At 64.3% G+C, this 111,403-nt stretch carries 110 protein-coding genes and 1 tRNA gene (2 of these 111 only partly in view); 79 read left to right on the forward strand and 32 right to left on the reverse strand.

Features of this window, described 5'->3' with window-relative positions:
• The 7 genes from tssC to ACJRPG_RS13220 form a co-directional block, all read left to right on the forward strand.
• Positions 1–1,025, forward strand: partial view of a type VI secretion system contractile sheath large subunit gene (gene tssC, locus ACJRPG_RS13190; RefSeq protein ID WP_408000551.1) — the 3' portion only. The gene continues 454 nt to the left of window position 1, outside the view; the window shows 1,025 of its 1,479 coding nt (coding positions 455–1,479); its start codon lies off the left edge, out of view; it ends in the stop codon at positions 1,023–1,025.
• A gap of 28 nt (positions 1,026–1,053) precedes the next feature.
• Complete coding sequence (locus ACJRPG_RS13195) at positions 1,054–1,545, forward strand: Hcp family type VI secretion system effector (protein ID WP_408000552.1); 492 nt, start codon at positions 1,054–1,056, stop codon at positions 1,543–1,545.
• A 59-nt stretch (positions 1,546–1,604) separates the two neighbouring features.
• Positions 1,605–2,045, forward strand: coding sequence for a type VI secretion system baseplate subunit TssE (gene tssE / locus ACJRPG_RS13200; protein ID WP_408000553.1), 441 nt, complete (start codon positions 1,605–1,607; stop codon positions 2,043–2,045).
• Positions 2,042–4,630, forward strand: coding sequence for a type VI secretion system ATPase TssH (gene tssH / locus ACJRPG_RS13205; protein WP_408000554.1), 2,589 nt, complete (start codon positions 2,042–2,044; stop codon positions 4,628–4,630). The genes tssE and tssH overlap by 4 nt, the downstream gene beginning before the upstream one ends.
• The gene (gene tssA, locus ACJRPG_RS13210) at positions 4,627–5,643 is read left to right on the forward strand and encodes a type VI secretion system protein TssA (RefSeq protein WP_408000555.1); all 1,017 of its coding nucleotides are present in this window, start codon (positions 4,627–4,629) and stop codon (positions 5,641–5,643) included. Before tssH ends, tssA begins: the two co-directional genes overlap by 4 nt.
• A 73-nt stretch (positions 5,644–5,716) precedes the next feature.
• Positions 5,717–7,360, forward strand: coding sequence for a methyl-accepting chemotaxis protein (locus ACJRPG_RS13215; RefSeq protein WP_408000556.1), 1,644 nt, complete (start codon positions 5,717–5,719; stop codon positions 7,358–7,360).
• A gap of 25 nt (positions 7,361–7,385) precedes the next feature.
• On the forward strand, positions 7,386–8,000 hold the full coding sequence (locus ACJRPG_RS13220; protein WP_408000557.1) for a tRNA-uridine aminocarboxypropyltransferase: 615 nt from the start codon (positions 7,386–7,388) through the stop codon (positions 7,998–8,000).
• On the opposite strand, the gene ACJRPG_RS13225 is transcribed toward ACJRPG_RS13220, so the two are convergent.
• The 5 genes from ACJRPG_RS13225 to ACJRPG_RS13245 form a co-directional block, all read right to left on the reverse strand.
• A complete protein-coding gene (locus tag ACJRPG_RS13225; RefSeq protein WP_408000558.1) occupies positions 7,984–10,848 on the reverse strand; it encodes an Hsp70 family protein in 2,865 nt (954 codons plus the stop codon). The two genes, ACJRPG_RS13220 and ACJRPG_RS13225, sit on opposite strands and share 17 nt — an antisense overlap.
• Positions 10,848–12,683, reverse strand: a complete 1,836-nt coding sequence (locus ACJRPG_RS13230) for an Hsp70 family protein (RefSeq protein ID WP_408000559.1) — start codon at positions 12,681–12,683, stop codon at positions 10,848–10,850. Before ACJRPG_RS13230 ends, ACJRPG_RS13225 begins: the two co-directional genes overlap by 1 nt.
• Positions 12,680–13,216 (reverse strand): DUF2760 domain-containing protein, encoded by a 537-nt coding sequence (locus ACJRPG_RS13235; protein WP_408000560.1) that lies wholly within the window; start codon positions 13,214–13,216, stop codon positions 12,680–12,682. The genes ACJRPG_RS13230 and ACJRPG_RS13235 overlap by 4 nt, the downstream gene beginning before the upstream one ends.
• A 105-nt stretch (positions 13,217–13,321) precedes the next feature.
• Positions 13,322–14,131 (reverse strand): sterol desaturase family protein, encoded by an 810-nt coding sequence (locus ACJRPG_RS13240; RefSeq protein ID WP_408000561.1) that lies wholly within the window; start codon positions 14,129–14,131, stop codon positions 13,322–13,324.
• A gap of 22 nt (positions 14,132–14,153) precedes the next feature.
• A complete protein-coding gene (locus ACJRPG_RS13245; RefSeq protein WP_408000562.1) occupies positions 14,154–14,885 on the reverse strand; it encodes a PEP-CTERM sorting domain-containing protein in 732 nt (243 codons plus the stop codon).
• A gap of 216 nt (positions 14,886–15,101) precedes the next feature.
• Here ACJRPG_RS13245 and ACJRPG_RS13250 point away from each other — a divergent pair, with 216 nt between their 5' ends.
• Positions 15,102–16,250, forward strand: a complete 1,149-nt coding sequence (locus ACJRPG_RS13250) for a PA0069 family radical SAM protein (RefSeq protein ID WP_408000563.1) — start codon at positions 15,102–15,104, stop codon at positions 16,248–16,250.
• 19 nt (positions 16,251–16,269) lie between these two features.
• A complete protein-coding gene (locus tag ACJRPG_RS13255) occupies positions 16,270–16,437 on the forward strand; it encodes a hypothetical protein (RefSeq protein WP_408000564.1) in 168 nt (55 codons plus the stop codon).
• On the opposite strand, the gene ACJRPG_RS13260 is transcribed toward ACJRPG_RS13255, so the two are convergent.
• The gene (locus tag ACJRPG_RS13260; RefSeq protein ID WP_408000565.1) at positions 16,415–16,984 is read right to left on the reverse strand and encodes a gamma-glutamylcyclotransferase; all 570 of its coding nucleotides are present in this window, start codon (positions 16,982–16,984) and stop codon (positions 16,415–16,417) included. The two genes, ACJRPG_RS13255 and ACJRPG_RS13260, sit on opposite strands and share 23 nt — an antisense overlap.
• A 27-nt stretch (positions 16,985–17,011) precedes the next feature.
• Positions 17,012–17,905, reverse strand: coding sequence for a LysR family transcriptional regulator (locus ACJRPG_RS13265; protein ID WP_408000566.1), 894 nt, complete (start codon positions 17,903–17,905; stop codon positions 17,012–17,014).
• A gap of 86 nt (positions 17,906–17,991) precedes the next feature.
• Between ACJRPG_RS13265 and ACJRPG_RS13270 the strand changes: the two genes are divergently transcribed.
• Genes ACJRPG_RS13270 through maiA form a run of 3 tightly spaced genes read left to right on the forward strand, consistent with a single transcriptional unit; the run spans position 17,992 to position 20,191 of the window.
• A complete protein-coding gene (locus tag ACJRPG_RS13270; RefSeq protein WP_408000567.1) occupies positions 17,992–18,531 on the forward strand; it encodes a VOC family protein in 540 nt (179 codons plus the stop codon).
• Positions 18,528–19,550, forward strand: coding sequence for a fumarylacetoacetate hydrolase family protein (locus ACJRPG_RS13275; protein ID WP_408000568.1), 1,023 nt, complete (start codon positions 18,528–18,530; stop codon positions 19,548–19,550). Before ACJRPG_RS13270 ends, ACJRPG_RS13275 begins: the two co-directional genes overlap by 4 nt.
• Positions 19,547–20,191, forward strand: coding sequence for a maleylacetoacetate isomerase (gene maiA, locus ACJRPG_RS13280; protein ID WP_408000569.1), 645 nt, complete (start codon positions 19,547–19,549; stop codon positions 20,189–20,191). Before ACJRPG_RS13275 ends, maiA begins: the two co-directional genes overlap by 4 nt.
• Before the next feature lie 5 nt (positions 20,192–20,196).
• Here the strand turns inward: maiA and ACJRPG_RS13285 are convergent, their stop codons facing one another.
• From ACJRPG_RS13285 to ACJRPG_RS13295, 3 genes are all read right to left on the reverse strand, one after another.
• Positions 20,197–21,117 carry a phytanoyl-CoA dioxygenase family protein gene (locus ACJRPG_RS13285; protein ID WP_408000570.1) on the reverse strand — a complete coding sequence of 307 codons (921 nt, stop codon included), beginning with the start codon at positions 21,115–21,117 and terminating at the stop codon, positions 20,197–20,199.
• A 3-nt stretch (positions 21,118–21,120) separates the two neighbouring features.
• Complete coding sequence (locus ACJRPG_RS13290; protein ID WP_408000571.1) at positions 21,121–22,869, reverse strand: diguanylate cyclase; 1,749 nt, start codon at positions 22,867–22,869, stop codon at positions 21,121–21,123.
• A gap of 98 nt (positions 22,870–22,967) precedes the next feature.
• On the reverse strand, positions 22,968–26,702 hold the full coding sequence (locus tag ACJRPG_RS13295) for an ATP-binding protein (RefSeq protein WP_408000572.1): 3,735 nt from the start codon (positions 26,700–26,702) through the stop codon (positions 22,968–22,970).
• A gap of 167 nt (positions 26,703–26,869) precedes the next feature.
• Here ACJRPG_RS13295 and ACJRPG_RS13300 point away from each other — a divergent pair, with 167 nt between their 5' ends.
• From ACJRPG_RS13300 to ACJRPG_RS13355, 12 genes are all read left to right on the forward strand, one after another.
• Complete coding sequence (locus tag ACJRPG_RS13300) at positions 26,870–27,280, forward strand: VOC family protein (protein WP_408000573.1); 411 nt, start codon at positions 26,870–26,872, stop codon at positions 27,278–27,280.
• 115 nt (positions 27,281–27,395) lie between these two features.
• Entirely contained in the window at positions 27,396–27,872 is a 477-nt protein-coding gene (gene iscR, locus ACJRPG_RS13305) for a Fe-S cluster assembly transcriptional regulator IscR (protein WP_231765713.1), read from the forward strand.
• A gap of 13 nt (positions 27,873–27,885) precedes the next feature.
• Positions 27,886–29,151, forward strand: a complete 1,266-nt coding sequence (locus ACJRPG_RS13310; RefSeq protein WP_408000574.1) for an IscS subfamily cysteine desulfurase — start codon at positions 27,886–27,888, stop codon at positions 29,149–29,151.
• A gap of 33 nt (positions 29,152–29,184) precedes the next feature.
• Entirely contained in the window at positions 29,185–29,571 is a 387-nt protein-coding gene (gene iscU / locus ACJRPG_RS13315; RefSeq protein WP_408000575.1) for a Fe-S cluster assembly scaffold IscU, read from the forward strand.
• A gap of 17 nt (positions 29,572–29,588) precedes the next feature.
• On the forward strand, positions 29,589–29,912 hold the full coding sequence (gene iscA, locus ACJRPG_RS13320; protein WP_408000576.1) for an iron-sulfur cluster assembly protein IscA: 324 nt from the start codon (positions 29,589–29,591) through the stop codon (positions 29,910–29,912).
• Positions 29,913–29,927: 15 nt separating this feature from the next.
• A complete protein-coding gene (gene hscB, locus ACJRPG_RS13325; protein ID WP_408000577.1) occupies positions 29,928–30,443 on the forward strand; it encodes a Fe-S protein assembly co-chaperone HscB in 516 nt (171 codons plus the stop codon).
• A gap of 21 nt (positions 30,444–30,464) precedes the next feature.
• Positions 30,465–32,345 carry a Fe-S protein assembly chaperone HscA gene (gene hscA / locus ACJRPG_RS13330; protein ID WP_408000578.1) on the forward strand — a complete coding sequence of 627 codons (1,881 nt, stop codon included), beginning with the start codon at positions 30,465–30,467 and terminating at the stop codon, positions 32,343–32,345.
• Between the two features lie 24 nt (positions 32,346–32,369).
• Complete coding sequence (gene fdx, locus ACJRPG_RS13335) at positions 32,370–32,711, forward strand: ISC system 2Fe-2S type ferredoxin (RefSeq protein WP_408000579.1); 342 nt, start codon at positions 32,370–32,372, stop codon at positions 32,709–32,711.
• Between the two features lie 14 nt (positions 32,712–32,725).
• The gene (iscX, locus tag ACJRPG_RS13340; protein ID WP_408000580.1) at positions 32,726–32,920 is read left to right on the forward strand and encodes a Fe-S cluster assembly protein IscX; all 195 of its coding nucleotides are present in this window, start codon (positions 32,726–32,728) and stop codon (positions 32,918–32,920) included.
• Positions 32,907–33,788 carry a class I SAM-dependent methyltransferase gene (locus ACJRPG_RS13345; RefSeq protein WP_408000581.1) on the forward strand — a complete coding sequence of 294 codons (882 nt, stop codon included), beginning with the start codon at positions 32,907–32,909 and terminating at the stop codon, positions 33,786–33,788. Before iscX ends, ACJRPG_RS13345 begins: the two co-directional genes overlap by 14 nt.
• Positions 33,785–34,807, forward strand: coding sequence for a low-specificity L-threonine aldolase (gene ltaE, locus ACJRPG_RS13350; RefSeq protein WP_408000582.1), 1,023 nt, complete (start codon positions 33,785–33,787; stop codon positions 34,805–34,807). Before ACJRPG_RS13345 ends, ltaE begins: the two co-directional genes overlap by 4 nt.
• Positions 34,804–35,484, forward strand: a complete 681-nt coding sequence (locus ACJRPG_RS13355; protein ID WP_408000583.1) for an RNA pseudouridine synthase — start codon at positions 34,804–34,806, stop codon at positions 35,482–35,484. The genes ltaE and ACJRPG_RS13355 overlap by 4 nt, the downstream gene beginning before the upstream one ends.
• 74 nt (positions 35,485–35,558) lie before the next feature.
• On the opposite strand, the gene ACJRPG_RS13360 is transcribed toward ACJRPG_RS13355, so the two are convergent.
• From ACJRPG_RS13360 to ACJRPG_RS13380, 5 genes are read right to left on the reverse strand one after another with little or no spacing between them, the layout of a single operon-like run.
• On the reverse strand, positions 35,559–35,903 hold the full coding sequence (locus tag ACJRPG_RS13360) for a PilZ domain-containing protein (protein ID WP_408000584.1): 345 nt from the start codon (positions 35,901–35,903) through the stop codon (positions 35,559–35,561).
• A 39-nt stretch (positions 35,904–35,942) separates the two neighbouring features.
• Positions 35,943–36,506 carry an RDD family protein gene (locus ACJRPG_RS13365; protein WP_408000585.1) on the reverse strand — a complete coding sequence of 188 codons (564 nt, stop codon included), beginning with the start codon at positions 36,504–36,506 and terminating at the stop codon, positions 35,943–35,945.
• On the reverse strand, positions 36,493–37,308 hold the full coding sequence (locus ACJRPG_RS13370) for a DUF3106 domain-containing protein (protein ID WP_408000586.1): 816 nt from the start codon (positions 37,306–37,308) through the stop codon (positions 36,493–36,495). The genes ACJRPG_RS13365 and ACJRPG_RS13370 overlap by 14 nt, the downstream gene beginning before the upstream one ends.
• Positions 37,309–37,311: 3 nt before the next feature.
• Complete coding sequence (locus ACJRPG_RS13375; RefSeq protein ID WP_408000587.1) at positions 37,312–37,716, reverse strand: DUF3619 family protein; 405 nt, start codon at positions 37,714–37,716, stop codon at positions 37,312–37,314.
• On the reverse strand, positions 37,713–38,282 hold the full coding sequence (locus tag ACJRPG_RS13380; RefSeq protein ID WP_408000805.1) for an RNA polymerase sigma factor: 570 nt from the start codon (positions 38,280–38,282) through the stop codon (positions 37,713–37,715). Before ACJRPG_RS13380 ends, ACJRPG_RS13375 begins: the two co-directional genes overlap by 4 nt.
• 457 nt (positions 38,283–38,739) lie before the next feature.
• Between ACJRPG_RS13380 and ACJRPG_RS13385 the strand changes: the two genes are divergently transcribed.
• The 7 genes from ACJRPG_RS13385 (at position 38,740) to ACJRPG_RS13415 (ending at position 47,682) form a co-directional block, all read left to right on the forward strand.
• Positions 38,740–40,461 (forward strand): acetolactate synthase 3 catalytic subunit, encoded by a 1,722-nt coding sequence (locus tag ACJRPG_RS13385; RefSeq protein ID WP_408000588.1) that lies wholly within the window; start codon positions 38,740–38,742, stop codon positions 40,459–40,461.
• 1 nt (position 40,462) lies between these two features.
• Positions 40,463–40,954, forward strand: a complete 492-nt coding sequence (gene ilvN, locus ACJRPG_RS13390; RefSeq protein ID WP_231765696.1) for an acetolactate synthase small subunit — start codon at positions 40,463–40,465, stop codon at positions 40,952–40,954.
• Positions 40,955–40,986: 32 nt separating this feature from the next.
• On the forward strand, positions 40,987–42,003 hold the full coding sequence (gene ilvC, locus ACJRPG_RS13395) for a ketol-acid reductoisomerase (RefSeq protein WP_408000589.1): 1,017 nt from the start codon (positions 40,987–40,989) through the stop codon (positions 42,001–42,003).
• A gap of 136 nt (positions 42,004–42,139) precedes the next feature.
• The gene (locus tag ACJRPG_RS13400) at positions 42,140–44,350 is read left to right on the forward strand and encodes a hybrid sensor histidine kinase/response regulator (protein WP_408000590.1); all 2,211 of its coding nucleotides are present in this window, start codon (positions 42,140–42,142) and stop codon (positions 44,348–44,350) included.
• A gap of 85 nt (positions 44,351–44,435) precedes the next feature.
• Entirely contained in the window at positions 44,436–45,191 is a 756-nt protein-coding gene (locus ACJRPG_RS13405; protein ID WP_408000591.1) for an SIMPL domain-containing protein, read from the forward strand.
• Positions 45,192–45,267: 76 nt separating this feature from the next.
• Positions 45,268–46,128: a CDP-diacylglycerol--serine O-phosphatidyltransferase gene (gene pssA, locus ACJRPG_RS13410; protein WP_408000592.1), complete on the forward strand. Its 861-nt coding sequence runs from the start codon at positions 45,268–45,270 to the stop codon at positions 46,126–46,128.
• Positions 46,129–46,143: 15 nt separating this feature from the next.
• On the forward strand, positions 46,144–47,682 hold the full coding sequence (locus tag ACJRPG_RS13415; RefSeq protein ID WP_408000593.1) for a 2-isopropylmalate synthase: 1,539 nt from the start codon (positions 46,144–46,146) through the stop codon (positions 47,680–47,682).
• Here the strand turns inward: ACJRPG_RS13415 and ACJRPG_RS13420 are convergent.
• Positions 47,679–48,239, reverse strand: coding sequence for a hypothetical protein (locus ACJRPG_RS13420; RefSeq protein ID WP_408000594.1), 561 nt, complete (start codon positions 48,237–48,239; stop codon positions 47,679–47,681). The two genes, ACJRPG_RS13415 and ACJRPG_RS13420, sit on opposite strands and share 4 nt — an antisense overlap.
• A 9-nt stretch (positions 48,240–48,248) precedes the next feature.
• Positions 48,249–48,740 (reverse strand): hypothetical protein, encoded by a 492-nt coding sequence (locus ACJRPG_RS13425; protein ID WP_408000595.1) that lies wholly within the window; start codon positions 48,738–48,740, stop codon positions 48,249–48,251.
• 169 nt (positions 48,741–48,909) lie between these two features.
• Between ACJRPG_RS13425 and rpsO the strand changes: the two genes are divergently transcribed.
• Both rpsO and pnp read left to right on the forward strand, forming a co-directional pair.
• A complete protein-coding gene (rpsO, locus tag ACJRPG_RS13430) occupies positions 48,910–49,179 on the forward strand; it encodes a 30S ribosomal protein S15 (RefSeq protein WP_408000596.1) in 270 nt (89 codons plus the stop codon).
• A 205-nt stretch (positions 49,180–49,384) separates the two neighbouring features.
• Entirely contained in the window at positions 49,385–51,511 is a 2,127-nt protein-coding gene (gene pnp / locus ACJRPG_RS13435) for a polyribonucleotide nucleotidyltransferase (protein WP_408000597.1), read from the forward strand.
• Positions 51,512–51,574: 63 nt separating this feature from the next.
• Here pnp and ACJRPG_RS13440 read toward each other — a convergent pair whose 3' ends face one another.
• From ACJRPG_RS13440 to ACJRPG_RS13450, 3 genes are all read right to left on the reverse strand, one after another.
• Entirely contained in the window at positions 51,575–52,480 is a 906-nt protein-coding gene (locus tag ACJRPG_RS13440) for a hypothetical protein (RefSeq protein ID WP_408000598.1), read from the reverse strand.
• A gap of 79 nt (positions 52,481–52,559) precedes the next feature.
• Positions 52,560–53,474 (reverse strand): acyltransferase family protein, encoded by a 915-nt coding sequence (locus ACJRPG_RS13445; RefSeq protein ID WP_408000599.1) that lies wholly within the window; start codon positions 53,472–53,474, stop codon positions 52,560–52,562.
• 144 nt (positions 53,475–53,618) lie between these two features.
• Positions 53,619–55,010 (reverse strand): c-type cytochrome, encoded by a 1,392-nt coding sequence (locus ACJRPG_RS13450; protein ID WP_408000600.1) that lies wholly within the window; start codon positions 55,008–55,010, stop codon positions 53,619–53,621.
• 90 nt (positions 55,011–55,100) lie between these two features.
• Here ACJRPG_RS13450 and ACJRPG_RS13455 point away from each other — a divergent pair, with 90 nt between their 5' ends.
• The 28 genes from ACJRPG_RS13455 to ispF all read left to right on the forward strand — a co-directional run bounded on the left by ACJRPG_RS13455 (position 55,101) and on the right by ispF (position 78,579).
• Positions 55,101–56,150 carry a serine endopeptidase gene (locus tag ACJRPG_RS13455; protein WP_408000601.1) on the forward strand — a complete coding sequence of 350 codons (1,050 nt, stop codon included), beginning with the start codon at positions 55,101–55,103 and terminating at the stop codon, positions 56,148–56,150.
• Positions 56,151–56,527: 377 nt separating this feature from the next.
• On the forward strand, positions 56,528–56,707 hold the full coding sequence (locus tag ACJRPG_RS13460) for a hypothetical protein (RefSeq protein WP_408000602.1): 180 nt from the start codon (positions 56,528–56,530) through the stop codon (positions 56,705–56,707).
• A 140-nt stretch (positions 56,708–56,847) separates the two neighbouring features.
• Positions 56,848–57,054, forward strand: a complete 207-nt coding sequence (locus ACJRPG_RS13465; protein WP_408000603.1) for a hypothetical protein — start codon at positions 56,848–56,850, stop codon at positions 57,052–57,054.
• Between the two features lie 83 nt (positions 57,055–57,137).
• Positions 57,138–57,893: a GIN domain-containing protein gene (locus ACJRPG_RS13470; protein ID WP_408000604.1), complete on the forward strand. Its 756-nt coding sequence runs from the start codon at positions 57,138–57,140 to the stop codon at positions 57,891–57,893.
• Between the two features lie 53 nt (positions 57,894–57,946).
• Positions 57,947–58,564, forward strand: a complete 618-nt coding sequence (locus ACJRPG_RS13475) for a tetratricopeptide repeat protein (protein WP_408000605.1) — start codon at positions 57,947–57,949, stop codon at positions 58,562–58,564.
• A 53-nt stretch (positions 58,565–58,617) separates the two neighbouring features.
• Positions 58,618–59,598, forward strand: coding sequence for an NAD(P)H-quinone oxidoreductase (locus ACJRPG_RS13480; protein WP_408000806.1), 981 nt, complete (start codon positions 58,618–58,620; stop codon positions 59,596–59,598).
• Between the two features lie 73 nt (positions 59,599–59,671).
• Positions 59,672–60,421, forward strand: coding sequence for a triose-phosphate isomerase (gene tpiA, locus ACJRPG_RS13485; RefSeq protein WP_408000606.1), 750 nt, complete (start codon positions 59,672–59,674; stop codon positions 60,419–60,421).
• Between the two features lie 37 nt (positions 60,422–60,458).
• On the forward strand, positions 60,459–60,899 hold the full coding sequence (gene secG / locus ACJRPG_RS13490) for a preprotein translocase subunit SecG (protein WP_408000607.1): 441 nt from the start codon (positions 60,459–60,461) through the stop codon (positions 60,897–60,899).
• Positions 60,900–60,995: 96 nt separating this feature from the next.
• A tRNA-Leu gene (locus tag ACJRPG_RS13495) sits at positions 60,996–61,080 on the forward strand.
• A gap of 176 nt (positions 61,081–61,256) precedes the next feature.
• Entirely contained in the window at positions 61,257–61,616 is a 360-nt protein-coding gene (locus ACJRPG_RS13500) for an NADH-quinone oxidoreductase subunit A (protein ID WP_107143098.1), read from the forward strand.
• Between the two features lie 3 nt (positions 61,617–61,619).
• The gene (locus ACJRPG_RS13505) at positions 61,620–62,096 is read left to right on the forward strand and encodes a NuoB/complex I 20 kDa subunit family protein (protein WP_008450353.1); all 477 of its coding nucleotides are present in this window, start codon (positions 61,620–61,622) and stop codon (positions 62,094–62,096) included.
• Between the two features lie 17 nt (positions 62,097–62,113).
• Positions 62,114–62,707, forward strand: coding sequence for an NADH-quinone oxidoreductase subunit C (locus tag ACJRPG_RS13510; protein ID WP_408000608.1), 594 nt, complete (start codon positions 62,114–62,116; stop codon positions 62,705–62,707).
• Positions 62,707–63,960, forward strand: coding sequence for an NADH-quinone oxidoreductase subunit D (locus ACJRPG_RS13515; protein ID WP_408000609.1), 1,254 nt, complete (start codon positions 62,707–62,709; stop codon positions 63,958–63,960). Before ACJRPG_RS13510 ends, ACJRPG_RS13515 begins: the two co-directional genes overlap by 1 nt.
• A 21-nt stretch (positions 63,961–63,981) precedes the next feature.
• Positions 63,982–64,458, forward strand: coding sequence for an NADH-quinone oxidoreductase subunit NuoE (gene nuoE, locus ACJRPG_RS13520; protein WP_408000610.1), 477 nt, complete (start codon positions 63,982–63,984; stop codon positions 64,456–64,458).
• Positions 64,455–65,753 carry an NADH-quinone oxidoreductase subunit NuoF gene (gene nuoF, locus ACJRPG_RS13525; RefSeq protein ID WP_408000611.1) on the forward strand — a complete coding sequence of 433 codons (1,299 nt, stop codon included), beginning with the start codon at positions 64,455–64,457 and terminating at the stop codon, positions 65,751–65,753. The genes nuoE and nuoF overlap by 4 nt, the downstream gene beginning before the upstream one ends.
• Positions 65,754–65,765: 12 nt before the next feature.
• Positions 65,766–68,096, forward strand: a complete 2,331-nt coding sequence (gene nuoG / locus ACJRPG_RS13530) for an NADH-quinone oxidoreductase subunit NuoG (protein ID WP_408000612.1) — start codon at positions 65,766–65,768, stop codon at positions 68,094–68,096.
• Complete coding sequence (nuoH, locus tag ACJRPG_RS13535; protein WP_408000613.1) at positions 68,096–69,172, forward strand: NADH-quinone oxidoreductase subunit NuoH; 1,077 nt, start codon at positions 68,096–68,098, stop codon at positions 69,170–69,172. Before nuoG ends, nuoH begins: the two co-directional genes overlap by 1 nt.
• A gap of 12 nt (positions 69,173–69,184) precedes the next feature.
• The gene (gene nuoI, locus ACJRPG_RS13540; protein ID WP_408000614.1) at positions 69,185–69,673 is read left to right on the forward strand and encodes an NADH-quinone oxidoreductase subunit NuoI; all 489 of its coding nucleotides are present in this window, start codon (positions 69,185–69,187) and stop codon (positions 69,671–69,673) included.
• A 12-nt stretch (positions 69,674–69,685) separates the two neighbouring features.
• The gene (locus ACJRPG_RS13545; protein WP_408000615.1) at positions 69,686–70,318 is read left to right on the forward strand and encodes an NADH-quinone oxidoreductase subunit J; all 633 of its coding nucleotides are present in this window, start codon (positions 69,686–69,688) and stop codon (positions 70,316–70,318) included.
• Positions 70,315–70,623, forward strand: a complete 309-nt coding sequence (gene nuoK, locus ACJRPG_RS13550) for an NADH-quinone oxidoreductase subunit NuoK (protein WP_408000616.1) — start codon at positions 70,315–70,317, stop codon at positions 70,621–70,623. The genes ACJRPG_RS13545 and nuoK overlap by 4 nt, the downstream gene beginning before the upstream one ends.
• Positions 70,624–70,660: 37 nt before the next feature.
• Positions 70,661–72,745 (forward strand): NADH-quinone oxidoreductase subunit L, encoded by a 2,085-nt coding sequence (nuoL, locus tag ACJRPG_RS13555; RefSeq protein ID WP_408000617.1) that lies wholly within the window; start codon positions 70,661–70,663, stop codon positions 72,743–72,745.
• A gap of 18 nt (positions 72,746–72,763) precedes the next feature.
• Positions 72,764–74,269, forward strand: a complete 1,506-nt coding sequence (locus tag ACJRPG_RS13560) for an NADH-quinone oxidoreductase subunit M (protein ID WP_408000618.1) — start codon at positions 72,764–72,766, stop codon at positions 74,267–74,269.
• A 22-nt stretch (positions 74,270–74,291) separates the two neighbouring features.
• Complete coding sequence (gene nuoN / locus ACJRPG_RS13565; RefSeq protein WP_408000619.1) at positions 74,292–75,776, forward strand: NADH-quinone oxidoreductase subunit NuoN; 1,485 nt, start codon at positions 74,292–74,294, stop codon at positions 75,774–75,776.
• Positions 75,777–75,779: 3 nt separating this feature from the next.
• Positions 75,780–76,082 carry a DUF2818 family protein gene (locus ACJRPG_RS13570; protein ID WP_408000620.1) on the forward strand — a complete coding sequence of 101 codons (303 nt, stop codon included), beginning with the start codon at positions 75,780–75,782 and terminating at the stop codon, positions 76,080–76,082.
• A gap of 33 nt (positions 76,083–76,115) precedes the next feature.
• Complete coding sequence (locus ACJRPG_RS13575; RefSeq protein WP_408000621.1) at positions 76,116–76,673, forward strand: NUDIX domain-containing protein; 558 nt, start codon at positions 76,116–76,118, stop codon at positions 76,671–76,673.
• 3 nt (positions 76,674–76,676) lie between these two features.
• The gene (locus ACJRPG_RS13580) at positions 76,677–77,384 is read left to right on the forward strand and encodes a hypothetical protein (RefSeq protein ID WP_408000622.1); all 708 of its coding nucleotides are present in this window, start codon (positions 76,677–76,679) and stop codon (positions 77,382–77,384) included.
• 2 nt (positions 77,385–77,386) lie between these two features.
• The gene (gene ispD, locus ACJRPG_RS13585) at positions 77,387–78,088 is read left to right on the forward strand and encodes a 2-C-methyl-D-erythritol 4-phosphate cytidylyltransferase (RefSeq protein WP_408000623.1); all 702 of its coding nucleotides are present in this window, start codon (positions 77,387–77,389) and stop codon (positions 78,086–78,088) included.
• The gene (gene ispF, locus ACJRPG_RS13590) at positions 78,085–78,579 is read left to right on the forward strand and encodes a 2-C-methyl-D-erythritol 2,4-cyclodiphosphate synthase (protein ID WP_408000624.1); all 495 of its coding nucleotides are present in this window, start codon (positions 78,085–78,087) and stop codon (positions 78,577–78,579) included. Before ispD ends, ispF begins: the two co-directional genes overlap by 4 nt.
• Here ispF and ACJRPG_RS13595 read toward each other — a convergent pair.
• Positions 78,557–78,730 (reverse strand): hypothetical protein, encoded by a 174-nt coding sequence (locus ACJRPG_RS13595; RefSeq protein ID WP_408000625.1) that lies wholly within the window; start codon positions 78,728–78,730, stop codon positions 78,557–78,559. The genes ispF and ACJRPG_RS13595 overlap by 23 nt on opposite strands.
• Positions 78,723–79,031, reverse strand: a complete 309-nt coding sequence (locus ACJRPG_RS13600) for a BrnT family toxin (protein ID WP_408000626.1) — start codon at positions 79,029–79,031, stop codon at positions 78,723–78,725. The genes ACJRPG_RS13595 and ACJRPG_RS13600 overlap by 8 nt, the downstream gene beginning before the upstream one ends.
• Positions 79,032–79,133: 102 nt before the next feature.
• Between ACJRPG_RS13600 and ACJRPG_RS13605 the strand changes: the two genes are divergently transcribed.
• The 3 genes from ACJRPG_RS13605 to ACJRPG_RS13615 are packed head-to-tail and all read left to right on the forward strand — an operon-like array spanning position 79,134 to position 80,755.
• Entirely contained in the window at positions 79,134–79,436 is a 303-nt protein-coding gene (locus tag ACJRPG_RS13605) for a hypothetical protein (protein WP_408000627.1), read from the forward strand.
• Between the two features lie 8 nt (positions 79,437–79,444).
• The gene (locus ACJRPG_RS13610; RefSeq protein ID WP_408000628.1) at positions 79,445–80,332 is read left to right on the forward strand and encodes a hypothetical protein; all 888 of its coding nucleotides are present in this window, start codon (positions 79,445–79,447) and stop codon (positions 80,330–80,332) included.
• A 12-nt stretch (positions 80,333–80,344) separates the two neighbouring features.
• Positions 80,345–80,755: a VOC family protein gene (locus ACJRPG_RS13615; protein WP_408000629.1), complete on the forward strand. Its 411-nt coding sequence runs from the start codon at positions 80,345–80,347 to the stop codon at positions 80,753–80,755.
• Here the strand turns inward: ACJRPG_RS13615 and ACJRPG_RS13620 are convergent.
• The 6 genes from ACJRPG_RS13620 to ACJRPG_RS13645 form a co-directional block, all read right to left on the reverse strand.
• Positions 80,743–82,920, reverse strand: coding sequence for an ATP-binding protein (locus ACJRPG_RS13620; RefSeq protein WP_408000630.1), 2,178 nt, complete (start codon positions 82,918–82,920; stop codon positions 80,743–80,745). The two genes, ACJRPG_RS13615 and ACJRPG_RS13620, sit on opposite strands and share 13 nt — an antisense overlap.
• On the reverse strand, positions 82,917–83,492 hold the full coding sequence (locus ACJRPG_RS13625; protein ID WP_408000631.1) for a biliverdin-producing heme oxygenase: 576 nt from the start codon (positions 83,490–83,492) through the stop codon (positions 82,917–82,919). Before ACJRPG_RS13625 ends, ACJRPG_RS13620 begins: the two co-directional genes overlap by 4 nt.
• Before the next feature lie 15 nt (positions 83,493–83,507).
• A complete protein-coding gene (locus tag ACJRPG_RS13630) occupies positions 83,508–84,494 on the reverse strand; it encodes an FHA domain-containing protein (RefSeq protein WP_408000632.1) in 987 nt (328 codons plus the stop codon).
• Positions 84,491–85,879 carry a S1 family peptidase gene (locus ACJRPG_RS13635; RefSeq protein ID WP_408000633.1) on the reverse strand — a complete coding sequence of 463 codons (1,389 nt, stop codon included), beginning with the start codon at positions 85,877–85,879 and terminating at the stop codon, positions 84,491–84,493. The genes ACJRPG_RS13630 and ACJRPG_RS13635 overlap by 4 nt, the downstream gene beginning before the upstream one ends.
• Before the next feature lie 36 nt (positions 85,880–85,915).
• The gene (ribA, locus tag ACJRPG_RS13640) at positions 85,916–86,575 is read right to left on the reverse strand and encodes a GTP cyclohydrolase II (protein ID WP_408000634.1); all 660 of its coding nucleotides are present in this window, start codon (positions 86,573–86,575) and stop codon (positions 85,916–85,918) included.
• Between the two features lie 96 nt (positions 86,576–86,671).
• Complete coding sequence (locus ACJRPG_RS13645) at positions 86,672–87,373, reverse strand: pirin family protein (RefSeq protein WP_408000635.1); 702 nt, start codon at positions 87,371–87,373, stop codon at positions 86,672–86,674.
• 141 nt (positions 87,374–87,514) lie between these two features.
• Here ACJRPG_RS13645 and ACJRPG_RS13650 point away from each other — a divergent pair, with 141 nt between their 5' ends.
• The 5 genes from ACJRPG_RS13650 to ACJRPG_RS13670 all read left to right on the forward strand — a co-directional run bounded on the left by ACJRPG_RS13650 (position 87,515) and on the right by ACJRPG_RS13670 (position 93,411).
• Positions 87,515–88,468: a LysR substrate-binding domain-containing protein gene (locus ACJRPG_RS13650; RefSeq protein ID WP_408000636.1), complete on the forward strand. Its 954-nt coding sequence runs from the start codon at positions 87,515–87,517 to the stop codon at positions 88,466–88,468.
• 121 nt (positions 88,469–88,589) lie between these two features.
• Complete coding sequence (locus ACJRPG_RS13655) at positions 88,590–89,552, forward strand: EAL and HDOD domain-containing protein (protein ID WP_408000637.1); 963 nt, start codon at positions 88,590–88,592, stop codon at positions 89,550–89,552.
• On the forward strand, positions 89,545–91,698 hold the full coding sequence (locus ACJRPG_RS13660; protein ID WP_408000638.1) for a putative bifunctional diguanylate cyclase/phosphodiesterase: 2,154 nt from the start codon (positions 89,545–89,547) through the stop codon (positions 91,696–91,698). Before ACJRPG_RS13655 ends, ACJRPG_RS13660 begins: the two co-directional genes overlap by 8 nt.
• An 88-nt stretch (positions 91,699–91,786) precedes the next feature.
• On the forward strand, positions 91,787–92,512 hold the full coding sequence (locus ACJRPG_RS13665; RefSeq protein ID WP_408000639.1) for a glutathione S-transferase N-terminal domain-containing protein: 726 nt from the start codon (positions 91,787–91,789) through the stop codon (positions 92,510–92,512).
• Complete coding sequence (locus ACJRPG_RS13670) at positions 92,509–93,411, forward strand: DMT family transporter (RefSeq protein ID WP_408000640.1); 903 nt, start codon at positions 92,509–92,511, stop codon at positions 93,409–93,411. Before ACJRPG_RS13665 ends, ACJRPG_RS13670 begins: the two co-directional genes overlap by 4 nt.
• 46 nt (positions 93,412–93,457) lie before the next feature.
• Here the strand turns inward: ACJRPG_RS13670 and ACJRPG_RS13675 are convergent, their stop codons facing one another.
• Positions 93,458–93,841 (reverse strand): KGG domain-containing protein, encoded by a 384-nt coding sequence (locus ACJRPG_RS13675; RefSeq protein ID WP_408000641.1) that lies wholly within the window; start codon positions 93,839–93,841, stop codon positions 93,458–93,460.
• 230 nt (positions 93,842–94,071) lie between these two features.
• Between ACJRPG_RS13675 and ACJRPG_RS13680 the strand changes: the two genes are divergently transcribed.
• Positions 94,072–94,455 (forward strand): glutaredoxin domain-containing protein, encoded by a 384-nt coding sequence (locus tag ACJRPG_RS13680; protein WP_408000642.1) that lies wholly within the window; start codon positions 94,072–94,074, stop codon positions 94,453–94,455.
• Between the two features lie 2 nt (positions 94,456–94,457).
• Positions 94,458–94,844, forward strand: a complete 387-nt coding sequence (locus ACJRPG_RS13685) for a PPC domain-containing DNA-binding protein (protein WP_408000643.1) — start codon at positions 94,458–94,460, stop codon at positions 94,842–94,844.
• On the opposite strand, the gene ACJRPG_RS13690 is transcribed toward ACJRPG_RS13685, so the two are convergent.
• Positions 94,841–95,050 carry a DUF3820 family protein gene (locus ACJRPG_RS13690; protein ID WP_408000644.1) on the reverse strand — a complete coding sequence of 70 codons (210 nt, stop codon included), beginning with the start codon at positions 95,048–95,050 and terminating at the stop codon, positions 94,841–94,843. The genes ACJRPG_RS13685 and ACJRPG_RS13690 overlap by 4 nt on opposite strands.
• A 103-nt stretch (positions 95,051–95,153) precedes the next feature.
• Here ACJRPG_RS13690 and ACJRPG_RS13695 point away from each other — a divergent pair, with 103 nt between their 5' ends.
• Positions 95,154–96,362: an MFS transporter gene (locus ACJRPG_RS13695; protein ID WP_408000645.1), complete on the forward strand. Its 1,209-nt coding sequence runs from the start codon at positions 95,154–95,156 to the stop codon at positions 96,360–96,362.
• A 1-nt stretch (position 96,363) separates the two neighbouring features.
• Here the strand turns inward: ACJRPG_RS13695 and ACJRPG_RS13700 are convergent, their stop codons facing one another.
• Both ACJRPG_RS13700 and dgt read right to left on the reverse strand, forming a co-directional pair.
• Positions 96,364–96,933, reverse strand: a complete 570-nt coding sequence (locus ACJRPG_RS13700; RefSeq protein WP_408000646.1) for a hypothetical protein — start codon at positions 96,931–96,933, stop codon at positions 96,364–96,366.
• Complete coding sequence (dgt, locus tag ACJRPG_RS13705) at positions 96,914–98,134, reverse strand: dGTP triphosphohydrolase (RefSeq protein WP_408000647.1); 1,221 nt, start codon at positions 98,132–98,134, stop codon at positions 96,914–96,916. The genes ACJRPG_RS13700 and dgt overlap by 20 nt, the downstream gene beginning before the upstream one ends.
• Positions 98,135–98,208: 74 nt before the next feature.
• Here dgt and ACJRPG_RS13710 point away from each other — a divergent pair, with 74 nt between their 5' ends.
• The 7 genes from ACJRPG_RS13710 to ACJRPG_RS13740 form a co-directional block, all read left to right on the forward strand.
• On the forward strand, positions 98,209–99,681 hold the full coding sequence (locus tag ACJRPG_RS13710) for a sodium:solute symporter (RefSeq protein WP_408000648.1): 1,473 nt from the start codon (positions 98,209–98,211) through the stop codon (positions 99,679–99,681).
• Positions 99,682–99,691: 10 nt separating this feature from the next.
• A complete protein-coding gene (gene sppA / locus ACJRPG_RS13715) occupies positions 99,692–101,554 on the forward strand; it encodes a signal peptide peptidase SppA (protein ID WP_408000649.1) in 1,863 nt (620 codons plus the stop codon).
• A 221-nt stretch (positions 101,555–101,775) separates the two neighbouring features.
• Positions 101,776–103,383, forward strand: coding sequence for an MdtA/MuxA family multidrug efflux RND transporter periplasmic adaptor subunit (locus tag ACJRPG_RS13720; protein ID WP_408000650.1), 1,608 nt, complete (start codon positions 101,776–101,778; stop codon positions 103,381–103,383).
• Positions 103,380–106,478: an efflux RND transporter permease subunit gene (locus ACJRPG_RS13725; protein WP_408000651.1), complete on the forward strand. Its 3,099-nt coding sequence runs from the start codon at positions 103,380–103,382 to the stop codon at positions 106,476–106,478. The genes ACJRPG_RS13720 and ACJRPG_RS13725 overlap by 4 nt, the downstream gene beginning before the upstream one ends.
• Complete coding sequence (locus ACJRPG_RS13730; protein WP_408000652.1) at positions 106,475–109,741, forward strand: efflux RND transporter permease subunit; 3,267 nt, start codon at positions 106,475–106,477, stop codon at positions 109,739–109,741. Before ACJRPG_RS13725 ends, ACJRPG_RS13730 begins: the two co-directional genes overlap by 4 nt.
• Positions 109,738–111,111 carry an efflux transporter outer membrane subunit gene (locus ACJRPG_RS13735; protein WP_408000653.1) on the forward strand — a complete coding sequence of 458 codons (1,374 nt, stop codon included), beginning with the start codon at positions 109,738–109,740 and terminating at the stop codon, positions 111,109–111,111. The genes ACJRPG_RS13730 and ACJRPG_RS13735 overlap by 4 nt, the downstream gene beginning before the upstream one ends.
• Before the next feature lie 119 nt (positions 111,112–111,230).
• On the forward strand, positions 111,231–111,403 hold the start of the coding sequence (locus tag ACJRPG_RS13740; RefSeq protein WP_408000654.1) for a S46 family peptidase. 1,963 nt of this gene lie beyond the right edge of the window; the window shows 173 of its 2,136 coding nt (coding positions 1–173); it begins with the start codon at positions 111,231–111,233; its stop codon lies beyond the right edge, outside the window.

A 111,403-nucleotide genomic window follows, 5' to 3' on the forward strand; every position in this document is an offset into this window, starting at 1 on the left:
CTCCGTATACTGCGCTGATCGGCGACTTCGAAATTTCACGCCAGCCGGAAGACATGTACTTCATCGAGCAGATGTCGCATGTGGCCGCAGCGGCGCATGCGCCCTTTATCTCGGCGGCGTCGCCTGAGCTGTTCGGCCTGGAGGGCTACGCCGACCTTGGCAAGCCGCGTGACCTGGCCAAGGTGCTCGATACCGTTGAATACGCAAAATGGAAGTCTTTCCGCGATTCCGAAGACGCGCGCTATGTGGGGCTGACCTTGCCGCGTTTCCTGGGCCGGCTGCCATTCAATCCGGTGGACGGCACCACGGTGGAAGGCTTCACCTTCATCGAGGAGGTGGATGGCACGGACCACCAGAAATACCTGTGGTGCAATGCTGCCTACGCATTCGGTGCACGCCTGAGCAAGGCCTTCGAGGAATTCGGCTGGTGCGCCGCCATCCGTGGCGTGGAAGGCGGCGGCCTGGTGGACAACCTGCCGACCCATACCTTCAAGACCGATGAAGGCGAGATCGCGCTGAAGTGCCCTACCGAAGTGGCGATCACCGACCGCCGCGAGAAGGAGCTGAGCGACCTGGGTTTCATTCCACTGGTGCACTGCAAGAACACCGCCTATGCCGCCTTCTTCGGCGCGCAGTCGGCGCAGAAGCCGCGCCGCTACAGCTCGGAGGCGGCCAACGCCAATGCCGTCCTGTCCGCGCAGCTGCAGTACATCTTTGCGGTATCGCGCATTGCCCATTATATGAAGGCGATGATGCGCGACAAGGTCGGCAGCTTCAATGCTGCCTCCAATGTCGAAGACTTCCTGAACCGCTGGCTGATGAAGTATGTACTGCTGGACGATAACGCGAGCCAGCAGCAGAAGGCTCAGTTCCCGCTGCGCGAGGCTTCCGTTCAGGTGCACGAGGTGGCAGGGCGGCCTGGCGTGTTTCGCGCCGTGAGCTTCCTGCGCCCCCATTTCCAGCTCGACGAACTTACCGTTTCCCTCCGTCTGGTCGCGGAGCTGCCGCAAACGACCAACCGCTGATACCAACACCACTTTAGAGGAGCAAGCAATGGCAATTGACGTCTACCTGCAAATCGATGGCATCAAGGGTGAATCCAATGACGACCGTCACAAGGACTGGATCGAATGCAAATCGGTCAGCTGGGCTGTGGAGCAGCCGCGTTCCGCCACGGCCTCCACCGGCGGCGGCCATACGGCGGAACGCTGTGAGCATCGCGATATCGTGGTGTCCAAACTGGCGGACCTGTCCTCGCCCATCCTGCTGCAAACCTGTTCGGCCGGGCGCACCATTCCAAAAGCGAAGTTCGAGTTCATGCGCGCCGACGCGCAAGGTGAACGCGTGAAGTACTTCGAGATCGAAGTGGAGAATGTGCTGATCAGCGCCGTGGCGCCGAATGTGGAAGAAGGCGACATCCTCACCGAGCAGGTCGGCCTCAAGTTCTCCAAGGTGCGCTGGCGCTATACGCAACAGAAAATCTCGGGCGGCGCCGGCGGCAATACTTCCGGCGGCTGGGACTTGTCGGCCAACCGCGTCGCCTGATACCAGGCCGCATCGACGCCGCAGCTGGCTGCGGCGTTTTCTTTTCCGGAGCCTGCATCTTGCAAATACATGCCGGTTTGCTGGACCGCCTGCTGGGCTATGCAGGCAGTCCGGGTGAAATCAGGGACGCCATCCTGCGCGACCTTGAAGACCTGCTGAATACCCGCGTCGCCATGCCTGCGGACGCCTTTCAGGCTTATCCCCTGTGCGCGGCCTCCCTGTTCAATTACGGGGTTCCCGATTTCGCAGGCATCAGCATACGCAGCATGGAAGACCGTAACCGCGTCTGCACCCTGCTGCGCACCGCCATCGAAAGACATGAGCCGCGCCTGACCAGGGTACAGGCGCGCATCGTCGAGGAGCCCGGAACAGTGAACCGCATCCGTTTCGCGATCAGCGGGACCCTCACCTTGCCGTCGCTGCAGGAAACCATCGATTTCGACGCAGTACTGCAGCCATCCACCTTGCACTATTCAATCAAGCGCGGAGCCAAAGCATGACAGCCAACCTGAAATCGCTGATCGAGAAACTGAACGAACCTTGCCGCATTGCCGCCAGCCGCGCGGCCAACCTGTGCATGGCGATGGGACATTACGAGATAGAGATCGAGCATCTTTTCCTCGCCTTGCTGGAACAGGAGCGGAGCGACCTGCCCGTGATTGCCCGCCGCTCCGGCATCAGTATCGAACTGCTGGATAACGCGCTGCGCGCGGAGCTGCAGAAACTAAAATGCGGCAATGCCAGGGTGCCGGTGTTCGCGCACCATATACCGCTGCTGCTGGAACAGGCATGGCTGCTGGCTTCATTGGCGCCAGTGCATCCGCAGCGCATCCGTAGCGCGCAGCTGCTGCTTGCCTTGCTGACGGAGCCGGAACTGGCGCAGCTTGCGGAACGCAGCACTCCCATGTTCGGCCGCTTTCCCCTGCATGAACTCAAGCACAGGATGGAACGCTGTACCGAAGGCTCCATCGAATCCGGATCTGCGCCTGCCACGACGGCGCCGGTGCAGAACGAGGCGACGCCGGCGCTGGATCTGTATACCGTCGACCTGACGCGCCAGGCATGCGAGGGAAAGCTCGATCCCGTGATCGGCAGGGACAAGGAAATCCGCCAGATAGTGGATGTGCTGATGCGCCGCCGCCAGAACAATCCCATTCTCACGGGCGACGCCGGCGTAGGGAAGACCGCTGTCGTGGAAGGCCTGGCCCTGCGCGTGGCTGCCGGAGATGTGCCTGATGCATTGCGCGGTATTGCGATCCGTGCGCTGGACATGGCCCAGCTGCAGGCCGGGGCAAGTGTGAAAGGGGAGTACGAGCAGCGCCTGAAGTCGGTGATTGCCGAGGTAGGAAAAAGTCTGCAGCCCATCGTGCTGTTCATCGATGAAGCCCATATGATGATTGGCGCCGGAGGTGCGGCTGGCCAGAACGACGCCGCCAACCTGCTGAAACCTGCGCTGGCGCGCGGGGAGCTGCGTACGATTGCGGCCACCACCTGGAGCGAGTACAAGAAGTACTTCGAGAAGGACGCGGCGCTGGCGCGGCGCTTCCAGGTAGTAAAGGTGGAGGAACCTGACGAGGAAACGGCCTGCGCGATGCTGCGCGCCATGGTGCCGCTGATGGAAAAGCACTTCGGCATCCGCATACGGCCCGACGCCGTCACTGAAGCGGTGCATCTGTCGCGCCGCTATATCAGCGGGCGCCAGCTCCCGGACAAAGCTGTCAGCGTGCTGGATACCGCCTGCGCACGCGTCGCGCTCGCGCAGGGCAGCGCACCGGCGGAACTGGAAGATGCGGCACAGCGCATGGGCCGGATCGAGGCAGAGATATGCGCGCTGGAACGCGATGAGCGCGATTATGGTACCTCATCTGCTGCCGTCGCATTACTGCGCGCGCAGCGCGGGGAAGCGCACAGGCTGCACGCAGGGCTGGCAGAACGCTGGCAGCGCGAAAAGCATATCGCCGATGAGATCCGGCGTTTGCGCGGCCTGGAACAGCCGCCGTCGCAGCCGCTGCGGGATCTGGAAAGGGAACTCGCCCAGATGCAGGGCAACACGCCGCTGATGCAGCTTGACGTTGACGGCGCCACGGTGGCCGGCATTGTCTCCGGCTGGACCGGAATTCCGCTCGGCAGGCTGCAGCACAACGATATTGCCGCGATACTGGCGCTGGAAGACCAGCTTGCGGAGCGCGTGATCGGCCAGCCGCGCGCCATGGCGAGCATTGCGCAGCGCCTGCGTACCGGCAGTGCAAAACTGGAAGACCCGGGCAAGCCGAAAGCCGTATTCCTGCTCGCCGGACCATCCGGCGTGGGCAAGACGCAGACGGCGCTTGCGCTGGCCGACCTTCTTTACGGCGGCGAACACAAGCTAATCACGATCAATATGTCCGAGTACCAGGAAGCGCACAGCGTGGCGGTCCTGAAGGGATCGCCGCCTGGCTATGTGGGCTATGGCGAAGGCGGAGTCTTGACGGAAGCCGTGCGGCGCAATCCCTACTGCGTATTGCTGCTGGATGAAATCGAGAAGGCGCATCCCGCTGTCGTGGAACTGCTCTACCAGGCGCTGGACCGGGGCATGATGGAAGATGCCGAAGGGCAGTTGATCGACTTCCGCAACGTGGTCGTCATTGCCACTTGCAACACGGGTTCGGGGGCCATCATGCAGGCTTGCCTGAACAAGGAAGCGGAAGAACTGCCTACGCCGGACGACCTGCAGGAGCTGATACGGCCGCAGTTGATGAAGCATTTCCGTCCCGCCTTTATCGGCCGCGTGCAGGTGCTGCCTTACTACCCGGTCAGCGCTGCGGCGCTGCGGCAGATCATTGCGCTGAAGCTGCAGCGCGTTGCCGTGCGCATCGCCGATGCACACAAGGTGGACTTCCGCTGGCAGGCATCGCTGGAAGAAGCGATCCTTGCCCGTTGCACGGAGGCGGATTCCGGCGCACGCAATGTCGACAACATCATCAACGGCCAGTTGCTGCCCGAAATCGCAAGGCTGGTGCTGGCGCGGATCGCCGAAGGCCGTGCGCTGTCTTCGTTGGAGGCAAGCGAGAAGGACAACGCACTCCATATTGAGGAGCTGCCATGATCGATATCGAACGCCTGCTGCTGCCGGTCAGTGTGCTGCAGGAGTGCGGCAGCGACCTCGCATTCACGGCGGAAGTGGATGAAATCGCACGCGCGCGCCAGCATGACGATCCCACGCTGGACCAGGGAGAATGGACCACTGCGCTGAAAGAGGCCGACTGGCATTTCGTCGCGAAGCGCTGCGAGGAGCTGATCCAGACGCGCAGCAAGGACTTGCAGCTCGCCGTCTGGCTGACGGAAGCGCTGGCGCTCACGCGCCAGTTCCGCGGCGCCGGGGAAGGCTTCGCGCTGCTCGCCGCCCTCATCGAACGCTACTGGGAAGGCCTGTATCCTCTCCCCGAAGCGGATGACCACGAGCGCCGGATCGGCAACCTGTTCTGGCTCGCCGCGCGTGCCGTGGGATTTCTCAAGCTGATTCCCGTAACGGAAGACGGCACCGTTTCGTTGGCCGATTTCGATGCTGCGCGGCAAAGAAACAACACTGCACGCAATCCGTCAGAGTCGTCCTGGCCTGTACAAAGCAGTTCGGAACTTCCCGATATTGCTCAACTGGATGCGCATCGCCGCGCGAATTCCGCTCACTTCAACGAGTGCCTGCTAGCCGACACTCGCTACTGTCTGGATTCCCTGGAGCAACTGGAGGCGGCCATCGATGCGCGGCTCGGAGGCGACGGCCCCGGCTTTGGCGCTGCGCGCGCGATATTACAAAACGTTATCGACTTTGTCGTTTTGCTCATCCCAAACGACGGTATAGCGTCATCGGAATCGTTACCACTGCCGGAGAAGGCGAGTGGCGGGCTGCGCAACCGGCAGGAGGCTTTGCTTCAGTTACGAAGGATTGCAGAGTTTTTCCGCCAGACCGAGCCGCATAGTCCGGTCGCCTACCTGGTGGACAAAGCGGCCGTCTGGGGCGATATGCCATTGCACATTTGGCTGCGCAGTGTGGTCAAGGATCCGGCGATGGCAAGCTGTCTGGACGAGTTGCTGGGCGTGCCGCCTGCTAATACTGGATAAAGCTCTACTTGCTTTCTCCTGCTGTTCGGCTCAGACTGAAGCTACATCAGGAATACAACTATAAGGAGAAACCATGAAACACCTGCGCATTGGCATGCGGCTTGGACTGGGTTTCGCTTCCGTTCTGGCGTTATTGGCTGTACTCACCATCGTGGGCGTGATGCGGATGCAGAGCGCCAGCGAGATGACGGAGAGCCTGGTTACGGAACGCGTCCACAAAGAGCGTCTCATGGCGGAGTGGAACAAGATCATCGAAGTCAATGCGGCGCGCGCCAGCGCTGCGATCATGGCGCCGTCGGCGGAGGAGCAGAAGGCGATTGAGGAAACGATGGCCGGCTCGTCGAAGCGCGCAACCCAGATCCAGGATGAACTGGGCAAAACGCTGGAAGACGAACGCTCGCAGTCCGAGCACAAGGCCATTCTTGCGGCGCGCAAGGCCTATCTCGATGTGCGCAAGGCCGTGCTGAAGGCGAAGAGCGAGGGCAATCTGGAGGAGAGCCGCCGCCTGTTCACCACCGATATGGAAACGCGCAAGAACACCTACCTTGCCGCGCTGGCCACGCTGCTGAAAACGCAGCAAACGCTGCTCGACGACACTGCAGCGGACATCCAGAGCAATTACCGCAGCGGCCGCAATATGCTCATTGCGCTTGGCCTGTGTGCGCTGGCATTGGGTGTGGTGCTCGCGTGGTGGATTACGCATACCATCACCGCGCCGATCCACGAAGCGGTGCGCGTCGCGGAGACTGTTTCTTCGGGCGATCTGACCAGCGAGATCCACGTGATGAGCACCGATGAAACGGGGCAGTTGATGTCCGCGCTGAAGAATATGAATTCGAACCTGGTAACAATCGTCGGCCAGGTGCGCAGCGGAACCGACACCATTGCCACGGCTTCCTGCGAGATTGCGGCGGGCAACCTGGACCTGTCTTCGCGCACCGAGGAGCAGGCCAGTTCGCTGCAGCAGACCGCATCGTCCATGGAGGAGCTCACGTCCACGGTGCGCGTGAATGCAGACAATGCGCGGCAGGCCAACCAGCTGGCGATCAACGCTGCCGATATCGCCAGCCGTGGCGGCGCCGTGGTGTCCGAGGTGGTGAGCACCATGGGCTCCATCAATGAATCGTCGCGCAAGATCGTGGACATTATTTCCGTCATCGATGGCATCGCCTTCCAGACCAATATCCTGGCGCTGAATGCGGCCGTGGAAGCCGCGCGTGCGGGCGAGCAGGGACGCGGCTTTGCCGTGGTGGCCTCCGAGGTGCGCAACCTGGCGCAGCGTTCGGCCAGCGCAGCCAAGGAGATCAAGGCGCTGATCGACGATTCGGTACACAAGGTGGAGGCGGGGTCGGCGCTGGTGGACAAGGCCGGAACAACGATGGGCGAGATCGTGGACGCAATCAGCCGCGTCACCAGCATCATGACGCAGATTGCGGATGCCAGCGAAGAGCAGCAGAAGGGCATTGAACAGGTGAATATGGCCATCACCCAGATGGACCAGGTCACGCAGCAGAATGCCGCGCTGGTGGAGGAAGCGGCCGCCGCCGCAGCTTCGATGCAGGACCAGTCCTCGCGCCTGGCGGAAGCAGTAAGCCTGTTCAAGCTGGATATGGCGCAGATGGCGACCAGTACGGCCGCACAGCATGCCTCGCAACGTACGGCGCTGGTGCGTACGCCGACGCGGCGGCGCGAAGTGGAGGAGCTGGAGGAGTTCTGAGCATATCCGGCGCTACAATGCCGGCATGAGTTCACAACGTCCCTCCTGCGCTGTTTGCCTGCGCGCGCAATCCGGCTGCATCTGCCAATGGGTGCAGCCGTCTACCAGCAGCACACGGGTGCTGGTGCTGCAGCATCCGCTGGAAGTGGCGAATGCGAAAAACAGCGCGCGCCTGCTGCACCTGTGCCTGCCCAACAGCGAGCTGCACGTCGGCGAACAGTTCGGGGATGCGGCGCTGGCCGCCATGCTGGATGGCCGCAAGGCCGTTCTGCTATACCCCGATGTGGCGGGCGTGGCGCCGCCACCTGCACTGGATGCGGCCTGGCTCGCGCAGCCCGAATCCCTGCTGCTGGTGGTGTTGGATGCCACCTGGCGCAAGAGCCGCAAGATGCTCTACCTGAATCCCCGTCTTCAATCGCTGCCGCGCCTTGCGCTGAGCGGCCTGCCGCCCTCCCACTACCGCATCCGCAAGGCCCATGCACCGGGCCAGCTGTCGACCATGGAGGCGGTGTGCCATGCGCTCACGCAGGTCGAAGGGGAGCGCTTTGGCGGTCTGTTGGCGGCATTTGACGGCTTCGTGGACCAGCAGCAGGCGCTGGCAGAGCAGGGCGCCGCGCGGCGCCTCAGCGAATCAGCTTGAGGCCGGGCGGCAGGGCATCGCCCAGCATGCGCTGTTCGCTGGCCTGGTCGAGCTGGGTGACTTCCTTTACCATGGCGGCCCAGGTGGGCGGCGAACCGGCTGCCGCAAGGCGCGCAATGATTTCTGTACGCAGCGTGTCGCCGATATCGCGCGAACGGTCGCCCGTCATGCGCGCCAGGTGGGCGGCGGCAAAGCCTGCCGGCTCGATCTTGCGCCAGTCCAGTTGGAGCAGCGCAGCCAGCCACTGTTCCACCGTTGCCACCGGCGCCACTTCGTGGGCGCTGCCATGGAATGGCTGGCGTGCGCCAACGCGGCCCAGCGCCCACAGATAGCGGGTGTAGGCGCCTGCGGCTTTGGCTGCCTCGCGTGCCGGGCGCTTGGGAATGTCCAGGATCTGCTGCAGCATCCAGTCGCCGATTTCCGCCTTGTAGGCAGCTGGTATGCGTTCCAGCGATGCGCCGATGCGCAGCATGTCTTCCTCGCTGCCGCTAACCAGCGTGACTGGACGCTTGCCGCGCTCCTGGGCATCGGCCTGCAGGTTGAAGGCGAAATCGTCGAGCAGGCGAAGCTGGGCTGCGGTATCCAGCCCGCCAGACACGCGGCGCCATAGCGTCCACCATTCGGCGCATACCTGGCTCTCCTTGTGGTTCTGCACACCCTGCTCAAACAGCGCCCAGAGCTGTTCGATACGGTAGTCGTCGAGGGCGGCGCCAAAGCCGGGGCGGAGGCAATACCCTGCGAGGTTCAGCCAGGCGCGTTCGTGTTCGGCGGAGCGGCGGCGGCCTTTGGCGCGCTGGATCAGCGCATCGAACAGGCGGCGCAGCAGGGGCGTGGTCCAGCGTTCGCGGCTGCCGAGCAGCTGTTCGAGCTGGGCGCGCAGCTGGCGCACTTCTTTTGCATCCACCTGCTGGGCGCGCGTGCCGAAGATGCGGTCGATTTTCTCCAGCGCCTCGGCGAAGCGTGGCGGCGCAGCTTCCTCCTCGGCCGTTTCCTCTTCCGTTCCGCGCAGCTGAAATTCGAGCGACCAGCGCTGGCCGCTGTCCGCTTCGGCGGCGCAGTGCAGTTCCAGTGTGCCCACCTCGCTCAGCGTGGCCACCAGCTGGACGGGAATCTCCTTGCGTGCACCGGCTTCACCGCTGTCGCGCAGCACGGTCGCCACGGGCGGAAGCTGCACATAATCTGCCGGATCAAGATTCAGCAGTTCGCCCGCCACCGGCGCCGGTCCTTCGTCGGAGGTGGAAGAGAGCAGGTGGAAGCGCACGGGGCGGCCGATACGCAGGGCGAAGCTTCGTTCCGTCAGCCGGACTTCGCGGCCGGGCGGCGTCCCGCGCGGCAGGATGCAGATGGCGCGGCGCTGCACACCCGGCGCACGCTCCGCATCCAGCAGCAGGAAGTAACTGCGGGGCGAACCGCCAGCGATGGCCGGAGCGAGGCCACGCCGGGCCAGCGAGTAAGCCACGGCGCCGCGCGCCACAGCTACGTCCGGATCTTCGTTGTGCAGCACGCGCACCGGGGCGCCGCGCCAGGCCGAGAGCACCTCGGCAAGTCGTTCAGCCAGTACCGTCGCATGGAACACGCCGCCGTTCAGCAGCAGCGTATCCGGCAGCGCCATCGCCGCCTCAACAGCTGGGGCCACCGGATGGCCGTACCCGTCCACATTGGGGTCTGACCCCAAAGTGGACGGGTACGGCCATCCGGCGGGCTGGGCTGGATGTTGGCGCAGGAAGGCGGCGAGGTGGCGGGTGATGGCGGGATCGCCGGCGTACGGCAGGCCGAATTCAACGATGGCGGCGCGCGCACGCTTCGGCCCTTGCTGCTCGGCGTTCAAGGGGAAGAAGCCGTCCGCCACAATCTGCCGCACTTCATCGCGGGTGAAGACAACGGAGCGGCTGCCGCCAATCAGGCGCGAGCCGGAGCCGAGCATCGTTACGCTGGCCTGCTCCGGTGCATCCGCCGCGAGCAGCTGTTCTTTCGCGGCGCGGCAGCGTTCGATCAGCTGTGCGAGACTGCCTGCCGAGAGGCGCGGTGCGCTGCCGCCTTCCTGCGCCGCCAGCCGCGATTCGGCGAGCCGCGCCAGCGCCAGGTCCATATTGTCGCCGCCGAGGATCAGGTGATTGCCGACGCCGATGCGTGTCAGTACCGGTTCGCCTTGCGACAGCTCCACTTTGACGAGGCTGAAATCGGTGGTGCCGCCGCCAACGTCGGCCACCAGCACGAGACGGCTGTCCGCCAGTTGCTCCGCCAGCGCAGTGCGGTGCCGCAGCAGCCAGTCGTACAGCGCTGCCTGCGGTTCTTCCAGCAGCCGCAGTTCGTGCAGGCCGGCCATGCGCGCGGCTTCCAGCGTCAGCGCACGCGCGCCTTCGTCGAAGGATGCGGGCACGGTGAGCACGACTTCCTGCCGTTCCAGCGGCGCGTCCGGGAAGCGCGTGTTCCATGCGGAACGCAGGTGCGCGAGGTAGCTTGCACTGGCTGCAAGCGGCGAGATTTTGGGAACGCCTTCGCCGGCACCCCAGGGCAGGATGGCGGCCGTGCGGTCCACGCCCGAGTGCGAGAGCCAGCTCTTGGCGCTGGCCACCATGCGGCCCGGCGTCTGCGCACCGAGCTTGCGGGCAAGGCTGCCGACGACAGCGCGTTCCGCCGATGGCCAGGGCAGCTGCAGTTCGCCTTCGGCGAGCTCGCCATCCGCCGGATGGTAGCGGGACGAGGGCAGCAGCTTGCCCGCACTGACTTCGCCGGGAGCGCTGAGCTGCTCCACCGGGAACAGCTCCACCTCGCCGGCGCCCGGCGCCATGTAGGCCAGCACCGTGTTCGTGGTGCCGAGGTCAATGCCAACGAGGTAGCGTTTCATCAGCCTTCGGACTGGCGCACGTCGAATTCGACTTTCCAGCGCTGGCCGTCACGCGCCACCGCCAGCAGCTCCAGCGTGCCTGCTTCGCTGGCGCGCGCATGCAGGCGCACTTGCACCACTTCGCCCGGCAGGCGGCCTTCGGGCGAGAGCGTGGCCTGGATCTCGTTCATCTCCACCAGTTCGTCGCCGCTCCACGATTCGAGCACTTGTCCGATCTGGTCCTGGCGCCGCACGGAAGAGCCGAAGAAGCGGAAGTGCACCGGCTCGCCCACCACCAGGCCGAACTCCTGGCCCGGCAGTTCAAGCTCGCTGCCTTCCTCCATGCCGAACGGCGCCACGCACAGCGCTTCGATCGGCGGCTCGAAGCCGGGAATCGCAGGCATCGCGGATTCGATGCCGACGTAGTAGGAGCGTGCCGTGCCGCCGCGAATGCGTACGCCGCTGCCGCGCCGCACATAGCTGTAATAGGCGGCGCCGCGCGCAACGGCCAGGTCGAGGTCGGCCCCCGCCAGCATGCGCGCGGCTGGCGCGCCTTCCCCGGCGAGCCAGCTGTTGATGGTATCCATCACGCGCTGCGTGAGCAGTTCGGACTTGAACACGCCGCCGTTGAACAGCACCGCGCTTGGATGCAGGAAGCTGTGCGCAGGATCCGGCGTGAAGCCCGGCAGCTCGCTGGTGGCGCCGACCTGGCGGCCCAGGAAAGCGGCCAGGTGGCGCGTGATGGCGGCATCCTGCGCATAGGGTAGGCCAAGCTGCGTCAGGCCCGCGCGGGCGCGCACGGCAGGGCGTGCCGCCGCATCCACCTGCGGGAAGAAGCCGTCAGTAATGAAGGTGGACACTTCGCTGCGCGTGAGCTCCGTGCGGATCGAGCCGCCGATCAGCTTCGAGCCACGGCTTGGAATCACGATAGGCCAGCTCTCGGCGCTGGCATTGGCCAGCAGGTTTTCCTTGGCGCTGCGGCAGCCGTAGGTGAGGGCGCGCAGCTGCCAGGCATCGAGCTGGGTGCCGTTGGCGGCCAGCTTGCGCGATACCAGGTGGGCCAGCGCCAGGTCCATATTGTCGCCGCCCAGCAGGATATGGTCTCCCACGGCCACGCGGTGCGGTTCCAGCTTGCCTTCGCGTTCGAGGATGGCGATCAGCGAGAAGTCGCTGGTGCCGCCGCCCACGTCCACTACCAGGATAATGTCGCCGGGTTTGACGTCCTTGCGCCAGCGGCCGTCGCTGCCCTGGATCCAGCTGTACAGCGCGGCCTGCGGTTCTTCCAGCAGGGTGGCATTGTCGTAGCCTGCGGCGCGCGCCGCTTCGGCCGTGAGTTCACGCGCGCCAGGATCGAAGGAGGCGGGAATCGTCACCGTCACGGACTGCTGCGCGAACGGCGCTTCGGGGTATGCGGCATCCCATGCCTTGCGCAGGTGCTGCAGGTAGCGCGTGGATGCTTCCAGCGGCGATACCTTCGCCACTTCTTCCGGCGCATCGGTGGGCAGGATGGCGGCGCGGCGGTCCACGCCCGGATGGCACAGCCAGCTCTTGGCGCTCGATACGAGGCGGATCGGCGTGGTGGCGCCACGGCTGCGCGCCATGTCGCCCACCGCCGACGTTTCGCTCGTGCTCCAGGGCAGGGCCAGGTCGCCGGGCGCCAGCTCATCGGCATGCGGCAGGTAGAGGAAAGAAGGCAGCAGCGGCAGCTCTTCCACCGTGCCGGGCGCCGTCAGCTGCGGAATGCCCAGCACGCCGTGGCTGGTCTTTTCGCCGTCGCTGCCACCCAGGTCAACATAGGACAGCGCGCTGTGCGTGGTGCCAAGGTCGATGCCGATGGCGTAACGCGGATCGCTCACAGCTCCACCTCGGCCGGGGCCAGCACTTTCGCGTCATGCGCTTCCGCCAGTTTCGGCAGGCGCACGCTGCTTGCGCGCCAGCCGCGGTGGCTCAGCGAACCGGTGAACGGGGTCTTGCCCACCACGTTGCCGGTAAGGCGCACCGATGCGGCATCGAAGCCTTCCGGCAGCGTGACGCGGCTGCCTTCCGCTTCGCTGCGCACCGGCTCGATGGTGAAGTGCTCGCGCAGCACCTTGGCGCAGCCTTCGTGCACCACGCGCGCAGCAGCGCCGATATCGGCGTCCGAATAGGCGCTCAGGTTCTCCTGCGTGAAATCGATCAGGCGCGCTTCGCGCTGGAACAGGCTCAGAAGCTGCAGGGCTGCATCCGGCGTGGCTTCGCGCAGCGGCGCGGCGGTGGGGGCGGGCGTTGGCGCCGGCGTAGGCGCTACTGCGGGCTGGTTCAGGCGCGCGGCAAATTCAGCGTCGCCAATAACCTTGAAGGCAAGGGAAATCCTGCTCCAGAAAGATGGGAGAGTAGTCGTGTCGTTCATTTTATTGCTCTTTGATGTGGGGATAATCAGCCGATGCTGTCGAACTGCATCGGGATCGGAATCCTGGGAAGTGCGCATCATACCAGCTAGCGCTGGAACGGGGCGCTAGCGGGAGGGCGGCGGCAGGAGGGGATCGAGCAGCTGGCCGGCCAGCGATGGCGGCTGCGGTGTGTCGCTGCCGTATTCCTCCGGCCAGTGGCGCGGCAGGTAGTGGCTGCCGAACACGCGGTCGAGGACGGGCAGCGTGGCGGCGTAGTTGTGGTTGATGTGGTCGTAGCGGCTGTGGTGCCAGTGATGAAACGCCGGCGTCGTCAGCAGCCATTCCAGTGGGCCCAGGCGCCAGCGCAGGTTGGCGTGGATGAAAAAGCCCCACACCGTGCCGAGCACCAGCAGCAGCGCCGGTGCGCTGCTTCCAGCGGCGTTGGGAGCGGCGAGGCCAAGCAGGTGGAGCGGGACCAGGCCGAACAGGCGCGTGACCACCATGTCCACCGGATGCGTGCGCGTGTTGGACAGGAAGTGCAGGTGTCCGGTGCTATGGTGCAGCGCATGGAAGCGCCACAGCCATGGCAGTTCGTGGCTGAGACGGTGGCCCCAGTAAAAGCCGGTTTCGGCCACCAGGAAGGCCAGCGCCAGGCGAAGCAGCGGCGGCAGTTCCGCGATTGCCGTGGCCAGCGCGCCAGGCACCAGATGCTGTGCGGCGACGGCGAGCATGGCCATCGGCACACTGAGCAGGAGGGCGGGCGCAAGGCTGCTGATCACGTAATAGGCGATGTCCTGCAGCAGCTCCTTGCGCGGCCGCGGTGCGTGGCGCGCGCCGAACCAGCGTTCAAGGGGAACGAAGATTATCGTCAGCAGCACCAGCCACACGGACAGGCGCAGCACGTCGCTCAGGAATGCGCTGAGGGAGGCCGGCATGAATTGCTGCTGCAGGAGGTGCTCAGGCGCGGTATGCGCGGCGGCGGAGGAATGCAAGCAGGAAGACACCGCCCGCCATCATGCCCCAGCTTGCCGGTTCCGGAACCGCCGATGTCAGCGACACGCTGTCCAGCAGCAGGAAGGGCGGTGCGCCCGGCGCCGCGTTCTTCGCCAGGAAGGACAGCGCCTGGCTGGCGCTGGTGGCGGTGAAGGTCATGGTGGCGGTTTTCCAGCCGCTGAAGCCACCGTCCGCAATGCTCAGCAGGCTGGAGTTCAGCGTGGTGTTGCCGAAGACAACCTGCCAGTAGTTGTCATTGTTCGCGCCTTCGAAGCCGGTTTGCTGCGCCAATGCGTACTCGAAGGTGAGCTTGTACGAGCCGCCCACTTCCAGGCCATTGATGGTCTGGGAGAGCGTGCCGGGATGGTAGTCGGGGTCGGAAGCAAAGATATTGCCGCCGTTGTGGGAAGCGGTGAAGCCGTTGTTTTCGCCGCGCAGCCAGATCGCCGAATCCCAGGTGGTAACGATGCTGCTGTCCAGCACGAAGTTGTAGCCGCCGTCGCGGCCGTTGCTGCTGGTCCAGCCTTCCAGCGTGGTGCGGTCAGCGGCGCCCGTAGCGCTCGAGGACAGCTGCTTGTTGTTGCCGTTGGTGGTGGCCTCGAAACTGCCATTGCTGACGAGGTTGCCGGAGGCGTGTGCGGCGCCTGTCCCAAGGACCAGCGCTGACAGGGTGAGCAGAACAGATTTGATGCGCATGGCGCAAACTCCAATAGTCGACAGGAAATGATTGTGTTACTGCCGGCAATGGTTTGGGCCGAAGGACCTGCATTGTAGCGAAGACAGCTGCCGGTCACAATATATTGATAACAATTGGTATTGATAAGAAGAAACTTCGTGGCCTGCGGAATACGCTTGCAGTGCGGATGGAGTGGATCTAAAATACTGTATAAACATACAGTATCAGGGGTTTTCATGCAGGACAATGATTTCGAAGGGCAGGTGATGCTGCCGCCCAAACCGCTCACCGCGCAGAAGGGGCGCGGCGCGGTCACGAACCTGCAGGGCCGCTACGAGGTGCACGGGCGCGAGGAGTTCGACGACGGCTGGGAGCATGAGGAAGATGCGCCGCGCGTGTGGCGCACCCATGTCACGGAGGAGATGGCGCGCACCATCCTGAGCCGCAACCAGTCGCCGGACATTCCTTTCGGCATATCGCTGAATCCCTACCGCGGCTGCGAGCACGGCTGCATCTACTGTTTTGCGCGGCCTACGCACAGCTATCTCGGCCTGTCGCCCGGCCTGGACTTCGAGAGCAAGCTGTACGCGAAGGTCAATGCGCCGCAGCTGCTGCGCGCCGAGCTGGCGAAGGCAAGCTATGAGCCGTCGCCCATCGCGCTGGGCGTGAATACGGATGCCTACCAGCCCTGCGAGCGTGACTACAAGCTCACGCGGCGCGTGCTGGAAGTGCTGCAGGAATGCGACCACCCGGTCGGCCTGATCACGAAGTCTTCGCTGATCGAACGCGATATCGACATCCTGGCGCCGATGGCGGCGCGCAACCTGGCCGCCGCCGCCATCACGCTCACCACGCTGGACCCTGCCATTGCGCGCACGCTTGAGCCGCGCGCCGCGGCGCCCTCGCGCCGCCTGCGCACCATCCGCACGCTGACGGAAGCGGGCATTCCGGTCAGCGTCAGCGTGGCGCCGATTATTCCCTTTGTGACCGAGCCGGATATCGAAAAGGTGATCGACGCCGCCTTCGAGGCGGGCGCGGTCAATGTCAGCTATGTTGTGCTGCGCCTGCCTTGGGAGGTGGCACCCCTGTTCAAGGACTGGCTGGAAGCGCACTTCCCCGACCGCGCGGCGCGCGTGATGAACCGCGTGCGCGATATGCGCGGCGGGAAGGACTACGACGCCACCTTCGGCAAACGCATGCACGGCGAGGGCGTGTGGGCGGACCTCATCAAGCAGCGTGTGGAGAAAGCGGTTGCGCGCCGCCTCACCATGAGCCGCGGCATGCGTTTCAAATACCTGGACTGCACGGCCTTCAAGCGCCCCGTGGTGGCGCCCGCACGCGCCGCCAAGGTCAAGGCGGCATCGAACCAGCTCGACCTGTTCTGAGCGGCAGGCTCGCACCACAATGGGCACGGTGGCGGCCAAGCACCTCGAGGCGCTGAGCCACTGCCTGCTGCCGTGCGCCCAGCTTGTGCAGGGCAGGCGCGAAGCGGGCCTGGGCAGCCGCCTGCTGGTTCCGGCCGATGGTGAAACACTGGAGTTCGCGGGCGCTAGCCGCCGCGCAGCTGCCTGAGGTGGCGTTCGATGGTGAACACGTGTTCATCATGGTGGCCCAGCTCACGCAGGGCCTGCGCCAGGTGCAGCAGGTATTCGGCATTCGGCCCGCTGGGGCCGACGGCGGCAGCGATGTGCTGCGCGATATCGAGCTCGGTCGCCTCGCCGAGGAAGGCGGCGTTGTCCGCCGTGGCGATGTAGACCAGGCCTTCCTCGCTGTGCTCCTCGTCGAAATGGATGTCGATGGCAAGGCGCAGGTAGCCGTTCTTCTCGCGGTGGTCGAGGTGGGCGAATTCCTCCGGCGTCACGAGGTAGGCCATGCCGTGGCAGACGGCGCCAGGCTGGGGCACGATGGTGGCCACGCGGCCCGGCGCTTCCGGCGTGCCGCGATGGTCGTGCGAGCCTTGCCAGAAACGCCGCGTCCAGCCTTCGATGCTGGCCGGGCGCCGTTCGATGTAGGGAAAGTCGGCCTTGTAGATCAGCGAGCCGTAGCCGAACAGCCACACGCTGTGGCGGCCGTCGAATTTGTCCATCGCCTTGTTGATCTCGATGGTGTTGTGGGACATGCGCTGCGATCCTGCAAAAAGAAACGATTATAGGGCGCTGCGCGAACCCTGCACGAACTCGCCCAGAAAACCGATGAAGCTCTGCGCGGCGGGCGAGGGGGAGCGCGAAGTCTTGGTGTAGACGAAGAACTTGCGCGTCAGTTCCGGCGCCGCGATAGGCCGCATTTCGAGGCCGTAGCGGCGCACCATCGGCGCGGCATAGGGCAGGCAGGCCGTCACGCCAAGCCCCGCCGCCACCATGGCCAGCGCCGTGGTCATGAACGTCACCTCATTGTGGGGGCTTAGCGGCTGGCGCATTTCACGCAGCAGGCGTTCGGTGAACTGGCCCTGCAGCGCAATGAAGGGATGGTCGTTCATGTCCTGCCAGCGCAGCTGCTTCTTCGCGGCCAGCGCATGGCCGGGCGGGAACACCGCCACGAAGGGCATCTCGAACAGGGGCAGGGCGTCAATTTCCGCCAGCGCGTCGCGTTCCGGGCCAATGCCCACATCCACTTCGCCGCTGAACACGCGGCCCGCCACGTTGTCGACCGGGCAGTCCACCAGCCGCAGCTGCACCTTGGGATACTCGGCGCGGTAGGCCGCCATGGCTTCCGGCAACAGGGTGCAGGCCAGCATCTGCGGCGCCGCGATGCGCACGGTGCCCTTGTTCAGCGCCTTGCGGCTGGCGATATCGGCCATGGCGCCATCCAGGTCCTGCAGCATCTTGTCGAACAGCGGATAGAGCTCGCGGCCCACTTCGGACAGCGTTACGCGGCGCGTGTTCCGCTCCAGCACCTTCACGCCCAGCAGCTGTTCCAGTTCCTTGATCTGGCCGCTGAGGGCGGACTGCGTGAGGTGCAGCAGCTCGGCGGCGAGCGTGAAGCTGCCGTTGCGCGCCACGGCGACCAGCGCACGCATCTGGCGGACGGTAGGACTGCTCATAAGGAAATCTGATAAATCACTGTATAAATATCGTTTGTATGATAGCTGAATCGGGAGTCTAATGTCGGCATCAAGGAGAACCGCCCATGAAAATCAAGCAGATCCACCACGTAGCCTACCGCTGCAAGGACGCGAAAGAGACCGTTGACTGGTACGTCAAGCACCTGAACATGAATTTTGTGCTGGCCATCGCCGAAAACGAAGTGCCATCCACCAAGGCGCCGGACCCCTACATGCATGTGTTCCTCGATGCGGGCAACGGCAACGTGCTGGCCTTCTTCGAGCTGCCGACGCAACCCGCCATGGGCCGCGACGAGAACACGCCCGCCTGGGTACAGCACCTGGCGATGGAAGTGGAATCGATGGATGCGCTGCTGGCTGCGAAAGAGCGCCTGGTGGCAGCGGGTATCGACGTGATCGGCCCGGTGAACCACACCATCTTCAAATCGATCTATTTCTTCGATCCGAACGGCCACCGCCTGGAACTGGCAGCCAACACCGGCACGCCGGAAATGATGCAGAAACTGGACGAGGTGAAGTGGGACATGCTGGAAGAATGGTCGAAAACGAAGAAAGCACCGTCGCATGCCGCATGGATGCACGCGCCGCAGGAGGGTAATGCATGAAGCTCGCAACGCTGAAAAATGGAAAACGCGATGGCCAGCTGGTGGTCGTCAGCCGCGACCTGCGCAACTGCGCGCCGGCCACCGGCATTGCGGCCACCCTGCAGGCTGCGCTGGACGACTGGGACGCAGTGAAGCCCGCGCTGGAGAAGCTGTACGCGCAGCTGAACGACGGCGCCGCGCGCGAAGTGCAGCCCTTCGACGAAGCGCGCTGCCATTCGCCGCTGCCGCGCGCCTACCAGTGGGCCGACGGCTCGGCCTACATCAATCACGTTGAACTGGTGCGCAAGGCGCGCAATGCCGAAGTGCCTGCGTCCTTCTACACCGACCCGCTGATGTACCAGGGCGGTTCGGACAGCTTCGTGGGCCCGCGCGATCCGGTCTACGCCCTGAGCGAAGACTGGGGCATCGACCTGGAAGCGGAAGTGGCCGTGATAACGGGCGATGTGCCGATGGGCGTGAGCGATGGCCAGGCTGCGCAGGCGATCCGCCTCGTGATGCTGGTGAACGATGTTTCGCTGCGCAACCTGATTCCGAACGAGCTGGCCAAGGGCTTCGGCTTCTTCAACTCCAAGCCCGCCAGCGCCTTCTCTCCCGTGGCGGTAACGCCGGACGAACTGGGCGCCGCATGGCAGGACAGCAAGCTGCGCCTGCCGCTGCTGGTGCAGCTGAACGGCAAGCCATTCGGCAAGCCGAATGCGGGCGAAGACATGACTTTCAGCTTCGCGCAGCTGGTGGCGCATGCCGCCAAAACGCGCGAGCTGGCGGCCGGCACCATCATCGGTTCCGGCACCGTGTCCAACAAGCAGGGCAGCCTGCACGGTTCGAGCATCGAAAACGGCGGCGTGGGCTACTGCTGCCTGGCCGAAGTGCGCATGTATGAAACCATTGAAGGCGGCGCGCCGAAAACCGGCTTCCTCCGGTTCGGCGATACCGTGCGTATCGAAATGCAGGACGCGCACGGCGCCAGCATCTTCGGCGCCATCGACCAGAAGGTGCGCAATTACGCGGAGCGTGCATGAAGCTCTATACCTACTTCCGCAGCTCGGCCGCTTACCGCGTGCGCATCGCGCTGAACCTGAAAGGGCTGGCCTACGACGCGGTGCCGGTGCACCTGCTGCGCAACGGCGGTGAGCAGCTGTCGGAAGCCTACCGCGCGGTGAATCCGGCCGGCCTGCTGCCGGCGCTGGAGGACAGCGGCGCGGTCATTACGCAGTCGCTTGCGATCATCGAATACCTTGAAGAGATGCACGCCATGGCGCCGCTGCTGCCGCCTGATGCGCTGGGCCGTGCCCGCGTGCGTTCGCTGTCGCAGACCATTGCCTGCGATACGCATCCGCTCACCAACCTGCGCGTGCTCAAGCACCTGAAAGGCCCGCTGGGCCTGAGCGAAGAAGCCAAGATGGACTGGTACCGGCACTGGATGAAGGAGGGCATGGCGGTGCTGGAAGCGCAGCTCGCGCGCAGCGCCGACACCGGCCGCTTCTGCCATGGCGATACGCCGACCATGGCCGATTGCTGCCTGGTGCCGCAGGTGTTCAACGCGCAGCGTTTCGAGATCGGCCTTGCGCCGTATCCCACCATAGCGCGCATTCACGATCACTGCGCCGGCCTGCCGGCCTTCGTTGCGGCGCACCCTGCGCAGCAGCCGGACGCCGAGTAAGGCGGCTAGCGCCACTCCTTGTGCGGTTCGTCCGTGTCGGGCCGGTACGTCAGGTATTGCACCAATCGCGGCAGGCTGCCGCGATTGGGCGTGGCGCAATGGGGGAGCGCGCCATGCCAGATGATGAAGTCACCGGCCAGGGCGGGCACGGGAACCGGCTGCAGCAGCCGCGGCGCAGCTTCCTTGGGATCGGCGCCGGGCGGCAGCGATGCCAGCCAGTCGCCGATGCGCCGGTGGAATCCGGGCACGCAGTGGAACGCCCCTTCGTGCGCCGCGCAGTCGCTCAGGCAGAGCAGGCCTTGCAGGCGGAAGGGAATCGGCAGCACCAGGCTCACGTCCCAGTGCAGCGGGCTGCCCATGAACTGGAAGCTGCCGTGCTCCGGCGGATTGAAGCCGGCCTTGTCGATGGTCCGGTAGATCGCTGCGCTGCCGTATAGCTGGCGGTAAGCCTGGTAGATGCGGTTCGACCGGCGGTTGATGTCCAGCGCCGGATGGTCGAACAGATTCAGCATCAGGCCGCGCTTTCCTTCGTGCGGCTGGTACCAGGACTGCGGCGCATCGGGGCTCGCCTGCAGGAAGTCCCAGATGGCCTGCCGCGCGTCTGCGCACTGCTGCGCCGGCACCGCATCCTTCAGCACCAGGTAGCCGTTCGCGTCCCAGAACGCGAGATCTTCCTGCGACAGCACATCTTCGGCGGCGGCGGGAAGCAGGGTGTCCTTGCGGTGCTCTCCCAGCCATTGGCGGTAGGCATCCAGCGTGGGCCGTTTGTGGTGCAGGAACTGCAGCGCCGTTTCCATGGCAAGGCCCATGCGGTTCAGCACCTTCACTTCTTCCTGCCAGCGGTCCACCGGGTCGGCGGGATCTGTCCTGAATGCGGGATCGAGCGCCCTTCGCCAGAACCTTTGCAAGACCGGCCATTGCTCCATGGTTCAGGTCCGGTCCAGTGCGCTTGAGGGCGAAGGGGAGGGCAATAATTCCGCGTCGCTATAGCGCACTACGCGGTTGCGGCCCTCTTTCTTGGCGCGGTAGAGCGCCTTGTCCGAGCGCACCAGCAGGCTGGAAGGCGTATCGGCGGAGCCGTTGGCCAGTGCCGATGCCACGCCCACGGAGAGCGTCAGCGCAACCACGGCGCCGGATTCGCCCTCGATGCGCAGCGCGCCGGCCGCCTCGCGCAGGCGTTCGGCGGCCAGCACCGCCACATCCGTGTCCGTTTCCGGCATCAGCACCACGAATTCCTCGCCGCCGAAACGCGCCACCATATCGATGGCGCGCAGCGATTCGGTCAGCAGCTTCGCCACCGCCACAATGGCCTTGTCGCCCACATCATGGCCGAAGGTGTCGTTGATGCGCTTGAAGTAGTCGATGTCGATCATCAGCAGCGATAGCGGATGGCCGAAGCGGCGCGCCCGTTCCAGTTCGCCCGCGATCTGCTCCGTCATCTTGCGGCGGTTGGCAATGCCCGTCAGCGGGTCGGTGGTGGCCAGCTGTTCCAGTTTGGCGTTGGCCATCAGCAGTTCCAGCGTGCGCTGCAGCACGCGGTCTTCCAGGTTGTTGCGTTCCGCATCCAGGTCGCGCAGCATGCGGCGGCGGTCGCGCAGCGTCAGCACCAGCGCCGTGATCAGCAGCGCTTCCAGCACGATGGCGGACATGGTGGCGATGATCTGCCAGCGGTAGCGGTCCCACACGCTCTCCGGCCGGTTCAGCAGCACGGCTTCTTCAGGAATGTTCTTCAGGCCGAAGCGGCGCATGGTGGGATAGTCGAAGTAGTAGCCCTGCACGCCTTCCGTGGTGGCGGGCTGTCCCAGCAGGATGCGCGCGATCACGCGGCCGACGGACTCGCCGCTGATGGCATAGCCGCCCACCACGCCCGGTACGATCAGCGACTGCATATTGGTGAAGATGGGAACCGGGCTCACCGAGGCCAGTTTCTGCGCCAGTTCGGCGGGGCTGGTGTGCTGGCCCGCGCTGTCGGTCCTGGTGGAGAGCATGAAGATGGCCGTGCGGCGGTCCAGCGCCGCCACCCGCTGCTGCAGCGACGCGAAGGTCTGGCTGTCCCAGTACTCGAAGGACAGCTTGCTGAATTGCGGCGCCACGCCGCGCAGGCCGGCCAGCCAGCTTTGCACGCGCGGCGTCTGGTCGCCGATGACGACGATGCGCCGCACCGCAGGCGCCACGCGTTCGATGGTGCCGATGGCGCGCGCGAAATCCGGCTGCACTTCGAGGCCGGCGCCGTCGTCCGGCTGCCAGCCCTGGCGGCCGTGGTTCACGTAATAGCGCGCCGCGCCGGGGAACAGGTCGGAATGCTTGCTGAGGAAGGCGGCGGCCACATAGTTTTCCGCGATGATGGCGTCGAAATGCACGTTCGCGTACTTGGTGCGCAGGTAGGGCGCCATGCTTTCGATGGACTGCGATTCGCCCACGCGGTAGGCGTCGAAGCGCTCTTCATAGATGCCGGGCGTGCTGCCGGCGCTGGTGCTGGCCAGCTCCTCGTACAGGCCCTTGTGCACCAGCCTTTGCCAGATGGAGGAGGTGTCCGCCCCCAGCGAGTACAGCACCAGCACCTGGCGTTTGGCCTGCCCCGGATGGGCATGCGCAGCCGCGCCCAGCGCGCACAGTATCAGGCTGCAGGCGAGGAAGCGGAACAAACGTGACAGCGCGCAAGCAGGCGGTTGAGGCATGGACAGGTGACACCGAGGGCAGTAATTTTCTGCGCGGAAAGTGTAACACGCCAAATTTCCTTGAATGCAATTTTCGTGGCGGTTTTGCAACAGCGGCATCAGCCGATCAGGGCGTTGAGGTGGGCGGCTGAGACAGGCTTGACCAGGTGCGCGCTGAAGCCGGCGGCCTGCGATTTAAGCTGGTCCGCATGCTGGCCGTAGCCGCTCAGCGCGATCAGGCGGGTGCCCTGCCAGCCTTCGCGCTTGCGCAGTTCCGCCGCCAGCTCGTAGCCGTCCATGCCGGGCAGGCCGATGTCGAGGATAGCCACGTCGGGCGCTGCGGCGCCGGCGCTGCGCAGGGCGCTGGCGGGGTCGGAGAAAGCCTGCACCGCATGCCCGTGCAGCGAGAGCAGGGCGCTGATCGCCTCCAGCACATCGGCATTGTCGTCCACCAGCATCACGCTGCGCTGCACGCCGGGCGTGGGCGCCGGCGGCGCCGGCGTGGCGGGCAGGGCCGGCATGCTGGCGCGCGGCAGGCGCACCGAGAACACGCTGCCCCGGCCGGGACCGCCGCTGTGCGCGCTCACCGTGCCGCCGTGCAGGGTGACGATGCTCTTGACGATGGCAAGGCCCAGCCCCAGGCCGCCGCGGGAGCGCTCCAGCGACTGGCGCTCCTGCACGAACTTGTCGAACAGCTGCGGCAGCATTTCGGGCCGGATGCCGATGCCATCGTCCTCCACCGTGATCAGCACCTCGCCGCGATCGGCGCGCGCCGCCACCGTCACCGTGCTGCCGTTGTTGCTGTACTTGGCGGCGTTGTTCAGCAGGTTGCTCAGCACCTGGGTCAGGCGCACCGGGTCGGCATACACGGCCAGGCCCTGCGCCGGCACGTCGATGCACAGGCGGTGCTCGCGCTCTTCCATCAGCGAGCTGACGGTTTCCAGCGCCTGCGTCACCAGCACCGAGAGTTCGGCCGGCTCGCGCCGCAGCTCGATCTTGCCCTGCGCGATGCGCGCCACGTCCAACAGGTCGTCCACCAGCCGCACCATGTGCATGGCCTGGCGCTCGATGACGGCATGTTCCTTCTTCACACTGTCGATGCCCTTCAGCTTCATGAGGTCGAGCGCGATCAGGATGGGCGAGAGCGGATTGCGCAACTCGTGGCCCAGCATGGCGAGGAATTCGTCCTTGGCGCGGTTGGCCACCTCGGCGTCGCGCCGCGCGCGCACCAGCGCCGTCACCTCGAAGGACACCACCGCTACCCGGTCCACCGCGCCGGCCGCATTGCGGACCGGCTGGTACACGTAGTCGAAGAAGCATTCCTCCGCTTCGCCGTCCGGGCCGCGCCTGAGCAGCATGCGGCGCGCGGCGCCTGTGCGCGGCTGGCCGGTGGCCATGACCTCCGCCATCTCTTCGAGGATGCCCTGGCCCTCCAGTTCGGGGAAGGCCATGCGCAGCGGCATGCCCATGATGTCGCGCCGGCCCACCAGCTCCGCGAAGCGCTCGTTCAGCAGTTCATAGACGAGGGCAGGACCGCGCAGGATGGCAATCGCCGCGGGCGCCTGCATGAACACTTCCGCCATCCGGCTGGCGTGCGCCCGTTCCACCTGGCGGATGCGGCTGCGGATCAGCAGCGCTTCCACCCGCGTCAGCAGCTCGCGGGCGGAGAAGGGTTTCACCAGATAGTCGTCGGCGCCCGCGTTCAGGCCTTCGATGCGCGCTTCCTCGCCGGCGCGCGCCGACAGCAGCAGCACGGGCAGGTCATGCAGCGTATCGCTGGCGCGCACGGCGGCGATCAGGCCGAAGCCGTCCAGCACGGGCATCATCACGTCGGAGATCACCAGGTCCGGTTTCAGCGCATGGAGCGCATCGAGCGCCTCGGCGCCGTTGCCCACGGCCGTGACCTGCCAGCGCTGGTGCAGCAGGCGCACCAGGTAGCCGCGCATGTCGGCGTTGTCGTCCGCCACCACGATGTGCGCGCCGGCGCTGAGCACGGCGTTGTCCTCCGGGCTGGGGGCGTCCGCTTCCGCTTCTTCCGGCAGCCAGCGCCGCGCCTCGGCGGTGAAGCTTTCCAGCGCGGCGGGCGAGGCGGTGGCGCCGGCGCCCGCCACCACCTGGTCGTCGTGCAGGTGGGCGCGGCCCAGCGGCAGGATGACGGTGAAGCAGCTGCCGCTGCCCGGCGTGCTGTCCACGGTAATGCTGCCCTGGTGTAGCTCCACCAGGTCGCGCACCAGGGCCAGGCCGATGCCCGACCCTTCATGGGTGCGCGAGCGGCTGCCTTCCACGCGCTGGAAACGGTCGAAAATTTTCGGCAGGTGCTCGGCGGCGATGCCCACGCCGGTATCGGCCACGGTCAGCACCGCATGCTGGCCCTGCTGCGCCAGCCGCACCGAGATCCTTCCTTCAAAGGTGAACTTGAAGGCGTTCGACATCAGGTTGAGGACGATCTTCTCCCACAGCGAGATATCGACGAAGGCCGGCATCTGCAGCGGTGCGCAGTCGACGTCCAGCTCCAGTCCCGCGCCTTCAATAATGGAACGGAAGCCGCTGGCCAGGTCGCCGGTGAGGGTGGCCAGGTCCACTTCCGCATAGGACACCTGCATGCGCCCGGCCTGCACGCGCGAGAAATCGAGCAGGGTGTTCACCAGCTTCTGCAGGCGCAGCGCATTGCCGTGCACCAGCTTGAGGCGCTGCTGCTGCACCTCGGGCAACGGATGGGCCGCATCAGCCAGCGCGTCCTCCACCGGGCCCAGCATCAGCGTCAGCGGCGTGCGGAACTCGTGGCTCACATTGCTGAAGAAGGCGGTCTTGGCGCGGTCCAGGTCCGCCAGCATGTCGGCGCGCTGGCGCTGCTCCTCGGCCGCCATGGCATTCTGCACGGCCGCCGTGACCTGGGCCGCCACCAGTTCGAAGAAGGTGCGGTATTCCGCGTCCAGCCTGCGCGCCGGGCTCACGCCCAGCACCAGCACGCCGATCGGCTTTTCATGGCCCGGCACCGTCAGCGGCAGCGCCAGGGCGGACGTGATGCGCTGGCCGGCCAGCCCCGGCGGGAGCTCATCGAGGTCGCCCACCGGCACCTCCACCGCCTTGCTGCTGTCCAGCACCTGCGTCAGCGGCCAGGGTGCGTGCGGCCCGTCGCCGCCGAGGCGCACGGCAGCGGGCGTGATGCGGTCGCTGAGCGGCAGGTGTGCCGCTTGCTGCAGCACGGCGCTGTCGCTGGCGGCATCGGCCAGGTAAAGCAGGGCGAAGGGTATGTCCTGCGGATTGCGGCTGATGGTGCCCATCGCCGTGTCGCAGGCACGCGCCACCGTATTTTCGCGCAGCGCGGCGGCCGACAGGGCAGAGAGCGAGGCCAGGCGCCGTGCGCTCAGGTTGGCCGCCGTCACGTCGGCGGAAGGGCAGAACAGGCCGCCCACCCCGCCTGATTCGTCCACAATGGGGCTGTAGGAGAAGGAGTAGAACACTTCTTCCACAAAGGCGCCCCGGTTCATGAAAAGCTGGACGTCGGCCACATAGGTGGCCTCTGCGTTGCTGAATACCTTGTCCGCCAGCGGCCCGCAGAAATCCCAGATCTCGGCCCAGACTTCGAATGCCGGCCGGCCCAGCGCCCAGGGATGCTTGGCGCGGCTGAGCACATCGATGTACGCGTCGTTGTAGAGGAAGGTGGCGCGCGGACCCCAGCCGATCCAGATCGGATGGCTGGAATTGAGCATCAGGCTGACCGTGGTGCGCAGGCTCTGCGGCCACTGGTCCAGCGGCCCGAGGGGCGTGGCGGACCAGTCATGCGCGGCAATCAGCGATCCCAGCTCCCCCGGCGCCGCGAGAAAGCTGTAAGTAGGCGGCAACTCAGACAAATAAGAACTCCCGGCTGATGCACCGTATGTTGTAGGGATGGCTTCTGCCGATCACGCTACGTTACCGTTCAGTACGGCGCGAGAGCGCACGATTGGAAGCGCCGCGCTGTTTGACAGCGCGGCGCCAATGGCGGGATACTCGCAGGTTTGCGCTGCCCGGCCACTTTATGACCTCCATGCTGCATCCGCCAACTTTTCCCATCCGCAAGGAATGCCCGCCGGGCGCCTGCGTGTGCGAGCGCGAGCGATTGCTGGAAGCGCCGGGCGCCGACCTGCGCGTGCTGCGGCTGACGAAGGAAGAGGAGAAGCGGCTGATCGAGCGCATCGAAGCCGTCGGCAGCTATGCCGAGCTGCAGCGCATCGGCGAGCGCCTGAAGGAACAGCTGGGCATTATGCTGAGCATTGCGCCGGGCCCGAACGAGGTGCGTACCGTGCGCGGCTTCCAGATCGAGGTGAGGGAGATGCCGGGCCTGTGCCGCAAGACGCGGCAGGCGATTCCTGCCGCCATCAGGCGTTGTCTGGAAAGCAAGCCTGAGATTGCCTTCACCATCCTGAACAGCCACGACCTCCTGGGCTGAGCGGCCTCCGGCAAAGCTTTGCCAACTCTGTTATACTTGACCAAATCGATCAACTAATCAGGATTTTGAATCAGTTGTCGAAGGCAAGATTTTAACCGAGTTGAACCGAGGTTGTATGCGTCTGACCACCAAAGGCCGTTTTGCAGTGACTGCAATGATTGACCTGGCAATGCGCCAGGGCAAGGGTCCTGTCACGCTGTCCGGCATCAGCCAGCGGCAGGCCATTTCCCTGTCCTACCTGGAGCAGCTGTTCGGCAAGCTGCGCCGCCACGAGATCGTGGAATCGATCCGCGGCCCCGGCGGCGGCTACAGCCTGGCCCGCCGTGCGGACAAGGTGACGGTGGCCGACATCATCATCGCCGTCGATGAACCCCTCGATGCAACCCAGTGTGGCGGCAAGGAAAATTGTCACGGCGCCAATAAAGCCACCGGCGCCCGCTGCATGACCCACGAGCTGTGGGCCACGCTGAACGAAAAGATGGTCGACTACCTGGACTCCGTGTCCCTGCAGGACCTGGTCGACCAGCAAAAACAGAAAAACGCCGAGCAGAATGTGGTGGTGATGCACCGCAGCGAAGCTGCCCTCGGTTAAACAGGAGTAGCAGATGAACGCCCCAGAGAAAAACGTCGCCCAGGTGGCACCGGTTGAATTCAAGACCGCGCCGCATTTCCCGATCTATATGGACTATTCGGCCACCACGCCGATCGATCCACGCGTTGCGGACAAGATGATCCCTTACCTGCGCGAGCAGTTCGGCAATGCCGCTTCCCGCAGCCATATGTATGGCTGGACCGCCGAAGCGGCGGTGGAAGAGGCGCGCGGCCACGTGGCGGCGCTGGTGAATGCCGATCCGCGCGAAATCATCTGGACCTCCGGCGCCACCGAGAGCAACAACCTCGCCATCAAGGGCGCGGCGCATTTCTACAAGACCAAGGGCAAGCACATCATCACGGTGAAGACCGAGCACAAGGCTGTGCTGGACACCGTGCGCGAACTGGAACGCCAGGGCTTCGAAGCGACCTACCTGGACCCGCAGGACAATGGCCTGATTACCATCGAGCAGCTGACCGCCGCCATCCGTCCGGACACCATCCTGGTGTCCGTGATGCTGGTGAATAACGAGATCGGCGTGATCCAGCCCATCGACGAAATCGGCGCGCTGTGCCGCAGCAAGGGCATCATCTTCCACTGCGACGCGGCCCAGGCCACCGGCAAGGTCGCCATCGACCTGCAGAAGACCAAGGTCGACCTGATGACATTCACCGCGCACAAGACCTACGGCCCGAAAGGCGTGGGCGCGCTCTACGTGTGCCGCAAGCCGCGCGTGCGTATCGAAGCGCAGATGCACGGCGGCGGCCACGAACGCGGCCTGCGTTCCGGCACCCTGCCGACCCACCAGATCGTGGGCATGGGCGAGGCCTTCCGCCTGGCCAAGGAAGAGATGGACAGCGAAATCGCGCGCATCAAGGCGCTGCGCGACCGCCTGGCCGCCGGCCTGCAGGAAATCGAGGAAACCTATATCAACGGCGACATGGACCACCGCGTGCCGCACAACCTGAACGTGAGCTTCAACTACGTGGAAGGCGAATCGCTGATCATGGCGGTGAAGGACCTGGCTGTTTCTTCCGGTTCGGCTTGTACTTCGGCCAGCCTGGAACCATCTTATGTGCTGCGCGCCCTGGGCCGCAGCGATGAGCTGGCCCACAGCTCCATCCGTTTCACCATCGGCCGTTTCACGACCGAGCAGGACATCGACTTCGCGATCGAGCTGATGAAGTCGAAGGTCGGCAAGCTGCGCGAACTGTCGCCGCTGTGGGATATGTTCAAGGAAGGGATCGACATCAACTCGATCCAGTGGGCCGCGCACTAAGCGCGCCGGTAACGATTACATCAGGAGTACATCATGGCTTATTCGGAAAAAGTTCTCGACCACTACGAAAATCCGCGCAATGTGGGCGCCTTTGAAAAAGGCGATGAAAGCGTGGGCACCGGCATGGTCGGCGCACCGGCCTGCGGCGACGTGATGAAGCTGCAGATCAAGGTCGGCGCGGACGGCCTGATCGAAGACGCGAAATTCAAGACCTATGGCTGCGGTTCGGCCATCGCTTCCAGCTCGCTGGTGACGGAATGGGTCAAGGGCAAGTCGCTGGACGAAGCGCTGGCCATCAAGAACACCCAGATCGCGGAAGAGCTGGCGTTGCCGCCGGTGAAGATCCACTGCTCGATCCTGGCGGAAGATGCGATCAAGGCTGCTGTGCAGGACTACAAGGCCAAGCACGCAGCTGCCTGAGGCAACACGGAGGAAGCATGGCAATCACCCTGACTGAAAAAGCAGCGAAGCACATCAACCGGTATATCGAACGCCGCGGCAAAGGCATCGGCCTGCGTTTCGGCGTGCGCACCACCGGCTGCTCGGGGCTGGCCTACAAGCTGGAATACGTGGACGAAGTGGCGGATGAAGACCAGGTCTTCGAGTCGCACGGCGTGAAGGTATTCGTCGATCCGAAAAGCCTGCCGTACATCGACGGCACGGAGCTGGATTTCGCGCGTGAAGGCCTGAACGAAGGCTTCAAGTTCAACAACCCGAACGAAAAAGACGCCTGCGGCTGCGGCGAAAGCTTCCGTATCTGATTGCGTCGATGCACCGTGCAAAACCACTTCCAGCTTTTCAACCTGCCGCAGCAATTCGCCATTGACAGCGGCGCCCTGGACGCCGCCTACCGCGACGTCCAGACCCGCGTCCATCCCGACAAATTCGTCAACGCCACCGATGCCGAGAAGCGCGTCGCCATGCAATGGGCCACGCGCGCCAACGAAGCCTACCAGACGCTGAAGAACCCCCAGAAGCGTGCGGCCTACCTGTGCGAGCTGAATGGCGTGGACCTGCAGACCGAATCGAATACGGCGATGCCGATGGAATTCCTGATGCAGCAGATGGAGTGGCGCGAAGCGCTGGGCGATGCCCGCGCCGCGAAGGACACGGACCAGCTAGATGCGCTGGACGGCGAGCTGCGCAAGGCGCGCAAGGAACAGCTGAAGGACATCGAAGCGGCGCTCAACGGCGGCGACTTCCACGAGGCGGCGCAGGGTGTGCGCGCGCTGATGTTCCTCGAAAAATTCGGCGAAGAAGTCCGCTTCGCCTTCGACGCGATCGAAGCGTAAAAACAAGAACACAGGTTTCACATGGCACTTCTGCAAATTTCCGAACCGGGCATGTCCACGGCGCCGCACCAGCACCGGCTGGCGGTCGGCATTGACCTCGGCACCACCAACTCGCTGGTTGCCACCGTGCGCAACAGCATTCCGGAAGTGCTGAACGACGAAGATGGCCGCCCACTGCTGCCGTCCGTGGTGCGCTACCTGCCGAACGGCCATGCCAACATCGGCTACAAGGCGCAGGCCGCGCAGACCACCGATCCGAAGAACACCATCGTCTCCGTCAAGCGCTTCATGGGCCGCGGCCTGAAGGACATCGCCTACGCCGAGAACCTGCCTTACGACTTTGTCGATGCGCCCGGCATGGTGCAGCTGAAAACCGTGGCCGGCGTGAAAAGCCCGGTCGAGACCTCGGCCCAGATCCTTGCTACGCTGCGCCAGCGCGCGGAGGATTCGCTGGGCGACGATCTCGTGGGCGCGGTCATCACCGTGCCTGCGTATTTCGACGACGCGCAGCGCCAGGCCACCAAGGACGCCGCCCAGCTGGCTGGCCTGAATGTGCTCCGCCTGCTGAGCGAACCGACGGCTGCCGCGATCGCCTATGGCCTCGATAACGGCTCCGAAGGCCTGTTCGCCGTGTACGACCTGGGCGGCGGCACCTTCGATATCTCCATCCTCAAGCTGTCCAAGGGCGTGTTCGAGGTGCTGTCCACCGGCGGCGACTCCGCGCTGGGCGGCGACGATTTCGACCACCGCCTGTTTTGCTGGATCCACGAGCAGGAAAAGCTGGCGCCGCTGTCGGAAGAAGACACCGCCGTGCTGATGGTGAAGGCGCGCGAGGCGAAGGAACTGCTGTCGACCAAGGCCGAAGTGACCGTCGATGCGATCCTGGGCTCCGGTGAGGAAGTGCACCTGAAGATCAGCGCCGAAACCTTCGCCGAGATCACAAAGCACCTGGTCGCCAAGACCATGAATGCGGTGAAGAAGGCCCTGCGCGACGCCAATGTGGACGCGGACGATATCGACGGCGTGGTGATGGTGGGCGGCGCAACGCGCATGCCGACCGTGCAGCGCGCCGTCAGCGAATACTTCCACACCATCCCGCACGCGAACATCGATCCGGACAAGGTGGTGGCGCTGGGCGCCGCCATCCAGGCCAACCTGCTGGCAGGGAACCGTGCCGCGGGCGACGACTGGCTGCTGCTGGACGTGATTCCGCTGTCGCTGGGCATTGAAACCATGGGCGGCCTGGTCGAGAAGATCATTCCGCGCAACTCCACCATTCCATGCGCCCGCGCGCAGGAATTCACTACCTTCAAGGACGGCCAGACCGCGCTGGCGGTGCACGTGCTGCAGGGCGAGCGCGAACTGGTGAGCGACTGCCGCTCGCTGGCGCGTTTCGAGCTGCGCGGCATTCCGCCGATGGCGGCGGGCGCGGCGCGTATCCGCATCACCTACCAGGTGGATGCGGACGGCCTGCTGTCGGTTTCCGCCCGTGAGCTGCGCTCGAACGTGGAAGCATCGATCACCGTCAAGCCATCGTATGGCCTGGGCGACGATGATGTGGCGCGCATGCTGCAGGACTCCTACGGCTCCGCAGAATCGGACATGAAAGCCCGTGCCCTGCGCGAGGAGCAGGTGGAAGCGGAACGCATCCTGCTGGCCACCCAGTCCGCGCTGGACGAAGATGCCGCGCTCCTGAATGCCGAAGAGCGTGCCGCCGTGGACGCCCTGATGGCGAAGACGCGCGAGATTCTTGCCCAGTCCGTGGCAGGTGCTGTGGACCACAATGCCGTGAAAGCCGCCGTCGAAGCGCTGGCCCACGGCACCGAAGAATTTGCATCGCGCCGCATGGACCGCAGCGTGCGCAGCGCGCTGGCCGGCAAGTCGCTGGACCAGGTCGCATAAGAACACATTACAAAGGTAAGCCAAGTGCCACAAATCGTTATCCTCCCTCACGCCAAGCTGTGCCCTGAAGGCGCCGTGCTCGAAACCGAAGCTGGCAAGTCCGTCTGCGATGTGCTGCTGGAAAACGAGATCCACATCGAACACGCCTGCGAGAAGTCCTGCGCCTGCACCACCTGCCACGTGCTGGTGCGCGAAGGCTTCGATTCGCTGAATGAGGCCAGCGAAACCGAAGAAGACCTGCTGGACAAGGCCTGGGGCCTGGAGGCTGTATCGCGCCTGTCCTGCCAGGCCATCGTGGCCGACGAAGACCTGGTCATCGAAATTCCGAAGTACACCATCAACCACGCCAGCGAAGGCGGCCACTGAGCCGGAGGCCTGCGATGAAATGGACTGATATCACGGCGATTGCCGAAGCGCTGTACGACAAGTATCCGAACCTCGACCCCACGCAGATCCGCTTCACCGACCTGCATAACTGGGTGGTGACGCTGGAAGGCTTCGACGACGACCACAAGCGCGGCGGCGAAAAGATTCTCGAAGCGATTCAACAGGCATGGATCGATGAAGCACAGTAAGCAGAACAAAGCGCCGCTGCCGACCGAAGTGACCGACATCCCGGAGATCAAGCCGGGACAGTCGGTCGCGCTGCTTCAGGAGCTGCATATCCTCACGCGGGACGGCAAGCTGAACCAGGACAGCCGCCGCAAGCTGAAACAGGTCTACCACCTCTACCAGTTCATCGAGCCGCTGCTGAAGGAAGTGCTGGCCGAGAAGGGCAGCGTGTCGCTGGTCGATCACGGCGCGGGCAAGTCCTACCTCGGCTTCATCATCTACGACCTGTTCTTCAAGCCTCTGCAGGACGGCTCGCACATCTACGGCATCGAAACGCGCGAGGAGCTGGTGCAGCGTTCGCAGGAACTGGCCGCGAGGTTCAACTTCCCCGGCATGTCCTTCCTGCCTCTGTCTGTCGCGGAATCGACCACTTCGGAGCAGTTGCCCGAGCAGATCGACATCGTGACCGCGCTTCATGCCTGCAACACGGCGACCGACGACGCCATCGACTTCGCGCTGAAGAAAAAGGCGAAGCATATGGTGCTGGTGCCTTGCTGCCAGGCCGAAGTAGCCTCCGTGCTGCGCAAGAACAAGGGCAAGGCGCTGGGCAAGAGCGCGCTGACTGAAATCTGGCGCCACCCGATCCACACCCGCGAATTCGGCAGCCAGATCACCAATGTGCTGCGCTGCTTGCAGCTTGAGGCGCACGGCTACCAGGTCAATGTGACGGAGCTGGTGGGCTGGGAGCATTCGATGAAGAATGAGCTGATCATCGCCACCTACAAGAACCTGCCGCGCCGCCGTCCCGCGGAACGCCTGCAGGAAGTCCTGGAAACGGTGGGTCTCGAAGAGATGAGCCACCGCTTCTACGCCGAACAAGGAACCGTATGAGCCACTGGATCGACCTGCGCAGCGATACCGTTACCCAGCCGTCGCCCGCGATGCGCGACGCCATGCATGCCGCGCCGGTGGGCGACGACGTCTACGGCGACGACCCGACGGTCAACGCGCTGCAGGAGCGAGCTGCGGAGCTGTTCGGCTACGAAGCCGCGCTGTTCGCCGCTTCGGGCACCCAGACCAACCTGATCGCCTTGCTGGCCCACTGCGGCCGCGGCGACGAATACCTGGTGGGCCAGGAAGCGCATACCTACCGCTACGAAGGCGGCGGCGCCGCGGTGCTGGGCAGCATCCAGCCGCAGCCGATCACCAACCAGCCGGACGGTTCGCTGGCCATCACCGACATCGAAGCGCAGATCAAGCCGGACGACGTGCACTTCGCGCGCACCCGCCTGCTGGCGCTGGAGAACACTATCGGCGGCCGTGTGCTGCCGGCAGACTACGTGGCGCAGGCCACGCGCCTTGCGCACCTGCGCGGCCTGAACACGCACCTGGATGGCGCGCGCATCTGCAATGCGGCGGTGAAGCAGGGCGTGTCGCTGCAAGCCGCAGTGGCGGGCTTCGACAGCGTTTCTGTCTGCCTGTCGAAAGGACTTGGGGCGCCGGTAGGTTCGGTGCTGTGCGGCAGCCGCGCGCTGATCGAGCAGGGCAAGCGCTGGCGCAAGATGCTTGGCGGCGGCATGCGGCAGGCCGGCGTGATTGCGGCGGCCGGCCTGTACGCGCTTGAGAACAACGTGCAGCGCCTGAAGGAGGACCATGACAATGCGGCCTTCCTGGCGGCCGAGCTGGCGAAGATCCACGGCCTTGGCGTGAGCACGCCGCAGACGAATATCTTCTACGTCGATGTGCCGCGCGATGCCGCTGCGGCGCTGAACGAAGCGCTGCTCGCCGAACAGATCCGCGTATCGATGGCGCCGCGCCTGCGGCTGGTTACGCACCTGAACGTGTCGCGCGCCGACATGGCCACGGTGGCCAGCGTCTTCAAACAATTCTTCTCGCGCTGGCAGCAATGAGCGGCAACGATACGATCCGCCTCTCCAAACGCGTGGCGGAGATGGTGCCGTGCTCACGCCGTGAAGCCGAGCTGTATATCGAGGGCGGCTTCGTGCGCGTGGACGGTGTGCTGGTGGAGGAGCCGGGAGCCCGCGTGGCGCCGCAGCAGCATGTCGACCTTGCGCCGGATGCCACGCTGCTGGAGATTGCGCCCGTCACCATCCTGCTGAACAAACCGGCCGGCGTGAGTGCGGCCGCACTGCTGATGGAAGCGAACCGCGCGCCCGAAGCGCAGAAGGAACGCTTCCTCAAACGGCACGTGGCCAACCTGCAGGCCGCCTTGCCGCTGCCGGACCATGCCAGCGGCCTGTTCGTCTTCACCCAGGACTTCCGCGTGGCGCGCAAGCTGCTGGAAGAGGGCGACAAGGTGGAGCAGGAAATCATCGTCGATGTGGAAGGCACGATTGCCGACAACGGCCTGGCGGAGCTGAACCGCGGCGCCACGAAGGTGAGCTGGCAGAACGAGAAGCGCCTGCGCTTCGCCATCAAGGGACCGAAGCCGCAGCAGATCGAAGTGATGTGCAAATCGGTTGGCCTCGCGCCGGTGGCGATCCGCCGCATCCGCCTTGGCCGCATCGCCATGTCCAGCCTTCCGCTGGGCCAGTGGCGCTACCTGCAAGGCTACGAGCGCTTCTGACGTCATCCCCGCGCAGGCGGGGATCCGGGAGAGTCGCCGAAACACCCCTGGGCCCCGCCTTCGCGAGGGCGACATCAGGCTGCTTCGGCGGCGCCGCTGCTGGTGACATAGTCCACGATCTGGTCCACGCTGGCCTGCGGCAGGTGGTCGAAGCGCGCCCCGTTGCGGAAGCGGCCTTCGCTGCCCACCGGGCGGCTATACACGAGATCGATCACCGCATCGTTGCGGATGGAACTGCCGGGGAAGGCAAAGCAGAAGCGGTATCGCTTGTCGGCCTCCATGCGGTAAGGCGTAACGAAGGCCACGCCCATACGCGCGATGTCGATAATCTGGGCGATGCGAACCGGGCCGCCATCCAGATCCGTGACAGTGGCCTGAACCTGCAGCAAACGGCGCACGTGTTCTCTTCGTTGATCCATTGTTACATCCTAGCCCAAAGGCGCCACAGACGGCGCAGCTCAGGACCGGGCAGGCGTGGCGGCCGTTTTGACGGGTTTGGGCAACTGGATGAGGCGGGTGCCGGCCAGTTTGTCATGCAGGAACTGGCGGTCGCGGGTGAAGAAGGCGGTCAGGGACCACAGCAGGATGCCGGCGAAAATCGCATACAGCGCGTGCCAGCGCTGCAGCTGCAGCGCATAGTCCAGCACCAGCGCGGGCAGTACCCACATCCAGCTCAGCAGGTAGCGCAGCACGGCGGCCTTCATCGGCAGCGGGCTGCCGTCGGCCATCACCACGCGGATGCGCCAGGTCTGCATGGCCAGCGTCTGGCCCTTGCGGCTCCACTGGTGGATGAAGTAGATGCCCAGCACGATAAAGGCCAGCGCCTGGCGCATATGCTCGACCAGCGGCGTGTGGCTGGCCCCGGTCGCCACCTCGAACACGAGGAAGGGCAGGAACAGCACGGCGAAGGCAAGCAGCAGCTCATAGACCATCGAGATCAGGCGGCGCTTGACGGTCGGCGTGGGATAGCTGGACAGCGTTTCCTTGTTTGCTTGCGGAGCTGTTTGATTACTTGCTTGCATTCGGTGCGGGTACAGGGGCGGCGGGGGCAGGCGGCGCGGCGGAGGCGGGCGCCGGCGAAGACTGCTGCGGATACATGGCGGCCGGCGTAGCGGCGCCTTCCAGCGGATAGACCGGTTCCGGCGTTGGCAGCGGGGCCGGCGGCGCAGCCGGCGCCGGTGCGGGCGCTGCCGGCAACGGCGCAGGCGTGGTTGCGGCGGCCGGCGCCGGCGTGCCCGGTGCAGGCACCAGGCCCTGGCCGTGCGCCTTGATCGGCTGTGGTGTCTTGATGGCGGATTGCGCCGGGGTCGGCGGCTTGGCGATCTGCTGGCGCTTGCCGGCGGCGGCGTCAGCCAGCTTGCGTTTTTCTTCTTCCGGCAGCGACTGGTACTTTTCCCACTGCGCCGCCTTCTGGCCGCCCAGGTTCTTCTGCGCGCGCGCATAGTTCTCGCGCACGGCCTTGCGTTCTTCAGGGGTGAGGCGGGTCCATTCGCGCATGCGGTCCAGCACGCGCTGCTGCTCGGCGGGCTTCATGGAGGCGAAACGGTTGGCGATATCCAGCCACTTCTGCTTGCGTACCGGACCCAGTTCGTCCCAGGTGGATTCCAGCGGGCCAAGGGCCTTCTGCTGCGCAGCGTTCAGCTCGGACCAGCGCGGCTTTTCCGCGGTGACATTGCTGCCCAGGCCGACCTTGGCCGGCACGGAAGCGATTGCCTGCAGCGGCGCATCGCGCTCGCCATGCAGCCACACGGCGCCCACCGCCAGCAATACTGCCAGAACGGCAATGCCAGCGACGAGCGGGGTACGGCTACGGACACGCGTCATTGCTTACTGTCCGCGCGTTTCGATGTAGGCGTTGAAGCCGTGGTCCAGGTAAGCCGACAGGGGCAGCTCGTCCGACAGCAGGGCCGCATCCAGCTCGGCCAGTTCGGCGATGGACTGCTGCTGCTCATAGTGGTAAACGCCGACCATGCCGCACAGCACCAGCATCAGGGGCAGGGCGACACTGAAACGGTTCATCCAGCCAAACGCGTTGCCGAAGCCGCCGGCACGTGCGCCGGCCGTGGCCAGCTCGGTGCGGGCCACGCGCACTTCCACATGCGCCTTCTTGCGCGCCATGGCTGCCTTGCGGGCTGCCGCGAGGCGGTCGGTGGTCGATGCCGGCAAATCGTCTAGCTTTTCGTTCAGCGCATGGCGCACCCGGTAAGCGAAATTCAATTCTTCGGTATTCATAATTTGATTCCTTTGGCTTTGAGCGACTCTGCGAGGGTATGTGTTGCTCTGGAGCAATGTGTTTTCACACTCCCTTCGGAGCATCCCATTGCTTCCGCCGTCTCCGCCACATCCATATCCTGCCAGTAACGCATGAGGAAGGCTTCCCGTTGACGCGCCGGCAGCTTTTGTACTTCATTTTCAATAATTTGCAGCACCTGCATGCGCTCGACCTGGTCCGCGCTCGATTCCGCGGCCTGGGAACCCTGCTCCGCCTCGTAGCTCTCGAGTATATCAAAGTCCTCGTTTTCCTCATGGGAATTCCCCAGGCCGGAAAACAGGCTGACCCAGGTATTGCGGACTTTTTCCCTGCGGAAATAATCGAGGATGGTGGTCTGCAGGATGCGCTGGAACAGCATGGGCAGCTCGGCCGCCGGCTTGTCGCCATACTTCTCGGCCAGCTTGATCATCGCGTCCTGCACGATGTCCAGCGCCGACTCGTCCTTTCGCACCGCATAGACCGCCTGCTTGAATGCCCGCCGCTCCACGTTCTCGAGGAAATCCGATAATTCTTTGTCTGTGGCCATGCGGGGGGGAGTGTGAGCTGCCGGTTTGGTCTTATTTAACTGTCGGGCATCGTAGCAAAAACGGCCCAATAAAGCACCTGAATTGTATTGATATGCATTTTTCGCCAGATAAACCTTGACCGGGATGCTGCAACGCAGTAACGTATGGGACGCTTTGCACACCACGAAGCTCCCCGGTTTGACGCAACAGGCACACAAGGCCGTTGGGGAAAACCAGCTTTCATTTGTCAGCAGTTTGCTCTAACCCGCGCCACAAGCGTGAGAGGTCGGCACGACCGCTGCAGAAACTCAGGCTGAACGAGTTGCGTTTAGCGTTGCCCTGTACTCACACTACGTTGAGGGGAAGGGGTGGCGTGACCGCAGAAAGAAGGGAAGCCAGAAGTGCTGCACGGAACGCCCGCTTCGCCAGGCCAGAGCATCCTATCAATCTCCATATGGACCTTGAAAGGAATGTTTCATGAACACCGAAGCCTCCATTACGGGCGCTGAGATACTTGTGCGTTGCCTTGCCGAAGAGGGTGTTGAACACGTCTTTGGCTATCCCGGCGGTGCAGTTCTCTACATCTACGACGCCATCTTCAAGCAGGACAAATTCCAACACGTTCTGGTACGCCACGAGCAGGCCGCCGTGCATGCTGCCGATGCCTATTCGCGCAGCTCGCAAAAAGTCGGCGTGGCCATCGTGACCTCCGGACCAGGCGTGACCAATGCGGTCACCGGCCTTTCCACCGCCTATATGGACTCGGTTCCGATGGTGGTGATTTCCGGCCAGGTGCCCAGCCATGCAATCGGCCAGGACGCCTTCCAGGAATGCGACACCGTGGGCATTACGCGCCCGGTGGTCAAGCACAACTTCCTGGTGAAGGACGTGCGCGAACTGGCGGAAACGATCAAGAAGGCTTTCTATATTGCGCGCACCGGCCGTCCCGGTCCGGTGCTGGTGGATATCCCGAAGGATATCTCCATGCACAAGCACACCTACTCGTATCCGAAGGATATCGAGATGCGCTCCTACCGTCCGGTGGACAAGGGCCACTCCGGCCAGATCCGCAAGGCGGTGCAGCTGCTGCTGCAGGCCGAGCGCCCCATGATCTACACGGGCGGCGGCGTGATCCTGGCCAATGCCTCGCCGGAGCTGAACAAGCTGGTCGAGCGTCTCGGCTTCCCCGTCACCAATACCCTGATGGGCCTGGGCGGTTCGCGCGCCAGCGATCCGAACTTCGTGGGCATGCCCGGCATGCACGGCACCTACGAAGCGAATATGGCGATGCAGAACTGCGACGTGCTGATTGCCATCGGCGCCCGTTTCGACGACCGCGTGATCGGCAACCCGAAACACTTCGCAACGAACCCGCGCAAGATCATCCACGTCGATATCGACCCCTCGTCGATCTCCAAGCGCGTGAAGGTGGACATTCCCATCGTCGGCAACGTCAAGGACGTGCTGGTGGAATTCCTGGCGCAGCTGGATGCCGCCGATGCGAAGCCGAACAAGGCGGCCCTGTCCAAGTGGTGGGCGCAGGTTAACGAGTGGCGCGGCCGCGAGTGCCTGAAGTACGCCGATTCCGATCTCGTGATCAAACCGCAGTCGGTGGTCGAAAAAGTGTGGGACATCACCAAGGGCGATGCCTTCATCACTTCCGATGTGGGCCAGCACCAGATGTGGGCGGCGCAGTACTACAAGTTCGATAGGCCGCGCCGCTGGATCAACTCCGGCGGCCTGGGCACCATGGGCGTGGGCCTGCCTTACGCCATGGGCGTGCAGATGGCCAACCCGGACGCCACCGTGGCCTGCATCACGGGCGAGGGCTCGATCCAGATGTGCATCCAGGAGCTTGCCACCTGCAAGCAGTATCACCTGACGCCGAAGATCATCCTGCTGAACAACCGCTTCCTGGGCATGGTGCGCCAGTGGCAGCAGATCGACTACGGTTCGCGCTACTCCGAGTCCTATATGGATTCGCTGCCGGACTTCGAGAAGCTGGCCGAGGCCTATGGCCACGTCGGCATGCGCATCGAGAAGCCGGGCGACGTGGACGGGGCGCTGAAGGAGGCCTTCGCCATGAAGGACCGCCTGGTGTTCATGAACTTCATTACCGACCAGAGCGAAAACGTCTGGCCGATGGTGAAGGCCGGTTCCGGCCTCTCCGAAATGCTGCTCGGCTCGGAGGACCTCTGATATGCGACACATTATTTCTGTTTTGCTGGAAAACGAAGCCGGCGCCCTGTCCCGCGTGGTGGGGCTGTTCTCCGCGCGCGGCTACAACATCGAGACGCTGACGGTAGCGCCGACGGAAGATTCGACCCTGTCGCGCATGACCATCGTCACCAGCGGTTCGGACGACATCATCGAGCAGATCACCAAGCACCTGAACCGCCTGATCGAGGTGGTGAAGGTGGTGGACCTGACCGAGGGCCAGCACATCGAGCGCGAGCTCATGCTGATCAAGGTGAGGGCAGTGGGCAAGGAGCGCGAGGAAATGAAGCGCACCGCCGACATCTTCCGCGGCCGCATCATCGATGTAACCGAGAAGACCTACACCATTGAGCTGACGGGCGCCAAGAGCAAGCTGGATGCCTTCATCGATGCCATCGACCGCACCTCGATCCTGGAGACCGTCCGTACCGGCGGCTCCGGCATCGGCCGCGGCGAACGCATCCTCAAAGTCTGAACATACATTACAAAATATTAAAAGGAATGACCATGAAAGTTTTCTACGACAAAGACGCTGACCTCTCCCTCATCAAAGGCAAGAACGTTGCCATCATCGGCTACGGCTCGCAAGGCCACGCGCACGCCCAGAACCTGAGCGAATCCGGGGTGAACGTGACCGTCGGCCTGCGCAAGGGCGGCGCTTCCTGGCAGAAGGTGGAGAAGGCCGGCCTGAAGGTCGCCGAAGTGAACGAAGCGGTGAAAGCGGCCGACGTCGTGATGATCCTGCTGCCGGACGAGAACATCGCTCAGGTCTACAACGAAAACGTGGCCCCGAACATCAAGCAGGGCGCCGTGCTGGCCTTCGCGCACGGCTTCAACGTGCACTATGGCCAGGTGGTGCCGCGCGCCGACCTGGACGTGATCATGGTGGCGCCGAAAGCGCCGGGCCACACCGTGCGCGGCACCTATACGCAAGGCGGCGGCGTGCCGCACCTGATTGCCGTCTACCAGGACAAGTCGGGTGTGGCGCGCGATATCGCCCTGTCCTACGCGGCGGCGAATGGCGGCGGCAAGGCCGGCATCATCGAAACCAACTTCCGTGAAGAGACCGAGACCGACCTGTTCGGCGAACAGGCCGTGCTGTGCGGCGGCACCGTGGAACTGATCAAGGCCGGCTTCGAAACGCTGGTGGAAGCCGGCTACGCGCCGGAAATGGCTTACTTCGAGTGCCTGCACGAGCTGAAGCTGATCGTCGACCTGATCTATGAAGGCGGCATCGCCAACATGAACTACTCGATCTCGAACAACGCCGAATACGGCGAATACGTGACCGGCCCGAAAGTGGTGACGTCGGCCACCAAGGACGCCATGCGCCAGTGCCTGAAGGATATCCAGACCGGCGAATACGCCAAGTCCTTCATCCTGGAGAACAAGGCCGGCGCGCCGACGCTGATCTCGCGCCGCCGCCTGACCGCCGAGCACCAGATCGAAGAAGTGGGCGCCAAGCTGCGCGCGATGATGCCGTGGATCGCGAAGAACAAGCTGGTGGACCAGTCGAAGAACTAAGTTTGTCCCAAGCTTCGTCTGCAACGGCCCTGCGGGGCCGTTTTTTTTATGGCGCACAATTGAATGTCCAGGACAGTTGTGGGTTGATAATAGGATAGAATTGTTGTTAGGTAACTTTTAAGATTGTTGACGATTCATGCATATCCGAGCCCGCTTATTGCAGTTGATCGCCGCCATTCTGTTGCCCATTTTCCTGGCGGCCTCCGTGGCGGTGTGGTTCTTCTACAAGGAGCAGCGCGAAGCCGAGGTGGCCGGCATCAAGGAAGCCGTGCGCACGCTGGGCATGCTGGTGGACCGCGACCTGCTGGTCACCGAGGGCGTGCTGCGCACGCTGGCCAACTCGGGGGCGCTGCGCGACGGCGACTACCGGCGCTTCTACGAGTATGCCAAGCGCGTCGCGCCGGCCGAGTACGCGACGGTGGTGATCAGCGAGGCCGACGGCAGCCAGCTGCTCAATACGCGCCGCCCTTTCGGCAGCCGGCTCTCGCAGGGCAATTCCGGCCTGGTCGAGCTGCGCCGGCGGGCGGGGCCGCAGGCCACCCTGGTTTCCAATCTCTTCGTCAGCCGCTCCGACCGGCAGTACTCGTTTGCCGTGCAGGTGCCGGTGGAGCAGAACGGCCGGGTCGAGCGCTTTCTCGGCATGAGCCTGTATGCCAGGCGGCTGCAGCCCTTGCTGTCGCAGCACACCATGCCCGAAGGCTGGATCGCCACTGTCGTGGACAGGGAGGGCGTGGTGATCGCGCGCAGCCACAATGCGGAGGCCATCGTGGGCCGCAAGGTCAGCGAGAAGCTTATGGCCCGCATCAAGGGCAAGGAAAGCACCGGCCTGCACCAGGGCGTGACACTGGACGGCATGCCCACCGTGGCCTATTTCAGCCGCGCCCCGGTATCGGGCTGGATGGTGGTGATGAGCCTGCCCGCCGACCAGCTCAGCGAACCTGCCACCATGGCCACCGGCTGGCTGGCCATTGGCATGCTGGCCGCCATTGCAGTGGCGTTGACGGCTGCGCAGTACTATGTGCGCCGCACCGCGGAACCGATCGAACGGCTGCGCGCCGCCGCTGACAGCCTCGGCAAAGGAGGCGAGGTCGCCTTCGCCAGCACCGGGCTGGTGGAAACCGACCTGGTGGGCACGGCGCTGACCGATGCGAGCCGCCGCATCCGCGAGCAGCAGCAGACGCTGGAACAGCGCGTGGCGGAAGCGGTGGCGGCGGCCGAGCACGCGCAGCGCGCCCTGCTGCAAGGCCAGAAGCTGGAGGCGCTGGGACGCCTGACGGCGGGCATCGCCCACGACTTTAACAATATCCTGCAGACCCTGTCCTCGGCGCTGGAGCTGATCCAGCTCACCACCGACCGCGAGCGCCTGCTGGCGCTGGCCCGCACCTGCGAGAAAGCAGTGGCGCGCGCCACGCGGCTGACGAACCAGATGCGCGCCTTCGGCCGCGTGCAGGAAGTGCGGCCGGAAACCATCGCGGCCAGCGTGGCGCTGCACAATGCGATGCCGATGCTGGAGGGGGCCTTGCCCAGCAATATACGCTGGACGGCGGATGTGCCGGACCAGCTCTGGAGCATTACCGTTGATTTCCTGCAGTTCGAACTGGCCCTGCTGAACGTGGTGATCAACGCGCGCGACGCGATGCCCGACGGCGGTGCCCTCACGCTGACGGCGCAGAACCAGGCTGGCGTGAAGGCGCCGGAGCTGGCCGCCGGGGATTACGTCAGTATCCGCATCGAAGACTGCGGCATCGGTATGTCGCCGGAAACGCTGGCGCGGGCCATGGAGCCTTTCTTCACGACGAAGGCGGTGGACAAGGGCAGCGGCCTTGGCCTGGCCCAGGCCTATGGTTTCGCGAAGCAGGCCAACGGCGTGCTGCTGATGAGCAGCGAGGAAGGGCGGGGCACCACGGTCACGATGCTGCTGCCGCGTTCACGGGGCAGCGCCGCCGCGGCGGCTGGCGGCCACGGCGCGCCCGCTTCCGCCGCGATCGGCGCCGCCGACAAGGCCGGCACCCTGCTGTACGTGGAAGACGACGCGCTGGTGCGCGAGACCGTGCTGCCGGCCCTGGTATTCGCCGGTTTCGATGTGACGGCCGTGGAGAACGGCGAGCAGGCGCTGGCCGCGCTGGATGCCGGCCAGACCTTCAGCCGCGTGTTCTCGGACATCGTGATGCCCGGCCAGGTCAGCGGCATCGACCTGGCGCGCATCGTGCGCGAGCGCTTCCCCCATGTGCCCGTGCTGCTGGCCACCGGCTATACCGACCGCAAGGTGGACCTGCCCGGCGTGCGCCTGCTGGCCAAGCCTTACGACATCATGCAGGCCATCAGCATGCTGCGCGGGGAAATCTAAGTTACAAACGCTCACCAAAGGGTACGTTGCCGCGCGAGAATTTCGGTTAAAGTCGGGGCACCGCCTGACCTCTGAGGAGATAAGAATGACCGTATTGAAAACCGTGGCGGCCGCAGCGCTCGTGCTGGGCGCGCAAGCCGTGCAGGCCCAGACCGTTCCCACCACCGGCACCCTGGTGATCGTGCCCGCCAATGGCGAGGTGCGTGCGCCGAACGACCAGGCCGTGACCCACTTCGCCATCGAAGAGCAGGACAAGGACAAGGCCGCCGCCGCTTCGCGCGTGAACCAGAAGATGAAGCAGGGCATGGAGATCCTCAAGCGCGAAGACCCGAACGGGAAGCTGAAGACCCAGGGCTACTACAGCTATGCCGTCTATGCCGAAGACCGCCCGCAGCCGGTGGGTACGGCGCCGAAGAAGCCGGTGCCGGTTGCCTGGCGCGTGGGCCAGTCGGTCGAGCTGACGACCACCAGCCTGGACAAGCTGCCGAAGACCGTGGCCGCAGCCCAGAAAGTGCTGACGCTGAACAGCATCAACTTCGGCCTGACGCCGGAAGCCACCCGCAAGCTGGACGACCAGCGCATTGCCGTCACCTATAAAGCCCTGAACGAGCGCATCGCCTCGATTGCCTCGGCCATGGGCCGCAAGACCAGCGATGCCGTGCTGGAAACCGTGGACTTCGAGGGCTCCGGCAACTATGCGCGCGAAGCCCTGGCGGCGCCGGCGCCGATGATGATGATGCGCGGGAAGATGGCCGATTCCGCCGACGTGGCCGAGCCGAGCTTCGAGCCGGGTGAAACCATGCTGGACATGCGCCTGGTGGGCAAGGTGCGTTTCAAGTAAGGCATCGTTTTGCCACGTCCGCACTGCCTGCCTCTATAATAGGGGTCACTCTATAGCGCAGTAATTTCAGGAACGTATGGCAAAATTTCCCCGTCGCAGACCGAAGAACGCAGTTACCCCGGCTGGCAAGGCGCCCCGCAGGACGCCTTTCAGCCGTTTCGCGCGCCATCGCGATGTGGACGGACCCGCCAAACCGCGCTCGCGCGGCATCTACCTGCTGCCGAACGCCTTCACCACCGGCGCGCTGTTCTGCGGTTTCTACGCCATTGTGATGGCGATGAACCAGCGCTTCGAGCATGCCGCCTGGGCCATCTTCGTGGCCATGCTGCTGGACGGGCTGGACGGCCGCGTGGCCCGCCTCACCAATACCCAGAGCGAATTCGGCGCCCAGTACGACTCCCTGTCGGACATGGTGTCCTTCGGCGCCGCGCCGGCGCTGGTGATCTACGAATGGTCGCTGCGCGGCCTGGGCAAACTGGGCTGGATCGCCGCCTTCGTCTATTGCGCGGGCGCCGCACTGCGCCTGGCGCGCTTCAATACCAATATCCAGGTGGTCGACAAGCGCTACTTCCAGGGCATGCCGAGTCCATCGGCCGCCGCGCTGGTGGCGGGCTTCGTGCTGATGATGGTGGACCTGGAAGTGCCGGGCGTGCTGCTGCCATGGGTGTCCTGGGGCATCGCCATGTTCGCGGGCCTGACCATGGTGACGAATGTGCCGTTCTACAGCTTCAAGGACGTCAATTTCCGCAAGTCCGTGCCCTTCATTGCCGTGTTCCTGATTGCGCTGATCTTCGCGCTGATCTCGATCGACCCGCCGAAGGTGATGTTCCCGCTGTTCGTGCTGTATGGCCTGTCCGGCTATGTGGTGTTCTTCGTGCGGCTGGCCAAGGGCAAACCGGTAAGCATTGTCCAGACCGAGGACGAAACCGACGACTAGCAAAAGGAGAGCTGCATGAGCGACCGCCTGATCATCTTCGATACCACCCTGCGTGACGGCGAACAGTCGCCGGGCGCATCGATGACCCGTGAAGAGAAGGTGCGCATCGCGAAGCAGCTCGAACGTTTGCGCGTCGATGTGATCGAAGCCGGTTTCGCTGCCGCCTCGCCCGGCGATTTCGAATCGATCCGCGCCATTGCGGGCGCCGTGCGCGAATCCACCATCTGCTCGCTGGCGCGCGCCAACGACCGCGACATCGCCCGCGCCGCCGAAGCGCTGCAGCCTGCGGCGCGCAAACGCATCCACACCTTCCTCGCCACTTCGCCGCTGCACATGAAGATGAAGCTGCGCATGGAGCCGGAGCAGGTGCTGGAACAGGCTAAACTGGCCGTGCGCTTTGCGCGCCAGCACACCGACGATATCGAATTCAGCCCTGAAGACGGCAGCCGTTCGGAAGAGGATTTCCTGTGCCGCGTGCTGGAGACGGTGATCGCGGAAGGCGCCACCACCATCAATTTCCCGGACACCGTGGGCTATGCGGTGCCGGAGCTGTATGGCGAGACCATCCGCCGCCTGCGCGAGCGCATCCCCAATTCGGACAAGGCCATCTGGTCGGTGCACTGCCATAACGACCTGGGGCTCGCCGTGGCGAACTCGCTGGCCGGCGTGATGATCGGCGGCGCGCGCCAGATCGAATGCACCATCAACGGCCTGGGCGAACGGGCCGGGAATACGGCGCTGGAAGAAGTGGTGATGGCGCTGCGCACGCGCGGCGGCTACTACAAGCTCGAATGCGGCATCGACACCACGCAGATCGTGGCGGCCTCCAAGATGGTGTCGCAGATTACCGGCTTTGCGGTGCAGCCTAACAAGGCGGTGGTGGGCGCCAACGCCTTCGCGCACGCATCCGGCATCCACCAGGACGGCATCCTGAAGGCCCGCGAGACCTACGAGATCATGCGTGCCGAAGACGTGGGCTGGACCGCGAACAAGATCGTGCTCGGCAAGCTCTCGGGCCGCAATGCCTTCAAGCAGCGCCTGCAGGAACTGGGCATCGAACTGGATTCGGAAGCGGAAGTGAATGCGGCCTTTGCCCGCTTCAAGGAACTGGCCGACCGCAAGGCCGAGATCTTCGATGAAGACATCATGGCCCTGGTAAGCGATGAGGAAGGGCACGAAGGAGAGCACTACCGTTTCGTATCGCTGGCGCAGCGCTCCGAAACCGGCGAGCTGCCGCACGCGAAGATCGTGTTCTCGATGGGCGGCGCCGAGCAGGCCTGCGAGGGCAGCGGCGACGGCCCGGTGGATGCCATCGTCAACGCCATCGAAAGCCGTGCGAAATCAGGCGCGGAACTGGTGCTGTTCTCGATTGCCGCCATCAGCCCCAGTTCGCAGTCGCAGGGCGAAGTGACGATGCGCCTGTCCAGCGCGGGCCGTATCGTCAATGGCGTGGGCGCCGATCCGGATATCGTGGTCGCGTCGGCGAAGGCCTACCTGTCCGCGCTGAACAAGCTGCACAGCAAAGAGCGCGTCAACCCGCAAGGCGCTGACTAGCCGGCGTCGTCGGCCTCGCGGTCCCTGCGGGCGCGCGCCCGCGCCCGCGAACGGTGGCGCAGCGCGGCATGGTAGGCTGATTCGCCGCCGCGTGACACGACGGCCCAGTACCAGCCTTCGCCCGCGTGCCTTTTTGCATTCTGCTCCACGTCGGCATCGATCATCTGCACCATGGCGTCCATCTCGGCTGCAGGCTGCTCGCCGGCCATCTCCGCCAGCGATGAAGCCATGTCGGGCGCGCTGTCCTGCGCGGCGCCTTCCGTTTCCTCGGGCAGCGCCAGTTCCTGCAGCTGTTCTTCCTCCTCCGCTTCCACGGCCTGCGCGGCGCGCTCGATCAGCAGGCGTACCGGGTCGCTGAAGGCCGCCAGTTCGGCGGGGGAGGGCTCGTCGGCCGCGGGTGGGGCGTCGGCCGCGGGCTCTTCGGCCGCAGGCTCATCTTCCTCCTGCGGTACGCTGAAGTTTTTCCGGGCGCCGTCGTAGGACTGGCGCGGCGGCGCAATGGGCTCGTCAACGGCCGTGAGGCCCTGCTTGAAGTGGCTGGAGAGGACGCGGGTCATCCGCCTATTCTAAAAGAAACCGCGCTTCTCTTCGTACAGCGGGTCCGGCCCGCTCATCATCTCGCGCACAATGCCGTCCTTGCTGAAGTGGATGTGCATCATCGAGTTCCACACGCCGGACTGTTTATAGCGGTAGCTCCATACTTCAAGATCGCGCAGCGACAGGCAGGTGGTCTCGGCCGGGTGGCCGAAGGTGCGCAGGATGCTGTCCTTGTTGTCCTGGCCCAGCTTGACGGCGGCGAACTTCTCGTCCGTCAGCACCTGCTCCCAGGAGCGCAGGCGGCCGTCGGCGCCGTAGGTGGCCATCCAGGTGAACTGGCCGAAGGCGCCCGCCCCGTATTCAGCGATGGTGTCGCCATTCTGGCCGGGATAGCGCGCGCCAGGCTGGCCGCGGCTGGCTTCCACCGCCGCCATGGTCTGGCCGGGCACGGGCGGCGGCGCGAACACGGTGCAGGCGCCCAGCAGCAGGAGAAATGTTGTCGTAATGATCAGTTTTGGCATTTTGAGGCTTCCGGCGGGTGAATAATTGTAGCCAGAAGCAGGTACACGGGACGTTTTTTCCGCTATACTTCCGGGTCTGGTCCAAAAAGGGCCAGGTATTCATATCCATCCGTAGTTCACGATGCTCAGGGTTGCAAGACTCCGTTCATCGCATGTGAAAGGTAATATCATGTCCGTAGAAAACATCAACAAGGCCGCGATCATCGCGGACAACGCCCGCGCCCAGAACGACACCGGCTCGCCGGAAGTTCAGGTTGCCCTGCTGACCGCTCGTATCAACGAACTGAACACCCACTTCAAAGAGCACACCAAGGACCATCACTCCCGCCGTGGCCTGATCAAGATGGTGAACCGTCGTAAGAGCCTGTTGTCTTACCTGAAAGGTAAGGACGCAAACCGTTACCGCGATCTGATCGCTAAACTCGGCCTGCGTAAGTAATTTTTGCGTTACCCGGTTTAAAGAGAAATGCCTGCGACAGTTCACTGCCGCGGGCATTTTGTCATTTGAGCCCTTGATTTATTGCCAAGCAGCAGCATCGCCTGGCCGGAGGAAGCAGTAGAGCAGTAAGGCAGCCCGAGCGCTGCCTGTGGTGAGGTGAACGACAGCTCCTGAAAATCTGTCGGCAAATAGAAAGGGATTACCCATGTTTAACAAAGTTACGAAAACCTTCCAGTACGGTCAACACACCGTGACGCTGGAAACTGGCGAGATCGCTCGCCAGGCGTCCGGCGCAGTGATGGTGTCGATCGAAGACACCGTTGTGCTGGCTACCGTGGTGGCGCGCAAGGACGCGAAACCTGGCCAGGACTTCTTCCCGCTGACCGTTGACTATCTTGAGAAGACCTACGCTGCGGGCAAGATCCCCGGCGGCTTCTTCAAGCGCGAAGGCCGTCCTTCCGAGAAGGAAACGCTGACTTCCCGTCTGATCGACCGTCCGATCCGTCCTCTGTTCCCGGAGGGCTATATGAACGAAGTGCAGGTGATTGTGCACGTTCTGTCGGTCAATCCGGAAATCGATCCCGATATCGCTTCCATGATTGGCGCTTCGGCCGCCCTGTGCGTGTCCGGCGTGCCGTTCAACGGCCCGATCGGTGCCGCCCGCGTGGGTTACACCAACGGCCAGTACATCCTGAACCCGACCACCTCGCAGCTGAAAGATTCGCAGATGGACCTGGTGGTGGCCGGTACCGAAACCGCCGTGCTGATGGTGGAATCGGAAGCGCAGCAGCTGTCCGAAGAGATCATGCTGGGCGCCGTGGTCTATGGCCACGACCAGATGAAAGTGGTGATCGATGCGATCCACGAACTGGTGCGCGACGGCGGCAAGCCTGAGCAGGTATGGACCCCGCCAGCCAAGAACGAAGCCCTGATCGCCCGCGTTGCCCACTTCGCCGAAGCGAAGATCAACGCCGCTTACCAGACCAAGGACAAGCAGCAGCGCACCGACAAGCTGCGCGCCATGTCCGCTGAAGTGCTGGCCGACCTGGCTGCCGAAGCGGCCGCCGCCGGCACCGAAGCGCCGGACAGCGTCGAAGTCGGCAACATCCTGTTCGATATGGAAGCCAAGGTCGTGCGTTCGCAGATCCTGCAAGGCGAGCCGCGTATCGACGGCCGCGACACCCGCACCGTGCGCCCGATCTCGATCCGCACCTCGGTGCTGCCGCGTACCCACGGTTCCGCGCTGTTCACCCGTGGTGAAACCCAGGCCCTGGTCGTTGCCACGCTGGGCACCGCCCGCGATTCGCAGAAGATCGACGCGCTGATGGGCGAGTACACCGACGACTTCATGCTCCACTACAACATGCCACCGTTCGCCACCGGCGAAACCGGCCGCGTCGGTACGCCGAAGCGCCGCGAAGTGGGCCACGGCCGCCTGGCCAAGCGCGCCCTGGTGGCGGCACTGCCATCGCCGGAAGAGTTCAGCTACTCCGTGCGCCTGGTGTCCGAAATCACCGAGTCGAACGGTTCCTCGTCGATGGCTTCCGTCTGCGGCGGCTGCCTGGCGCTGATGGATGCCGGCGTGCCGATGAAGGCGCACGTGGCCGGTATCGCCATGGGCCTGATCAAGGAAGGCGGCCGTTTCGCCGTGCTGTCCGACATCCTGGGCGACGAAGACCACCTGGGCGACATGGACTTCAAGGTGGCCGGTACCGCCAACGGCATTACCGCACTGCAGATGGACATCAAGATCCAGGGCATCACCAAGGAAATCATGCAGGTGGCGCTGGCGCAGGCCAAGGAAGGCCGCGAGCACATCCTGGGCGAAATGCAGAAGGCCGTGCCGAGCGTGAAGACCGAGCTGTCCGACTTCGCACCGCGCCTGATCACCATCAAGATCAACCCTGAGAAGATCCGCGACGTGATCGGCAAGGGCGGCGCCGTGATCCGCGCGCTGACCGAAGAAACCGGCACCCAGATCGACATCAGCGACGAAGGCGTTGTCACCATCGCTTCCGTTGACGCTGCTGCCGGCCAGGAAGCCAAGCGCCGTATCGAAGAGCTGACCGCTTCCGTGGAAGTGGGCAAGAGCTACGACGGTACCGTGCTGAAGCTGCTGGACTTCGGCGCCATCGTGCAGGTGATGCCAGGTAAAGACGGCCTGCTGCACATCTCGCAGATCGCCAACGAGCGCGTGAACGCCGTGGCCGACTACCTGAAAGAAGGCCAGCAGGTGCGCGTGAAAGTCCTGGAAACGGACGACCGCGGCCGCCTGAAACTGTCGATGAAAGCCGCGGCGGAAGAAGCCGCAGCTGCTCCAGCCGCGCAGTAATCTGTCGTTCCCGCGCAGGCGGGAACCAGGAAAGCCGCCAGCGCGCAAGCCCTGGCGGCTTTTTTATTCCATCATCCCGCTGACCGGTACCGTGTAAACATTGCGCGAGCCGTTGAATATCGTGCCATTCAGCTCCTCGGCGACCTGCGCCGCGCTGGTGACGGCCTGCGCCCTTGGCCAGCTCACGCCGCCGTCGCGGCGCATGCTGCTGAACAGCAGGCTGCGTCCATCGGGCGTGACCGAACTGGCGTATTCCATCAGCGGCGTATTGACGGAAGCGCCCAGCCGGACCGGCTTGCTCCAGGCTTCGCCCTCGCGCGTGATGCGGTACAGGTCGAGATTGCGGCTGGCATCCATCATGCCGACAACGGCGAAACTCTGGTCCGGTGCGATGGCGAAGGAAACGCCGCTGACAGGCAGCAGCTCCGGCGCCTGCCAGGCGCCAGCCACCATACGGCTGCGGAACAGCTGGCTGTCGGCGCCTGCGCGTCCGAAATACAAGGTTCCGTCGCCGGCGAGCGAAGGATAAATCTCGTTCACGCTGCTGTTGATCGTATCCGGCAGGCGGCGCGGTTCGCCCCAGGCCCCATCCGCTGTTTTCTCCACTTCCCACAGGTCGAGATCTGCCTTCGCCTGCGTGCCGCCGGCCGGACGGTTGGAGATGAAGAGGTAGCGTTTGCCGTCCGGACTGAGCACGCCGTCGCCGTCGTTCCATTTGCCGGAGAAGGGGAGTACGGCCGCCGCCTGCCATTGGCCGTCCTTCAGGCTGGACTGCATCAGCGTCATGCGCGTGAAGCCGCTGTCGGTGCGGGTGAACAGCAGCGAGCGGCCATCCGGCGTCAGCGACGCCGCAAAATCATGGAAGCTTGTAGAGACGGTTTGCGGGCCAAGCAGTTCGGCTGGCGCAGCGTGGACGTGGCAGGTGAATGCCAATGACAGGGCCGCAAGTGCCCGGCAGATGTGATTCATAAAGCTCCTCGTAGGTCGAAGAGCGAGGAGGCAAACGTGCTCCTTGCTCTTCGGAAATCCTAACACGAGGCTGGGTTGGCTACGCGGTATACCGCGCCACACGCGGCGCAAAGCGCTTCAGCGCGAGGATGGTCAACGCCGAGATCCCGAACACCAGCAGCGACAGCGCGATCTCGGACCGGATCCCCAGCTTGCTCACCACCTTGATCCAGAAGACGTGCGACAGGTAGATGCCCAGCGTGCACTCGGACAGCACGCTGATATTGACGGGGAAGCTCACGTTCCAGTCCGGCAGCAGGATCACGGCCGCCAGGGCGATGCCGACCAGGTAGGTGATGCCCATGCCGGGCACCGACCACGCAAACAGCAGCACAAAGGCGAGGATGGCGGCGATGAACCCGGCACGCATGGCGCGTGGCAGGGCGCTGCAGTTGGCGAAGAATACACCGATGAAGACCCCGTCCAGCGCGTGCGCGTACTGTGCGTAAGGTGCACCGAGGGCCAGCGCCAGCGGATGCCATGAGGAATTGAGCCAAAGCAGCGTGAGCGCCAGCGCCACGCAGGCATAGCACAGCATGCTCGCCGTCAGGTAGCGCTTGATATGGTCGAAGATAATAATAACGATGAATATAAAGGGCATATACCACAGGTGCAGGCTGGTGCCGGTTAATAAGCCGGCGGTTATGCCATTGTCGAGCGAAAAGAAAGGTCTGCTCTGTGCAAGGTTAATTACTCCGTAGAAAAGGGACCAGACTATCCACGGAAGCAATAATATTTTCGCGCGCTCCTGCACCGGCTTGGGTGGCGATTTGATTTTGGCCGAAAAATAGAGCGAGATGATAAGGAAAGCGACCAGCCCGGCGTACGCGACATCGCGGCCGGTGCTGGCAGCGTGGTACCAGATAATGCCGAAGGCGCTGAATATCCGAAGTAATTCTATTTCTTGGCGTTTCTGGCTGGCATCACTAATTTTGGGAGAGATATTATTATCCATATGGTCGGCAGATTAAAATAAAATGCGGGCGCCGGGATAATAACAATACAACCGAATAGCACGATTGAAATTGCGGAAATACAACTCATCAATAAATAAAAAAGCCGCCTCGCGGCGGCTTCCGGATGTACCGGATGCGGCGGCTCAGGGCTGGTAGCTCACACGGTAGATTTTGCCGCCGTGGTCGTCGCTGATAAGGATGGAGCCGTCCTCCAGCTGGGCGATATCGACCGGACGCGCCACCGCGTTCTCGCCCTGCAGGAAACCGTCGATAAAGGTGGTGGTCGTCACCTCCTGGTTGCCCTGCAGGGTGACGAGGCTGATGCGGTAGCCGCTCTTGGTGCTGCGGTTCCACGAGCCGTGTTCGGCGATCAGCAGGTTATTGCGGTAGTGGGCCGGGAACTGCTTGCCGGTATAGAAGGTGAGGCCGAGCGGCGCCACGTGCGGCCCCAGCTTGGCGACCGGCGGCGTGAACTCGCTGCAGTTGCGGCCTGCGCCGAATTTCGGATCCGGCACCACGCCGCCATGGCAGTAGGGGAAGCCGAAGTGCATGCCCGGCTTCGGCGCCACGTTCAGCTCGCAGGACGGGGTGTTGTCGCCCATTTCGTCGCGGCCGTTATCGGTGAACCACAGCTCCTTTGTTACCGGATGCCAGGTGAAGCCGACGGTGTTGCGCACGCCCTTGGCCACCAGCTCCCAGTTGGAGCCGTCCGGATCCATGCGCCAGATCTTGGAGAAGATCTCGTCTTCCTTGTCGCAGACATTGCAGGGCGCGCCGACCGGCACATAGATCTTGCCGTCCGGGCCGGCCTTGATGAATTTTTCGCCGTGCCATTTGTCGGTCGGCAGGTCGTCCTTCACCACCTTGTATTGAGGTTTGCCGGCGTAGCTCTTGTCGATATTGTCGAAGCGGATGATGCGCGAGATCTCGGCCACGTACAGCGCGCCGTTCAGCAGGGTGACGCCGATCGGGTTGTCCAGGCCTTCGGCGATGGTGACGACCTTGTCGGCCACATTGTCCTTGTTCTCGTCAATGAGGGCATAGACCTTGCCTGCCTTGCGCGATCCGACGTAGACAATGCCGCTGCCGGATACGGCCATCGAGCGCGCAGTCGGCACATCATCCGCATAGACGGCGATCTTGAAGCCTTTCTGCAGCCTGAAACCGGACAGTGCGCCGTCATCGGCCTTTGCCGGTGCCGCCGCGGCGGCCGCTTTCGCGCCACCCTTGCGCGGGGCGACGTAGTCGGCAAGGGCGGCAATCTGGGTGGCGCTCAGCGTGCCGGACCAGGCCGGCATGCCCTTGTCCGGGATGCCCCGGGCGATCAGCTTGACGAGGTTGGCCCTGGTCGGTTCGCCATGGATCCAGGTGCCGTCGGCCAGGGCAGGGCCGACGGCGCCTTCCATCTTCGCGCCGTGGCATTGGGCGCAATTGGCCTGGTACAGTTTGGCGGCCTGCACGGCCGGTGCGGCATGGGCGGCGCCGGCGCTCATGGCCAGGCCGAGCAGGGCGATGCGGAGGGAAGCGTGGGTCATCGTTCTCGTCGGTGAGGGGAAAAGCGCATCTTACCGCCAAGCCCGCTTGCGATGGTAGACTCGCCCCGGATCGTCCACATGGAGAGCGGTATGAGCAAAGCCTTGCGTCTGTCGGAAAAATGGTTCCAGCGTGGCCTGTGGCTGGTAGCGCTCGTGTTCGCGGGCTTCCTGATCGGGCTGGGCGGCAAGGTGGTCGACAATATGAACCTGGTTGAAGAGCCGCTGTCCCTGCAGCAGTTCGTGGACCAGCCCGCACACCAGGCGGCCGAGCGCGAACTGCAGCTGGCGGAGGCGGGCTTGCTGACGGCGCAGGCGGCGCTGGAACAGGCGCGGCAGAAGCACAAGGTGGCGGCGTCCAACAGCCAGACCGCCGGCGAGACCTTCGATAACTGGCTCGCCACGCGGCGCGTAACGGCCCGTCCCGAACAGGACCCTGAGCTGATCGCGCGCACCCGCGAACTCGATGCGCTGAAGGCCGCCGAACGCAGCGCGCTTGGCGCCGTGCAGGCGCAGGAGCAGAAGCACCTGGACGCCAGCCAGTCGCGCGGCCGCGCCGCGGCGCGCATCGTGCAGCTGGAGTCCGCCGCGGAAGCGCCATACCGGCAGGCGTTGCGCATGCGCGAGCTGCGCGTGTTCGGCTACCGGCTGGCGCTCACGCTGCCGCTGCTGCTGGCGGCCGGCTGGCTGTGGGCGAAACAGCGCAAGAGCACGTACTGGCCTTTCGTGTGGGGCTTCATCTTCTTTGCGCTGTTCGCCTTCTTCGTCGAACTGGTGCCTTACCTGCCGAGCTATGGCGGCTATGTGCGCTACCTGGTCGGCATTTTGCTGACGGTGATCGTGGGGCGCCAGGCCATCGTATCGCTGCAGCGCTACCTGGAGCGCCAGCGCGCCGCCGAAGCGCTGCCCGACAAGCAGCGCCGCAAGGACCTGAGCTACGAAGTGGCGCAGGCGCGGCTGGCGAAAGGCGTCTGCCCCGGCTGCGAGCGCCAGGTGGACCTGAAAGACCCGAAGATGGATTTCTGCCCCCACTGCGGCATCGGCCTGTTCAACAACTGCGGCGCCTGCAGCACGCGCAAGAGCGCCTTCACCCGCTTCTGCTTCTCCTGCGGCACCCCGGCCGCCACCGCCCCCGTCGAGTAAGCGCAATACCGCCTCCCGCAGGCCGGCTATGCTGGCCTGAACAAAGGAGGTGGCATGCTACATGGAAGAAAGCACCGCCCAAGGCTGAGGTGGCGAGGCTATCGGCGTCAAACCAGGATGGTTGGGGATTTTGCTGGCGATCTGATCGCCGCGCATTCGCTTTTCCTTCTCACGATCGTGTTTGGCGCCTTCCTGGCGCTTTGCGTCCGGTGGATTGCTGCCTACGTGAATGACCCGAATTTTGCAGTGTTTGCTTACCTGATGCATCTCATTGTTATGGCTTCAGATGGCTTGATCTTCGTCATATGGCTGCTACGATGGATTGTCAGCTCATTGAAGGAGGGGCTATGAACGGATCTATAAAAGGATTTTGGAGGGTGACGAAATTCCTCTGGAAAGCCTTCTGCGAAGGGTTCTGGCATGGGATGAAGCGGACGCCGGCGTTTTACTTCGAGCCGGTCACCGTCAGCTGGCGCTGGCTGAAGCGGGGCGCCGGGGCGCTGGGCCGGGGCGCGGTCCGGCTGGCACGGGCCGGGTGGCGGCCGAAAACGCGCTGAAACCGCGCTGAAATCGCGAATATCCCCCCAATTTGTCGTCTGGCACGCCAAATCTGCAGTTCATCGCAATCCGCGTGATCCTTGCCTCCCGGCTGGATACGATGCAAGCATACAAACAACGCTTGCACCGGGAGGTCATCATGAACATCGCCAAAAACATGGAATTCATCTTCGTGTCCGCCATCGTACTGATCGGCGGCACCAGCATGGCGACTGCCAAGTCCCTCCGTCCGGTGCGTGCCATCGAACCGCCAGCCGTCGTTGCCGAAGTGAAGGCGGCAGCGGCCATGCCGGTGGTTGTGGTCAGCGCCAAACGTTTGAGCGCCGCCGAAAAGGCTGCGCTGTAATCTGATTGCCGTCGGCCCGGCCGCACGGTACAGTTACCCAACGTTTGCCGCTGGGCACAAGAACACTGCACGAAGGAACCACCATGAAGAAGCCAATCCGTTTTGCCCTGCTGATCGCCGCGCTGGGCCTGTTTATCGGCAGCGCCGCCGCTGAAGAGCTGAGCCGGCATGTCATCGACAGCCGTATCGTCCGCGTTAAGCTGGACGGTGTGATCGACCTGAAACTGCGCCAGGGCAGTGAGCCCTCCCTGCAGATTACCGGCGACAAGCGCTATGTGGACAAGGTGCAGGTGGTGCAGAACGGCGACACGCTGATGCTGGAGACCGAAAGCAAGGGCGTGAAGTGGAGCCGTTCTTCGGTGCGCGCCGAGCTGGTGCTGCCCAAGCTGAAGGAGCTGGTATCGGAAGGAGTGGGTACGACCGATGTATCGGGTTTCAGCGGTGACGATATCGAGATCACGCTGGACGGTGCAGGCAGCATGAAAGTGGTGTGCGACTACCGCCATATGAAAGCCAGCCTGGGCGGCGTAGGCAGCATGCACCTGTGGGTGGGCGAGAACGAATCGGTGGACCTGGACCTGCAAGGCGCCGGTTACGTCACCCTCGGCGGGCGCAGCAAGATGCTGAAAGCTTCGCTGGGCGGCCTCGGCGGCCTGAATGCGCAGCAGTTCCAGGCCGACTCGGTGGAGGTGGAGCTCAGCGGCCTCGGCAACGCAACCGTCAACGCCCGCACCAACGCCAACCTGAACCTCAGCGGCCTCGGTTCGGTCATCGTGTACGGCAAGCCGCTGAACCGCAACGTCAGTGTGGATGGACTGGGTAAAGTCAGCTGGAAGTAACAAGGGCCCCTGGGACCGGGGCGGATAAAGAATAACGACTCCATGACGAGCAAATGAAAAAACTAGGACGCATCATCGTCGCGATCGGCGTGGCGCTAGGCCTGCAGGCCAGCGCCCATGCCGGCTTCGCTGAAGGCGCAACCGCCTACAACAACAAGAACTACGCGCTGGCGTACAAGGAAATCGCGCCCCTGGCGCGCGCCGGCAATACCGAAGCCGAGCACCTGCTCGGCCTGATGTACTACATGGGCCGCGGCGTGCCGCAGGACTACAAGCAGGCCCTCAACTGGCACCGCAAGGCCGCCCTGAAGGGCAAGGCGGACGCGCAGTATGTGGTGGGCGCCATGTACTACACCGGCAACGCCGTGATCCAGGACCATAAGCAGGCCGTGACCTGGTTCCGCAAGGCGGCCGAGCAGGGCCACCCGGAGGCGCAGCAGGTGCTGGGCCTGATGTACCGTTACCACATCGGCGGCATGCCGCAGGATAACGTCATCGCCTACACGCTGTGGAACCTGGCGGCGGCCAAGGGCAACGCCAACGCGGCCGAGCAGCGCAGCGCGGTGGCCAAGGCCATGACGCCGGAGCAGATCGAGGAAGGGCAGGCCCTGTCCGCTGCCTGGAAGCCGGGCATGCCGCTGCCGCGCACCTCGCGCACCGGAGGCGGCTGAGGCGGCCGCCCTGGAGTAGAATCGCCCCTTTTCCAGACGGGAGAGGGGCGATGATGCGTGCAATCGAAATCAGCAAGCCAGGGCCGGCCGATGTGCTGCGCCTGTGCGAGCGTCCCATTCCCGTGCCGCAGGCGGGCGAAGTCCGCATCCGCGTGCATGCGGCCGGCGTCAACCGTCCCGATGTGTTCCAGCGCCTGGGCAGCTATGCGCCGCCGCCGGGCGCTTCCGACCTGCCGGGACTGGAAGTGGCGGGCGAAATCGTCGATGGCGACCTGGCCGCCAGCGGCTTCAGGATCGGCGATCTGGTCTGCGCCCTGGTGCAGGGCGGCGGCTATGCCGAGTATGTGACGGCGCCCGTCGGGCAATGCCTGCCGGTGCCGCGCGGCCTCACCGCGCTGGAAGCGGCCTCGCTGCCTGAAACCTTCTTCACCGTCTGGAGCAATGTGTTCGACCGCGCCCGCCTCGGCAAGGGCGAATCGCTGCTGGTGCAGGGCGGCACCTCCGGCATCGGCGTGACGGCGATCCAGATCGCCAGCGCCCTCGGCCACCGTGTATTCGCCACTGCGGGCACGGACGAGAAGGCGCGCGCCTGCGAAGCGCTGGGCGCGGAGCGCGGCATCAACTACCGGCACGAGGACTTCGTTGCCGTGGTCAAGCAGCTGACCGGCGATACCGGCGTCGATGTCATTCTCGACATGGTGGGCGGCGACTACCTGCCGCGCGAGATCGGGGCGCTGGCCGATGATGGCAGGCTTGTCATTATTGCATTGCTGGGCGGCTCCAAGGGACAGCTCGACATGGGCCAGGTGCTGCGCCGCCGCCTGACCGTCACCGGCTCCACCCTGCGGCCCCGTTCGGTTGCCTTCAAGGCCGCCATTGCGGCCCAGCTGCGGGAAAAGGTGTGGCCCCTGATCGAAGACGGCCATATCAAGCCCGTCATCTACCAGACTTTCCCCCTGGAACAGGCCGCCGCCGCCCACGCGCTGATGGAAAGCAGCGCCCACACGGGCAAGATCATGTTGCAAGTTATCTGATTATTACGGGCCGTGGTTTGACCACCCTCTGCGCGCCACGCTACAATTACGGGTTATTTACTTTCGGACGCCTATGCGACGCAAACTGGTTATCGGCAATTGGAAGATGAACGGCAGCCTGGCCGGCAATTCCGTATTGCTGTCTGGTATCGTGGAAGGCTATGCCGCCCGCAATGCCGATTGCGCCGTCTGCGTGCCCGCGCCATATCTGGCACAATGTCAGACTATGTTGAAGGGCACGCCGCTCAGCTGGGGCGCGCAGGATGTGTCGGCCTATGCGGCGGGCGCCTATACCGGCGAAGTTGCCGCGTCCATGCTGCAGGATTTTGGCTGCCGCTATGTGCTGTGCGGCCACTCCGAGCGCCGTGCCTATCACCAGGAAAGCAGCGAGCTGGTGGCGCAGAAGGTATTGGCCGCGCTGAATGCAGGCCTGACGCCGGTGGTCTGTGTCGGCGAAACGCTGGAGCAGCGCGAAGCAGGGCAGTCGGCCCTGGTGGTGTGCGCCCAGCTGCAGGCCGTGCTCGACGTGCTGGAAACCCCGGCGCTGGAAAGGATTGTGCTGGCTTACGAGCCGGTATGGGCGATCGGCACCGGCAAGACGGCCACGCCCGCCATTGCGCAGGAAATCCATGCGCTGCTGCGCAAGCAGGTGGCAAAACGCAATGCGGATGCGGCGGCGCAGCTGCAGATCCTGTACGGCGGCAGCATGAAGCCGGACAATGCGCGCGACCTGCTGGCGCAGCCGGATATCGACGGCGGCCTGATCGGCGGCGCGGCGCTGAAAGCGGCAGATTTTCTCGGCATCGTTCACGCTGCCGAATAAGTAGTACCTTTGTTTTTAAAATTGAGAATGGAATAGCATGAACACCCTGTTCAATCTGATCGTCGTCGCACAGGTCGTCTCGGCCCTGGCCATCATCGCCCTGGTGCTGATGCAGCACGGTAAGGGCGCCGATATGGGCGCAGCCTTCGGTTCCGGCGCGTCCGGCAGCCTGTTCGGCGCCACCGGCTCCTCCAACTTCATGTCGAAGTCCACCGCCGTGGCGGCTGCGATCTTCTTCGCTGCGACCCTGGGCCTGTCCCTGCTGGCCAACCAGCGCAGCACCGCAGTCGATGGCGGCGTGATGTCGAACGTGAAGGCGCCTGCGCCGGTCACTGGTTCGGCGGCCATTCCTTCGGCTAACCCTGTTCCGGCTCCGGCTGCAGCTGTGCCTGCACCAGCGCCGGCGGAAGCTGCTCCTGCCGCGCCTGCCTCCGGCGCTCCTGCGCCCGGTACGCCGGCCGAGCAAATCCCGAAGTAAAACTGGCTATTCTCAGCCTCCCGCTATTTTTCTTCTTGATCTGGCGCAATTGACATTAACAAACTGTGCAAACAAGAGTAGAATAGCGGCCTTAATGCCGACGTGGTGAAATTGGTAGACACGCTATCTTGAGGGGGTAGTGGCGCAAGCTGTACGAGTTCGAGTCTCGTCGTCGGCACCAAGAATATGAGAGGCCAGCCTGGATGCCAGAGTTCTAAGAAACTCGTCCTGAGCTGGTTTTTTTACGAGGATGTGTCGTTTGATCCTGGTCTCAGCAATCGATTGGGGTCGAGCGTTCATGTACTGCAGGGTATCGCAGTGCTCTCCCAACCGATCGTTATAAGCTGCTGCCAATCGATGAACCTCGAAAATTACTTCCCCGTTCTCCTGTTCCTCTTAGTCGGCCTTGGTGTCGGCGTTGTTCCCCAAGTGCTGGGCCGCCTGCTCGGTCCGCACAAGCCCGATGCGGCGAAACTCTCCCCATACGAGTGCGGCTTCGAAGCCTTCGAAGACGCGCGCATGAAATTCGACGTGCGTTACTACCTCGTCGCGATTCTCTTTATTTTGTTCGATCTGGAAACGGCATTCTTCTTCCCGTGGGGCGTATCCATGCGCGAACTGGGCTGGCAAGGCTTCGTTACGATGATGGTCTTCATCGCCGAATTCGTGGTCGGTTTTTGGTATATCTGGAAGAAAGGTGCCCTTGATTGGGAATAAGCCATGGCTATTGAAGGCGTATTGAACGAAGGTTTCATCACCACCTCGGCCGACAAGCTGATCAACTGGGCGCGCACCGGGTCGATGTTCCCGATGACGTTTGGTCTGGCATGCTGTGCGGTCGAAATGATGCACGTGGGCGCTGCCCGTTATGACATGGACCGTTTCGGCGTGGTGTTCCGTCCGTCCCCGCGTCAGTCCGACGTGATGATCGTGGCCGGCACGCTGTGCAACAAGATGGCCCCCGCGCTGCGCAAGGTCTACGACCAGATGCCGGAACCGCGCTGGGTGATCTCGATGGGCTCCTGCGCCAACGGCGGCGGCTACTACCACTACTCCTACTCGGTGGTGCGCGGCTGCGACCGCATCGTGCCGGTGGACGTGTATGTGCCGGGCTGCCCGCCGACCGCGGAAGCGCTGTTGTACGGCATCATGCAGCTGCAGAACAAGATCAAGCGCACGAATACGATCGCACGTTGATGGAGCGCTGAAGAAAAATGACTACACACCTGGAAGTCCTGGAAACCGCCCTCGGCACCGCCCTGGGCGAGCGCGTTTCTGTCACCAACGCGCTGGGCGAAATCACCATCGTCGTCAAGGCTGACGACTACTACGGCGTCATGCAGACGCTGCGCGACGACGCAAGCCTGGGTTTCGATCAGCTGATCGACCTGTGCGGCGTCGACTATTCGACTTACGGCGAGGGCACCTGGGACGGCGCCCGTTTCGCTGTGGTGTCGCACCTGCTGTCGGTGAAGAACAACTGGCGCCTGCGCGTGCGCGTGTTCTGCGCCGACGACGATATGCCGCTGGTGCAGTCCGTGGTGCCGCTGTGGCGCGCCGCCAACTGGTACGAGCGCGAAGCCTTCGACCTGCTGGGCATCCTGTTCGACGGCCACAACGACCTGCGCCGCATCCTGACCGACTACGGCTTCATCGGCCACCCGTTCCGCAAGGACTTCCCGGTTTCCGGCTATGTCGAGATGCGCTACGACGCCGACCAGGGCCGCGTGATCTACCAGCCGGTGACGATCGAGCCGCGTGAAAACGTGCCGCGCGTGATCCGCGAAGAAAACTACGGGATGAAATAATGGCTGAGATTAAGAACTACACCCTGAACTTCGGTCCGCAGCACCCGGCAGCGCACGGCGTGCTGCGCCTGGTGCTCGAACTGGACGGCGAGGTGATCCAGCGCGCCGACCCGCATATCGGCCTGCTGCACCGCGCCACCGAAAAGCTCGCTGAACAGAAGACCTACCTGCAGTCCGTGCCTTACATGGACCGCCTCGACTACGTGTCGATGATGGCCAACGAGCACGCCTACGTGATGGCAATCGAAAAGCTGCTGGGCCTCGAAGTGCCGCTGCGCGCGCAGTACATCCGCGTGATGTTCGACGAGATCACCCGCCTGCTGAACCACCTGCTGTGGCTGGGCGCGCACGCGCTGGACGTGGGCGCCATGGGCCCCTTCCTGTACGCCTTCCGCGACCGCGAAGACCTGATGGACTGCTACGAAGCGGTATCGGGCGCGCGCATGCACGCGGCCTACTACCGTCCGGGCGGCGTGTACCGCGACCTGCCGGACGCGATGCCGCAGCATAAGCAGTCGCCGATCCGCTCCGCGAAAGCGATCAAGGACCTGAACGAAAACCGCCAGGGTTCGCTGCTCGACTTCATCGAGGACTTCACCCGCCGCTTCCCGACCTATGTCGACGAATACGAAACCCTGCTGACCGATAACCGTATCTGGAAGCAGCGTACCGTGGGCATCGGCGTGGTGTCGCCGGAAGATGCGCTGGCCATGGGCTTTACCGGCGCCATGCTGCGCGGCTCGGGCGTGGAGTGGGACCTGCGCAAGAAGCAGCCGTATGAAGTGTACGACCTGATGGACTTCGACATCCCCGTGGGCACCAACGGCGATTCCTACGACCGCTACCTGGTGCGCGTGGAAGAGATGCGCCAGTCCAACCGCATCATCAAGCAGTGCGTGGAGTGGCTGCGCAACAACCCGGGTCCGGTCATGAGCGGCAACCGCAAGGTGGCCCCGCCGAACCGCGTGGACATGAAGTCCAATATGGAATCGCTGATCCACCACTTCAAGCTGTTCCAGGAAGGCTTCCACGTGCCGCCGGGCGAAGCATATTGCGCGGTCGAGCATCCGAAGGGCGAATTCGGCATCTACATCGTGTCCGACGGCGCCAACAAACCTTATCGTCTGAAAATCCGTGCCCCGGACTATGCCCACCTGCAAAGCCTGGATGAAATGGCGCGCGGCCACATGATCGCCGACGCCGTGACCATCATTGGTACGCAAGACATTGTGTTCGGCAGTATTGACCGATAAGTCCGAGAGGCAGAAAAGATTATGTTATCCGAGCAGTGCTATAAAAAAATCGACCGCGAGCTGGCCAAGTATCCGGCCGACCAGCGCCAGTCGGCCGTGATGGCCTCGCTGGCCCACGCGCAAGTGGAGCTGGGCTGGCTGTCGCCAGAAACGATGAAGGAAATCGCCGACTATATCGGCATGCCGGCCATCGCCGTGCAGGAAGTGGCGACCTTCTACAATATGTACAACCTGAAGCCGGTGGGCAAGAACAAGATCACCGTCTGCACCAACCTGCCATGCGCACTGTCCGGCGGCGTGAAAGCGGCCGAGCACCTGAAGCAGAAGCTGGGCATCGACTTCCGCGACACCACCGCGGACGGCGAATTCACGCTGATGGAAGGGGAGTGCATGGGCGCCTGCGGCGACGCGCCGGTGCTGCTGGTGAATAACCACCGCATGTGCTCCTTCATGAACAATGAGAAGCTGGACGCCCTCGTGGAGGAACTGAAGAAATGACTTCCCTGCACGACCGTCACATCAATCCCCTGATCCTGAAGGACCTGAACGGCGACAACTGGCGCCTGGCCGACTACGTGAAGCGTGGCGGCTATTCCGCGCTGCGCCGCATCCTGGAAGAGAAGATCGCCCCTGAGCAGATCATCGCCGACCTGAAGACCTCCGGCCTGCGCGGCCGCGGCGGCGCCGGTTTCCCGACCGGCCTGAAATGGTCCTTCATGCCGCGCCAGTTCCCCGGCCAGAAATACCTCGTCTGCAATACCGACGAAGGCGAGCCGGGCACGTTCAAGGACCGCGACATCATCCGCTACAACCCGCATTCGCTGATCGAAGGCATGGCCATCGGCGCGTATGCGATGGGCATCACCGTGGGCTACAACTACATCCACGGCGAGATCTTCCAGGAATACCTGCGCTTTGAAGAAGCGCTGGAAGAGGCGCGCGCCGCCGGCTTCCTGGGCGACAAGATCATGGGTTCGGAGTTCAGCTTCCAGCTGCACGCGCACCACGGCTACGGCGCCTATATCTGCGGCGAAGAGACCGCGCTGCTGGAATCGCTGGAGGGCAAGAAAGGCCAGCCGCGCTTCAAGCCGCCTTTCCCTGCGTCCTTCGGCCTGTACGGCAAGCCGACCACGATCAACAACACCGAGACTTTCGCGGCCGTGCCGTTCATCCTGAACGTCGGTCCGGAAAACTACCTCGGCATGGGCAAGCCGAACAACGGCGGCACCAAGATCTTCTCGATCTCGGGCGACGTCGAGCGTCCGGGCAATTACGAGATCCCGCTGGGCACCCCGTTTGCCAAGCTGCTCGAACTGGCCGGCGGCATGCGCGGCGGGAAGCAGATCAAGGCCGTGATTCCGGGCGGTTCCTCCGCGCCGGTGATCCGCGGCGAGATCATGATGAACACCGATATGGACTACGACTCGATCGCGAAGGCCGGCTCGATGCTGGGTTCCGGCGCCGTGATCGTGATGGACGAAACGCGCTGCATGGTGAAGGCGCTGGAACGCCTGGCCTACTTCTACTACGAAGAGTCCTGCGGCCAGTGCACGCCTTGCCGCGAAGGCACCGGCTGGATGTACCGCATGGTGCACCGTATCGAGAATGGCCAGGGCCGCGCGTCGGACCTGGACATGCTGAATTCGATCGCCGACAACATCCAGGGCCGCACCATCTGCGCGCTGGGCGATGCGGCGGCAATGCCGGTACGCGCCTTCGTCAAGCAGTTCCGCGAAGAATTTGAATACCACGTCGAACACAAGCACTGCCTGGTGCCTGTCTCGGCCTACTAAGCTGCGATCATCATGGTTGAAATCGAAATAGACGGCAAAAAAGTCGAAGTCCCACCGGGCAGTATGGTGATGGACGCCGCCAACAAGCTGGGCACCTACATTCCGCACTTCTGCTATCACAAGAAATTGTCGATCGCCGCGAACTGCCGCATGTGCCTCGTGGAAGTTGAAAAAGCGCCGAAGCCGCTGCCTGCCTGCGCCACCCCGGTATCCGCCGGCATGATCGTGCGCTCGCACAGCGAGAAGGCCGTCCAGGCGCAGAAGAGCGTCATGGAATTCCTGCTGATTAACCACCCGCTGGATTGCCCGATCTGCGACCAGGGCGGCGAGTGCCAGCTGCAGGATCTGGCCGTCGGCTACGGCAAGAACGAATCGCGCTACGAAGAAGACAAGCGCGTGGTGGTGCCGAAGGAAGCCGGCCCGCTGGTGTCGATGAAGGAAATGAGCCGCTGCATCCACTGCACGCGCTGCGTGCGTTTCGGCCAGGAAGTGGCCGGCGTGATGGAGCTGGGCATGCTGGGCCGCGGCGAGCACTCCGAGATCACCACCTTCGTCGGCGAAGCGGTGAGCTCCGAGATGTCGGGCAATATGATCGACCTGTGCCCGGTCGGCGCGCTGACCTCCAAGCCTTTCCGCTACAGCGCCCGGACCTGGGAACTGTCGCGCCGCAAATCCATCACCCCGCACGACTCCACCGGCGCCAACCTGATCGTCCAGGTCAAGCAGGGCAAGGTGAAGCGCGTGCTGCCGCTGGAAAACGACGCCATCAACGAATGCTGGATTTCCGACAAGGACCGCTTCTCGTATGAGGCGCTGGACAGCGACGAACGCCTGACGCAGCCGATGCTGAAGCAGGGCGGCGAGTGGAAGGAAGTGGACTGGCAGACCGCGCTGGAATACGTGGCGCACGGCCTGAAGAACATCAAGCACGAACACGGCGCCGATGCGCTGGCCGCCTACGCGACCGGCCACTCCACCGTGGAAGAACTGGCGCTGCTGAAGAAGCTGATGAGCGGCGTGGGTTCCGAGAACATCGACTTCCGCCTGCGCCAGCGCGACTTCGCGCTGGACGGCGAAGTGACCCCGTGGCTGGGCATGCCGATTGCTGAGCTGAGCAACCTGCAGCGCGTGTTCGTCATCGGCTCCTTCCTGCGCAAGGACCATCCGCTGTTCGCGACCCGCCTGCGCGCGGCCGTGAAGGCCGGCGGCAAGCTGTCCACGCTGAATGCGGTCAATGACGACAACCTGATCACCACCGCGAACAAGCTGGTGGCCGCGCCATCCGACTGGCTGGCCGCGCTGTCCGGCGTGGTGGCTGCCGTGGCGAAGGCGAAGGGCGTTGCCGCCCCGGCCGGCTTCGACACTGTGACCCCGTCCGACTCCGCCAACGCGATCGCTGCCAGCCTGCTGGGCGGCGAACAGAAAGCCGTCTTCCTCGGCAACGCCGCCGTGCAGCACCCGCAAGCGTCCGCGCTGCACGCTGCCGCGCAGTGGATTGCCGAAGCGACCGGCGCCAAGCTGGGCTACCTGACCGAAGCGGCCAACACCGTGGGCGGCTACCTGGTGGGCGCCACCGCGAAGAACGCCGCGCCGGCCTTCTCCGCGCCGAAGAAAGCCTATGTGCTGCTGAACGCCGAACCGGAACTGGATGCGGCCAACCCGCAAGCCGCTTCCGCCGCGCTGAAAGCCGCCGAGATGGTCGTTGTCATGTCCGCCTTCAAGCATGGCCATGACTACGCCGACGTGCTGCTGCCGGTCGCGCCGTTCGCCGAAACCTCGGGCACCTTCGTCAATGCCGAAGGCCGCGCACAGAGCTTCAACGGCACCGTGAAGCCGCTGGGCGAAGCGCGTCCTGCATGGAAAGTGCTGCGCGTGCTGGGCAATATCCTCGGCCTGCCGGGCTTCGACTACGAAACCTCGGAAGCGATCCGCGACGAAGTGTTCGGCAAGGGCGTGACCGACCTGTCCGCGAAACTGGGCAATGTGTCGAAAGCCACGCTGACCGCGGCTGCCTTCGGCGGCGGCGAGCAGCTGGAGCGTATCGCCGACGTGCCGATCTACTTCGCCGATGCACTGGCGCGCCGTTCCGGCCCGCTGCAGGCCACCGTGGATGCGGCCGCGCCGAAAGCGCATATCTCTGCTGCGCTGGCGCAGCAGATCGGCGCCAAGGATGGCGACCTGCTGCAGGTGGTGCAGGGCTCCGGCTCCGCCGTCCTGGCCGCCCGCGTTGACGCAGCGCTGCCTGCCAACGTGGTGCGCGTAGCTGCCGCACACGTATCGACCAGCACCCTGGGCGATATGTTCGGCCCGATTTCCGTTGCCAAAGCAGGGGAGGCCAAATAATGGACGGCTTTATCTCGACCATTACGACGAACGGCTCCGCGCTGCTGGGCCCTGTATGGCCACTGGCCTGGACCATGATCAAGCTGCTGTGCGTGCTGCTGCCGCTGATGGGCCTCGTGGCCTATGCAACGCTGTGGGAACGCAAGCTGATCGGCTGGATCCAGATCCGTGTGGGCCCGAACCGCGTGGGCCCCATGGGCCTGCTGCAGCCGATCGCCGACGCGCTCAAGCTGCTCTTCAAAGAGATCGTGATCCCGACCAAGGCGACCCGCAGCCTGTTCGTGATCGGCCCGATCATGACCATCATGCCGGCGCTGGCCGCATGGTCGGTGGTGCCTTTCGGTCCGGAAGCCGTGCTGGCCAACGTGAACGCAGGCCTGCTGCTGCTGATGGCGATCACCTCGATGGAAGTCTACGGCATCATCATCGCCGGCTGGTCGTCGAACTCGAAGTACTCCTTCATGGGCGCGATGCGCGCTTCGGCGCAGATGATCTCCTACGAGATCCCGATGGGCTTCGTGCTGGTGGTGGTGCTGATGGTGTCCGGTTCGCTGAACTTCATCGACATCGTGAACGGCCAGGGGCAGGGCTACTTCGCCGACATGGGCGTGAGCTTCCTGTCCTGGAACTGGCTGCCGCTGCTGCCGCTGTTCGTGATCTACCTGGTGTCCGGCCTGGCCGAGACCAACCGCCACCCCTTCGACGTGGTGGAAGGCGAGTCCGAAATCGTGGCCGGCCACATGGTCGAATATTCGGGCATGTCCTACGCCATGTTCATGCTGGCCGAATACGCCAACATGATCCTGATCGGCACGCTGGCTGCCATCATGTTCCTCGGCGGCTGGGCTGCTCCGTTCAAGTTCCTGGAATTCTGGGGCGGTTTCGGCGGCTTCTTCTGGCTGTTCGCCAAGGCCTTCTTCATCGTGTCGGTCTTTATCTGGGTGCGCGGTACCTTCCCGCGTTACCGCTACGACCAGATCATGCGTCTGGGCTGGAAAATCTTCATTCCAATCACGCTGGTGTGGCTGGTAGTGGTCGCAGGCTGGATGCAGACCTCCTGGAATATTTGGAAGTAAGGAAGCGACATCATGGAACGAGTAAAAGATTTCTTCGGCAGCCTGATGCTGTCGGAACTGATCAAAGGGATGGCGCTGACGGGCAAGTATATGTTCTCGCGCAAGATCACCGTGCAGTACCCGGAAGAGAAAACGCCGCAGTCGCCGCGTTTCCGCGGCCTGCACGCGCTGCGCCGCTATCCGAACGGGGAAGAGCGCTGCATCGCCTGCAAGCTGTGCGAAGCAGTGTGCCCGGCGATGGCGATCACCATCGAGTCCGAACAGCGTGACGACGGCACCCGCCGCACCACGCGCTACGACATCGACCTGACCAAGTGCATCTTCTGCGGCTTCTGCGAAGAGTCCTGCCCGGTCGATTCGATCGTGGAAACCCACGTGCTGGAATACCACGGCGAAAAGCGCGGCGACCTGTACTACACCAAGGAAATGCTGCTGGCCGTTGGTGACCGTTATGAGGCGGAAATCGCCGCTAACCGCGCCGCCGACGCTGCGTACCGCTGATTGGAATAACACATGGAATTTACAACCGTATTGTTCTACGTCTTCTCCGCGATCATGGTGTTCGCGGCGCTGCGCGTGATTACTGCCCGTAATCCGGTGCAGGCAGCACTGTTCCTGGTGCTGGCCTTCTTCCAGGCCGGCGGCATCTGGATGCTGCTGAAAGCCGAGTTCCTGGCGATTGTGCTGGTGCTGGTATATGTCGGCGCCGTGATGGTGCTGTTCCTGTTCGTCGTGATGATGATCGATATCGACACGGAGAAGATGCGCGAAGGCTTCTGGAACTACCTGCCTGTTGCTGCCACCATTGGCGGCATCATCGTGCTGGAAATGGCTTCCGTGCTGTGGCGCGGCTTCGGCACCGGCAACACGACGGCGCCGGCCGCCGCTGGCACCATCGGCGGCACGAAGGAACTGGGCCTGCTGATCTACACCCAATATATCTACGCGTTTGAAATCGCGGCCGTGGTGCTGCTGGTGGCGATCATCGCCGCCGTGGCCCTGACCCTGCGCAAGCGCAAGGATATCAAGTACTTCGATCCGGGCGAAGCGGTGCGCGTGAAGCGTAACGACCGCCTGCGCATCGTGAAGATGGACGCAGTCGTGGAGCGCAACACCGAAGCGGCTGAACCGAAGGAGGCGCAATGACCTTATCGCTCGCACATTACCTGGTCCTGGGCGCGATCCTGTTCGCTATCTCGATCGTCGGTATTTTCCTGAACCGCAAGAACGTCATCATCCTGCTGATGGCCATCGAACTGATGCTGCTGGCAGTGAACATGAACTTCATCGCGTTCTCGCATTACCTTGGCGACGCGGCCGGGCAGATCTTTGTCTTCTTCATCCTGACCGTGGCGGCTGCCGAATCGGCAATCGGCCTCGCGATCCTGGTGGTGATGTTCCGTAACCTGGACACCATCAATGTGGAAGACCTGGATAGCCTCAAAGGCTAAGTGTTCAATCCTCGAATAATAAACAGATAGGTTCATCATGACGGGGCTTAACCCTAACCTTCTTCTTGCCGTACCACTGGCGCCGCTGGCCGGTTCCGCGATCGCGGGCCTGCTGGGCACCAAGTTCTTCGGCAATGTCGTCGGCCGCAAGGTATCGCATACCGCGACCATCCTGGGCGTGCTGATCGCCTTCCTGATCTCCTTCCAGACCCTGATGGCGGTGATGGACGGCGCCACCTACAACGGCACCGTCTACCGCTGGATGACGGTGGCGGGCGTGAACCTGGAAGTCGGCTTCCAGATCGATTCGCTGACCGCGATGATGATGTGCGTGGTGACCTTCGTGTCGCTGATGGTGCACATCTACACCATCGGCTACATGCAGGAAGACGAAGGCTATAACCGCTTCTTCTCCTACATCTCGCTGTTCACCTTCTCCATGCTGATGCTGGTGATGGCCAATAACTTCCTGCAGCTGTTCTTCGGCTGGGAAGCGGTGGGCCTGGTCTCCTACCTGCTGATCGGCTTCTGGTACAAGCGTCCGACCGCGATCGTGGCGAACATGAAGGCCTTCCTGGTCAACCGCGTGGGCGACTTCGGCTTCATCCTCGGCATCGGCCTGCTGCTGGCTTACGCCGGCACCATGGACTACCAGGAAGTGTTCGCGAAGAAGGATGCGCTGGCCGCCATGACCCTGCCGGGTACCGGCTGGGCGCTGCTGACCGTGGCCTGTATCTGCCTGTTCATCGGCGCGATGGGCAAGTCGGCGCAGTTCCCGCTGCACGTGTGGCTGCCTGACTCGATGGAAGGCCCGACCCCGATCTCCGCGCTGATCCACGCCGCAACCATGGTGACGGCGGGTATCTTCATGGTGACCCGCATGTCGCCGCTGTTCGAGATGTCGGACACCGCGCTGTCCTTCATCCTCGTGATCGGCTCGATCACGGCGCTGTTCATGGGCTTCCTGGGCATCATCCAGAACGACATCAAGCGCGTGGTGGCTTACTCCACGCTGTCGCAGCTGGGCTACATGACCGTGGCGCTGGGCGCTTCGGCCTACTCGGTGGCCGTGTTCCACCTGATGACCCACGCCTTCTTCAAGGCGCTGCTGTTCCTTGGCGCGGGCTCCGTCATCATCGGCATGCACCACGACCAGGACATCCGCAATATGGGCGGCCTGCGCAAGTACATGCCGATCACCTGGATCACTTCGCTGCTGGGCTCCCTGGCGCTGATCGGCACGCCGCTGTTCTCCGGCTTCTACTCGAAGGATTCGATCATCGAAGCCGTGCACGCCACCCACATCCCTGGCGCAGGCTTCGCGAACTTCGCGGTGCTGGCCGGCGTGTTTGTTACCGCTTTCTACTCCTTCCGCATGTACTTCCTCGTGTTCCACGGCGAAGAGCGTTTCGGCAAGGCCCATGCCCATGATGACCATGCGCACGCCAAGCACGACGACCACGCGCCTGCGCACGATTCCGATGCGCATCATGAAGAAGAGGAAGACGACCATGGCCACCACGGCCTGGAACCCGGCCAGAAGCCGCACGAATCGCCATTCGTCGTGTGGTTCCCGCTGGTGATGCTGGCCATCCCGTCGGTGCTGATCGGCTACTTCGCCATCGAACCGATGCTGCACGGCGACTTCTTCAAGGGCGTGATCGCCGTGGCCGAACGCCACGAAGCGATGGCGGAGCTGAAGCACGAGTTCCACGGCGCGATGGCAATGGCCATCCACGGCCTGACTACCGCACCGTTCTGGCTCGCGCTGGCCGGCGTGGCAGCCGCCTACTACTGCTACATGATCAATCCGCGCGTGCCGGCATGGTTCTACGCGAAGTTCAAGGCAGTGCACACGCTGCTGGACAACAAGTACTACATGGACAAGTTCAACGAAGTGGTGTGGGCCAAGGGCGCACGCCTGCTCGGCGAGGGCCTGTGGAATGTGGGCGACCGCACCCTGATCGACGGCCTGGTGGTGAACGGCAGCGCGAAAGTGGTGGGCTGGTTCTCCGGCTTGACCCGCCTCGCGCAGACCGGCTACATCTACCACTATGCCTTCGTCATGATCATCGGCATCCTGGGCTTCCTGGTGTACTTCCTGCCGTTCTGGCACGCATAAACGGACAAGAGAAAAAAGATGCAGTCTACGATTAATACTCTACCTCCTTACCTGAGCCTCTCGATCTGGCTGCCGGTGCTGTTCGGCCTGATCATCCTGGCGGTCGGCCGCGATACGCGCGCCGGCATGGTGCGCGTGCTGGCCCTGGTCGGCTCCATCGTCTCGCTGCTGCCGACGATCCCGCTGATCACCAACTTCGACAACAACGCCCACGGCATGCAGTTCGTGGAAAAATCGGCGTGGATCGAACGCTTCAACATCTTCTACTCGCTGGGCATCGACGGCCTGTCGCTGTGGTTCGTGCCGCTGACGGCCTTCATCACCATCATCGTGGTGATCTCGGCCTGGGAAGTGATCCAGGAGCGCGTGGCGCAGTACATGGGCGCCTTCCTGATCCTGTCCGGCCTGATGATCGGCGTGTTCTGCGCCATGGACGGCCTGCTGTTCTACTTCTTCTTCGAAGCGACCCTGATCCCGATGTACATCATCATCGGCGTGTGGGGCGGCGCCAACCGCATCTACGCATCGTTCAAGTTCTTCCTCTACACCTTCTTCGGTTCGCTGCTGACGCTGGTTGCCATCATCTACCTGTACAACAAGTCCGGTAGCTGGGACATCCTGGCGTGGCACCAGCTGCCGCTGACGATGCCGGAGCAGATCGCGATCTTCTTCGCTTTCTTCATGGCCTTCGCCGTGAAGGTGCCGATGTTCCCGGTCCATACCTGGCTGCCGGACGTGCACGTGGAAGCGCCGACCGGCGGTTCCGCCGTGCTGGCGGCCATCATGCTGAAACTGGGCGCTTACGGCTTCCTGCGTTTCTCGCTGCCGATCGTGCCGGATGCGTCGAAAGAGCTGGCCGGTTTCGTGATCGTGCTGTCGCTGATCGCCGTGATCTATATCGGCCTGGTGGCGCTGGTGCAGAAGGACATGAAGAAGCTGGTCGCCTACTCGTCGATCGCGCACATGGGCTTCGTCACCCTGGGCTTCTTCATGTTCAACGACATGTCGGTGCAGGGCGGTATCGTGCAGATGATTTCGCACGGCTTCATTTCGGGCGCCATGTTCCTGTGCATCGGCGTGCTGTATGACCGCGCCCACTCGCGCCAGATCGCCGACTACGGTGGCGTCGTCAACAAGATGCCGAAGTTCGCAGCCTTCTTCGTGCTGTTCTCGATGGCGAACTGCGGCCTGCCGGCGACTTCCGGCTTCGTCGGCGAGTTCATGGTCATCCTGGGCGCCGTGCAGTTCAACTTCGTGACCGGCATCCTGGCCGCGACCGCGCTGATCTTCGGTGCTGCCTACTCGCTGTGGATGGCCAAGCGCGTCATCTTCGGCAAGGTAACGAACCACCATGTGGCGGAACTGACCGACATTAACAACCGCGAGTTCCTGATGCTGGGCATCCTGGCGATCGCGGTGCTGGTGATGGGCCTGTACCCGGCGCCATTCACCGACACGATGCAAACCTCCGTGGCCGACCTGCTGAAGCACGTCGCACAGAGCAAGCTCGCCATTGCACACTGAATGCCGATAGGACCAAGTTTTCATGAATACTCCTAACCTGATTCCTGTCTACGCAGAGATTTTCCTGGTGATCGCCACCTCGGCGATCCTGCTGATCGACATGTTCCTGTCCGAGTCGAAGCGCAACATCACCTACGTGCTGTCGCTGCTGACGCTCGCAGGCTGCGCCGCCTTCACCTTCGTGGACTTCAGCGCAGGCACCACGGTCTACACGTTCAACAATATGTTCGTGTCCGACCCGATGGGCAACCTGCTGAAGATGTTCACCTACCTCACCGTAGGCATCACGCTGGTCTACTCGCGCCAGTACTCGACCGACCGCGGCATGCTGGGCGGTTCGCTGGGCGGCGAATTCTATGTGCTGGCGCTGTTCTCGATGCTGGGCCAGATGGTCATGATCTCGGCCAACAACTTCCTGTCGATCTACCTCGGCCTGGAACTGATGTCGCTGTCGCTGTATGCGCTGGTGGCAATGCGCCGCGATAACACCGCCGCAACCGAAGCGTCGATGAAGTACTTCATCCTGGGCGCGCTGGCATCGGGCTTCCTGCTGTACGGCATGTCCATGATGTATGGCGCCACCGGTTCCCTGGATATCTCGGAAGTGGCGCGCAAGATCGGCTCCGGCACCATCAACCCGACCATCCTGGTGTTCGGCGTGGTGTTCGTGGTGGCCGGCCTGGCCTTCAAGCTGGGCGCCGTGCCTTTCCACATGTGGGTGCCTGACGTCTACCAGGGTTCGCCGACCGGCGTGACCCTGCTGCTGGGCGGCGCACCGAAGCTGGCGACCTTCGCCATCTGCGTGCGCCTGCTGGTGGAAGGCATGCTTCCGCTGGCCTTCGACTGGCAGCAGATGCTGACCATCCTGGCCGTGCTGTCGCTGGTGATCGGCAACCTGACCGCTATCGCGCAGAGCAACCTGAAACGCATGCTGGCTTATTCCACCATCGCGCAGATGGGCTTCGTTCTGCTCGGCCTGATGGCCGGCGTCGTGGGGCAGGACCAGGCCAACGCCGCTGCCGCCTACAGCTCGGCGATGTACTACTCGATCACCTACGTGCTGACCACGCTGGGCAGCTTCGGCCTGATCATGGTGCTGGCCCGCTCCGGCTTCGAAGCGGAAGAACTGGCCGACTTCAAGGGCCTGGCAAAGCGCAGCCCGTGGTATGCACTGCTGATGACGGCGCTGATGTTCTCGCTGGCAGGCGTGCCGCCGCTGATGGGCTTCGTGGCCAAGTTCGCGGTACTGCAGTCCGTGCTGAAAGCGGGCTACCTGTGGCTGACCGTGTTCGCAGTACTGGCATCGCTGGTCGGCGCTTACTACTACCTGCGCGTGGTGAAGACCATGTGGTTCGACGAGGGCACCGACAACGCACCGATCAAGGTCGCCGGCGACAAGGCCTTCGTGCTGGCCCTGAACGGCGTGCTGGTGCTGGCCCTGGGCCTGGCGCCGGAATCGCTGCTCAATGCCTGCCTGAGCGCCATGCAAAAAACGCTGGCATCCTGATCGATGGATGTCGGCGCATCGAGCTGGTTGGTGATACTGCTTGGCTTGGCAGCCGCCAACCTGCCGTTTTTCAATGACAAGGTATTCGCCGCGGTTCCCTGGCGCGCGGGGCGCAAGCCCTTCATCGTGCGCCTGCTGGAACTGACGGCGCTGTACTTTGTGGTGGGCGGCATCGGCCTCGCGCTGGAAGCCCGCATCGGCACCGTGTTCCCGCAGAACTGGGAGTTCTACGCGATCAGCTACTGCCTGTTCCTCGTCTTCGCCTTTCCCGGCTTCGTTGTGCGCTATCTCCGCAAGCGCCACTGATACACTGTCATTTTTGAATTTGAAGGAGCGTGCATGGATGCGCACCTGAAGGAAACCAGGGTCGATGGCGGCCTGGTTTATGACGGCAATTTCCTCAAGGTCCACAAGGACCGCATCAAGCTGCCGAACGGCGCCGAGACCAGCCGCGAATATTTCCGGCATCCGGGCGCGGTGGTGATCATTCCCGTACTGGACGACGGTACCGTGCTGCTGGAACGCCAGTTCCGCTATCCGAACGACCGCGTGTTCATCGAGCTCCCGGCAGGGAAGATCGACAAGGGCGAAGACCCGCTGGCCAGCGCCATCCGCGAGCTGCAGGAAGAAACCGGCTATACCGCGACGGAGTGGGATTTCATTACCACCATCCACAACGCCATTGCCTATTCGGACGAACATCTCGATATCTACCTGGCGCGCGGGCTGGAGAAGGGCGAGCAGAAACTGGACGAGGGCGAGTTCCTCGACGTGTTCACCGCCAGCCTGGACGAGCTGCTGGAGATGGTGCGCACGGGGCAGATCAGCGACGTGAAAACCATTATCGGCATCTTCTGGCTGGACAAGCTGCGTTCCGGGAACTGGAAGCTGGACTGAGCGATGGGGCGCTTGCGCGGCGTGCTGCTGGTGCTGGCGCTCCTGCTGCCGGCGGCCGCGATTGCCGCGCCGCGCACCGCATTCCAGGTCCGCTGCGAGGACACGATCAGCAAGACCGTCTCCGTGCTGTCGGCAAAGCAGAACGGCTACTCGGTCAACACCCAGCTCTCCTACAAGGAGCTGACGGCCATGAAGGGCGTGGCCTCCGCCAATTCCTATGTGCTGGGCCTGACGCGCACCGAATCGCGGGTGCAGATCGCCACCAACGGGCCTATCCTGCAGGACAAGGCCAGCGGCTATGAATGCATTGCGCCGCAGATCATCGTGGAGCTTACCTATGCCCCGGTGAAGGTCTACGTCGGCAGGGAGTTCCCGCAGGGGACTTGCGGGTATGATGTGATCCTGGCGCACGAGATGCGGCATATGCAGACCTATATGGACCACCTGCCGCGTGCGGAAAAGACTGTGCGCGATGCGCTGGCGAAGCGTTTCGGCGGCAAGCCGCTGTACGCGCCGTCCGGCACCGCGCAATCGGCGCTGGCGCACGAGATCAACAGCGGCTGGCTGACCTTCATCAAGGCCGAAATGGCGAAGGTGGAAAGGCTGCAGGCTGCGATCGACACGCCCGCCGAATATGCGCGCCTCGGCAAGATGTGCGGCGGCGAGATCCAGCGGGTATTGAACAGAACACGCCGCCCCGGCGGCAGATAAGCATGAGCAAACAAGACAAACGCCACATTGCCCTGATTCCCGCCGCCGGCGTGGGCGCGCGCATGGCGGCCGGTTCGCCAAAGCAGTACCTGCCGATCGCCGGCAAGCCGATGCTGCGCTACGCAGTGGAAGCCTTCCAGCGCAGCGAACTGATTGCCCACACCTATGTGGTGGTGAGCGCGGAGGACGCGTATATCGGCGGCGTGCTGCCGGCCGGCGAGCCGGGCGTGACGGTGCTGCGCTGCGGGGGCGCTACGCGCATGGAGTCGATCCTGAACGGCTTGCGCGCGGCGCGGGCGCAGATCGGCGACGATGACCTGGTTCTGGTGCATGATGCGGCGCGTCCCGGCCTCACGCCGGGGCTGATCCGCAAACTGATCGAAGAGGCGGGCGGCGAGCCCGCCGGCGGGCTGCTTGCGCTGCCGGTGGTCGATACCGTAAAGAGCACGCGCGGCGGCGGGGTGGCTACCACGCCGCGCGAGGGCCTGTGGCTGGCGCAAACGCCGCAGATGTTCCCTTATGCGCTGCTGGAGCGTGCGCTGGGCGCGGCGGCCGATCCCTCGGCCATTACCGACGATGCCAGTGCCATCGAAGCGCTGGGACTGTCGCCGAAACTGGTGGAAGGCCATCCCCGCAACTTCAAGGTGACGCTGCCGAGCGATATCGGCATCGCTGAAATGTATCTCAAACAGGATCCCGCATGAATCTGCCATTCCGCATCGGACAGGGTTACGACAGCCACCGCCTCGTCGAAGGCCGCAAGCTGATACTGGGCGGGGTGGAGATTCCGCACGACCGCGGCCTGCTGGGCCACTCGGATGCGGATGCGCTGCTGCATGCGATCACGGATGCGATTCTCGGCGCGGCGGCGCTGGGCGACATCGGCAAGCACTTTCCGGATACGGCCGAGGAATTCCGCGGCGCCGATTCGCGCGTGCTGCTGCGCGAGGCTGCGAAGCGCGTGAAGGCAACGGGCTACGACATCGGTAACGTGGACGCCACCATCATCGCGCAGAAGCCGAAGATGGCGCCGCACATCGCCACCATGGTGGCCAACATCGCGGAAGACCTCGGCGTCGCGCCGGGCCAGGTCAACATCAAAGCGAAGACCAACGAAAAACTGGGCTACCTCGGCCGCGAAGAAGGCATCAACGCCGAAGCCGTCGCGCTCCTTATCGTTCGCGCTTCTTCCTAGGCCGGTCCGCGTAAGTTTTTACAGCTTGCAGGAATTCCTTGATCTCTTCGGCGGTGGCCAACCGGTCGCCGTACCGGAATATGCCATGTGCGCCGAAATCATGGGGCAAGCGCGGCGAATCCTCGTCGAAGACGATGTCTTCGTCATCCATCCCTTCCACCCTGGCCCAGTCTGTCAGGTTTTCCGACGCGGTCCCAGAAACGGCGGCTTTCCTGTCGGTCGGCTTTGCGGAACGAGATGACATGAAACCTCCCTTGTGTTTCTGTGTGAACGATCAGCACCACATGGCCGCCTGACAGACCGAATGTCCAATACCGGCGCTCAGGATAATTGTAGCGCCGGTCTTCTTCCATGTACGTAATGCCATCCAGCACCTCCTGCACGAGCGAGAAATCCCATCCGTGCTTCTTCAGGTTGGTGCGCCGCTTTGATTCGTCCCAGGTAATCAGCATTTCAGTGTATGCCCTTGTCGTGGAACTGCAAGCACGATTGTGGGCCGGATCGGCGATGCGGGATTTAATGCGGATCAGCCCGTGGACTGTTACCATAGGGATATGGCAAGGGATATTCATGCATACCGCGAAGTGGCCGTGGAGTCGTTTTACGACGGCGCGCGCGTGCGCGTGCGGCCGATGAATGGGCAGGCCTACCATTCGGGCCTGCGCGTGGATTGTCCGCAGGCCATGCGCGATCCGCAGCGCTACCCGGTCGGCACCTGCTTCAAGGTGCTGGCCAAGCTGACCGACCGCCTCGGCGGCGAACCCTACCTCTACGTCTACCACGGCGATCCCATCGAAGTGCTCACGCCGCAACAAAGCAAAACCTTCCTCGCCGCCTTCCGGCGCGGACGTATCTAGGAGCCCCTATGCGCTACCTCGTGTTCCTGCTGTTCATTTGCGGTTTCGCGCACGCGCAGGAGGAGGCTCTGCCGGCGCCGGAGGAGCTGATGGCGCTGGCCTTCCCGAAATGGACCGATGACAGCGACGGCAGGCTGCAGACCATCAAGGTGAATGCGGTGGCGCGCGGCTGGGCAGGCGCAGGCAAAAGCAGGGCGGCGACCCGCCAGGTCATCGTGCAGCCGAAGTTCGCCACGCGGCTGGGGCCGAAGCGCATCGCGCTGATCGCCACGCTGGCGCCGGCCTACGCGGACGGCACGCCGGATACCTCGCATGCGCAGCCGCTGGGCATCGCCGCCTACATGTTCACGCCGTCAAAGGCAGGCTGGAAGCTCAGCACGCGGCAGGAGCCCTTTGCGCTGCACGGTTTCTTCGGCGCGGCCGATATCAGCGAGCTGCAGCTGGCGCCTGGGCACCCGGCCGTGCTGGCCGAATACGGCAGCTGCTGGCAGGGCTACTGCAACAGCTGGATCACGCTGTACGATTTCGATGCGAAGGGTGTGCGCGCCAAGCCGGCGCTGCAGCAAACCGTCGAGGCGCAGAATACCGGCGCGCTGGCGGGCTGCCCCGGACGCCTTGCAGCGGTGATGCCGACCCTGCGCCCGGTCAGCGACGGCACGGAGGAAGATTTCCGCAAGGCTGATGCGCAGCGCTGCATCTCGGTAAAGGGCGCGGTGCAGGTGGCGCAGGCGGAGCGAGGACCGGGCGATATCACGATTGAATTCACGGGCGGCCGCAGCGAATCCGTACGCGGCGTGCCGCAGCCGGCCGAGGCGGTGGCGCAGAAAATGCGCTTCGTCTACCGTGCGGGAAAATATGAAGTGGAGGCAGGCCGGAATCCAGCGCCTGCATTCTGACAAGGAGACTGGATGATACGCATTCGCGAACTTGACCACATCGTGCTGCGCGTGGTCGATCTCGGCAAGATGGTGAAGTTCTATATGGATGTCCTGGGCTGCACCATGGAGCGCAGGCAGGATGAAATCGGCCTGGTGCAGCTGCGCGCCGGCGCATCGCTGGTGGACCTGGTGCCGGTGGACCAGAAGCTGGGCCGCATGGGCGGGGCGCCGCCGGGCAAGGAGGGGCGCAACGTGGACCATTTCTGCTTCCGCGTGGAGCCTTTCGATGAAGAGGAAATCCGTGCCCACCTCACGCGGCACGGCGTGGAGAACGGCGCGTCCGAATCGCGCTACGGCGCGGAAGGCGAGGGGCCTTCGATCTATATCCAGGACCCCGAAGGCAATACCGTGGAACTGAAGGGCGCTCCTTATCCGGCCTGAGAGGCGAGGGGCAGGGCCACGCTGAAGATGACGTGCGGGGCTTCATAACGGTAGCTGATCTCGCCGCCGTGGCCCTGGACGATATTGGCCGCGATGTACAAGCCCAGGCCCATGCCGGTGCGGTTGGCCGGATTATGCAGCGCCATGCGCTTGAACGGGTTGAACAGCTGCGGCACCAGTTCTTCCGCGATGGGCTGGCCGTGGTTGCGCACTTCGATCCGCACCCCCTGGGCATCGCGCTCCAGCACCAGCATCACCGCCTCGCCTGCGCGCCCATGGTGCCGCGCATTGCTCAGCAGGTTGCTGATGACCTGGGCCAGCCGGTCCGCATCCGCCGTGATCGACACGTCGGGCACAATCGCGGCCTGGTAGTCGACGCCCGGATGCGCGGTGCGCGACTCGTCCAGCAGGTCTTCCGCCATGCGGCTCACATTGACGGGCTGCAGCTGAAGCGCCAGTCCAAGACCGCTTTCCAGCCGGCTCATATCGAGCACCTGGCTGATGAGGCGCTGCATGCGGCCGCTGGAGCGCTCGATGCGCTGGCCGAGGGGATGGCCCTCGCCGCCATGCTGGAGAACCGAGGCCGCCATCGTAATCGACTGCAGCGGATCGCGCAGGTCGTGGCCAAGCATGGCCAGCAGCTGCATGCGCGCGCGTTCCATCTCGGCGTGGCGCACCATGCTGGCGCGGTGCATTTCCCCGAGCAGCTGGTCCGCCACCAGCAGGTGGTCGGCGCTCCAGGGCTCGGCGGTGCCGCGCACCACGTCGAGCCATTCCTCGAAGGAGCCGCGCGGCGTGAGGCGAGGACCCAGGGGGCCGACCTTGACTTCCTTTTCCGGCTTGCCGCCCCAGCGCACGGTTTCCACCTGTTCCTGCCGCAGCGCGAGCAGCCAGCCTTCGGTCGCCGGATCGAAATACAGTCCCAGCAGGCCGACCCAGGGGCCGATCTGTTCGCGTGCATCCCCGGGCCAGGCGTCGCGGCGGCTGCGCTGCAGCAGCTCGTCGCCGCCCGAAGGCAGGGATGCCACGATGGCCGCGGCCTGCGCAGGCGCCAGCGGGCCATGGACATGCAGTTTGCCCTGCTGCGAAAATACCAGCGCTTCGGCGCCGAGCGAGGCGGCCACGCTGTCGGCATGCTGCGCGAGCGCCGCCAGCACATCATCTTCGTGCAGCAGGGTTTCGATGAGATGGGTGCGCATGCCGGCCGCCTGCTCCGTGAGCGCAGAGCGTTCGCGCGCATCGAGCGACTGCACGGTGGCGGCCAGCACCTGCGCCACCACGTCGCAGGCCATGCGGATGGAATAGGGCACCTGCTTGGGCGCCATGTGGTGGCAGGCGACCAGTCCCCATAGACGTCCGTTGACGACAATCGACACGCTCATGGACGCGCCCACGCCCATGTTCTGCAGGTACTCGACATGGATCGGCGATACGCTGCGCAGGATGCAGTGGCTCATGTCCAGCGGCGCACCGCCCATGCCATGGACTGCGACCGGCTGGTAGCCGATATCCGCGATCAGGCGCAGGGTATTGATGGTGTACAGCCGTCGCGCCTGCGCAGGAATATCGCTGGCCGGATAGCGCATGCCGAGATAAGGCCGCAGGCCGGAGCGCACCGCCTCGGCCACCACGTCGCCGCTGTCGTCGTGCCGGAAGCGGTAGGCCATCACGCGGTCGAAACCGGTAATGGCGGCGATCTGTTCCACTGCCAGCTGCAGCAGGGCCGGGATGGCTTTCTGGCGCTTGATCTTGTCGATGGCGCCATGCGCCTTGAGCGCGAAGGCCGCCACTTCGTCGCTGGGCTGGCTGCGCAGTTCGAATTCCGCGATGACCCGCTGGCCGGTGCCGTGCACCACACAGTCGAAGGTGCGGCCCGCCAGCCGCACTTCGGCAGCCGCGGGAGGAACGCCGTCTTCGCCCAGTTCCGCAAGACAGGCGGCGATCAGCGCCAGCGCGTCCGGGCCGAGCTCCAGCGCATCAGCGGGCGCGCCCGGCGCCGGCGCCACGCCCAGCAGGGCAGCGGCGTTGCCGCTCCACTCGCGCAGCATGGCCTTGCCGTCGAAGGCCAGCAGGGCGCCGTGCGGCTGGATGTGGCCTGGAATATGAATCGGTTCATCGGCACAGTTGTCGAGCCCCAGCGGCTGGCTGGGCTGCGCGGCGCTCATGCTGCCGCCTTGTGCAGCGCCAGCAGCGCGTCGAAGGCATCGCAGGCGCCGGCGCATGCCGCTTCGATATCGGCATCGGCGTGGACCTCGGCGCGCAGGGTGCGGATAAAGTGCTGCCAGCGCGGTCCCGGCGCCTGGCCGTCAGCGTGAAGGTAGCGCAGCGGATGCGGCGCAAGGCGGGCGGCAAGCCTGCGGTGCAGCACGGCGCCGCCGAGGCGCGAGCCTTCAATCACATAGCTCACTCCCCAGCGATAGGCGGAAGCGTCGGAAGCGGGGAGCGCGGCGGGCGTGGGGGCGTTTGCGAGCGTACGCTGCGGCATCGCAGGATGCTGCAGGTCGGCGTCGATCATCGGAACATGGGGCGCAGGCGGCAGCAGGGCGCCGTCCTGCGGGCCGTCGCTGAAGCGCGCCTGCCAGGCTTCAATCGGCGCCAGCCATTCACGCAGGAGGTCGAGATGGTCGCGGTAGTCCGCCAGCGTTGGCTCGGCCTGTGCCAATGGCATGTTGCTGTCGAGAATTTCGTGACGGCTGGCAGTGGCCGTGCGCAGTGCGGTGAGGATGTCCTTACTCATGCGGCATTTTACTACTCAATCCTCATCATCCTCGTCCGTTTCGCCATCGCTGGGCATGCGTGCGCGGTCGGCGTCCACCTTGCGTTTCAGGCTGCCGGTCTCCCTGAAGAAGTCGTCCACGCTGTGGTCCGGGCTCTGGCGCAGCGAAGGCGGCATCAGCACCGACATATACAGTTCGTCCGACAGGCGGCCCGTGGTCTGCAGGTTGCTCATCAAGACGAGGCCTGAGCCGAGCGCCATGAAAATGGCGCAGGTGGCCAGGATGCGCCGCGGCGGATGGTGCGGCCGTATGGTGCGCAAGTGGAAGAACACCATGCCGCATACGATCAGCAGGGTCACATGGTTGCCGTAGCGCGTGAATATCTCGGCCGACCAGGCATAGGCCAGCACGGTGCTGAGCACCTTCCAGCCGCCGATCACGACCAGGCCTGCGCCGAGAATGAACAGGTGGCGCCCCAGCCGCGCATGGCCGCCGAACAGGCGGTTCGTTACGGCCCAGATGGCGCTCCACAGCAGGCCCGCGCCGAGGCCGGACGCAATCGTCAGCAGGTAGCGGATGGCCTGGAAGGATTCGGTATCGGACAGCGCTTCTTCCACGCCGATGAAGAGGGCGATCAGCGCCAGCCCGGCCACGGCGGGCGCGCCGCCTTCCCAGGCATGCATGGTGGTGTCGGTGACTTCTTCCGGCACCGGGAAATCGGCGCTGCGGATGCGCAGCCGCGTATGGCCCAGCCGCACGATGGTGCTGCCGGCCAGCGGCAGGCTGTGATGGCGCTTGCCCTGGAAGATGATGCCGTTCTGGCTCCCCAGGTCGCGCAGCACCAGGCCGTCTTCACCTTCGGCCTGCTCCACCACGGCGTGATGCGGCGCGGTGTGCGCATCGTCCAGGATGATGTCGTTGTCGTAGGCGCGGCCGATGCGCAGCGGCAGCGCCTCGCCGCGGTAGCGGTGCAGCACGTCGCCGTTACGGGACAGCAGTTCGACGAAGTAAGGCGGCTTCATTTGCCGTCCTCGCGCGCCAGGGATTCCATGAAGGCGCGCGCGGCCCGCATGCCGTTTTCATAGGACACGCCACGCGCGTCCAGGCGGCTTTGCAGGTTCATCAGGCTGTCGTCGGTGCTCGCCGTGAGCAGGGAGAAGTCGTACAGGCCGGGGAACTTCTTGTAGGCGCGCACGCACATCACGGCGCGCATCGGCATGGTCCTGTTCTTCACGAATTCTTCGGTGCAGGACGGCGGCGTCATGCGGCTGTCCTTGTAGCTGCCGAAGGATTCGTTCTTGAAGGAGAGGCTGGAGAGCTGGGCGAAGCGGATCGCATCCAGCCCGGTGCTGCGCATGAACTGGTGGCGGATGGCGATCTGGCCGGTCTGCATGGTGCCGGACACGAAGATCGCGGACTCCATCGCGCAGTTGGTGTTATCGACGGCGAAGGCTTTCTCGCCGCGCACATTGGAACGCCCCCAGCAGCGCATCTGTTCCGTTTCGCGCACCGGCACCTGGTAGGGGCCCATCTGCTTGTGCGCCATCGGGCCGGACAGCAGCTGGTCCACCATGGCACGCTGGTGCGCCAGCAGCTGCTGGGTGACGATCGCGGTAAAGTCGGCCGGGCCTTTGGCGTCGGGGGCCACGCGCTTCAGCAGTTCCTGCGCATAGCGGATCGGCACCAGGAAGCTCACCAGTTCGCCGTCCAGGCGCTTGGAGACGTTCACGCCCGCCACTTCGCCGTCGGCGGTCACGCTGGGGCCGCCGCTCATGCCGGAGTTGATCGGGCCGGTGAACATCAGCTGGTCGTAGAAGCTGCGCGAGATCACGCCGTTATAGGCGCCTTCCGAAATCGCGAAGCCGAGGTCGAGCGGATTGCCCAGCGAGTACAGGTACTGGCCCTGCGTGAGGCGCACCTCGCGCTCGGGAATCTTGAAGAAGCCGGTGCCGTAGCGGTTCACCCGCACCACGGCCAGGTCGTGCAGCACGTCCACCGCCAGCAGTTCGATATTGCCGCGCTGGCCCGCCGTGTCCACCCATTCGCCGGTATAGGTTTCCGGGTCAAGGGCGAACTGCGACACCACGTGGTAATTGGTCAGCACGAGATTCGAGGTGCCCACCAGGAAGCCGGAGCCCACCGAGGACTGGGTGCGGCCGCTTTTCAGCAGCGAACGCACCTGCAGCAGGTCTTTCTTGGCATTCTGGTAGAGCTTCTGCGCCGCGCTCGATGGCGGGGGCAGGGGCGCACTGTCATCCTGGACGGCAGCGGTCGCGCGCGGCGGGGCCGAGGTCGGCAGGCCGGACTGGGGCGATGCGGGAGGAGTTGTAGCGGGCTGCCGCGCCGCGAAGGCGCCGGTGCAGCCCCAAGTTAAGGTCAACGCCAGGACAAGCTTGTTAAATTTCATGCAATCCACACCTGAATGAGTCAGGTGCAGTGTACATTACTGTTCGCCATCTCCGGTAGCACTTGCGGTGATGGGCGTCATCATGTGGCCGAGCTTGGCCGCCTTGGTGTTCAGGTAGTGCTGGTTGAACTTGTTGCGGTTGACCAGCAGGGGCACGCGCTCGGCGACCGGAATGCCCAGCTTCTCCATGGCGGCGATCTTGCGCGGGTTGTTCGTCATCAGCTTGAGCGAAGCCACGCCGAACTGTTTCAGCATGGGCTCCACCAGGCCGTAGCTGCGCTGGTCAGGCTTGAAGCCGAGCTGCTCATTGGCCTGCACGGTATCCGCGCCCGCTTCCTGCAGGCGGTAGGCGCGCATCTTGTTGATCAGGCCGATGCCGCGGCCTTCCTGGCGCAGGTAAAGCAGCACGCCGCGGCCTTCCTGGGCGATGCGCCGCAGGGCGCCTTCGAGCTGGGCGCCGCAGTCGCAGCGCTGGGAGAACAGCACGTCGCCGGTCAGGCATTCGCTGTGCACGCGGGCCAGTACCGGCTGGCCGTCGCCGATATCGCCCAGCACCATGGCCAGGTGCTCCTTGCCGGTGGAATGCTCGACGAAGGCGTGCAGCGTGAACTGCGCCCACGGCGTGGGCAGGGCGCAGGACGTGACATAGTCCAGGTCCAGTTCTTCTTTGGCAGGAATTTCTGCGAGGGGCTGCATGGCGTGCTCTTCTACGGTAATCACTAAGCACTCAATCATAACAAATAAGCGCAAACGGCAGGGGAGACCCCCTGCCGCTGCTCATTACGCTGCTCATTAATAAGGCAGGTCGAAGAGCAATACCTCGGCAGCTTCGGCCTTCGCCAGCGAAACGGCGCTTTCTGCCGTGATCTTCAGCGCATCGCCGCCTTTCAGCTCCACGCCATTGACCGTGACCACGCCGCGCACCACGTGGACATAAGCGGTGCGGCCGGCTGCCAGCTTGTGTTCCAGCGCATCGCTGCCATTCATGATGGTGGCGTAGATGGACGCATCCTGGTGGATCAGCACCGAGCCGTCGCGCCCGTCATCCGAAGCGATCAGGCGCAGCTGGCCGGTTTTGCTTTCCGGCGTGAAGTGCTTTTCCTCATAGCTGGGCGGAATGCCGGTTTCGGCCGGTTCGATCCAGATCTGCAGGAAATGCACGCCTTCGGTCTTCGAGTGGTTGAACTCGCTGTGCCGCACGCCGGTGCCTGCGCTCATGCGCTGCACGTCGCCATAGTGCAGCACGGAACCGGTGCCCAGGCTGTCCTTGTGCTCCAGTGCGCCGTCCAGCACATAGGAAATGATTTCCATGTCGCGGTGGCCGTGGGTGCCGAAGCCCTGGCCCGGCATCACCTTGTCTTCGTTAATCACCAGCAGGGGACCGAAACCGGTGTGTTTCGGGTCGAAGTAGTGGCCGAAGGAGAAGGTGTGGCGGGAATCCAGCCAGCCGTGGTTGGCAACGCCGCGTTCTTCACTTTTACGAATCTGCAACATGATGGAACTCCTTTTCTGTGTAATGTGCGATGGAATCGAAGGGTTTTTCCTTGCCATTCCCGCTTGGATGAAGCACAGTATAGGCCGTCCGGTCCGTTTCAAAAAACGGAAAATTTGCCCCGTTACTGTCGAAAAAATCGAATGCTCAGATTAAGCCTTGAAGCCCTGCAGATCGTGGATGCGATCGACCGCCGTGGTTCCTTCTCCGCCGCCGGCAAGGAGCTGCACCGGGTGCCCTCGACCATTTCCTATACCGTGAGCAAGCTGGAGGATGACCTGGGGGTGCAGGTCTTCGAGCGCAACGGCCCGCGCGTGGAGCTGACCAAGGCCGGGCGGGAGCTGCTGAAAGAGGGGCGCTACCTGCTGAAGGCGGCGCAGGACCTGGAGCACCGGGTGCGCCGCGTGGCGTCGGGCTGGGAGACCGAACTGGCCGTGGGCATCGATTCCATGTTCTCGGCGGCCGCCTTCGACGGCGACGTGCGCGCCTTTTACGAGGTGGCGCAGCAGACCCGGCTGCGCATCGTGCAGGAGGCGCTGTCCGGCACCTGGGAGGCGCTGCTGGACCGGCGTGTGGACCTGATCGTGGGGGCGCCCGGCGACGGTCCGGCAGGCGGCGGCTATGTGTCCGAGCCGATCGGCAGCCTGAGCTGGGTATTCGCCGTGGCGCCTCATCATCCGCTGGCCGCCGTGGAGCGCAAGCTGGGGCGCAGCGAGCTGCAGCATCACCGCGCCGTCGTCATGTCCGATTCCGCGCGGCAGATGGCGCCGCGCACGGTCGGGCTGTTGCTGGGACAGGACACGCTGACCGTGCCCAGCATGGCAGCCAAATACCAGTACCAGCTGTCGGGCCTGGGCTTCGGCTTCCTGCCCGAGCAGTGCGCCCGCGCCGCCATCGCCCGCGGCCTGCTGGTGGAGAAGCAGGTGGAGGAGCCCAAGCCGGACGAAACCTTCTACCTGGCATGGCGCAGCGGCGAAACCGGCGCGGCGCTGGAATGGTGGATCAAGCGCATGCGGCGCGAAGGCCTGTTCCACTGCCTGTGCCAGCATTTGCCGGGCGCCGCGCCGCTTGATGTGGCGCAAGAGAATGTGGCGTGACGGTGATTTCTTGGTGACAATGTCATGACAATCTGTTGACTCTCGCCAATTGATTCGGAGTACCATAGCAGGCATCAAGCAAGCCCTGTTATATCCTCCCGGAAATGCCCGAATGAATGCCATGAATCCTATTCCTCCCGTCTTCCTGCAACTGCTCGCCGACCGCAACGGTATCCCCGCGGGACTGGTCTTTTCCGGTGCGCAAGATGCCTGCGAACTGCCGGAAGAACTGGCCGAGCTGGCCACCAGGCTGCCCTGCCATTTCAGGGAACAGGTGTCCGAAGCGCTGGCTGAAGAACTGGAGCAGGCCGGCTGGCGCCGCCTGCCGGTGGAGCAGGTGCTGCGCGCCGACAGTCCTTTCGACAAGAACCTGCCGCCGAACGTGGCCTGGGTGGAAGGCGACTGGCCGCTGGCCCCGCCGGCCAAGCCGGTCGGCAACCAGGCGGCCTCGCGCGCGCTGGCCCTGCAGCTGGTGGCGCTGGTGACAAACGACGCGGACACCCACGAAATCGAAGCGCTGCTGCGGCGCGATCCGACCCTGTCCTATCATCTGCTGAAGCTGGTGAACTCGCTCGGCATGGGCACCGGCCGCCGCGTTACGAGTTTCTCTCAGGCAATCCTGATCCTCGGCCGCCAGCAGCTGCGCCGCTGGCTCAACCTCATGCTGTTTGCCGCCCGCGAAGGCGATGTGCGCTCGGCCATGCTGCTGGCCCGCGTGTCGGTGCGCGCGCGCTCGATGGAGCTGCTGGCGCGCGAAACAGGGCTGGACAAGTACAACCAGGAACAGGCTTTCATGGTCGGCATGTTCTCGCTGCTGGGCGTGCTGTTCGGCATGCCGCTGAACGAAGTCCTGGCCCCGCTGAACATCGGGGACGCGGCACAGCAGGCCCTGCTGAACAAGGAAGGAGAATTGGGTACACTGCTGGCGCTGGTGGAAGCTGCCGAGCAGGGCGATTTTGCTGCCGTGCTTGCCGGACTGGACGCGGTGCAGCTGTCCACGGCAGAATTCAATGCAATGATTGCCGAAGCCAACCTGTGGATGCTGAACGTGACGAGCGATGTGACAGGCAGGGCCAATGCTTGACAATGCGATAGAGCGCTGCCTGGCCCTGAGCCGGGAGGCCCGCGTACAGCAGGGCGAGGCGCTCACGCAAACACTGGCTTCCCTCGAGGAAGCCCTGGCCGGTTTACGCGCGCTCCCTGCGGCGATGGCCCACGGCGCCGCGCCGGACGCGGAAATGGAACTCGACCTGGCCGGCTATGTCACCAGCTGGAACCGCGGCGCCGAAAGCCTGTTCGGCTACACCGCGCAGGAAGCCATCGGCCAGCACATTCTTTTCCTGTATACGGATGACGATGAGGAGGGCAATATCGCCGAACTGTTCATCGAATCCGGCAGCGACGGCGTGGAAGTACGGCGCCGCAAGAAGTCCGGCGACGTTATCTGGGTCAAGCTGGCCATCTCCCTGATGCATGACGAGAGCGAAGAGCCGACCGGCATGCTGGTGCGGCTGCGCCAGGTGAACGAGGCGCTCACGCACCAGGAGAAGGTGAACCTGCATGCCCGCATCATCGAGGACAGCGACCAGGGCGTGCTGATTACGGATTCGAACGAGCGCATCGTCTCCATCAACGGCGCCTTTACCCGCATCACCGGCTACACGATGGCCGAGGCCATCGGCCAGACGCCGGACCTGCTGCGCTCCGGCGTGCACGATGCGGAATTTCGCGCCAAGGTGCGCGGCGCCATGAAGGGCGCGGGCCCATGGCGCGGCGAGATCGTGGGCAAGCGCAAGAACGGCGAACTGTTCCCGCAATCCGTCACCATCTCCGTGGTGCGCGACGATGCGGGCAATATCACGCACACCTTCTCCCTGTTCTCCGACATCAGCGTGCACAAGGACGCCGAAGCGCGCATGCAGCGCATGGCGAACTACGACAGCCTTACCGGCCTGCCGAACCAGGGCCTGCTGCTGCAGCTGCTGGGCCAGGCCATGGCCGAAGCGCGCCGCAGCCACGCGCACGGCGCGCTGGTGGTGGTGGAGATTGCGCGCCTCGGCGCCATCAGCGACACGCTGGGGCATGAAGTGGGCAATGCGGTCATCGTGGAAATCGGCCGCATGTTCCGGCTCAAGCTGCGCGAGGGCGACATCCTGGCGCGGCTCGATGGCAGCAAGTTCGCCGTGGCGCTGCCGCAGATCGAAAAGCGCGAGCATGCGGCGCTGGTGGCGCGCAAGCTGGTTGAAGCGCTGTCGGCGCCGATCGCGATCGGCTCGCACAGTTTGCAGGTCGGTGCAAACGTTGGCATAGCGGTGTACCCGGAAGATGCGCAGGATGCGCACACCCTGCTGCGCGGCGCCGAGGTGGCGACGGCGAAAGCGGGGCAGGGCATGGATGCCTCGCTGCTGTTCTACAGCGAGGAGATGAACCAGCGCGCCAAGGAACACCTGCGCATCGAGAGCGAGCTGCGCGACGCGCTCGCGAACGATGAGCTGCTGCTGTACTACCAGCCCAAAGTGAGCTTGCGCAGCGGCCGCATCGTAGGCGCCGAAGCGCTGCTGCGCTGGCGCCATCCGGTGCGCGGCCTGGTGTCGCCCGGCGTCTTCATTCCGGTGGCGGAAGAGACCGGCCTTATTCTCGAACTGGGCAACTGGGTGGTGGAAGAAGCCTGCCGCCAGATCCGCGAATGGAAGGACGCCAACCTGATCATGCCGCCGATCGCCGTCAACCTCTCGGCACGCCAGTTCGACCGCGCGCTGCCGGAACGCATGGCCGAAGTGCTGGAGCGGCACCAGGTGCATCCCGAACAGATCATGCTGGAGATTACGGAGAGCCTGCTGGTGCGCGGCGCCGAGACGGTGATCGCCATCATGAACGAGCTGGTGGCCATGGGCCTGGCGCTGGCGCTGGACGATTTCGGCACCGGCTATTCCAGCCTTGCCTACCTGAAGAAATTCCCGATCAGCACGTTGAAGATCGACCGCGCCTTCGTGGTCGGCCTGCCGTATGAAGAGAACGACTGCGCCATCGCGCGCGCCATCGTCACCATGGCCCAGCAGCTGCGCCAGGAGATCGTGGCCGAGGGCGTGGAAACCGTCGAGCAGATGGCCTTCCTGCGCGAGCTGGGCTGCGACCAGCTGCAGGGCTACCTGTTCAGCCAGCCGGTCTCCGCGGCCGATTTCGAGCGCATGCTACGCGAAGGCAAACGCCTGGCTTTCGGCTCGCGCTGATCTGGCTCCATCAAACTCCCCATAGCTGGCTCTTTTGTGGGGCCACGCAGCACGGCAGAATGTCCCTCACTGGAATGAAAGGGACATCATGCTCGACCTCTACTACGCGCCCACGCCGAACGGCCAAAAACTGCGCGTCTACCTCGAAGAAGCCGGCCTGCCATACCGCCTGCTGACGGTCAGCCTGAGCAAGGGCGAGCAGCACGCGCCGGAATTCCGCCGCATTGCGCCGAACGGGAAAATCCCCGCGCTGGTGGACCGCGCGCCGGTGGGCGGTGGGGAGGCGGTAAACGTGTTCGAATCCGGCGCTATCCTGCTCTACCTGGCGGAGAAAACCGGCTTCGGCCTGCCGTGGCAGGCCCGCGCGCGTAACGAAGCGCTGCAGTGGCTGTTCTGGCAGATGGCCGGGCTGGGGCCGATGGCAGGGCAGGCGGGCTACTTCCGCGTGTATGCCGGGGAAACAGTGCCCTTCGCCATCGAGCGCTACACGCGCGAAACGGCGCGCCTGTACGGCGTGCTCGACAGGCAGCTGGCAGGCCGCGACTTCATCGCCGGCGAGTACTCCATTGCCGACATGGCCTGCTATCCCTGGATCGTGCCGCACGCGGCCCACGGCCAGCAGTTGGCCCAGTTCCCCAACCTGGCGCGCTGGTTCGACGCCCTCAGCCGGCGCCCGGCCGTCCAGCGCGCGTATGCAGGCGTGGCCGACGTCTACGCCGCCAAAGGCGCCCCAGTCCAAATAGCCAAGCCCGTGTCCACCTTGGGGTCAGACCCCAAGGTGGACACGGGCTGTGCAGGAAGGGGGATGCCATGAGGCGGAGTGATATGCTGAGCCTGGTATTGGTGGCCGCGATCTGGGGCGCATCTTATCTGTTCATCCGCGTGGCGGCGCCGGAGTTCGGTCCGCTTGCCATGGCCGGCGTGCGCGCGCTGCTGGCTTCCCTGCTGATGCTGCCGCTGCTGCTGTGGCGCGGGCTGGGCGCCGACCTGCTCCAGCATTGGAAGGGCATTGCGCTGGTGGGACTGACGAATGTGGCGTTGCCGTTTGTGTTCTTCAACTACGCCGCGCTCAGCATCTCTGCCGGCTTGTCGTCGATTCTCAGCTCGACCACGCCCCTGTTTGCGGCCCTCATCGGCGCACTGTGGCTGGGTGAAACGCTGAGCCGCCTGCGCATGGCGGGCCTGGCCATCGGTTTCGCCGGCGTCTTCCTGCTGGTGGCCGACAAGCTGCACATGCAGCACGGCATGCTGGCGACACTGCTCGCTGCGCTGGCCTGCCTTGGCGCCACGCTGCTGTATGGCTTTACCGGAAACTTCATGCGCAAACACCTGTCCACCGCAGGGCCGATGACCATTGCCGCCGGCAGCCAGTTCTTCGCACTGGCCTATCTGGCACTGCCGACCGCATTCACCTGGCCCGCGCAGCAGCCTTCGCTGCACGCATGGGGCGCACTGCTGGCGCTTGCTGCGCTGTGCACCACTTTTGCTTACGTGCTGTTCTACGGACTGATTGCACGGCTCGGCGCCAGCCGCGCCATGAGTTCGCTGTTCATGATCCCGGCCTTCGGCGTGCTGTGGGGCACGCTCTTCCTGAACGAGCAGTTCACGCTCAAGATGGCGCTGAGCTGCGCCGTCATCCTGTTCGGCTGCGCGCTGACCAGCGGCCTCCTCACGCTCCCGCCGCTGCAGCGCCCAATGCAAAAGCCGCTCTGAAAAGAGCGGCTTTCGATGCGGCGCCCGGGCGCCACCCGACTAGCGCTTAGCGCTTGTCGTCGTTCTTGTGGCTTTGACGGCCGGCCTGTGCGTGCTGCTCAGGCGTACCACCGCGGGTGCCGCCGCCGCTGCCTGCATTGTTGCCGCCACTGCCACCGCCGCTGGAGCCGCCCGAGCCGCTCTGGCGGTTGCCGTCGTTCTTGTGGCTCATGGAGCCGGCTTTACGCGCTTCTTCCGAAGTGAACTCATGCGCATTGCCGGAGGCGTGTGCTGCCTTGCCGCCTTCGGAGGCGATTTCGCGCTGGCGTTCCGGATCCATGGAAGCGAAACCGCGGTTGCTGGTGTCGCCGCCACCCTGGTTGCCGCCCTGGCCGGACTGGTTGTTGCCGCCGCGACCGCCTTGATTGTTGCCTTGATTCGATGATGCCATGATTCTCTCCTTAATAGTTTGGAACATTGCACATCCTTTACCGGACCTGTTATCACAAGCATTGCGCCGTGCAAGTCAGGTAAAGGAGCGACCATGGTAGTCGCGAGCTCTGAACACTTTAATAAGAAATCAGGAGAGTGTGCTGTAGGACAAAGGCCAAGTGAAAAGTAACACAGCAGTTCTAAGATGTCACAATTGTATGCCTGCTTGCAGCGCGTTACACTGCATGCATGAGCGACCCACAACGACCCCTTCTTCCCCCGGCGCAGGTACATCCTGCGCTGCCCGCACGCATGGCGCGCTACCAGTCCGACATTCTTGACGAGGTGCGCTCGGCCATCAGCCAGCAAGCTGTCGTGGTGGTGGGCATGAAGCAGAATCCCTTTCCCCGCAAGGCGCGCAAGCTGCTGGAGCAGGCCGGCATCGCCTACACCTACCTCGGCTACGGCAGCTACTTCAGCCAGTGGCGCCGCCGCCTGGCGCTGAAGATGTGGGCCGGCTGGCCGACCTTCCCGATGATCTTCGTGCACGGCGTTCTGATCGGCGGAGCCACCGAACTGGAGCGCCTGATGGAAAGCGGCGAACTGGCGGCGCTGCTGGCGAAAGGCCGATAGCAATGCAGGCCCTGCCGCTGCGCCTGGCGCCGGGCGATGACCTGCGTACCGCGCTGGAAAGCGCCTGCGGCGGCCATGCGGCCTTCGTGGTGCAGGGCATCGGCAGCCTGAGCAAAGTCAGGCTGCGCTACGCTGGCCGCAGCGACGCATCGGAACTGAACGGCGACCTCGAAATTCTGACGCTGGCGGGCACGGTGGCCGAGCAGGGCGTCCACCTGCATATCTCGGTGTCCGATGCCGAGGGCCGTGTCTACGGCGGCCACCTGGCGGCTGGTTCCGTGGTGCGCACGACGGCCGAAGTGCTGCTGGCGCTGCTGCCGGGCCATCGTTTCACCCGCGAGCACGATGCGGCCACGGCTTATCCTGAATTACGGATCTTCAGCCGCTAGCGTTTCAGCGGCGTGAGCAAGGTCCGCAGATTGTTGTGGTCAAGCTCGTACATCAGCGCGAGCAGGGCGCCCAGTTCCCCTTTAGGAAATCCCTCGCGTGCCATCCAGCCAAGGTAATGGCCGGGCAGGTCGGCCAGCTTGCGGCCTTTGTACTTCCCATAGGGCATTTCACGGACAAGGAGGAGGGCGAGCGCTTCGGAATTCATTTGATTGTTGCGGTTGGCGCAAAATTCTTTCGCGCCAGCCTGTCTTTTTCGAAACAAAGAAGTTCGGGATACTGCATGGCGTTAACTTTACAGGAGTTTAGCCATGCCAATTGCCTTGCTCGCGCTGACCATCAGCGCCTTCGCCATCGGGACGACCGAGTTCGTCATCGTCGGCCTCTTGCCCACCATTGCCGCCGACCTCGGCGTCACCCTGCCCTCGGCCGGGCTGCTGGTCAGCCTGTACGCCATGGGCGTGGCAGTCGGCGCCCCGGTGCTGACCGCGCTTACCGGCAAGGTGCCGCGCAAGCTGCTGCTGCTCTCGCTGATGGTGCTGTTCACCGCCGGCAACCTGCTGGCGTGGAAAGCGCCCGGCTACGAATCGCTGATCGTGGCGCGCATCCTCACCGGCCTGGCGCACGGCGTGTTCTTCTCGATCGGCTCCACCATTGCCACTTCGCTGGTGCCCAAGGAAAAAGCGGCCAGCGCCATCGCCATCATGTTCACCGGCCTGACCGTGGCGCTGGTGACAGGCGTGCCGCTGGGGACTTTCATCGGCCAGCACTTCGGCTGGCGCGAGACCTTCCTCGCCGTTTCAGCGCTGGGCCTGGTGGCCTTTATCGGCAGCCTGCTGTTCGTGCCGAAGAATATCCAGCACAGCAAGCCGGCTTCGCTGCTACAGCAGATGCAGGTGCTGGCCCAGCCACGGCTGCTGCTGGTGTATGCAATGACGGCGGTGGGCTATGGCGGTTCCTTTATCGCCTTCACCTACCTGGCGCCTATCCTCGAACGCATCTCGGGCTTCAGTTCCAGCTCCGTGGGCCTGGTGATGCTGGTGTACGGCGTGTCGGTCGCGGTGGGGAATATCTGGGGCGGCAAGCTGGCCGACAAGCGCGGCCCGGTAAGCGCGCTCAAGATCATCTTCCTCGGCCTGGCAGCCGTGCTGCTGGCGCTGACCTTCACCGCGCCGAACAAATGGCTGGTGCTGCTCACCGTGCTGCTGTGGGGCGCCGTGGCTTTCGGTAATGTGGCGGGCCTGCAGGTGTATGTGGTGCAGCAGGCGGAGCACTTCACGCCGCGCGCAGTGGATGTGGCGTCCGGCCTGAATATCGCGGCCTTCAATCTGGGCATCGCGGGAGGCGCATGGGGCGGCGGCCATATCGTGGACAGCCTTGGCCTCGTGCATACCGGCTGGATCGGCGCGCTGGTGGTGCTGGGCGCTTTCGGCCTTACCGCACTGAGCGGGCGGCTGGACCGCCTGAATCCGCGCGCTGTTCCTGCCGGGCCGCGCGCCGTAAGGGTGGCTGCGCACTAAGTCAGAATTTGCAGCCGCTGTCTTTCTTGTCGGTGACGGCCGCATAGGCCATCGCCAGCGGGGCAAGCAGGCCGGCGCCGGCGAAGCCTCTCAAACAGTCGCCGCGCTTGGCCTGCGCAATGCCCTGGCCGGCCCTGTCCATCTCGCTTTGCAGCGGCGTGCCGACCTGCTTGCGGGCCTTCTCCGCCAGCGTTTCTTCCAGCTTCAAGGTGCGCACGGAGCGCTTCAGCGCTTCCACATCCATCGCCGGTGGCGCTTCCGGCGCCGCCTCCGCAGCTGGCGGCGGCACGGTGTCGGGCGTGGTGGCGGTGATCGCTTCCGGTACTGTGCGTACCGGTGGGCGCATGGAAGCAGGAGCCGTGCGGCGCGGCGTTTCCCGTGGCGGCGCTACCGCTGGCGCGGCAGGGCGGGGCGGCTTGATCTGCACCAGCACGAATTCGCGCTGGTCCGCGGGCGGGGCTGGCAGCTGGCTGGTGGCGCGCATGGCGAGCAGCCAGATGCCGGCTGCGTGCAGCAGCAGGACAAGGGCCAGCGCCGCCGTGCGGAAGCGGCTATTTCCAGTAAATGGCATCCAGGCTGCCTTTGCCGAAATACTTCTCGTATTCCTGCGCCGCGTATGAATCCATCATGCCGGCGATATAGTCGATCACGAGGCGCTCGCGCGTGTCGTCCAGGCAGCGCAATTCCGGCGGCAGCAGGATATTGTCCTTGTTGTACTGCTTGTCCGTGAGGACTTCGAACAGGCCGCGGATGATCTTCTCGCCCCGCTTCTCGTACAGTTGCACATCCTTCTTGCGCAGGATGGCCTTCCACAGCAGCGTTTTCAGGCCCTTGGCCAGCAGCGCCATGCTGCGGTAGCCTAGCTCCGGTCCGTTCTTCCCTTCCACGGCCGCGATATCGCGGCACAGCTCATGCACGATCTGCGAAGTGAGTTCCTTGCGCAGCACGATGGAATATTCCTCCGAGCTGGCCTGCATATCGCACTTCAGCGCTTCGTCGTGCGCATGGTGGGCGATCTTCGAGAACGGTTCGTAGGCGCCGGCAAACTCCTTGCTGATCTTGAACTCGTGCAGGATCTCGCCCCAGGTGATGATGCCGAAGCTCAGCGCATCTTCCACATCATGCGCCGCATAGGCAATTTCGTCGGCCAGGTCCATGATCTGCGCATCGATGCTCTTGCGGGCAGTGATGCCGTGCTTCGCCAGCTCGGCCGAGAGGAAGGCATGGTCATCGTCGTACAGGAACTTCTTCGGATTGTCCGCGCGCAGGTGGAAGTACTTGGTAATGCCGAACAGCGAGCGCACCGTGAGGTTCAGGCCCGCGTAGGCGTGATGCTTCTTCTCCAGCGTGCGCAGGATGCGGAAGGCCTGCGCATTGCCCTCGAAGCCGCCATGTTCGCGGCCCAGCTCATTCAGGATCTTCTCGCCGTAGTGGCCGAAGGGCGGATTGCCGATATCGTGCGCCAGCGAACAGGTCTCCGAGACCACGCTGCGTTCCAGACCGAGGTCCGCCGCGATGGAGCGCGCGATCTGCGCCACTTCCAGGCTGTGCGTGAGCCGGTTGCGGTTGAAGCGGTTTGCGTCCACGCCCAGCAGCTGCATCTTGCCCTGCAGGCGGCGGAAGGAGGCTGAGTAGAGCACGCGCGCGTAATCGCGCATGCATTCCTCGCGTCCGGCGCTGCGGCCGTCGGCCTGCGCGTGAACGCGGTATTCGAGGGGTAATACCAGTTCTTCCTGGTCGCGGGCGAAGGTGATGGTGTCTTGTGCGTACATGCTGATGATTCTAGACGAGGGCCGGGTGTTCCGGTGTATATTGCTGGCGGATTCCCACAGTTTCGGATGCCTTTATGTCGCCAGTATTCCTCTTTTTCGTCATTTTCGCGTATTTCGGCCTGTTGCTCGCCGTGGCCTGGTGGACCTCCCGCAATGCCAACAACGAGAGCTTCTTCATCGGTAACAAGAGTTCCAACTGGGGGCTGGTAGCCTTCGGCATGGTCGGCACCACGCTCAGTGGCGCCACCTTCATCAGCGTTCCCGGCGCAGTAGGCCGCGACGGCTTCGCCTACATGCAGATCGTGCTGGGCTATGTGATCGGCTACTTCGCCGTCGCCTACATCCTGCTGCCGCTGTATTACCGCCTGAAACTTACCTCTATTTACCACTATCTCGACGTGCGCCTCGGCCGCCGCTCCTACCAGAGCGGGGCGGCGTTCTTCATCGTCTCGCGCACGCTGGGCGCCACGGCGCGGCTCTACCTGGTGGTGAACATCCTGCAGGCTACCATCCTGGACAGCCTGGGCATCCCGTTCTGGGCCACCAACCTCGTGATCCTGCTGATGATCCTGGCCTATACCTACGAGGGCGGCGTGAAGACCATCGTGTGGACCGATACGCTGCAGACCACCGGCATGCTGGTAGGCCTGGTGGCCTGCGTGGGCTTCCTGCTGCACGAAATGAACCTTGGCGTATTCGAAAGCCTGGCGCAGATGCAGGCCAGCGGCCTGGCGAAGGTGTTTACCACCGATATCGACAGCCCAAGCTATATGTGGAAGCAGATCCTGGCCGGCGTGTTCATCGTGCTGGCGATGACGGGTATGGACCAGGAGATGATGCAGAAGAATATCTCGGTGAAGACGCTGGGCGATTCGCAGAAGAACATGATCGCGCTGACCTTCATCCTGGTGATCGTGATGTCGATGTTCCTTTTCCTCGGCGGCCTGCTTTACCTGTACGCGCCGCAGGCCGGCGTGACTGCGACCGGCGACGCGATCTTCCCGGCCGTGGTGATGGGCCACCTGCCTGCCGTGATGCAGCTGATCTTCTTCATCGCGCTGGTGAGCGCGCTGTTCCCGAGCGCGGACGGCGCGATTACCGCGCTGACCTCGTCCTTCTGCATCGACCTGTTGGGCATCCAGCGCCGCCAGGATCTCAGCGAGAAGCAGCGCACCCGCCTGCGCCACACGGTGCACCTGAGCTTCTGCGCGCTGTTCCTGGTGCTGGTGATGGTGTTCAAATGGATCGATGAGCCCAGCATGATCGGCGTGATCCTGAAACTGGCCGGCTATACCTATGGCCCGCTGCTTGGCCTGTTCGGCTTCGGCATCCTCACGCAGCGTGTGGTGAACGACCGCATGGTGCCGCTGATCGTGCTCGCCGCTCCGGTGCTGTGCGCTATCCTCGAATGGAAGCAGCACCTGCTGCTGGGCAGCTACCAGCTGGGCCTTGAGCTGCTGGTGATCAATGGCCTGATCGTGATGGGCGGCCTGTTCCTGATCTCCCAGCCGGCGAGCGCCAAGCCTGCCGCTGCCGTGGTTTCGTAAAGGAGTTGCGATGTCCCGGTCCGTATTTTCCTATGTGCGTGGCGGTATCCGCTGGTTCTGGTCGGCGTTAGACACCAGCCGCCGCTTTGTGCTGAATGCGCTGTTCCTGCTCATCGTCGTGGTGCTGCTGTTTGCCGTCTTCGGCGGCGGCGCCCGGCCGCTGGGCGAAAAGACGATGCTGGTGCTGAACCTGGAGGGCAAGCTGGTGGAGCAGGGCTCCATCGGCGGCCGCGCGGCGCTGGTGTCGAACCTGAGCGGCGGTGAACTGCGCCGCTATGTGCAGCTGCGCGACGTGCTGCGCGCGCTGGATACGGCAGCGAAAGATCCGCAGATCGGCGGCGCAGTGCTGGTGCTGGACGATATGGAAGGCGGCGGCCAGGCCATGCTGCGCGAAATCGGCGCGGCGGTGGACCGCTTCCGCGCCAGCGGCAAGAAGGTGGTGGCCTGGGGCTCCAACTTCAACCAGCGCCAATACCAGATTGCCGCGCATGCGGACGAGGTCTACATGCATCCGATGGGCGCCGTGGTGCTGGACGGCTTCGGCCGCTACCGCAACTACTACCGCGACGCGCTGGACAAGCTGGGCGTGACAGTAAACGTGCTGCGCGTCGGCACCTACAAGAGTTTTGCCGAACCGTATGTGGCGAACGCGCCGTCCCAAGCGGCGGCCGAGGCGGAAAACTACGTCAACCAGGATCTGTGGCAGCGCTACATGGACGAGGTGGAGAAGGCGCGCAAGCTGCCTGAAGGCGCGATCGCAAAAGGCATCGAGGAGCTGCCGGCCCGCGTGCAGGCGCTTGGCGGCAACCTGGCCCGGCTGGCGCTGGAGGCGAAACTGGTCGACGGCCTGAAAACGCGCGACGAGATCCGCGAGCTGCTGGTGCAGCGCGGTGCGCCGGACGCCGAAGGCAAATCCTTCCGCCAGGTGGCCCTGCCCGACTATGTGGCCCGCCTCAGCCAGCCGCTGACCGGCGATGCGGTTGGCGTGGTGATGGCGGTGGGCGAAATCGGCGACGGCGTGGCCGGCCCGGGTTCCATCGGCGGCCTCTCGACCTCAAACCTGATCCGCATGGCGCGCGAAGACAAGGACATCAAGGCCATCGTGCTGCGCGTGGATTCGCCGGGCGGCAGCGCCTTCGGCTCGGAGCTGATCCGCCGCGAACTGGAACTGACGCGCAAGGCGGGCAAGCCGGTAGTGGTCTCCATGGGCAATGTGGCGGCATCCGGCGGCTACTGGATTTCGATGGCGGCCGACGAGGTGATCGCCGATCCTTCCACCGTCACCGGCTCCATCGGCGTGTTCGCGCTGTTCCCCACCTTCGACAAGGTGACGGACAAGCTGGGCATCCACACCGCCGGCCAGCCCACCACATGGCTGGGCGATGCAGGCAACCCGCTGCGCCCGATGGATCCGCGCTTCGGCGCCCTGATCCAGAGCGCCATCGGCCATGTCTACAACGAGTTCACGGTGAAAGCGGCACAGGCCCGCAAGACGACGCCGGAGAAGATCGACGCCGTGGCCCAGGGGCGCGTATGGACCGGCGCCCAGGCGCAGGAACGCGGGCTGGTGGATACGCTGGGCGGCTTCGGCGATGCCGTGCGCTCGGCCACCAGACGCGCGAAGCTGGGCGGCGAGCCGCGCATCGTCTACATCGAACGGGAAACCTCGAAGATCGACCGCCTGCTGGAGTTCTTCGGCGCCTCCGCCGCGCATGCGGTGGCGGAGCAGGTGAAGGTGGCGCTGGCGCCCACCGGCGTGCCGCTCGGCGCCGCGCAGGCGGTGGCGGCGGACTTCAACTGGCTGAACGAAATGAGCGTGCAGCGCAAGCCCTTCATGGCGCTCACGCATTGCCTGTGCGAGTCGCCCGACTAGGAGAGCACGAAAGAGATTTGTAGCGAGTTTGTAACCAGATCTGACAACGCCACCGCGGCCCGCGCCCCGGTGGCGTTGTGCATTTCAGGGCCTTGTTGGGCTTATACGGTAGTTTCTCTGTGTCAATTGTATCCAGAGTGACGCAAAACGCACAAAACGCTGTGATAGAGTCGTTTTAACATTCTGATATGCCTCAAACGAACACAAAAAAAGGAAAAGCGATGAACTCGCCCGTTGCGCCATCCAAGCCTTCCGTCCAGCCCCGCCGCAGCCGCCGCGCCAAGCTCATTGGCGGCATCATCGCCATTCTTGCCATGATCGGCCTTGGCTGGCTTGCCTGGCACCTGACGCACCCCGATCCGGCGGCAGGCGGCAAGAACGGCGCAGCGGCAGGCGGTCCGGGCGGGCCGGGCGGAGGCGGCGGAGGCGGACGGCGTGGTGCGCCCGCGACGACCGTGGGCGTGGCGGCTGCCGAAAAGATGGACCTGCCGGTCACCATGGATGCGCTGGGCACCGTAACCGCGGCGGCTACCACCACCGTGCGCCCGCAGGTGTCGGGCATCCTGCAGAAGGTGCTGTTCAAGGAAGGCCAGATGGTGAAGGCCGGGCAGGTGCTGGCGCAGATCGACCCGCGCCAGTTCGAGATGCAGCTGCTGCAGGCCACCGGCCAGCGGCAGCGCGACGAGGCGCAGCTGGAAAATGCGCGCCTCACCCTGGAACGCTACCGCACGCTGCTGTCGCAGGATTCGATCGCGCGGCAGGACGTGGACACGCAGGCCGCGCTGGTCAAGCAGCTGGAAGGCACGGTGATGACGGACCGCGCCGCGGAAGGCACGGCGAAACTGAACCTGGGCTATACGCGCGTGGTGGCGCCGATCAGCGGCCGCGTAGGCCTGCGTGTGGTCGATGTGGGCAACCTGGTGAGCTCCGGCGATGCAAACGGCATCGCGGTCATTACCCAGCTGTCGCCGATCGATGTGGAGTTCGCGGTGCCGCAGGACCAGGTGCCTGAGGTGATGACGCCGGTGCGTTCCGGCGCCACGCTGCCGGTGCTGGCCTTCGACCGCACCCGCACCACGGAGCTGGACCGCGGCCGCTTCTCCGCGCTGGATAACCAGGTCGATACCCAGACCGGCACCGTGCGCGCAAAAGCACGCTTCGAAAATACGAAGAACACCCTGTTCCCGAGCCAGTTCGTGAACGTGCGCCTCGAGCTGCGCACCATCAGGGAGGCGGTGATGGTGCCGGTGACCGCGCTGCGCCACGGCACCAAGGGCGATTACGTGTATGTGCTGAACCAGGACCGCACGGTAAGCATGCGCTCGGTGACGCGCGGCCAGGCCACGGTGGACAAGGTGCAGATCGTGAAGGGGCTGGCGCCAGGCGAACGCGTGATCACCGAAGGCGCCGACCGCCTCAAGGACGGCGCCAAGGTAACGCTGCCGGGCGATGCGCCGGGCGCGGGCCGGCGCGGGCAGGGCGCTGCGGGCGCCGGCGGTGCTGCAGGCGAACAAACCGGCCGCCGCCACCGCCGCGCCGAAGCCGATGCATCGGCCGCGGCTGAAGGGGCGGCGGATGGTGCGGGCGGCGAAGGCGGCCAGCGCCGCGCCGGCGCGCAGCCGGCCGATGTCAGCGGCGGCGCCGTGCAGTCCGATGCCGAGAAAACGCAGCGCCAGCGCCGCCCGAGCCAGCCGGCCGAAGCGCAGGAGCGTTCGATGCCGGGCGCCGGGGGGCGCAGCGCTCCGGGCAGCGCAGCCGATGCGGCGCACACGGCGCCGGGCGTAGGCGCCCCACGCGGCGATACCACCCGGCCGGGCGCGGCACGATGAGTCCATCCGCACCGTTCATCCAGCGCCCGGTAGCGACCTCGCTGCTGATGCTGGCGATCGTGCTGGCGGGGCTGGTCGGCTTCAAGTTCCTGCCGCTGTCCGCCTTGCCGCAGGTCGATTTCCCGACGATCCAGGTGCAGACCCTGTATCCCGGCGCCAGCCCGGAGGTGATGGGCCAGACTGTTACCGCGCCGCTGGAACGCCAGTTCGGCCAGATGTCCGGCCTGCAGCGCATGAGCTCCACCAGCGCGGCCGGGGTCTCCATCATCACGCTGCAGTTCGGCCTGGGCCAGACCCTGGACGTGGCGGAGCAGGAAGTGCAGGCCGCCATCAATGCGGGCGGTTCGCTGCTGCCGACCGACCTGCCGGCGCCGCCGGTGTACGCCAAAGTGAATCCGGCCGATGCGCCGGTGCTCACGCTGGCCATCACGTCGGACACGATGCCGCTGACCGAAGTGCAGAACATCGTCAACACGCGGCTGGCGCTCAAGATCAGCCAGGTCAGCGGCGTGGGCCTCGTGTCGCTGAGCGGCGGCCAGCGGCCCGCCGTACGGATCCAGGCCGATACGCTGGCACTGGCCAGCTATGGCCTTGGCCTCGACACGCTGCGCACCGCGATCACGGCGGCCAATGCCAACAGCGCCAAGGGCAGCTTCGACGGCCCCACGCGCTCCTTCACCATCAACGCCAACGACCAGCTGCTGACGGCGAACGACTACAAGAACCTGATCGTCGCCTACCGCAACGGCGCACCGGTGCGCCTGAACGAGGTGGCGCAGGTCGTGGACAGCGCGGAGAACGTGAAGCTGGGCGCATGGTCTGGTCTCAAGCCCGCCATCATCCTCAACGTGCAGCGCCAGCCGGGAGCCAATGTGATCGCCACGGTGGACGCGATCAAGGAACGCCTGCCGGAGCTGCAGGCCGGCCTGCCGGCCGCGATGCGGGTGGATGTGCTGAGCGACCGCACCAGCGGCATCCGGGCATCGGTTGAACATGTGGAGATCGAACTGGTGCTGGCCGTGGTGCTGGTGGTGCTGGTGATCTTTGCCTTCCTGCACAGTGTGCGCGCCACGGTGATCGCCAGCCTGGCCGTGCCGATCTCCCTGATCGGCACCTGCGGCGTGATGTACCTGCTCGGCTACAGCCTGAATAACCTGAGCCTGATGGCGCTCACCATCGCCACCGGCTTCGTGGTCGATGATGCGATTGTGATGATCGAGAACATCGCGCGCTATATCGAAGAGGGCGAAACGCCGATGGCCGCCGCGCTCAAGGGGGCGGCGCAGATCGGCTTCACCATCATCTCGCTGACGGTGTCCCTGATCGCCGTGCTGATCCCGCTGCTGTTCATGGGCGATGTGGTGGGACGCCTGTTCCGCGAGTTCGCCATTACGCTGTCCATCACCATCCTGATTTCCGCCGTGGTGTCGCTGACGCTGGTGCCGATGATGTCGGCGCGCTGGCTCACCAGCCACAAGGACGATAATCCGCGCAGCATGGGCGCCCGCATCCAGCGCTTCTTCGACAAGGTGATCCACAAGTACGACGGCTCGCTGCAATGGGTGCTGGCACGCCAGGGCCTCACGCTGATCGTGGCGCTGGCCACGCTGCTGCTGACGGTGCTGCTGTATATCCTGATCCCGAAAGGGCTGTTCCCGACGCAGAACACGGGCCAGCTGCAGGCGCGCATCGAGACGGCGCAGGCGGTGTCCTATGCGCGCATGGCGGACCTGCAGCAGCAGGCGGCCAAGGTCATCCTGGAAGATCCGGAGGTTGAATCGCTCAGCTCCGTGGTGGGCGTGGATGCGGCCAATAACACCATGCTGCATACAGGCCGCATGCTGATCAACCTGAAACGCGACCGCGGCGACCCGGAGCTCATCATGAACCGGCTGCGGCAGCGCGTGGCGGAGGTGGCGGGCGTGCGCATCTACCTGCAGCCGACGCAGGACCTGACTATCGATGCCGAAACGGGGCCGACGCAGTACCGCGTTTCCATCGAAGGCGCCGATACGGCCAGCGTGACCGAGTGGGCCAACAAGCTGGCCACGCAGATGGCTTCAAAAAAACAGCTGCGCAATGTGGTGTCCGATGCCGGCGCCACCGGTGCGGCGGCCTATATCAGCATCGACCGCGACACTGCGTCGCGCCTGTCGATCACCGCCGCCGCGATTGACGACGCGCTGTACAGCGCTTTCGGCCAGCGCATCGTATCGACCATCTTCACCGAGACCAACCAGTACCGCGTGATCCTCGAATCGCGGCCGGATATCCTCACCACGCCTGAATCGCTGGGCAACCTGCAGGTGCGCACAGGCAGCGGCAAGCCGACGCCCTTGTCAGCGATTGCCACCATCGTCGAGAAGCCCGCGCCGCTGCAGATCACGCACGTGGCGCAGTATCCGGCTACGACACTGGGCTTCGATACCGCCGACGGCGTGGCGCTGGGCAAGGCCGTGGATGCGATCCGCGAGGCGGCTGCCGAAATCAAGCTGCCGGGCTCAGTCACGCTGACCTTCCTCGGTGCGGCAGGCGCCTACCAGAACTCGCTGACCAACCAGCTCTGGCTGATCCTTGCCGCCGTGGTCTGCGTCTACATCGTGCTGGGCGTGCTGTATGAGAGCTATATCCACCCGCTGACGATTCTGTCCACACTGCCGTCGGCGGGCGTGGGGGCCTTGCTGGCGCTGATGGTCTCGGGGCAGGACCTTGGCGTGATCGGCATTATCGGCATCATCCTGTTGATCGGTATCGTGAAGAAGAACGCGATCATGATGATCGACTTCGCCATCGAGGCGGAGCGGGACGAAGGCAAGCCTCCGCGCGAGGCAATCCACCAGGCCGCGCTGCTGCGCTTCCGTCCGATCCTCATGACGACGCTGGCCGCGCTGTTTGCCGCCGTGCCGCTGATGCTGGGCTGGGGCGAGGGCGCCGAGCTGCGCCGTCCACTGGGCCTGGCCATCTTCGGCGGCCTGATCGTCAGCCAGATGCTGACGCTCTACACCACGCCGGTGATCTACCTCGCATTCGACCGCCTGGGACAACGCTGGAGGCGCCGCACGGCTGCGCCTTCCGAAGACGGAGCAAGGACGTGAACCTCTCCGAACCCTTCGTGCGGCGGCCCATCGCCACGGTCCTGCTGACCATCGGCATGGCGCTGGCGGGCATCGGCGCCTTCTTCGTGCTGCCGGTGTCGCCGCTGCCGCAAGTCGATTTCCCATCGATCTCCGTCAGCGCCAGCCTGCCGGGCGCGAGCCCGGAAACGATGGCGACCAGTGTGGCCACGCCGCTGGAGCGGCGCCTCGGGGTGATTGCGGGCGTGAACGAGATGACTTCCTCGTCCGGCAGCGGCTCCACGCGTATCAACCTGCAATTCGACCTGAACCGCAAGATCGATTCCGCTGCGCGGGAAGTGCAGGCGGCGATCAACGCTTCCCGCGCGGACCTGCCTTCCACGCTGCGCAGCAATCCCACCTACCGCAAGGCGAACCCCTCCGATGCGCCGGTGATCATCCTTGCGCTGACATCGCCAACGCGCAGCCCCGGCCAGATCTACGAGGCCGTATCGAACATCGTGCAGCAGAAGCTGGCGCAGGTGAAGGGCGTGGGCGATGTGGAAATCGGCGGCGGTTCGCTGCCTGCCGTGCGCGTTGAGCTGCTGCCGTATGCACTGAACAAATACGGCGTGTCGATGGAGGACGTGCGCGCCGCAATCCAGGCCACCAACGCGAACCGCCCGAAGGGCGCGATCGAAAGCGAAGGGCGCCGTCTGCAGATCTATTCGGCGCACAGCACCGCTACCGGCGGGCGCAGTGCGGCGGATTACCGCGACCTGGTCGTCGCCTGGCGCGACGGCGCCGCGATCCGCCTGCGCGACGTGGCCAGCGTGGAAGATGGCGCCGAGAACAAGAACACGCTGGGCCTGTATAACGGCCAGCCTGCGGTGATCGTCCTGGTCACGCGCCAGCCGGGCGCCAACGTGATCGAAACCGTGGACAGCGTGCGCGACCTGCTGCCGCAGCTGCAGGCGCAGCTGCCGCAGGACGTGACGCTGTCCGTCGCCTCGGACAGTACGAACTCCATCCGCTCCTCGCTGCATGAAATCGAGCTTACATTGATTATCTCCGTGGTGCTGGTGGTGCTGGTGGTGAGCGCTTTCCTGCGCAGCGCGCGCGCCACCGTGATTCCCGCGATTGCCACGGTGGTGTCGCTGCTCGGCACTTTCGGCGTGATGTACCTGCTGGGCTTCAGCCTGAATAACCTGAGCCTGATGGCGCTGACCGTCGCCACCGGCTTCGTGGTCGATGACGCCATCGTGGTGCTGGAGAACACGGCACGCCATGTGGAAGAGGGCATGGACCGCTTCAAGGCCGCGCTGCTGGGCGCGAAGGAGGTGGGTTTCACGGTACTGTCGATCAGTCTTTCGCTGGTAGCGGTCTTCATTCCGCTGCTGTTCATGGGCGGTCAGGTGGGGCGCCTGTTCCGCGAGTTCGCGGTAACGCTGTCCGCGGCGGTGATGATCTCGCTGGTGATCTCGCTGACCACCACGCCGATGATGTGCGCCTGGCTGCTGAAGCCGGAACAGGACCGCAAGCCGCCCGGCCGCATTTCGCGCTTCTTCGAGCGCGGCTTCAATGTCGTGCACCGCGCTTATGAGCATTCGCTGGACTGGGCGCTGCACAGCGTGTGGCTGGTGATGCTGATCCTGGTATTCGTGGTAGGCCTGAACGTCTACCTGTTTGCCGCCGCGCCGAAGGGATTCTTCCCGCAGCAGGACACTGGCCAGATCAATGGCGGCATCCGCGCCGACCAGAGCATTTCCTTCCAGGCCATGCAGAAGAAGCTGCGCCAGCTGGTGGACATTATCCGCGCCGATCCTGCCGTGGCAACGGTTGTCGGGTTCACGGGCGGGGCCAGGGCGGGGGGCGGTTTCATGTTCGTGAACCTGAAGCCCGTATCGGAACGCACGGAGACCGGCCAGCAGGTGATTGCCCGGCTGCGGCCGAAACTGGCCAAGGTAACGGGCGTGTCGCTGTTCCTCAATCCCGTGCAGGACCTGCGCATGGGCGGACGGCAAAGCAATTCCACCTATCAGTACACGCTGAAGAGCGACAACCGCGAAGACCTCAAGCGCTGGGCCAGCAGGCTGGCCGATGCGATGAAGGCGCAGCCGGGGCTCACCGATGTGGACACCGACCAGGCCGACAACGGCGTCGAAACCTTCGTCACCATCGACAAGGACACGGTGTCGCGGCTCGGCATGACCGTACGCGACGTCGATAATGCACTGTACAACGCCTTCGGCCAGCGCCAGGTTGCCACCATTTACGACGAGCTGAATCAATATAAGGTGGTGATGGAAGTCGCTCCCGAATTTGCGCGGAGCCCGGAAGCACTGCGGGACGTGTACGTGCCCGCGCGGGGCACGGCATCAGGCGCGACAACTGGCGCGGCGGCTTCGGGCACGGCGGCGGCGACGTCAACGGCGACGTCCGGCGGCGCGAACAGCTCCGCCAACAATGTCGCCGCGCTGCGTGACGCATCCAGCGGCTCCGCCCTGAGCACGGCCGCATCCAATATGGTGCCGCTGTCCGGCATCGCCAGCTTCGCCGAAAGCTCCACACCGACTTCGGTGAACCATCAGGATGGCGAACTGGCGACAACGGTCTCCTTCAACCTGGCCGATGGCTTCAGCCTGAGCCAGGCGCAGGAAGCGGTGAAGCAGGCGGAAGCCGATATCGGCATGCCGAACAATGTGCGCGGCAGCTTCCAGGGCACCGCCAAGTCGGCGCAGGACTCGAACAAGCAGCAGCCCTTGCTGATTCTTGCGGCCATCGTGGTGATCTACATCGTACTGGGCATTCTCTACGAAAGCCTTGTGCACCCGATTACCGTGCTCTCCACGCTGCCTTCGGCCGGTGTTGGTGCGGTGCTGGCGCTGCTGATGTTCAAGATGGAGTTCTCCATCATTGCACTGATCGGCGTCTTCCTGCTGATCGGCATCGTGAAGAAGAACGCAATCCTGATTATCGACTTTGCGCTGGAAGCCGAACGCTCGCGCGGCATCAGTGCCGTGGAAGCGGTGCGCGAAGCATGCCTGCTGCGTTTCCGGCCGATCCTGATGACGACGCTGGCAGCCGCGCTGGGCGCGCTGCCGCTGGCCATCGGCTTTGGCGAAGGCTCGGAACTGCGCCAGCCGCTGGGCATCGCCATCATCGGCGGCCTGATAGCCAGCCAGCTGCTTACGCTGCTCACCACCCCGGTCGTTTACATCCTGATGGACAAGCTGCGCACGCGCAGCCCCGACGAACAACAACTCAGCCGCTCGCATGCTCCGCAGGCAGCGCCATCGCCATGAAAAAACTGACCCTGATCGCCGCTGCCATTCTCGCCACCGGCTGCGCAGTCGGCCCGAAATACGAGGTGCCCACGGCGGCCAACCCTGCCCAGTTCAAGGAAGCGGAAGGCTGGCAGCCGGCGGCGCCCGCCGATGCGCTGGAGCGCGGCCCCTGGTGGACGCTGTTCGGTGACGAAACCCTGAACCAGCTCGCCTCCAGCATCGAAGTGAATAACCAGAACGTTGCCGCTGCGGCGGCGGCCTATGCGCAGTCGCGCGCCATCGTGGCCGAGCAGCGCGCCTCGCTGTTCCCGGTGGTGAGCCTTGACGCCAACGGCAACCGCTCCGGCGGAGGCGGCGACACGCGCACCAGCAGCAACTACCGCGTCAATCTCGGTGCGAGCTGGGAGCCTGATATCTGGGGCAGCCTGCGCGCCAGCGTGACCGGCGCGCAAGCGAGTGCGCAGGCCAGCGCGGCGGAACTCGCATCGGCGAAACTGTCGGCGCAAGGTGAGCTGGTGGCAAACTACCTGTCGCTGCGCGCCCTGGACGCCGAGAAGCAGCTCCTCGACACCACGGTTGAAGGCTATGAGCGCGTGCTGCAGATCACCCAGAACCGGCTGGACGCAGGCGTAGCCGGTAAGTCGGACCTGCTCCAGGCCCAGACCCAGCTCGCCAACGCGCGCGCCGACCAGCTCACGCTCGTGCGCCAGCGCGCCCAGCTCGAACACGCCATCGCCATCCTGCTCGGCAAGGCGCCGGCAGAATTCTCGCTGCCGGCCGCGCGGTGGCAGCTGACGGTGCCCGAAGTGCCGGTCGGCCTGCCATCCACGCTGCTGCAGCGCCGTCCGGACATTGCGGCGGCGGAGCGCCGCGTGGCTGCCTCGAATGAGCAGATCGGCATTGCCCGCGCGGCTTACTTCCCCAGCCTGAACCTGAGCGCATCATACGGTTTCGGCGCCAGCCAGGTCTCGGGGCTGTTCAGCGCCTCGAACAGCCTGTGGTCGCTGGGGGTGTCGGCCGCGCAAGCGGTCTTCAACGCAGGCGCCATCGGCGCGCGGGTAGAGCAGACCAAGGCCGCGCGCGAGCAGGCCATCGCACAATACCGGCAGACGGTGCTGAACGCCTTCGCCGACGTCGAAGACCAATTGGCTGCGACGCGCGTGCTGAGCCAGCAGCAGGACCTGCGCCGCCAAGCATCCGAAGCGGCCGACCAGGTCGAGCAGCAAATGATCAATCGTTACCGCGCGGGGCAGGTGAGTTACACGGAGGTCGTGCAAGCCCAGGTCACTGCCCTGAACGCCCGCCGCGCCCTGCTGCAAGTGCAATCCGACCGCCAAACCACCGCCGTCGCCCTGATCCAGTCCCTCGGCGGCGGCTGGCACCTCTGACCTGACACCATGGGGTCAGGCACCCGGGTGTCAGGTTGTGGTGTGGTGAAAATAGCATTTTCAGTGCCTGGCGGAAGGTCTATACTGCCGGGGCTTCCAAATCATTCAGGGGACACATCTTGATCAAATCTCTTCTGCTGCCGGCCGCGCTGCTGGCCGCCTTCGCTCCCGCCATGGCCGATGAGGGCCAGTGGCAGCCGCACCAGATGCCGCAACTGAAGGCGGAGCTGAAACGCATCGGTATCCAGATTCCGGCCGAACAGCTGACCGACCTGTCCAAGCATCCGATGAG

The organism is Pseudoduganella rhizocola, assembly GCF_045984285.3.
Classification (GTDB): domain Bacteria; phylum Pseudomonadota; class Gammaproteobacteria; order Burkholderiales; family Burkholderiaceae_D; genus Rugamonas.

Bases quoted from the DNA above. Each gene is read 5' to 3' on its own strand.
- nuoH (WP_408000613.1), top strand. From the start codon at position 68,096: ATGGACGGCTTTATCTCGACCATTACGACGAACGGCTCCGCGCTGCTG.
- tssA (WP_408000555.1), top strand. From the start codon at position 4,627: ATGATCGATATCGAACGCCTGCTGCTGCCGGTCAGTGTGCTGCAGGAG.
- ACJRPG_RS13240 (WP_408000561.1), bottom strand. From the start codon at position 14,131: ATGCCGGCCTCCCTCAGCGCATTCCTGAGCGACGTGCTGCGCCTGTCC.
- nuoG (WP_408000612.1), top strand. From the start codon at position 65,766: ATGGTTGAAATCGAAATAGACGGCAAAAAAGTCGAAGTCCCACCGGGC.
- ACJRPG_RS13415 (WP_408000593.1), top strand. From the start codon at position 46,144: ATGAGCGACCGCCTGATCATCTTCGATACCACCCTGCGTGACGGCGAA.
- tssH (WP_408000554.1), top strand. From the start codon at position 2,042: ATGACAGCCAACCTGAAATCGCTGATCGAGAAACTGAACGAACCTTGC.
- ACJRPG_RS13255 (WP_408000564.1), top strand. From the start codon at position 16,270: ATGGGCACGGTGGCGGCCAAGCACCTCGAGGCGCTGAGCCACTGCCTG.
- ACJRPG_RS13665 (WP_408000639.1), top strand. From the start codon at position 91,787: ATGCTCGACCTCTACTACGCGCCCACGCCGAACGGCCAAAAACTGCGC.
- ACJRPG_RS13655 (WP_408000637.1), top strand. From the start codon at position 88,590: ATGAATCCTATTCCTCCCGTCTTCCTGCAACTGCTCGCCGACCGCAAC.
- iscR (WP_231765713.1), top strand. From the start codon at position 27,396: ATGCGTCTGACCACCAAAGGCCGTTTTGCAGTGACTGCAATGATTGAC.
- ACJRPG_RS13275 (WP_408000568.1), top strand. From the start codon at position 18,528: ATGAAGCTCGCAACGCTGAAAAATGGAAAACGCGATGGCCAGCTGGTG.
- ACJRPG_RS13250 (WP_408000563.1), top strand. From the start codon at position 15,102: ATGCAGGACAATGATTTCGAAGGGCAGGTGATGCTGCCGCCCAAACCG.
- ACJRPG_RS13695 (WP_408000645.1), top strand. From the start codon at position 95,154: ATGCCAATTGCCTTGCTCGCGCTGACCATCAGCGCCTTCGCCATCGGG.
- ACJRPG_RS13500 (WP_107143098.1), top strand. From the start codon at position 61,257: ATGAACCTCGAAAATTACTTCCCCGTTCTCCTGTTCCTCTTAGTCGGC.
- nuoL (WP_408000617.1), top strand. From the start codon at position 70,661: ATGACGGGGCTTAACCCTAACCTTCTTCTTGCCGTACCACTGGCGCCG.
- ACJRPG_RS13365 (WP_408000585.1), bottom strand. From the start codon at position 36,506: ATGCAAGCAAGTAATCAAACAGCTCCGCAAGCAAACAAGGAAACGCTG.
- ACJRPG_RS13510 (WP_408000608.1), top strand. From the start codon at position 62,114: ATGACTACACACCTGGAAGTCCTGGAAACCGCCCTCGGCACCGCCCTG.
- ACJRPG_RS13345 (WP_408000581.1), top strand. From the start codon at position 32,907: ATGAAGCACAGTAAGCAGAACAAAGCGCCGCTGCCGACCGAAGTGACC.
- ACJRPG_RS13400 (WP_408000590.1), top strand. From the start codon at position 42,140: ATGCATATCCGAGCCCGCTTATTGCAGTTGATCGCCGCCATTCTGTTG.
- ACJRPG_RS13385 (WP_408000588.1), top strand. From the start codon at position 38,740: ATGAACACCGAAGCCTCCATTACGGGCGCTGAGATACTTGTGCGTTGC.
- ACJRPG_RS13285 (WP_408000570.1), bottom strand. From the start codon at position 21,117: ATGGAGCAATGGCCGGTCTTGCAAAGGTTCTGGCGAAGGGCGCTCGAT.
- ACJRPG_RS13455 (WP_408000601.1), top strand. From the start codon at position 55,101: ATGAGCAAAGCCTTGCGTCTGTCGGAAAAATGGTTCCAGCGTGGCCTG.
- maiA (WP_408000569.1), top strand. From the start codon at position 19,547: ATGAAGCTCTATACCTACTTCCGCAGCTCGGCCGCTTACCGCGTGCGC.
- ACJRPG_RS13515 (WP_408000609.1), top strand. From the start codon at position 62,707: ATGGCTGAGATTAAGAACTACACCCTGAACTTCGGTCCGCAGCACCCG.
- ilvN (WP_231765696.1), top strand. From the start codon at position 40,463: ATGCGACACATTATTTCTGTTTTGCTGGAAAACGAAGCCGGCGCCCTG.
- ltaE (WP_408000582.1), top strand. From the start codon at position 33,785: ATGAGCCACTGGATCGACCTGCGCAGCGATACCGTTACCCAGCCGTCG.
- ACJRPG_RS13245 (WP_408000562.1), bottom strand. From the start codon at position 14,885: ATGCGCATCAAATCTGTTCTGCTCACCCTGTCAGCGCTGGTCCTTGGG.
- ACJRPG_RS13735 (WP_408000653.1), top strand. From the start codon at position 109,738: ATGAAAAAACTGACCCTGATCGCCGCTGCCATTCTCGCCACCGGCTGC.
- secG (WP_408000607.1), top strand. From the start codon at position 60,459: ATGAACACCCTGTTCAATCTGATCGTCGTCGCACAGGTCGTCTCGGCC.
- ACJRPG_RS13725 (WP_408000651.1), top strand. From the start codon at position 103,380: ATGAGTCCATCCGCACCGTTCATCCAGCGCCCGGTAGCGACCTCGCTG.
- ACJRPG_RS13300 (WP_408000573.1), top strand. From the start codon at position 26,870: ATGACCTCCATGCTGCATCCGCCAACTTTTCCCATCCGCAAGGAATGC.
- ACJRPG_RS13215 (WP_408000556.1), top strand. From the start codon at position 5,717: ATGAAACACCTGCGCATTGGCATGCGGCTTGGACTGGGTTTCGCTTCC.
- hscA (WP_408000578.1), top strand. From the start codon at position 30,465: ATGGCACTTCTGCAAATTTCCGAACCGGGCATGTCCACGGCGCCGCAC.
- ACJRPG_RS13465 (WP_408000603.1), top strand. From the start codon at position 56,848: ATGAACATCGCCAAAAACATGGAATTCATCTTCGTGTCCGCCATCGTA.
- ACJRPG_RS13470 (WP_408000604.1), top strand. From the start codon at position 57,138: ATGAAGAAGCCAATCCGTTTTGCCCTGCTGATCGCCGCGCTGGGCCTG.
- ACJRPG_RS13235 (WP_408000560.1), bottom strand. From the start codon at position 13,216: ATGAACGACACGACTACTCTCCCATCTTTCTGGAGCAGGATTTCCCTT.
- pssA (WP_408000592.1), top strand. From the start codon at position 45,268: ATGGCAAAATTTCCCCGTCGCAGACCGAAGAACGCAGTTACCCCGGCT.
- ACJRPG_RS13225 (WP_408000558.1), bottom strand. From the start codon at position 10,848: ATGAAACGCTACCTCGTTGGCATTGACCTCGGCACCACGAACACGGTG.
- ACJRPG_RS13560 (WP_408000618.1), top strand. From the start codon at position 72,764: ATGCAGTCTACGATTAATACTCTACCTCCTTACCTGAGCCTCTCGATC.
- ACJRPG_RS13630 (WP_408000632.1), bottom strand. From the start codon at position 84,494: ATGAAGCCGCCTTACTTCGTCGAACTGCTGTCCCGTAACGGCGACGTG.
- pnp (WP_408000597.1), top strand. From the start codon at position 49,385: ATGTTTAACAAAGTTACGAAAACCTTCCAGTACGGTCAACACACCGTG.
- ACJRPG_RS13475 (WP_408000605.1), top strand. From the start codon at position 57,947: ATGAAAAAACTAGGACGCATCATCGTCGCGATCGGCGTGGCGCTAGGC.
- ACJRPG_RS13545 (WP_408000615.1), top strand. From the start codon at position 69,686: ATGGAATTTACAACCGTATTGTTCTACGTCTTCTCCGCGATCATGGTG.
- rpsO (WP_408000596.1), top strand. From the start codon at position 48,910: ATGTCCGTAGAAAACATCAACAAGGCCGCGATCATCGCGGACAACGCC.
- ACJRPG_RS13710 (WP_408000648.1), top strand. From the start codon at position 98,209: ATGTCGCCAGTATTCCTCTTTTTCGTCATTTTCGCGTATTTCGGCCTG.
- sppA (WP_408000649.1), top strand. From the start codon at position 99,692: ATGTCCCGGTCCGTATTTTCCTATGTGCGTGGCGGTATCCGCTGGTTC.
- ACJRPG_RS13505 (WP_008450353.1), top strand. From the start codon at position 61,620: ATGGCTATTGAAGGCGTATTGAACGAAGGTTTCATCACCACCTCGGCC.
- ispF (WP_408000624.1), top strand. From the start codon at position 78,085: ATGAATCTGCCATTCCGCATCGGACAGGGTTACGACAGCCACCGCCTC.
- ACJRPG_RS13310 (WP_408000574.1), top strand. From the start codon at position 27,886: ATGAACGCCCCAGAGAAAAACGTCGCCCAGGTGGCACCGGTTGAATTC.
- ACJRPG_RS13450 (WP_408000600.1), bottom strand. From the start codon at position 55,010: ATGACCCACGCTTCCCTCCGCATCGCCCTGCTCGGCCTGGCCATGAGC.
- ACJRPG_RS13375 (WP_408000587.1), bottom strand. From the start codon at position 37,716: ATGAATACCGAAGAATTGAATTTCGCTTACCGGGTGCGCCATGCGCTG.
- ACJRPG_RS13595 (WP_408000625.1), bottom strand. From the start codon at position 78,730: ATGGATGACGAAGACATCGTCTTCGACGAGGATTCGCCGCGCTTGCCC.
- ACJRPG_RS13265 (WP_408000566.1), bottom strand. From the start codon at position 17,905: ATGAGCAGTCCTACCGTCCGCCAGATGCGTGCGCTGGTCGCCGTGGCG.
- ACJRPG_RS13575 (WP_408000621.1), top strand. From the start codon at position 76,116: ATGGATGCGCACCTGAAGGAAACCAGGGTCGATGGCGGCCTGGTTTAT.
- ACJRPG_RS13445 (WP_408000599.1), bottom strand. From the start codon at position 53,474: ATGGATAATAATATCTCTCCCAAAATTAGTGATGCCAGCCAGAAACGC.
- ACJRPG_RS13220 (WP_408000557.1), top strand. From the start codon at position 7,386: ATGAGTTCACAACGTCCCTCCTGCGCTGTTTGCCTGCGCGCGCAATCC.
- ACJRPG_RS13615 (WP_408000629.1), top strand. From the start codon at position 80,345: ATGATACGCATTCGCGAACTTGACCACATCGTGCTGCGCGTGGTCGAT.
- iscA (WP_408000576.1), top strand. From the start codon at position 29,589: ATGGCAATCACCCTGACTGAAAAAGCAGCGAAGCACATCAACCGGTAT.
- ACJRPG_RS13270 (WP_408000567.1), top strand. From the start codon at position 17,992: ATGAAAATCAAGCAGATCCACCACGTAGCCTACCGCTGCAAGGACGCG.
- iscX (WP_408000580.1), top strand. From the start codon at position 32,726: ATGAAATGGACTGATATCACGGCGATTGCCGAAGCGCTGTACGACAAG.
- ACJRPG_RS13260 (WP_408000565.1), bottom strand. From the start codon at position 16,984: ATGTCCCACAACACCATCGAGATCAACAAGGCGATGGACAAATTCGAC.
- ACJRPG_RS13720 (WP_408000650.1), top strand. From the start codon at position 101,776: ATGAACTCGCCCGTTGCGCCATCCAAGCCTTCCGTCCAGCCCCGCCGC.
- ACJRPG_RS13425 (WP_408000595.1), bottom strand. From the start codon at position 48,740: ATGCCAAAACTGATCATTACGACAACATTTCTCCTGCTGCTGGGCGCC.
- ACJRPG_RS13605 (WP_408000627.1), top strand. From the start codon at position 79,134: ATGGCAAGGGATATTCATGCATACCGCGAAGTGGCCGTGGAGTCGTTT.
- ACJRPG_RS13670 (WP_408000640.1), top strand. From the start codon at position 92,509: ATGAGGCGGAGTGATATGCTGAGCCTGGTATTGGTGGCCGCGATCTGG.
- dgt (WP_408000647.1), bottom strand. From the start codon at position 98,134: ATGTACGCACAAGACACCATCACCTTCGCCCGCGACCAGGAAGAACTG.
- tpiA (WP_408000606.1), top strand. From the start codon at position 59,672: ATGCGACGCAAACTGGTTATCGGCAATTGGAAGATGAACGGCAGCCTG.
- ACJRPG_RS13700 (WP_408000646.1), bottom strand. From the start codon at position 96,933: ATGCCATTTACTGGAAATAGCCGCTTCCGCACGGCGGCGCTGGCCCTT.
- ACJRPG_RS13360 (WP_408000584.1), bottom strand. From the start codon at position 35,903: ATGGATCAACGAAGAGAACACGTGCGCCGTTTGCTGCAGGTTCAGGCC.
- ACJRPG_RS13645 (WP_408000635.1), bottom strand. From the start codon at position 87,373: ATGTTGCAGATTCGTAAAAGTGAAGAACGCGGCGTTGCCAACCACGGC.
- nuoI (WP_408000614.1), top strand. From the start codon at position 69,185: ATGGAACGAGTAAAAGATTTCTTCGGCAGCCTGATGCTGTCGGAACTG.
- ACJRPG_RS13690 (WP_408000644.1), bottom strand. From the start codon at position 95,050: ATGAATTCCGAAGCGCTCGCCCTCCTCCTTGTCCGTGAAATGCCCTAT.
- ACJRPG_RS13580 (WP_408000622.1), top strand. From the start codon at position 76,677: ATGGGGCGCTTGCGCGGCGTGCTGCTGGTGCTGGCGCTCCTGCTGCCG.
- ACJRPG_RS13625 (WP_408000631.1), bottom strand. From the start codon at position 83,492: ATGAGTAAGGACATCCTCACCGCACTGCGCACGGCCACTGCCAGCCGT.
- ACJRPG_RS13370 (WP_408000586.1), bottom strand. From the start codon at position 37,308: ATGACGCGTGTCCGTAGCCGTACCCCGCTCGTCGCTGGCATTGCCGTT.
- ACJRPG_RS13380 (WP_408000805.1), bottom strand. From the start codon at position 38,282: ATGGCCACAGACAAAGAATTATCGGATTTCCTCGAGAACGTGGAGCGG.
- ACJRPG_RS13420 (WP_408000594.1), bottom strand. From the start codon at position 48,239: ATGACCCGCGTCCTCTCCAGCCACTTCAAGCAGGGCCTCACGGCCGTT.
- nuoK (WP_408000616.1), top strand. From the start codon at position 70,315: ATGACCTTATCGCTCGCACATTACCTGGTCCTGGGCGCGATCCTGTTC.
- ACJRPG_RS13480 (WP_408000806.1), top strand. From the start codon at position 58,618: ATGCGTGCAATCGAAATCAGCAAGCCAGGGCCGGCCGATGTGCTGCGC.
- ACJRPG_RS13620 (WP_408000630.1), bottom strand. From the start codon at position 82,920: ATGAGCGCCGCGCAGCCCAGCCAGCCGCTGGGGCTCGACAACTGTGCC.
- ACJRPG_RS13675 (WP_408000641.1), bottom strand. From the start codon at position 93,841: ATGGCATCATCGAATCAAGGCAACAATCAAGGCGGTCGCGGCGGCAAC.
- iscU (WP_408000575.1), top strand. From the start codon at position 29,185: ATGGCTTATTCGGAAAAAGTTCTCGACCACTACGAAAATCCGCGCAAT.
- ACJRPG_RS13440 (WP_408000598.1), bottom strand. From the start codon at position 52,480: ATGAATCACATCTGCCGGGCACTTGCGGCCCTGTCATTGGCATTCACC.
- ACJRPG_RS13650 (WP_408000636.1), top strand. From the start codon at position 87,515: ATGCTCAGATTAAGCCTTGAAGCCCTGCAGATCGTGGATGCGATCGAC.
- ACJRPG_RS13600 (WP_408000626.1), bottom strand. From the start codon at position 79,031: ATGCTGATTACCTGGGACGAATCAAAGCGGCGCACCAACCTGAAGAAG.
- ACJRPG_RS13570 (WP_408000620.1), top strand. From the start codon at position 75,780: ATGGATGTCGGCGCATCGAGCTGGTTGGTGATACTGCTTGGCTTGGCA.
- ispD (WP_408000623.1), top strand. From the start codon at position 77,387: ATGAGCAAACAAGACAAACGCCACATTGCCCTGATTCCCGCCGCCGGC.
- ACJRPG_RS13685 (WP_408000643.1), top strand. From the start codon at position 94,458: ATGCAGGCCCTGCCGCTGCGCCTGGCGCCGGGCGATGACCTGCGTACC.
- ACJRPG_RS13660 (WP_408000638.1), top strand. From the start codon at position 89,545: ATGCTTGACAATGCGATAGAGCGCTGCCTGGCCCTGAGCCGGGAGGCC.
- ACJRPG_RS13195 (WP_408000552.1), top strand. From the start codon at position 1,054: ATGGCAATTGACGTCTACCTGCAAATCGATGGCATCAAGGGTGAATCC.
- ACJRPG_RS13355 (WP_408000583.1), top strand. From the start codon at position 34,804: ATGAGCGGCAACGATACGATCCGCCTCTCCAAACGCGTGGCGGAGATG.
- ACJRPG_RS13290 (WP_408000571.1), bottom strand. From the start codon at position 22,869: ATGCCTCAACCGCCTGCTTGCGCGCTGTCACGTTTGTTCCGCTTCCTC.
- nuoE (WP_408000610.1), top strand. From the start codon at position 63,982: ATGTTATCCGAGCAGTGCTATAAAAAAATCGACCGCGAGCTGGCCAAG.
- ilvC (WP_408000589.1), top strand. From the start codon at position 40,987: ATGAAAGTTTTCTACGACAAAGACGCTGACCTCTCCCTCATCAAAGGC.
- ACJRPG_RS13680 (WP_408000642.1), top strand. From the start codon at position 94,072: ATGAGCGACCCACAACGACCCCTTCTTCCCCCGGCGCAGGTACATCCT.
- ribA (WP_408000634.1), bottom strand. From the start codon at position 86,575: ATGCAGCCCCTCGCAGAAATTCCTGCCAAAGAAGAACTGGACCTGGAC.
- ACJRPG_RS13610 (WP_408000628.1), top strand. From the start codon at position 79,445: ATGCGCTACCTCGTGTTCCTGCTGTTCATTTGCGGTTTCGCGCACGCG.
- ACJRPG_RS13635 (WP_408000633.1), bottom strand. From the start codon at position 85,879: ATGAAATTTAACAAGCTTGTCCTGGCGTTGACCTTAACTTGGGGCTGC.
- ACJRPG_RS13405 (WP_408000591.1), top strand. From the start codon at position 44,436: ATGACCGTATTGAAAACCGTGGCGGCCGCAGCGCTCGTGCTGGGCGCG.
- nuoF (WP_408000611.1), top strand. From the start codon at position 64,455: ATGACTTCCCTGCACGACCGTCACATCAATCCCCTGATCCTGAAGGAC.
- nuoN (WP_408000619.1), top strand. From the start codon at position 74,292: ATGAATACTCCTAACCTGATTCCTGTCTACGCAGAGATTTTCCTGGTG.